The sequence below is a fragment of the uncultured Chryseobacterium sp. genome, assembly GCF_936933875.1.
Classification (GTDB): domain Bacteria; phylum Bacteroidota; class Bacteroidia; order Flavobacteriales; family Weeksellaceae; genus CAKZIK01.
The window spans coordinates 115,344-213,716 of sequence record NZ_CAKZIK010000022.1 but is presented as its reverse complement, the minus strand read 5'-3'; the positions used below and the strand labels follow the sequence as shown (position 1 = coordinate 213,716).

93 protein-coding genes and 2 pseudogenes (1 of these 95 cut by a window edge) are annotated in these 98,373 nt (G+C 36.7%); 38 read left to right on the top strand and 57 right to left on the bottom strand.

Annotated features, from left to right (window positions below):
- Positions 1-152 precede the first annotated feature (152 nt).
- The 5 genes from Q0252_RS03990 (at position 153) to Q0252_RS03970 (ending at position 4,375) form a co-directional block, all read left to right on the top strand.
- Complete coding sequence (locus Q0252_RS03990; protein ID WP_297984042.1) at positions 153-806, top strand: CBS domain-containing protein; 654 nt, start codon at positions 153-155, stop codon at positions 804-806.
- Positions 807-809: 3 nt separating this feature from the next.
- The gene (locus Q0252_RS03985) at positions 810-1,682 is read left to right on the top strand and encodes an NAD kinase (RefSeq protein ID WP_297984040.1); all 873 of its coding nucleotides are present in this window, start codon (positions 810-812) and stop codon (positions 1,680-1,682) included.
- A 105-nt stretch (positions 1,683-1,787) separates the two neighbouring features.
- On the top strand, positions 1,788-2,858 hold the full coding sequence (gene fbaA / locus Q0252_RS03980; protein ID WP_297984038.1) for a class II fructose-bisphosphate aldolase: 1,071 nt from the start codon (positions 1,788-1,790) through the stop codon (positions 2,856-2,858).
- Positions 2,859-2,939: 81 nt separating this feature from the next.
- Positions 2,940-3,791, top strand: coding sequence for an acetyl-CoA carboxylase, carboxyltransferase subunit beta (accD, locus tag Q0252_RS03975; protein WP_297984036.1), 852 nt, complete (start codon positions 2,940-2,942; stop codon positions 3,789-3,791).
- Positions 3,792-3,844: 53 nt separating this feature from the next.
- The gene (locus Q0252_RS03970; protein WP_297984034.1) at positions 3,845-4,375 is read left to right on the top strand and encodes a hypothetical protein; all 531 of its coding nucleotides are present in this window, start codon (positions 3,845-3,847) and stop codon (positions 4,373-4,375) included.
- A gap of 91 nt (positions 4,376-4,466) precedes the next feature.
- Here the strand turns inward: Q0252_RS03970 and Q0252_RS03965 are convergent, their stop codons facing one another.
- Both Q0252_RS03965 and Q0252_RS03960 read right to left on the bottom strand, forming a co-directional pair.
- Positions 4,467-5,234 carry a hypothetical protein gene (locus Q0252_RS03965; RefSeq protein ID WP_297984032.1) on the bottom strand — a complete coding sequence of 256 codons (768 nt, stop codon included), beginning with the start codon at positions 5,232-5,234 and terminating at the stop codon, positions 4,467-4,469.
- Between the two features lie 114 nt (positions 5,235-5,348).
- Positions 5,349-7,475, bottom strand: coding sequence for a translation factor GTPase family protein (locus Q0252_RS03960; protein WP_297984030.1), 2,127 nt, complete (start codon positions 7,473-7,475; stop codon positions 5,349-5,351).
- Between the two features lie 180 nt (positions 7,476-7,655).
- On the opposite strand from Q0252_RS03960, the gene Q0252_RS03955 reads away from it, so the two are divergent.
- Together Q0252_RS03955 and Q0252_RS03950 are read left to right on the top strand one after the other, a co-directional pair.
- A complete protein-coding gene (locus Q0252_RS03955) occupies positions 7,656-9,059 on the top strand; it encodes a nucleoside recognition domain-containing protein (protein WP_297984027.1) in 1,404 nt (467 codons plus the stop codon).
- Between the two features lie 56 nt (positions 9,060-9,115).
- Complete coding sequence (locus tag Q0252_RS03950) at positions 9,116-9,496, top strand: hypothetical protein (RefSeq protein WP_297984025.1); 381 nt, start codon at positions 9,116-9,118, stop codon at positions 9,494-9,496.
- A gap of 48 nt (positions 9,497-9,544) precedes the next feature.
- Here Q0252_RS03950 and Q0252_RS03945 read toward each other — a convergent pair whose 3' ends face one another.
- The 16 genes from Q0252_RS03945 to mraZ form a co-directional block, all read right to left on the bottom strand.
- Complete coding sequence (locus Q0252_RS03945) at positions 9,545-9,955, bottom strand: BrxA/BrxB family bacilliredoxin (RefSeq protein ID WP_297984023.1); 411 nt, start codon at positions 9,953-9,955, stop codon at positions 9,545-9,547.
- A 263-nt stretch (positions 9,956-10,218) separates the two neighbouring features.
- Complete coding sequence (locus Q0252_RS03940) at positions 10,219-10,665, bottom strand: GatB/YqeY domain-containing protein (RefSeq protein WP_297984021.1); 447 nt, start codon at positions 10,663-10,665, stop codon at positions 10,219-10,221.
- An 88-nt stretch (positions 10,666-10,753) separates the two neighbouring features.
- On the bottom strand, positions 10,754-12,634 hold the full coding sequence (ftsZ, locus tag Q0252_RS03935) for a cell division protein FtsZ (protein WP_297984019.1): 1,881 nt from the start codon (positions 12,632-12,634) through the stop codon (positions 10,754-10,756).
- A gap of 98 nt (positions 12,635-12,732) precedes the next feature.
- Positions 12,733-14,103: a cell division protein FtsA gene (ftsA, locus tag Q0252_RS03930; protein ID WP_297984017.1), complete on the bottom strand. Its 1,371-nt coding sequence runs from the start codon at positions 14,101-14,103 to the stop codon at positions 12,733-12,735.
- A 20-nt stretch (positions 14,104-14,123) separates the two neighbouring features.
- Positions 14,124-15,137 carry a cell division protein FtsQ gene (locus Q0252_RS03925; RefSeq protein WP_297984015.1) on the bottom strand — a complete coding sequence of 338 codons (1,014 nt, stop codon included), beginning with the start codon at positions 15,135-15,137 and terminating at the stop codon, positions 14,124-14,126.
- Between the two features lie 92 nt (positions 15,138-15,229).
- A complete protein-coding gene (locus tag Q0252_RS03920) occupies positions 15,230-15,616 on the bottom strand; it encodes a GxxExxY protein (RefSeq protein ID WP_297984013.1) in 387 nt (128 codons plus the stop codon).
- A 70-nt stretch (positions 15,617-15,686) separates the two neighbouring features.
- Positions 15,687-17,042, bottom strand: a complete 1,356-nt coding sequence (gene murC, locus Q0252_RS03915; protein WP_297984011.1) for a UDP-N-acetylmuramate--L-alanine ligase — start codon at positions 17,040-17,042, stop codon at positions 15,687-15,689.
- A gap of 11 nt (positions 17,043-17,053) precedes the next feature.
- Positions 17,054-18,172, bottom strand: a complete 1,119-nt coding sequence (gene murG / locus Q0252_RS03910; protein WP_297984010.1) for an undecaprenyldiphospho-muramoylpentapeptide beta-N-acetylglucosaminyltransferase — start codon at positions 18,170-18,172, stop codon at positions 17,054-17,056.
- A gap of 54 nt (positions 18,173-18,226) precedes the next feature.
- Positions 18,227-19,468 (bottom strand): FtsW/RodA/SpoVE family cell cycle protein, encoded by a 1,242-nt coding sequence (locus tag Q0252_RS03905; protein WP_297984008.1) that lies wholly within the window; start codon positions 19,466-19,468, stop codon positions 18,227-18,229.
- Between the two features lie 38 nt (positions 19,469-19,506).
- Complete coding sequence (gene murD, locus Q0252_RS03900) at positions 19,507-20,832, bottom strand: UDP-N-acetylmuramoyl-L-alanine--D-glutamate ligase (protein WP_297984006.1); 1,326 nt, start codon at positions 20,830-20,832, stop codon at positions 19,507-19,509.
- Positions 20,833-20,898: 66 nt separating this feature from the next.
- Positions 20,899-22,140: a phospho-N-acetylmuramoyl-pentapeptide-transferase gene (gene mraY / locus Q0252_RS03895; RefSeq protein ID WP_297984004.1), complete on the bottom strand. Its 1,242-nt coding sequence runs from the start codon at positions 22,138-22,140 to the stop codon at positions 20,899-20,901.
- A 30-nt stretch (positions 22,141-22,170) separates the two neighbouring features.
- A complete protein-coding gene (locus Q0252_RS03890) occupies positions 22,171-23,631 on the bottom strand; it encodes a UDP-N-acetylmuramoyl-L-alanyl-D-glutamate--2,6-diaminopimelate ligase (protein WP_297984002.1) in 1,461 nt (486 codons plus the stop codon).
- A gap of 155 nt (positions 23,632-23,786) precedes the next feature.
- Complete coding sequence (locus Q0252_RS03885; protein ID WP_297984000.1) at positions 23,787-25,778, bottom strand: penicillin-binding transpeptidase domain-containing protein; 1,992 nt, start codon at positions 25,776-25,778, stop codon at positions 23,787-23,789.
- Positions 25,762-26,127: an FtsL-like putative cell division protein gene (locus tag Q0252_RS03880; RefSeq protein WP_297983998.1), complete on the bottom strand. Its 366-nt coding sequence runs from the start codon at positions 26,125-26,127 to the stop codon at positions 25,762-25,764. The genes Q0252_RS03885 and Q0252_RS03880 overlap by 17 nt, the downstream gene beginning before the upstream one ends.
- Positions 26,128-26,208: 81 nt before the next feature.
- On the bottom strand, positions 26,209-27,114 hold the full coding sequence (gene rsmH, locus Q0252_RS03875; protein WP_297983997.1) for a 16S rRNA (cytosine(1402)-N(4))-methyltransferase RsmH: 906 nt from the start codon (positions 27,112-27,114) through the stop codon (positions 26,209-26,211).
- 14 nt (positions 27,115-27,128) lie between these two features.
- Entirely contained in the window at positions 27,129-27,590 is a 462-nt protein-coding gene (mraZ, locus tag Q0252_RS03870) for a division/cell wall cluster transcriptional repressor MraZ (protein ID WP_297983995.1), read from the bottom strand.
- Positions 27,591-27,880: 290 nt separating this feature from the next.
- Between mraZ and Q0252_RS03865 the strand changes: the two genes are divergently transcribed.
- From Q0252_RS03865 to Q0252_RS03850, 4 genes are all read left to right on the top strand, one after another.
- Positions 27,881-28,642: an alpha/beta hydrolase gene (locus tag Q0252_RS03865; protein ID WP_297983993.1), complete on the top strand. Its 762-nt coding sequence runs from the start codon at positions 27,881-27,883 to the stop codon at positions 28,640-28,642.
- 93 nt (positions 28,643-28,735) lie between these two features.
- Complete coding sequence (gene yihA, locus Q0252_RS03860) at positions 28,736-29,356, top strand: ribosome biogenesis GTP-binding protein YihA/YsxC (RefSeq protein WP_297983991.1); 621 nt, start codon at positions 28,736-28,738, stop codon at positions 29,354-29,356.
- Entirely contained in the window at positions 29,356-29,805 is a 450-nt protein-coding gene (locus tag Q0252_RS03855) for a GNAT family N-acetyltransferase (protein ID WP_297983989.1), read from the top strand. The genes yihA and Q0252_RS03855 overlap by 1 nt, the downstream gene beginning before the upstream one ends.
- 2 nt (positions 29,806-29,807) lie before the next feature.
- The gene (locus tag Q0252_RS03850) at positions 29,808-30,371 is read left to right on the top strand and encodes a DUF3267 domain-containing protein (protein WP_297983987.1); all 564 of its coding nucleotides are present in this window, start codon (positions 29,808-29,810) and stop codon (positions 30,369-30,371) included.
- Positions 30,372-30,397: 26 nt separating this feature from the next.
- On the opposite strand, the gene msrA is transcribed toward Q0252_RS03850, so the two are convergent.
- From msrA to Q0252_RS03825, 5 genes are all read right to left on the bottom strand, one after another.
- A complete protein-coding gene (gene msrA / locus Q0252_RS03845) occupies positions 30,398-31,045 on the bottom strand; it encodes a peptide-methionine (S)-S-oxide reductase MsrA (RefSeq protein ID WP_297983986.1) in 648 nt (215 codons plus the stop codon).
- Between the two features lie 82 nt (positions 31,046-31,127).
- Positions 31,128-32,096 carry an ROK family protein gene (locus tag Q0252_RS03840; RefSeq protein ID WP_297983984.1) on the bottom strand — a complete coding sequence of 323 codons (969 nt, stop codon included), beginning with the start codon at positions 32,094-32,096 and terminating at the stop codon, positions 31,128-31,130.
- A 101-nt stretch (positions 32,097-32,197) separates the two neighbouring features.
- Positions 32,198-35,269 carry a preprotein translocase subunit SecA gene (gene secA / locus Q0252_RS03835; protein WP_297983982.1) on the bottom strand — a complete coding sequence of 1,024 codons (3,072 nt, stop codon included), beginning with the start codon at positions 35,267-35,269 and terminating at the stop codon, positions 32,198-32,200.
- Between the two features lie 109 nt (positions 35,270-35,378).
- Entirely contained in the window at positions 35,379-35,600 is a 222-nt protein-coding gene (locus Q0252_RS03830) for a DUF2795 domain-containing protein (protein ID WP_002662059.1), read from the bottom strand.
- Positions 35,601-35,784: 184 nt separating this feature from the next.
- Positions 35,785-36,807 carry a GDP-mannose 4,6-dehydratase gene (locus Q0252_RS03825; protein WP_297983981.1) on the bottom strand — a complete coding sequence of 341 codons (1,023 nt, stop codon included), beginning with the start codon at positions 36,805-36,807 and terminating at the stop codon, positions 35,785-35,787.
- 65 nt (positions 36,808-36,872) lie between these two features.
- Between Q0252_RS03825 and Q0252_RS03820 the strand changes: the two genes are divergently transcribed.
- On the top strand, positions 36,873-37,673 hold the full coding sequence (locus Q0252_RS03820) for a DUF2797 domain-containing protein (RefSeq protein ID WP_297983979.1): 801 nt from the start codon (positions 36,873-36,875) through the stop codon (positions 37,671-37,673).
- Between the two features lie 108 nt (positions 37,674-37,781).
- A complete protein-coding gene (locus Q0252_RS03815; protein ID WP_297983977.1) occupies positions 37,782-40,469 on the top strand; it encodes a hypothetical protein in 2,688 nt (895 codons plus the stop codon).
- Positions 40,470-40,512: 43 nt separating this feature from the next.
- Here the strand turns inward: Q0252_RS03815 and Q0252_RS03810 are convergent, their stop codons facing one another.
- A complete protein-coding gene (locus tag Q0252_RS03810) occupies positions 40,513-40,857 on the bottom strand; it encodes a hypothetical protein (protein WP_297983975.1) in 345 nt (114 codons plus the stop codon).
- 437 nt (positions 40,858-41,294) lie between these two features.
- Positions 41,295-43,412 (bottom strand): prolyl oligopeptidase family serine peptidase, encoded by a 2,118-nt coding sequence (locus Q0252_RS03805; protein ID WP_297983973.1) that lies wholly within the window; start codon positions 43,410-43,412, stop codon positions 41,295-41,297.
- 105 nt (positions 43,413-43,517) lie between these two features.
- On the opposite strand from Q0252_RS03805, the gene Q0252_RS03800 reads away from it, so the two are divergent.
- Both Q0252_RS03800 and Q0252_RS03795 read left to right on the top strand, forming a co-directional pair.
- Positions 43,518-43,706: a hypothetical protein gene (locus Q0252_RS03800; protein ID WP_297983971.1), complete on the top strand. Its 189-nt coding sequence runs from the start codon at positions 43,518-43,520 to the stop codon at positions 43,704-43,706.
- A 78-nt stretch (positions 43,707-43,784) separates the two neighbouring features.
- A complete protein-coding gene (locus Q0252_RS03795; protein WP_297983969.1) occupies positions 43,785-45,185 on the top strand; it encodes a T9SS type A sorting domain-containing protein in 1,401 nt (466 codons plus the stop codon).
- A gap of 37 nt (positions 45,186-45,222) precedes the next feature.
- Here Q0252_RS03795 and Q0252_RS03790 read toward each other — a convergent pair whose 3' ends face one another.
- On the bottom strand, positions 45,223-45,768 hold the full coding sequence (locus tag Q0252_RS03790) for a hypothetical protein (protein ID WP_297983967.1): 546 nt from the start codon (positions 45,766-45,768) through the stop codon (positions 45,223-45,225).
- Between the two features lie 133 nt (positions 45,769-45,901).
- Between Q0252_RS03790 and mnmA the strand changes: the two genes are divergently transcribed.
- From mnmA to Q0252_RS03770, 4 genes are all read left to right on the top strand, one after another.
- Positions 45,902-47,089 (top strand): tRNA 2-thiouridine(34) synthase MnmA, encoded by a 1,188-nt coding sequence (mnmA, locus tag Q0252_RS03785; protein WP_297983966.1) that lies wholly within the window; start codon positions 45,902-45,904, stop codon positions 47,087-47,089.
- Between the two features lie 133 nt (positions 47,090-47,222).
- On the top strand, positions 47,223-48,017 hold the full coding sequence (locus Q0252_RS03780) for a hypothetical protein (protein ID WP_297983964.1): 795 nt from the start codon (positions 47,223-47,225) through the stop codon (positions 48,015-48,017).
- Complete coding sequence (locus Q0252_RS03775) at positions 48,007-48,405, top strand: HIRAN domain-containing protein (protein ID WP_297983962.1); 399 nt, start codon at positions 48,007-48,009, stop codon at positions 48,403-48,405. Before Q0252_RS03780 ends, Q0252_RS03775 begins: the two co-directional genes overlap by 11 nt.
- A gap of 164 nt (positions 48,406-48,569) precedes the next feature.
- Positions 48,570-49,103: a hypothetical protein gene (locus Q0252_RS03770; protein WP_297983960.1), complete on the top strand. Its 534-nt coding sequence runs from the start codon at positions 48,570-48,572 to the stop codon at positions 49,101-49,103.
- A 49-nt stretch (positions 49,104-49,152) separates the two neighbouring features.
- Here Q0252_RS03770 and Q0252_RS03765 read toward each other — a convergent pair whose 3' ends face one another.
- From Q0252_RS03765 to Q0252_RS03730, 8 genes are all read right to left on the bottom strand, one after another.
- Complete coding sequence (locus Q0252_RS03765) at positions 49,153-49,896, bottom strand: LytTR family DNA-binding domain-containing protein (protein ID WP_297983958.1); 744 nt, start codon at positions 49,894-49,896, stop codon at positions 49,153-49,155.
- A 115-nt stretch (positions 49,897-50,011) separates the two neighbouring features.
- Positions 50,012-50,302 carry a 2TM domain-containing protein gene (locus Q0252_RS03760; protein ID WP_297983956.1) on the bottom strand — a complete coding sequence of 97 codons (291 nt, stop codon included), beginning with the start codon at positions 50,300-50,302 and terminating at the stop codon, positions 50,012-50,014.
- A 5-nt stretch (positions 50,303-50,307) separates the two neighbouring features.
- A complete protein-coding gene (locus Q0252_RS03755; protein WP_297983955.1) occupies positions 50,308-50,598 on the bottom strand; it encodes a 2TM domain-containing protein in 291 nt (96 codons plus the stop codon).
- A complete protein-coding gene (locus Q0252_RS03750; protein ID WP_297983954.1) occupies positions 50,579-50,899 on the bottom strand; it encodes a 2TM domain-containing protein in 321 nt (106 codons plus the stop codon). Before Q0252_RS03750 ends, Q0252_RS03755 begins: the two co-directional genes overlap by 20 nt.
- A complete protein-coding gene (locus Q0252_RS03745) occupies positions 50,890-52,218 on the bottom strand; it encodes a 2TM domain-containing protein (protein ID WP_297983953.1) in 1,329 nt (442 codons plus the stop codon). Before Q0252_RS03745 ends, Q0252_RS03750 begins: the two co-directional genes overlap by 10 nt.
- Before the next feature lie 37 nt (positions 52,219-52,255).
- Entirely contained in the window at positions 52,256-52,546 is a 291-nt protein-coding gene (locus tag Q0252_RS03740) for a 2TM domain-containing protein (protein WP_297983951.1), read from the bottom strand.
- A gap of 229 nt (positions 52,547-52,775) precedes the next feature.
- A complete protein-coding gene (locus tag Q0252_RS03735; RefSeq protein WP_297983949.1) occupies positions 52,776-53,429 on the bottom strand; it encodes a hypothetical protein in 654 nt (217 codons plus the stop codon).
- Positions 53,430-53,578: 149 nt separating this feature from the next.
- On the bottom strand, positions 53,579-55,792 hold the full coding sequence (locus Q0252_RS03730) for a TonB-dependent receptor (protein ID WP_297983947.1): 2,214 nt from the start codon (positions 55,790-55,792) through the stop codon (positions 53,579-53,581).
- Positions 55,793-56,020: 228 nt separating this feature from the next.
- Here Q0252_RS03730 and Q0252_RS03725 point away from each other — a divergent pair, with 228 nt between their 5' ends.
- On the top strand, positions 56,021-56,524 hold the full coding sequence (locus Q0252_RS03725; RefSeq protein WP_297983945.1) for a superoxide dismutase family protein: 504 nt from the start codon (positions 56,021-56,023) through the stop codon (positions 56,522-56,524).
- Between the two features lie 50 nt (positions 56,525-56,574).
- Here Q0252_RS03725 and Q0252_RS03720 read toward each other — a convergent pair whose 3' ends face one another.
- From Q0252_RS03720 to rpiB, 5 genes are all read right to left on the bottom strand, one after another.
- Positions 56,575-56,946 carry a YraN family protein gene (locus tag Q0252_RS03720; protein WP_297983943.1) on the bottom strand — a complete coding sequence of 124 codons (372 nt, stop codon included), beginning with the start codon at positions 56,944-56,946 and terminating at the stop codon, positions 56,575-56,577.
- A gap of 32 nt (positions 56,947-56,978) precedes the next feature.
- Positions 56,979-57,911: an LD-carboxypeptidase gene (locus tag Q0252_RS03715; protein WP_297984055.1), complete on the bottom strand. Its 933-nt coding sequence runs from the start codon at positions 57,909-57,911 to the stop codon at positions 56,979-56,981.
- Positions 57,912-57,930: 19 nt separating this feature from the next.
- Positions 57,931-58,623: a LysE family transporter gene (locus Q0252_RS03710; protein WP_297983942.1), complete on the bottom strand. Its 693-nt coding sequence runs from the start codon at positions 58,621-58,623 to the stop codon at positions 57,931-57,933.
- Between the two features lie 101 nt (positions 58,624-58,724).
- Positions 58,725-60,878, bottom strand: coding sequence for a ribonuclease R (rnr, locus tag Q0252_RS03705; RefSeq protein ID WP_297983940.1), 2,154 nt, complete (start codon positions 60,876-60,878; stop codon positions 58,725-58,727).
- 27 nt (positions 60,879-60,905) lie between these two features.
- Entirely contained in the window at positions 60,906-61,337 is a 432-nt protein-coding gene (gene rpiB, locus Q0252_RS03700) for a ribose 5-phosphate isomerase B (protein ID WP_297983938.1), read from the bottom strand.
- 638 nt (positions 61,338-61,975) lie between these two features.
- Here rpiB and pgk point away from each other — a divergent pair.
- Positions 61,976-63,166: a phosphoglycerate kinase gene (gene pgk, locus Q0252_RS03695; protein WP_297983937.1), complete on the top strand. Its 1,191-nt coding sequence runs from the start codon at positions 61,976-61,978 to the stop codon at positions 63,164-63,166.
- Positions 63,167-63,350: 184 nt separating this feature from the next.
- Here the strand turns inward: pgk and Q0252_RS03690 are convergent, their stop codons facing one another.
- The 6 genes from Q0252_RS03690 to Q0252_RS03665 all read right to left on the bottom strand — a co-directional run bounded on the left by Q0252_RS03690 (position 63,351) and on the right by Q0252_RS03665 (position 71,841).
- On the bottom strand, positions 63,351-64,169 hold the full coding sequence (locus Q0252_RS03690; RefSeq protein WP_297983936.1) for a class I SAM-dependent methyltransferase: 819 nt from the start codon (positions 64,167-64,169) through the stop codon (positions 63,351-63,353).
- A 35-nt stretch (positions 64,170-64,204) separates the two neighbouring features.
- Complete coding sequence (gene mnmG, locus Q0252_RS03685; protein ID WP_297983934.1) at positions 64,205-66,067, bottom strand: tRNA uridine-5-carboxymethylaminomethyl(34) synthesis enzyme MnmG; 1,863 nt, start codon at positions 66,065-66,067, stop codon at positions 64,205-64,207.
- Between the two features lie 155 nt (positions 66,068-66,222).
- Positions 66,223-66,636: an rRNA maturation RNase YbeY gene (gene ybeY, locus Q0252_RS03680; protein WP_297983932.1), complete on the bottom strand. Its 414-nt coding sequence runs from the start codon at positions 66,634-66,636 to the stop codon at positions 66,223-66,225.
- 4 nt (positions 66,637-66,640) lie between these two features.
- The gene (locus Q0252_RS03675) at positions 66,641-68,806 is read right to left on the bottom strand and encodes a patatin-like phospholipase family protein (RefSeq protein ID WP_297983930.1); all 2,166 of its coding nucleotides are present in this window, start codon (positions 68,804-68,806) and stop codon (positions 66,641-66,643) included.
- A complete protein-coding gene (locus tag Q0252_RS03670) occupies positions 68,807-71,251 on the bottom strand; it encodes a bifunctional UDP-N-acetylmuramoyl-tripeptide:D-alanyl-D-alanine ligase/alanine racemase (RefSeq protein WP_297983928.1) in 2,445 nt (814 codons plus the stop codon).
- Positions 71,248-71,841: a thymidine kinase gene (locus Q0252_RS03665; RefSeq protein WP_297983926.1), complete on the bottom strand. Its 594-nt coding sequence runs from the start codon at positions 71,839-71,841 to the stop codon at positions 71,248-71,250. Before Q0252_RS03665 ends, Q0252_RS03670 begins: the two co-directional genes overlap by 4 nt.
- A 60-nt stretch (positions 71,842-71,901) precedes the next feature.
- On the opposite strand from Q0252_RS03665, the gene Q0252_RS03660 reads away from it, so the two are divergent.
- The 3 genes from Q0252_RS03660 to rsmI are packed head-to-tail and all read left to right on the top strand — an operon-like array spanning position 71,902 to position 75,145.
- Positions 71,902-73,050 carry a hypothetical protein gene (locus Q0252_RS03660; protein ID WP_297983924.1) on the top strand — a complete coding sequence of 383 codons (1,149 nt, stop codon included), beginning with the start codon at positions 71,902-71,904 and terminating at the stop codon, positions 73,048-73,050.
- A 47-nt stretch (positions 73,051-73,097) separates the two neighbouring features.
- Complete coding sequence (gene murC / locus Q0252_RS03655; protein WP_297983922.1) at positions 73,098-74,474, top strand: Mur ligase domain-containing protein; 1,377 nt, start codon at positions 73,098-73,100, stop codon at positions 74,472-74,474.
- On the top strand, positions 74,474-75,145 hold the full coding sequence (rsmI, locus tag Q0252_RS03650) for a 16S rRNA (cytidine(1402)-2'-O)-methyltransferase (RefSeq protein WP_297983921.1): 672 nt from the start codon (positions 74,474-74,476) through the stop codon (positions 75,143-75,145). The genes murC (Q0252_RS03655) and rsmI overlap by 1 nt, the downstream gene beginning before the upstream one ends.
- Positions 75,146-75,169: 24 nt before the next feature.
- On the opposite strand, the pseudogene Q0252_RS03645 reads toward rsmI, so the two are convergent.
- Positions 75,170-76,035: pseudogene (locus Q0252_RS03645) on the bottom strand (IS982 family transposase).
- A 103-nt stretch (positions 76,036-76,138) separates the two neighbouring features.
- On the opposite strand from Q0252_RS03645, the gene Q0252_RS03640 reads away from it, so the two are divergent.
- The 3 genes from Q0252_RS03640 to Q0252_RS03630 all read left to right on the top strand — a co-directional run bounded on the left by Q0252_RS03640 (position 76,139) and on the right by Q0252_RS03630 (position 78,284).
- Complete coding sequence (locus Q0252_RS03640; protein WP_239283586.1) at positions 76,139-76,777, top strand: HdeD family acid-resistance protein; 639 nt, start codon at positions 76,139-76,141, stop codon at positions 76,775-76,777.
- Positions 76,778-76,907: 130 nt separating this feature from the next.
- The gene (gene fabG / locus Q0252_RS03635) at positions 76,908-77,651 is read left to right on the top strand and encodes a 3-oxoacyl-[acyl-carrier-protein] reductase (protein ID WP_297983917.1); all 744 of its coding nucleotides are present in this window, start codon (positions 76,908-76,910) and stop codon (positions 77,649-77,651) included.
- A 57-nt stretch (positions 77,652-77,708) separates the two neighbouring features.
- Complete coding sequence (locus Q0252_RS03630; RefSeq protein WP_297983916.1) at positions 77,709-78,284, top strand: nucleosidase; 576 nt, start codon at positions 77,709-77,711, stop codon at positions 78,282-78,284.
- 50 nt (positions 78,285-78,334) lie between these two features.
- On the opposite strand, the gene Q0252_RS03625 is transcribed toward Q0252_RS03630, so the two are convergent.
- From Q0252_RS03625 to surE, 4 genes and pseudogenes are all read right to left on the bottom strand, one after another.
- Positions 78,335-79,375 carry a GMP reductase gene (locus tag Q0252_RS03625; protein WP_297983915.1) on the bottom strand — a complete coding sequence of 347 codons (1,041 nt, stop codon included), beginning with the start codon at positions 79,373-79,375 and terminating at the stop codon, positions 78,335-78,337.
- 213 nt (positions 79,376-79,588) lie between these two features.
- A complete protein-coding gene (locus Q0252_RS03620) occupies positions 79,589-79,984 on the bottom strand; it encodes a DoxX family protein (protein WP_297983914.1) in 396 nt (131 codons plus the stop codon).
- 14 nt (positions 79,985-79,998) lie between these two features.
- Positions 79,999-80,127, bottom strand: a pseudogene (locus Q0252_RS03615) (DUF4256 domain-containing protein); the annotation flags it as partial.
- A 2-nt stretch (positions 80,128-80,129) separates the two neighbouring features.
- Positions 80,130-80,897 (bottom strand): 5'/3'-nucleotidase SurE, encoded by a 768-nt coding sequence (surE, locus tag Q0252_RS03610; RefSeq protein ID WP_297983913.1) that lies wholly within the window; start codon positions 80,895-80,897, stop codon positions 80,130-80,132.
- 127 nt (positions 80,898-81,024) lie between these two features.
- Here surE and Q0252_RS03605 point away from each other — a divergent pair, with 127 nt between their 5' ends.
- From Q0252_RS03605 to Q0252_RS12290, 4 genes are all read left to right on the top strand, one after another.
- Entirely contained in the window at positions 81,025-83,145 is a 2,121-nt protein-coding gene (locus Q0252_RS03605) for a carboxy terminal-processing peptidase (protein WP_297984053.1), read from the top strand.
- Between the two features lie 92 nt (positions 83,146-83,237).
- On the top strand, positions 83,238-83,990 hold the full coding sequence (locus tag Q0252_RS03600; protein WP_297983912.1) for an SDR family NAD(P)-dependent oxidoreductase: 753 nt from the start codon (positions 83,238-83,240) through the stop codon (positions 83,988-83,990).
- Positions 83,991-83,999: 9 nt separating this feature from the next.
- Positions 84,000-84,677: a tRNA (adenosine(37)-N6)-threonylcarbamoyltransferase complex dimerization subunit type 1 TsaB gene (tsaB, locus tag Q0252_RS03595; protein ID WP_297983911.1), complete on the top strand. Its 678-nt coding sequence runs from the start codon at positions 84,000-84,002 to the stop codon at positions 84,675-84,677.
- Positions 84,678-84,745: 68 nt separating this feature from the next.
- Complete coding sequence (locus tag Q0252_RS12290) at positions 84,746-84,850, top strand: hypothetical protein (RefSeq protein ID WP_367174817.1); 105 nt, start codon at positions 84,746-84,748, stop codon at positions 84,848-84,850.
- 193 nt (positions 84,851-85,043) lie between these two features.
- Here the strand turns inward: Q0252_RS12290 and Q0252_RS03590 are convergent, their stop codons facing one another.
- Positions 85,044-85,556 (bottom strand): DUF6646 family protein, encoded by a 513-nt coding sequence (locus tag Q0252_RS03590; protein WP_297983910.1) that lies wholly within the window; start codon positions 85,554-85,556, stop codon positions 85,044-85,046.
- A gap of 236 nt (positions 85,557-85,792) precedes the next feature.
- Here Q0252_RS03590 and Q0252_RS03585 point away from each other — a divergent pair, with 236 nt between their 5' ends.
- On the top strand, positions 85,793-86,011 hold the full coding sequence (locus Q0252_RS03585; RefSeq protein WP_297983909.1) for a hypothetical protein: 219 nt from the start codon (positions 85,793-85,795) through the stop codon (positions 86,009-86,011).
- A gap of 58 nt (positions 86,012-86,069) precedes the next feature.
- Here Q0252_RS03585 and Q0252_RS03580 read toward each other — a convergent pair whose 3' ends face one another.
- Together Q0252_RS03580 and Q0252_RS03575 are read right to left on the bottom strand one after the other, a co-directional pair.
- Positions 86,070-87,314 (bottom strand): PQQ-dependent sugar dehydrogenase, encoded by a 1,245-nt coding sequence (locus Q0252_RS03580; protein ID WP_297983907.1) that lies wholly within the window; start codon positions 87,312-87,314, stop codon positions 86,070-86,072.
- 98 nt (positions 87,315-87,412) lie between these two features.
- Positions 87,413-87,793, bottom strand: coding sequence for a hypothetical protein (locus tag Q0252_RS03575; protein ID WP_297983906.1), 381 nt, complete (start codon positions 87,791-87,793; stop codon positions 87,413-87,415).
- A gap of 37 nt (positions 87,794-87,830) precedes the next feature.
- On the opposite strand from Q0252_RS03575, the gene Q0252_RS03570 reads away from it, so the two are divergent.
- The 3 genes from Q0252_RS03570 (at position 87,831) to Q0252_RS03560 (ending at position 92,065) form a co-directional block, all read left to right on the top strand.
- Positions 87,831-89,345: a S41 family peptidase gene (locus tag Q0252_RS03570; RefSeq protein ID WP_297983904.1), complete on the top strand. Its 1,515-nt coding sequence runs from the start codon at positions 87,831-87,833 to the stop codon at positions 89,343-89,345.
- A gap of 275 nt (positions 89,346-89,620) precedes the next feature.
- Positions 89,621-91,612, top strand: a complete 1,992-nt coding sequence (uvrB, locus tag Q0252_RS03565) for an excinuclease ABC subunit UvrB (RefSeq protein WP_297983903.1) — start codon at positions 89,621-89,623, stop codon at positions 91,610-91,612.
- 3 nt (positions 91,613-91,615) lie between these two features.
- On the top strand, positions 91,616-92,065 hold the full coding sequence (locus Q0252_RS03560; RefSeq protein WP_297983902.1) for an NUDIX domain-containing protein: 450 nt from the start codon (positions 91,616-91,618) through the stop codon (positions 92,063-92,065).
- Here the strand turns inward: Q0252_RS03560 and Q0252_RS03555 are convergent, their stop codons facing one another.
- The 3 genes from Q0252_RS03555 to Q0252_RS03545 form a co-directional block, all read right to left on the bottom strand.
- The gene (locus Q0252_RS03555) at positions 92,066-92,320 is read right to left on the bottom strand and encodes a DUF3820 family protein (protein ID WP_297984051.1); all 255 of its coding nucleotides are present in this window, start codon (positions 92,318-92,320) and stop codon (positions 92,066-92,068) included.
- Between the two features lie 13 nt (positions 92,321-92,333).
- Positions 92,334-93,416, bottom strand: coding sequence for an AI-2E family transporter (locus Q0252_RS03550; protein ID WP_297983900.1), 1,083 nt, complete (start codon positions 93,414-93,416; stop codon positions 92,334-92,336).
- Positions 93,417-93,498: 82 nt separating this feature from the next.
- The gene (locus Q0252_RS03545) at positions 93,499-94,218 is read right to left on the bottom strand and encodes a hypothetical protein (RefSeq protein ID WP_297983898.1); all 720 of its coding nucleotides are present in this window, start codon (positions 94,216-94,218) and stop codon (positions 93,499-93,501) included.
- A gap of 50 nt (positions 94,219-94,268) precedes the next feature.
- Between Q0252_RS03545 and Q0252_RS03540 the strand changes: the two genes are divergently transcribed.
- Both Q0252_RS03540 and Q0252_RS03535 read left to right on the top strand, forming a co-directional pair.
- Positions 94,269-95,246 (top strand): aminodeoxychorismate synthase component I, encoded by a 978-nt coding sequence (locus Q0252_RS03540; protein ID WP_297983896.1) that lies wholly within the window; start codon positions 94,269-94,271, stop codon positions 95,244-95,246.
- Positions 95,230-95,856 (top strand): aminotransferase class IV, encoded by a 627-nt coding sequence (locus Q0252_RS03535; protein WP_297983894.1) that lies wholly within the window; start codon positions 95,230-95,232, stop codon positions 95,854-95,856. Before Q0252_RS03540 ends, Q0252_RS03535 begins: the two co-directional genes overlap by 17 nt.
- A gap of 10 nt (positions 95,857-95,866) precedes the next feature.
- Here the strand turns inward: Q0252_RS03535 and menD are convergent, their stop codons facing one another.
- A complete protein-coding gene (gene menD, locus Q0252_RS03530) occupies positions 95,867-97,531 on the bottom strand; it encodes a 2-succinyl-5-enolpyruvyl-6-hydroxy-3-cyclohexene-1-carboxylic-acid synthase (protein ID WP_297983892.1) in 1,665 nt (554 codons plus the stop codon).
- Between the two features lie 86 nt (positions 97,532-97,617).
- Between menD and Q0252_RS03525 the strand changes: the two genes are divergently transcribed.
- On the top strand, positions 97,618-98,373 hold the 5' portion of the coding sequence (locus Q0252_RS03525; RefSeq protein WP_297983890.1) for a 2-oxoglutarate and iron-dependent oxygenase domain-containing protein. The gene runs 192 nt beyond the window's last position; 756 of the gene's 948 nt are visible here — the first part of the coding sequence; the start codon lies at positions 97,618-97,620; its stop codon lies beyond the right edge, outside the window.

Here is a 98,373-nt window from a genome sequence, read left to right as displayed (position 1 = left end):
AAGTGCTGCAGTTTGAAATAAATCTAATAAAAAGTAAAAATGAAAGGCGACAAAGATATATTTTTATTGTTATATAAAGCAATAGTTGTTGTAAAAAAACATAAAAATTTTTAAAATCTTTTGTGGCTAAGTAATTTTTGTAAATTAGCATAATGTTTATAAAAGACTATATTTCCAAAGACTATCCCGCTTTTGGCGTTAGGGATTCTATAGAAGAGGCTTCTGAGGTGGCTAAGGAATTTGGATATTCCCACGTTTTTATTGTGAACAAGGGTGTTTTTCTTGGTGGATTGAGTCAACCATTTTTGGAAGATAGTCCGGAAGGCAATCTGGATTCGCTTAACATCCATTACGAGCGTTTTGCAATTATGGAAGACAGCAGTTTGTTGGATAGCATCAAACTTTTCCACACCTTCAATGCGAATGTAGTTGCTGTGATTTCCAAAGAGGAAAAATATTTGGGTTATATTTCTTGTGACGATATTTTCAATGAGTTTTCCAAATATCCTTTGTTTTCGGAGAATGGAGCGATTTTGACGATTCAAACAACGGGATTGCATTATTCTATGACCGAAATTTCTCAGATTGTAGAAAGTAATAATGGCAAAATCTATGGAACTTTCATCAATGCCATAAAAGATGACAGTGTGGAAATAACCCTCAAAATCAGTAATGAAAATTTAAGTTCTATCGATGAGACTTTTGAACGTTACGGTTATGTGGTGGTGCATAAACATTATGATGACGAGAAAGAAGAACTGTTGAAAGACCGTTTTGGTTTTTTTCAGAAATTTTTAGAAATATAATTGATGAAGGCAGCTATCTATTCTCAAAAAAAAGACCTCGATACGTTTTTGTATCTCAACCGATTCATCTCCGAATTGGCGCTGCGAGAAGTAGCAGTTGTTCTTCACGCAGAAATGGCGGAGAATCTGAATTTTTCCAAAGAATTTGATACATTTTCCGGAAAAGAAGAACTTAAAAGTAAAAATGTGACCATCGTCTTCAGTTTCGGAGGTGATGGAACGATTCTGAATGCGCTGACCTTTATTCAAGACCTTGAGATTCCGATTATTGGCGTCAATACAGGACGACTAGGATTTTTGGCGAATTTCCGAAAAGACCAGATTTTTGATGAATTAGATTCGATTATTCTTGATAAAAACTATAATATCAGCGAACGTTCCGTCATAAAAATTACAACAGACGATAATTCTCAAATTGATTTTCCTTTTGCCTTAAATGATGTCAGCCTTTCCAGAAAAGAAACAACCTCGATGATTACTGTGGAATCTTACATCAATGAAGAATTCCTAAATGTTTTTTGGGGCGACGGATTGATTGTTTCCACACCTACTGGCTCAACTGCTTATTCATTAAGTTGTGGCGGACCGATTATTTCTCCTTCCAATGATAATTTCGTCATTACACCCATTGCGCCTCATAATCTGAATGTCCGTCCACTCATCGTAAAAGACGATTCGAAGATAAAACTAACGGTCAAAAGCCGTGTTCCACAATATACGTTGGCTTTGGATTCAAGACTTTATCACGTAGAAGTCGGCAACGAAATATTGATTGAAAAAGCAGAATTTTCTTTGTTTCTCATCAAACCAAAAAATTTCAGTTTCTACGAAACGATTCGTCAAAAACTGCTTTGGGGGAATGATAAGCGTAATTAAAAACAAAAAATATTATCTATAACATAGGATTTGTAAAAATGAAATTTGAATTGTTAATAATTTCGTAAGTTTACAGTCCAAAAAATCTTAAAAAATATAATAAAAATGAGCAGAAAATTTCCGGCAGGAGTTGCCACTGGTTCTTTAGTAACAGAGATATTTGATTATGCCAAAGAGAAGCAATTTGCACTTCCGGCAGCTAATGTGATTGGTTCTAGTAATATCAACGCAACGTTAGAAACTGCTGCAAAACTTAATGCTCCTGTAATTATCCAGTTCTCAAACGGAGGTTCTATCTTCAATGCTGGAAAAGGATTGAGTAACGACGGTCAAAAAGCAGCAGTTCTAGGAGCTGTTGCTGGTGCAAAACATATCCACACTTTGGCAGAAGCTTATGGAGCCACTGTTATCCTTCATACTGACCATTGTGCTAAGAAATTATTACCTTGGGTTGATGGACTTTTGGATGCAAGTGAAGAATTTTACAAGCAAAACGGAAAGTCTCTTTACTCTTCTCATATGTTAGATTTCTCAGAAGAACCAATTGAAGAAAACCTAGAAGTTTCTGCAAAATACTTCGAGAGAATGAACAAAATGGGAATGACTCTTGAAATCGAATTAGGAGTTACCGGAGGTGAGGAAGATGGTGTTGACAATTCTGATGTGGACAGTTCAAAACTTTACACTCAGCCAGAAGAAGTAGCATACGCTTACGAAATCCTTAAGAAAGTTTCTGACAATTTCACAATTGCAGCAGCTTTCGGAAACGTACACGGTGTTTACAAACCAGGAAACGTAAAATTGACTCCAAAAATTCTTGACAATTCTCAGAAATTTGTTCAGCAAAAATTCGGAACGGGAGACAAGCCTGTGAATTTCGTATTCCACGGTGGATCAGGTTCTACGTTGATGGAAATCCGTGAAGCTATCAGTTACGGTGTTGTAAAAATGAACATCGATACAGATTTACAATTCGGTTATACAGAAGGAATTAGAGATTATATGACAGAAAAATTAGCATATCTTCAATCTCAAATCGGAAATCCTGAAGGCCCGGAATCTCCGAACAAGAAATACTATGACCCGAGAGTTTGGGTAAGAAAAGGAGAAGAAACGTTCATCACAAGGTTGGTGAAAGCGTTTGAAGACCTTAATAACGTCAATACTTTAAAATAATTTTAGTTTTCGAATTCTAAATTTTAGATTTGCAGCTTCAAAAATTCAGAATTCAAAATTCATCAATTAAAATTTTCATCGATGGCATTCGACTGGTTTAAAAGAAAAACAAAAAATATTACCACTTCCACGGACGAGAAAAAAGACGTTCCGAAAGGACTTTGGCACCAAACCCCAACCGGAAAAATTATTGAGCACGAACAACTGAAAGCCAATAATTATGTTTCTCCGGAAGACGGTTTCCACGTAAGAATCGGCAGCAATGAGTTTTACGAAATGCTTTTCGATGGCAATCAGTACAAAGAACTAGATGCAAATGTGGAAAGTATGGATATGCTGAACTTTAAGGACACGAAAAATTACAGTGACCGTTTGAAAGAAGTTACCGCAAAAACCAAACTGAAAGATTCCATCCGTAACGCTGTTGGAAAAGTAAACGGAACCGAAATGGTAATTTCCTGTATGGATTTCGCTTTCATTGGTGGTTCTTTGGGTTCTGTAATGGGCGAAAAAATCAGAAGAGCAGTAGATTATTGTATTGAACATAAACTTCCTTACATGATTATTTGTCAGTCCGGAGGTGCAAGAATGCAGGAAGCTGCATTTTCTTTGATGCAGTTGGCAAAAGTGCAGAGTAAATTAGCGCAACTTGCTGATAACAAACTTTTGTACGTTGCTTATTTGTGCGACCCTACTTTTGGTGGAATCACTGCATCTTTCGCAATGACAGCTGATATTATTATGGCTGAACCTGGAGCTTTGATTGGGTTTGCAGGACCAAGAGTTATTCGTGAGACGATTGGTAAAGATTTGCCAGAAGGCTTCCAAACTTCAGAATTTTTGCAGGAAAAAGGCTTTGTAGATTTCATTGTGAAGAGAACAGAGATTAAGCAAAAAGTTTCGCAAACCGTACAATTGTTGACGAACGCGTAAGAAATTTGTAACAAAATGATAAAAATCTCTCCTAATTAGGGGAGATTTCTTTTATGAGAAACACAGCGCAAATATTTCTTCGGACTTTAGGAAAGTTAAGCTTCAAAAAAATCATGAAATTATTGAGGCTCACTTTGCCACATCCTTTATTTTCGATTCTGAGTTTTTATGCAACGGTAAAAAGTTTCGTTATTGCCAAAAAATATTTCCCGAAAACCAACTCGTCAGACGGAATTGGAAATGCTTACAGACACGCTTTGTGGTGCTGCTTGATTATGATGTATTGCTGTAAGATTTCCTCACCCAAAAAATCTTTGGAATGGTGCAAAAAAATGACAGACATGCACGAAGAACTCTTCCCCAACGAGCCTTTGGAAACAAAGATGGATTTGCACAACAATGAATTTGGGATGAATTTGTTTATGGAAATGCTCGAGGGAATCCACCGTCAGTTTTTCGAAACCAATTTCTTTGTTGATGTTTTATTTGAAAAAACCAAAACCGCAAAAGTTTTGAAATCCGTTGATGAAAATCCTGGAAATGTATTGGTGTACCTTAATCAGGATTCAAAAGATTTATTTTAATAAAACATTAACTTGAAGCATTAAAGTGGCGTTCTGAAAATAAAACAAGCCACTCGAAGAGTGGTTATTTATTGTTTTAAATATTTGAAAATTATTTTACCGCGTTACTTTTCATAAACTCCACCATTTCCGGGATTGATTTCTCCGGAAATTCGTGACCGGCTTCTCTTTCTTCCACAACAAGTTCTTTCACGGATTCTCCTTTGAAGTAAGTTTTGTCACCCTTTACAATTCCTAAATTTGGATTGATTTTCAAACTCTTCTGAACAATCGGAACTGAATTTTTCTGATTGTTGAACGGAACCAAAGGGTCATTTTTGCCCATACTCATCCAAACTGAAATGGGCTTTGCATCGCGAATCACCATTCCACCTTGTGCTGCAACAGAAATAATGGCAGACAACTCTTCCGGCCTTTCTTTCCACAAAACATTTACAAATCTAGCTCCGTTAGAATGACCAACTGCGAAAACATCTGCTGTTTTAAAATTCATCTTTAAATATTTCAAAACCTCATCGAAAAACAAAACATCGCGGTTTTCATTTTGATTAGGAAACATTTGCCAACCGTTCATTTTTCCTTCTTTGTCGATAACGTGACCGCTTGTTCCGGGAATTCCCTGCATGAAAACGACCAATGCTTCGGGATAAAAATTTTGGAGATTCATTTTATTACTTGCGTGTTTTGCGTTTCCACCATGACCGTGAAAAACAAAAACTACAGGTGTGTTTTTTGATGATTTTATTGGTTTATATAAAATGGCTTCTCTTTTTAGGCCTTGAATATTGAATTCCAAAGATTGTTGGGCAAAAACATTATGGAAAATAAAAAGTAAAATTAGTAATGTAAGTTTTCGCATATGGTTAGTTTCATGCTTTGATATTATAAATTTAACATGGTTAAAAGAGATTTTAACAAAAAATTGCCAAAGCAAATCTACTTTGGCAATACTGATATAAATAAAATTAAAAAATTAAGCTTCCACTGCCTCAACAGCATGTTTTTTCACCAATTCCTGCTGAACATTTGCGGGAACCAATTGATAATCTGAAAACTTCATCGAAAATTTTGCTTTTCCTCCCGTAATGGAACGAAGTTGAGAACCGTAATCGTCCAACTCAGCCAATGGAACTTCTGCCATAATTTTTTGATAATGTCCTTCGGAATCCATTCCGGAAATCATCGCGCGACGCGTTTGCAAATCGCCCATTACATCACCGGTAGCATCATCCGGACAAAGAATTTCTACATGATACACCGGTTCCAAAAGCTGCGGTTTTGCATTCTGGAAAGCTTCTTTAAAAGCTCCTGCAGCCGCAAGCTGGAAAGAAATATCATTGGAATCCACACTGTGCATTTTTCCGTCATAAACAGAAACGCGAACATTCTGACACGGACTTCCTGTTAAAGGTCCGTTTTTCAACTGCGACATAATTCCTTTTTTAATCGCACCGATGTAACGGTTATCAATCGCGCCTCCAACAATGCACCAATAAAACGCAAATTTTCCGCCCCAAGGTAAATCCTCGATTTCGTGTTGGCGAATATTTAAACCTTTTGGTTCTTCCATTCCTTCATAATAGTTTTCTACACGCATGTGGATTTCACCGAACTGTCCGGCTCCACCGGATTGTTTTTTGTGTCTGTAATCGGCATCGGCTTTTCCGGTAATCGTTTCTCGATAAGACACTTTCGGGTTTTTCATATTCATTTTTACTCCGAATTCTTTTTCCAAACGCTTTTTTACCAAATCAATATGCAGTTGGCCTTGTCCACCTAAAATCGCTTCGTGAGTATCGTGGTCGATGTCCACTTTCAAAGTTGGGTCTTCTTCTTTGATTTTGTTTAGAGCAGCAAATAATTTTTCCGTTTCGGCAGAACTTTCCGCAGAAACGGCTTTTCTGATACGGCTTTCCGGAAATTCCATCGGGCGGACTTTTCTGTTTAAACCTTTAGTGTTCAGTGTATTATTCGTGTGACCTGATTTCAGTTTTACTGTAACACCCAAATCTCCCGCTTCTAATTGATTCACAGGTGTTCTGTCTTTTCCTTCCGCAACAAAAAGTTGGGAAATTCTTTCAACTTCACCGTTGTTGGCATTGACTAATTCATCGCCCGGTTTTACGGTTCCGGAAAGAACTTTAAAGTATGAAAGTAATCCAACCTGAGGTTCTGAAGCGGTTTTGTAAATAAAAATCGTGGTTTTATCGGCAGAATCATAAGCAACTTCGCTTCCGTCTTCCATCACACGTTTTGGTCGATCCATTGGAGATGGTGCAATATCGTCAATAAAACCCATCAATCTTCCCGAACCCATATCTTTCGCTCCCGAAGTCACAAAAACAGGGAAAAACTGCTGATGAGCCAAAGCAATTGTAATTCCTTTTGCGAGTTCTTCTTCGGAAAGATTGCCTTCTTCGAAATATTTTTCCATTAAACCTTCCTCATTTTCGGCCGCTATTTCCACCAAAGCATTGTGCATTTCGTTGGCTTTTGCCATTTCGCTTTCCGGAATTGGTTTTTTCTCCGGTTTTCCTCCGTCTTTTGGAAATTCATACATCACCATTCTTAAAGCATCTACAATCTGATTAAAATTTTCACCATAGTTTAAAGGATACTGTATTGGAAGTAATTTCGTTCCAAATCTTTCTTTAGCCTGATTAAGAGTCGTTTCAAAATCGGCTTTTGGATGGTCCATTTGGTTGATGACAAAAATCGCTGGAGTTTGATATTTTTCAACATATTCCCAAACGAGTTCGGTTCCAACTTCTACACCGGAAGCCGCATTTAAAACGATTAACGCCGTATCTGCAACTTTAAGGGAAGAAACCACTTCACCTACAAAATCGTCGAAACCCGGCGTATCAATAACATTTATTTTATTGTTTTTCCAGTTCACGAACATTTGATGTGAGAAAATCGTGTTTTCGCGTTCGTGTTCGATATCGGTATTATCACTCACCGTGTTGTGGCCTTCCACAGAACCACGGCGTTTAATGGCCCCTCCTTCGAATAACATGGTTTCTATCAACGTGGTTTTGCCGGAACCGGAATGTCCGAGCATCACCACATTACGTAAATCTTTGGTTTTAGCACTCATAATTATTTGATTTTAAATTATTTTTAAGAAATGTGCTAAAAAAGAAACGTCTTGCGTTAGATTTTTAGGAACTTAAAGTTACAAAAGTTTTATATTGATTTGAAAATATTTTTCGAAGCAAAGTGTATGATATTTAACATTGTTTTCTCAAAAACGTTATTTTTACTCAAATTTTAAAAAATGGTTTTAAGCAGAATCTGGTCGGCGTTTATTATCGTCGCGATTTTGGTAGCAAGTATTAAATATTTGTTTTCCCCGAATTACAAAAGCATTTACAACGATATGGTTGTCGGAAAAGGCGGCGACACGATTGCCGTTGCAACGCAGCCAATTTCTTCCATGAAACCCGTTGTAAGAGATTCGCTTTTGAAATCTGAGAAATTTAATGACGGACATATTCAGTATAAAACCGATTCTTTGAAACAGGATGTTGCAGTTTACAGAGTTCAATCTACTGATGGTGTTATTGGAACTTCAAAAATTGCGGTTGATATTTGTATCGGTTTAGTAGGAATTATGACTTTGTTTATGGGCTTTATGAGTATTGCTGAAAAAGCGGGCGGAATTAATTTGCTTTCAAGAATGATTCAGCCATTTTTCTCCAAATTATTTCCTGAAATTCCTAAAAACCACCCTTCTTTCGGACATATGATGCTGAATTTCAGTGCGAATTTATTAGGTTTGGACAATGCAGCCACACCTTTCGGTCTGAAAGCCATGGAAAGTTTACAGACTTTAAATCCTTCACAGGAAAAAGCGAGCAACGCACAAATTATGTTTCTGTGTCTTCATGCTTCGGGTTTAACGCTGATTCCGGTTTCTATTATCGCGATTCGTGCTTCGATGAAAGCGTCCAATCCGACAGATATTTTTCTTCCTTGTTTAATAGCCACTTTTGCGGCGACAATGGCCGCGATGATTATTGTTTCCATTAAACAGAAAATTAATTTATTTCAACCGGTTGTTTTAGCGTATGTTGGCGGGATTTCTGCCGTGATTGCGGGTTTAGTGGTATTTCTAGTAAGATTAAATCAGGAAGAACTGGGCGAATTTTCAAAAGTGTTGAGTAACGGAATTATTTTGTTGATATTTTTTGCCATTATTCTCGGTGCTTTGTATAAAAAAATTGATGTTTTCGGCTCTTTTATTGAAGGAGCGAAAGAAGGTTTCTGGACTTCCGTAAAAATTATTCCGTATTTAGTAGGGATGTTGATTGCGATTTCTTTGCTAAGAACTTCCGGCGTTTTTGAAGTGATTATCGACGGAATGAAATGGCTCGCTAACGCAGCAAACTTAGACACTAGATTTGTGGACGGACTTCCAACTGCTCTCATCAAACCGCTTTCCGGTTCCGGAGCTCGGGGAATGATGGTCGACACGATGACGACTTTTGGACCGGATTCGTTTCCATCAAGACTCGCAGGAATTCTTCAGGGAAGTTCTGATACTACCTTTTATGTGATTGCTGTTTATTTCGGAGCAATTGGAATTAAAAACACGCGTTACACTGTTGGAGCAATGCTTTTAGCAGATTTAGTGGGAATTATTACTGCGATTATTTTGGCGTATCTTTTCTTTGGTTAAATTTCCTGCAGATTGTCGCAGATTTAAAACATTGAACTTTAAACCTTGAACGGACTATGATACACGATAAAGATTACATTATGCGCATTGTCAAGAATTTTTCGGACATGCTTTCGAAATTAATTCTCGGTAAAAATGAAAGTGACTTAATTGAGCTGCAGCGCACTTTTGATACGCAAATGAACGATGTCTTCAAATTAAATTTTGATAAACTTTCGGAGAAAAGGACCGCTGAAATTTTAGATTTCGTGAATGCAAAAGAAGAATCACATCAAATTGCTTATTTAGAACTTCTCGGAAATTTATTTTATGTAAAAGGTAAAGAGCTCGAAAATTCTGAAATGCTTTTGAAATCAAAAACATTCTACGAAATGTATTTGCAGAGAAGCGGCATATTTTCCATGCCGATTATTTCAAGAATCAACGAATTAAAATAAAAAAACCGTTCAGATTGAACGGTTTTTCTTTTATACTAAAAATTTAGTTTAGCAATATTCTTCGTAAGCAGCCTGTAAATTAGCGGCAATGGCTCCTGCAGGATTTCCTTCGATGTGGTGTCTTTCCAACATGTGAACCAACTCACCATCTTTGAAAAGCGCTACACAAGGTGAACTTGGAGGAAACGGAGCCAAATGTTTTCTCGCTTCTGAAACGGCATCAGTATCAAAACCTGCGAAAACGGTTGTTAAATGGTCCGGTTTTTTGTCGCCTGTCAATGAAAATACAACTCCTGGTCTTGCAGCACCTGCAGCACAACCACAAACGGAATTAATCATCAACAATGTTGTTCCTTCTTTCTTCAAGGCAGCATTTACTTCGTCTGCTGTTGTTAGGTCTTCAAAACCTTTATCTGTAAGCTCAGCCTTCATCGGCATTACTAATTCTTCTGGATACATAATCTTTATTTTGTTTGAAAATTGTTTGACTTTGTTTGATTTCAAATTGCTTTTGCAAATTTAATCAATTAACTGTTTTAATTCTATTGATAAATGTTATTAAAATTATTCCGTTTTTGAATTATGGACAAAATGGCAACAAAAAACCCGCAAACAAAGTTGCGGGCTCCAATCAAATCGATATGCAAAGGTTGAATATCCTTATTAAGGCAGCAGTTTTTAGATAGCAGCAAAACTGTTAACTAATAACCACTAACTGATATCTAGGAAAGTAATTTCTTCGCCATTTCCGAGATGCTTTTTCCGTCACTTTTTCCGGATAAAGCTTTCGATGCAACTCCCATTACTTTTCCTATATCTTTTGCGCCTTCTGCGCCGGTTTCAGCAATAATTTTTTTGAGTTCAGTTTCCAATTCTTCCGGAGACAACTGCGCCGGTAAAAACTTTTCAATTACCTTCATTTGCGCATCTTCCACTTCAGCAAGGTCGGTTCTTCCCTGTGCAGTAAACTGCTCGAAAGAATCTTTACGCTGCTTTATCATGCGCTGAAGAATAGCAATTTCCTGTTCTGCTGAAACTTCGGCTCCTTTGGCTTCGGTTTTCAGCAAAAGAATTTGAGATTTTACGGCTCTTAAAGAATCAAGTGCGGTTTTATCTTTTTCCTTCATCGCTTTCACGATAGCTTCATTGATGGTGGTTTCTAAACTCATGTTCTTAATTTACCAATTGAGCAATGTAACAATTTACCAATCGATGATGGCAATTGTTACATTGGTAGATTATTTCATTGCTATATTATTAATCAACGTCTTTATTCAAAAAGCGGTTTTCGCGGATTTGAATTTTTCCGTCGGTATCAGAAAGAAACGTGTTGATGTTCTGTTCTGAAGCGTTATCGCCTTCAATAGCGATATTTTTTCTTCTGAAAGCCGGAACGGTTTCAAACTGATTTTCATCTTCAAAATTTTGATATCTTGAGTTGAATTCTTTCAGCTTGTTTCTTCTTTCCTGTGCTTTGTTATCTACATTCGCAGTTTTATTGATGAAAGTAAAACCTTCCTGTGTTTCTACTTTTGGCTCTTCTTTTACCGGCTCCTCAATTTTTTGAGCAACTGGCGGAGTTTGAACCGACTGAGTTTGAACTGGTTTTGGTTCTTCAACAAATTTCTGAACCGGTTTTTCTTCAACAACTTCATTTACAACAGGTTGCTGAACTTCCATTTCAATCTCTTCCTCAATCGGTTCGTTTACGAAAAAACTGAACTCGATGGGTTTTTCTTCTGAGAATGATGATTTTTGTGGCTCTTCAACTTTATCTTCAGTTTCGAAAGTGAAAGATTGTGGCTCCAAATCTTCTTCAACTTCTTCGTAAGAGAACAAATCGATTTCCTCTTCTTTTACGTATTTTGGAGTTTCTCTCACTACTTCTTCTTTCGGTTCTTCATAGAATTTTACCTGAGTTTGAGGCTCTTCTTCAACCGTCAGTGTTGTTTCCGTAGTCTTTACTGCAAACTGTGGCTGTACATCATCTTCATCATCTAATCTAAAAAGGCTTTTACCACCGAAGTCCTGAACTTTTTCCTCTGTTCTTTCTACAATAGGTTTGGACCGAAACGGAGATTCTCTCTGAACTGGAGTCTCCTGTGTATCATTTAAAGTGAATTTAATTTTTTCTGTTGGTCCTGAATGTTTGTGGTCGTCTTTTGAGAAACCTGTAGCAATCACCAAAACGCTTACTGCGTCGCCCAGTTCTTCATCAGCTCCAACCCCGAAAATAATATCCGCAGTATGTCCCGCTTCTTTCTGAATGTGGTCCATAATTACGCCGATTTCATCCATGGTAACTTCTTCCGCACCACTTCTAATCAATAGCAATACGTTTTTCGCTCCGGTAATTTTGTTGTCGTTCAACAATGGAGAATCCAATGCTTTTTTCACGGCTTCTTCTGCTTTGTTTTCGCCGGAAGCTATTCCGTTCGACATTAACGCTGTACCTGAATTCTGAAGAACAGACTTCGCATCACGGAAGTCGATATTAACATCGAAATAACCTGTAATTACTTCTGCCATACCTTTTGCAGCGTTTGTTAAAACCTCATCGGCTTTAGAGAATCCGGATTTGAAACCAAGATTTCCAAACTGCTGTCTCAATTTATCATTGTTGATAACGATAAGGGAATCAACGTTGTTTCTTAATTTTTCAAGACCTAAATCTGCCTGTTCCAAACGTCTTTTTCCTTCAAAACTGAACGGAACTGTAACGATTCCCACGGTAAGGATTCCCATGTCTTTTGCCACTTTTGCAATAACAGGAGCGGCTCCGGTTCCGGTTCCACCTCCCATTCCTGCAGTGATGAAGACCATTTTGGTATTCTGTCCCATTGCAGCTTTAATTTCTTCGATGCTTTCGATAGCCGCTTTTTCGCCCACTTCCGGGTCTGCTCCTGCTCCAAGACCTTCCGTAATAGAAACGCCTAACTGAACTTTATTAGAAACAGGGTTGTTGTCCAAAGTTTGTGCATCTGTGTTGCAGATAACGAAATCCACACCGTGAATTCCCTTTTCGTACATATGCTTCAGCGCGTTGTTTCCACCGCCACCAACACCGATAACTTTTATAATTGATGAATTTCCTTTTGGTAAATCAAACTGAAATCCTTGTGTGCTAAAACCTTCCATAATTGTATGATTGATTGTTATTTAAATAAATTTTTCTTTTTGATAACTGATGCGATAACAGACAAAATTCTTCATCAATTATCATTTCAAAATGTGTTTTACTCTACTTCTTCAAAGAATTTTTTTACTTTTTCCATCAAAGACTGTCCGAACGTTGGTTTCGTTCTTCTTCTTTCTACTGCTTCAGCAATAATTTGTTCTTCAACTGCTGTTGTTTCTAAAGGAGCTTCAGTGGTTGTTTCCACTTTTGCTGCTGCAACCGGTTGCTGAACTTCCAATTCTTCCTGTGCAGGATAATTCTTTTTGTCTCTGATTTTCAAACTTTCCATCAATAAGCCAATGGAAGTAGCGAATTCCGGACCTTTTAAGTATTGGTTTTTGTCATTCGCTACATATTCATTCGCAAAACCGATTCTGCTGTCGAAACCTGTCATGTAATTCGCCAGCTGACGAAGGTGTTTCAGGTTTGAACCACCACCCGTTAAAACGATTCCTGCAATTAGTTTTTTCTTCTGTTCGAAAGCGCCGTAAGCTTTCAGTTCTGTATTTACCATTTCCAAAATCTCTTCCACTCTCGCGTTGATAATCTGCGCCAAAGTTTTCAAAGAAATTTCTTTATCCGGTCTTCCGTGAAGTCCAGGAATCGTAACAAAAGTGCTGTCTTTCTCCAAATCCGGAACTGCAGAACCGAATTTTACTTTCAGCTGTTCTGCATGTTTTTCGATAATAGAACATCCTTCTTTGATGTCTTCCGTAATAATTCCGCCTCCGTAAGGAATGACGCAAGTATGACGGATAATATTGTCCTTGAAAATCGCAATATCCGTAGTACCACCACCAATATCTACGATGGCAACTCCCGCTTCTTTTTCTTCTTTTGTTAAAACAGCTTCAGATGATGCAAGCGGTTCCAGTGTTAACGCTTCCATTTCCAAACCTGCTTCGCGAACGCATCTTGCAATGTTTCGGATACTTCCCATTTGTCCTACAACAACGTGGAAATTAGCCTCTAATCTTTTGCCGTGCATTCCGACAGGTTCCTGAATTTCTCCTTCAGAATCTACTTTGTATTCCTGCGGAAGAACATGAATAATTTCTTCGCCCGGAAGCATCACCAACTTCTTCACCTGGTCTTTCAGGATTTCGATGTCGTCTTCTGTGATGTATTTATCCGGATTTTCTCTCATGATATAATCCGAATGCTGCAAAGAACGGATGTGTTTCCCTGCAATTCCCACTGTTACTTTTGTAATAGGAACATTCGCGCTTTTTTGCGCTTCTTCCACAGCGGTTTTAATTGAACTGATGGTTTGTGAAATATTGTTCACAATACCTTTGTGTACGCCAAGACTTTTCGCCTTTCCTACGCCGAGGATTTCGATTTTTCCGTGAGCGTTGCGGCGGCCAACAATCGCAACAATCTTTGTTGTCCCGATGTCGAGTCCTACTGAATACTCTAGATTTTCCATTTGTATGTCGATTTGATTTTTTATTCTATTTTAACTTTTGCCTTGGGTTTTGTGATCGCAGGCTTTGTTGTGGTTTTAGCCTTTGTAGTTTCTTTTGGTTTTGAAGCTGTAGCTTTTGGTTGTTCAGCGGGCTTCTTTAGCTTTGTTGTGACTTTAGGTTTCTCCTTTGGTTTGCTTTCCGTTTTTTTGGGAGTTTCCTTTTTTACAACTGTTTTGTTGACACTGGCTTCGGCTAAAGCTTTTTTCTTTGCGATGACAGGTGCTTTTTCCAATTCTTTTTGTCCTACTGCCAAAACACTGTCGTTTTCTTCAAAATTAGGGTTCAGTGTTGTAACGATCTGATTATCGTATCTCACCGAAACCTTCGAATATTTTGCAGGATTTTGATACACTAAAAATTTTTCAACAAATGCTTTGAAACCTTTTACTTTGAATTCAATATTATCCAAATCCCCAATTTCAACTTTGTAATTTCCATCGGTAGTAAGCAAATTGTAGCTTCCGTTTTCTTTTGAAATTCCGATGAAATATTTTTTACTGAAATCGTCTGCATCAATCTTCTTGACCAATTCCGCTAACTTGGTGTATTCGCTCTTTTTCACGTCGCCGGAAACCAACATACTTGGATGCGAATAGTTTTTCGAAATCGGGAATTCTACTCCCTTTTCATCTACATAAAAATCTTTCTCCTTATTATTCAGTCTGAAAATCGGAATTCTCTGTTTAATATCGAGATTCAGTTTTCCGTTTAAATTAAGGTAAACGTTGGCGCTGTCCACAGCAGGAAGCGCGTTCAGTTTTTTCTCCAAATCCGGAATACTGATGTCTCCAATTCTTTTTGTTGGGTTTGATTTTTTTACAATTTCGCGAACATCCTTTTCATCAATAAAATACACCGGCGTTTTGCTCTCCGTCATATTCACAGAAATATTTTCCAAAGATTTATTGTTGAATCTCTTCAATGAGAAACTCAGCAAAAATCCTAGGATGATTACCGTTACGAGTATTTTTAATATTCTGTACTTGTTCTTCATTTTTTAGAACATTGTTCTTTTATTTTATCGCAAAGAGCGCAATGAAAACTGATGTTTCTTTTGTTGTTCGCAAGGGCGCTTCGCTTAGCTATTTAATATTCTTTTAATCCGTTAACAACTCTTTTTACTCCGTTTTTGAAAAGTGGTGAATGAAAGTTCAATATCATTCCTAATTTCAGATTTGTAATTCTTAAATAATTCAATAGCTGAAAACAATAATAATCAAGTATTTCAGGAGTAGCCTTATTTTCTATAATTACTTTATCTTCAATCAACATATCAACTCTAAAAGCTTTCTCGATAACTAAATCTTCATAGTTTACCGAAATATCTTTCTGTCTCTCTACTTTTAATCCTTCTTTTTTTAATTCATACTCTAAACACTGTTCATAAACATTTTCATACAGCCCAACTCCGAGTTTGCGGTGAACTTTCATTCCGCAATCAAAAATAATTTTTGATATCTCGTTTTCTGTCATCCTTGCTGAACTTGTGCCTTGCGAACGAAAAATTCAATCTATTCAAATTTTGTCATTGCGCTCTTTGCGTTTAATTTTCACTCAACCAACTTACAATCGGGTCGTACAACGTATCGATGTTTCCTGCACCAACCGTGAGTAAAATGTCAAAATCTTTTTCTTTTATCTTATTAAAGGCGTCTCCCAATGTTGAAAGTTCCTTTTTATGGTGTTTCACTTGTTCTAAAAGCCATTCCGAGGTGATGCCCGGAAAGTTTTCCTGTAATTCTCTTGCCGGATAAATGTCCAAAAGCACTAATTCATCACTATTTTCGAGGCTGTTTGCAAAACCGTCCGCAAAATCTCTTGTTCTGCTGAACAAATGTGGCTGAAATGCCACCAATAATTTCTTTCCCGGATAAAAAGTTCTGATGGAACCAATTACGGCATTCAATTCTGTTGGATGATGCGCATAATCGTCGATATAGATTTTTCCGTTATCAAAGAAATGTTTGGTATATCTTCTTTTAATTCCTTTGAACGACGCAATAGCTTTTTTCAAAGTTTCAAAATCAACTCCCAATTCATGCAGAACAGCAATCGCCGCAGTTGCGTTTTCAACATTATGAATTCCCGGGATTTCCCACGCAAATTCTACCGTTTCTTCTCCTTTATGAAAATCGAACATCATCCAACCATCAATGATATGAAGGTTGTCCGAATAATAGTCCGCTTCTTCGTTTACTGCATACGTTTTACAAGGGCGGCCGATTTCAATACCTTTTCTAACAAAAAGTTGGTCGTTTTCCGGAACTAAATCTGCAAAATCTCTAAAGCCTTGCTCAATAGTGTCTTTATCTCCATAAATATCCAAATGGTCTGCATCTGTGGAAGTTATCACTGCCCAATCCGGAGAAAGATTAAGGAAACTTCTGTCATATTCATCCGCTTCTACCACCGAAATTTCGCTTCCGTTGAAAAGGAAATTCGATTTGAAATTTTCTGCAATTCCACCCAAGAAACATGAGAACGGAAGATTAGCTTCTTTGCACAAATGAGCTACCAAAGACGATGTTGTCGTCTTCCCGTGCGTTCCTGCAACTGCAATACATTCGGTATTCTCGGTAATCATTCCCAAAACTTTTGCGCGTTTCAGAACAGTGAATCCATTGTCGTTGAAATGATTCAGAATGTCGAGTTTTTTAATTGCCGGAGTGTAAATTACCAACGTATCTTCTGCAGCTAGAGCTGAAATTTTTTCGCTGACTGCATCTTCAAACGTAATATCAATTCCTTCTGATCTTAGGGCAGAAGTAAGCTTCGTTTCGGTTTTATCGTAACCTAAAACGTTTTTCCCGATGGAATGGAAGTAACGCGCCAAAGCCGACATCCCAATTCCGCCGATTCCTACGAAGTAGAAGTTTTGATATTTGTCCAAAGATTTCACCAATTCAGAGTTTAGGGTTTAAGGTTCAATATTTTTATAATTTCGTCTACAATTTCCTCGGTTGCTTTCGGTTTTGCGAAGAAATCCATGTTGGAAGACATTTCGTTTCTCAACGTTTCATTTTCGCAAATTTCGAGCAATGTTGGAAGAAATTTTTCTTTCATTTCGGTGTCCTTCACCATTCTTGCGGCATTTTTTTCAACCAAAGTCAGTGCATTTTTGGTTTGATGGTCTTCCGCTGCAAAAGGAAACGGAACCAAAAGCACCGGTTTTTTGGCCACACCCAATTCGGAAATCGCAATGGCTCCCGCTCTTGAAACAATTACGTCCGCAGCAGAATACGCTAAAGGCATATCGCTGATAAATTCCTGCAGTTTGATGTTAGGTGCTTCTACTTCGTTCAGCATGACACTTTTTGAAAGTTCGTTGTAATCTGTTTTTCCTGTTTGCCAGATTAACTGATAATCCTTTTCTAGAATGGTTTTCAGATTGTCTTTCCAGCCGTTGTTCAATGTTCTTGAACCCAAAGAACCTCCAACTGAAAGAATGGTTAATTTATCTTTATCAAGACCTAATTTTTCCTTTGCCGAAGCAGAATCGATTAAGTCTGTAATGATATTTTTACGAATAGGGTTTCCAAGGAAGAACGTTTTTGTTCCGTTGAAAAATTTCTCCATATTCGGATATGCCGTGAAAACTGCTTTTGCCTTTTTAGAAAGGAAAATATTGGTTTTTCCCGGCAAAGAGTTCTGCTCCTGAACAAAAATTGGAACGTTCTGTCTCGAAGCGATATACAAAGCCGGTCCACTTGCAAAACCTCCGGTTCCAATAGCTAAATCCGGTTTGAAATTTCCAATTACTTTTCTTGCTTTCAACAAACTAGAAATTACTTTGAAAGGCAGTTTAAAATTCGCCAACAAATTTCCTCTGTCGAAGCCGGCGATATTTAATCCCTCAATTTTAAATCCGGCTTGAGGAACTTTTTCCATCTCCATTTTTGCATTCGCACCGATGAACAAAAATTCTGCATGAGGAAATCTTTTCTGAATTTCCTGCGCAATTGCAACAGCCGGGAAGATGTGTCCACCTGTTCCGCCGCCGCTCATTAATATTCTTAATTTTTTGCTCATTTTTTTTATCGTAACACGCGATAAATCGCGTCTCTACATTGTTTGCTATCGGTTTTAAGCGATATCGTTTATTTCTTCAATATTTTGTTTTTTGCCCATTCCTTCTTCATCATAAACCTGAATTCTCGAGCTTACATTTAATATAATTCCGAGTTGGAAATACGTTACCAACATCGAAGTTCCACCGTAACTGATTAGCGGTAAAGGCTGTCCCGTTACGGGAATCAAATTGACAGCAACGGCAATGTTGACAGCCAACTGAACGAAAATCATCATTCCCATCGAAAGCACGAGCAACGATCCGAAAAATGCAGGCATTTTACTCGCTATCATTACAATTCTGATGATCATGATCAGGTATAAAATAATCAGGAAAAAGGCTCCTACAAATCCATATTCTTCTACGATGATGGCGAAAATAAAATCGGATGCAGATTGCGGAAGCATTTGTTTTAAAGCAGATTTTCCAGGTCCCATTCCGGTAATTCCACCATGAACAATGGCTGCCTTTGCCTGCATCACCTGATAATTTTTGGCCTTCATGCTTTCGTCCTCCATAACATCGGCAGTTTTAGTCTTCGCCGTTGTAAACGTTTCAATACGGCTCATCCAAGTGTGAACACGGTTTCCGCCGATTAAATTCGTATTTAACGCAACAACTAAAAACAGTACAATTGCTACAGCGGAAGTCGAAATAAACCCAGCAATATATTTCCAGTTGAGCTGACCGATGATTAAAACGGCAACAGAAACCATCAAAATCATCAATGCTGTAGAACCGTTGTCTTTTGCCACCAGAATAAAAACTACGAAAATTGGCCCGAAAATGTACAGGATGTTCTCTATTGGAAGTCTTTCACGGTTGATTTTTTTTGTTAAATATCTACAGAGATAAATAATCAATGTTAAATACGCGAACGACGATGGCTGGAACGAAAACGGCGTTCCCGGAATTTTTAACCAACGCGAAGCACTTGCTCCATCAATGGTTTGTCCGGAAAACATCGTCACTCCAAGCAAAAGAATGGACACTCCGAGCAAAATAGCGCTCAGTTTTCCGATATGCTCGTACTTCACAAATCCTACAGCTCTCATTACTCCCAAACCAAGAAGTACAAAGAACATGTGCTTCATCACGTGACCGGTAGTTGTTCCGTTGTTCACAATATATTCCAAGTTCGAACTTGCGGAATATACCGGGAAAATGGAGAACACTGAAATCAAAATGATGACAATCCAAAGGACTTTGTCGCCTTTCAGATATTCAAATTTGTCTTCCTGATATTGATCGTTCATATTTTTTTACTGTTTGTTGGACAAATCACGATTTGTCCCTACTTTAAAACTTCTGCTTTAAATTTTTCTCCTCGCTCTTCATAATTTTTAAACAAATCGAAGCTCGCGCAACACGGTGAAAGCAAAACAGTGTCGCCTTTTTCTGAAATTCCTTTCGAAATTTTCACGGCTTCTTCCATGCTCGATGTGTCATAAATAAAATCTTTTTTGTCTTTGAAAAAATCAATAATCTTTTGATTATCAAGACCAAGACAAACAATTGCCTTTACTTTTTTCTTTACCAAATCTTCGATTTCGGTATAATCATTTCCTTTATCAACGCCGCCAACAATCCAAACGGTCGGTGTTTTCATACTCTCCAATGCGTAATAAGCTGCATTAACATTGGTTGCTTTACTGTCGTTGATGAATTTTACGCCATCGATTTCTGCAACCTGCTCCAATCTGTGTTCTACCGCCTGAAAAGTCATCAAAGAATTTCTAATACTTTCATTGCTGATTTTCAAAATTTTACCAGCAATTGAAGCTGCCAAACTGTTCGCAACATTATGGTTTCCAACCAAAGAAAGTTCATCCACATTCATCGAAAATTCATCCGCAAGTTTTACGATTAACTTTCCTCCGCTGAAATAACCTCCTTCTTTTACCTTTTCTTTTAGTGAAAAAGGAACTTTTTTAGCATTAATTTCCAGCTTTTCCAGGAGGTTCATGCTCATTTCATCATCGCGGTTGTAGATAAAATAATTATCGTTCTCCTGGTTTTCGGCAATTCTGAATTTCGCTAAAGCGTACTCTTCATAATTGTAATTGTACTGGTCCAAATGGTCCTGACTTAAATTCAACAACAAAGAAATATAAGGTCTAAAATTCTGAATATCATCTAGTTGGAAAGAGCTCACCTCCAAAACATAATACTCAAAGTTTTCGTCCGCCACCTGTTTCGCAAAACTTTGACCGATGTTTCCGCCTAATCCAACACTTAAGTCATCATTCTTCAAAATGTGATAAATTAAAGAAGTTGTGGTTGTTTTTCCGTTGCTGCCGGTAATTGCAATAATTTTTGCGTTGGTAAACTCAGAAGCAAATTCAATTTCAGAGGAAATACGGATTCCTTTCTGATTAATCTTATAAATAATATCGGCTTTTTTAGGAATTCCCGGCGATTTGATAACCCAATCTGCAGCCAAAATTCTTTCTTCATCGTGGTTTCCTTCTTCATACGCAATTCCGGCTTCGTCCAAAAGGTTTTTGTAGTTCTCCTTGATCAAACCTTTGTCCGACAGAAAAACATCCAGCCCTTTTTTCTTAGCCAGATAAGCTGCTCCGTAACCGCTTTCTCCTCCTCCTAAAACAACAATTTTCATATTTTTTGTAAAATGTATTCAAGTAAAATGTACAATGTACTTTCAGACATTATACTTTTTACAATTCTATCTAACTTTCAGCGTAATCAAACAGATAATGGCGAACAAAACACCGATAATGACCATTCTGTTTACGATTTTACTTTCATGATATCCTTCCTTCTGATAATGATGGTGAAGTGGTGACATCTTGAACAATCTGTTATTTTGGGCATATTCCAACCCGTATCTTTTCTTTCTGTATTTGAAAACCGCTACCTGAAGCATCACAGAAATATTTTCGACCAAGAAAATTCCGCACAACACAGGAATCATCAATTCTTTTCTTAAAATAATCGCCAAAACTGCAATAACTCCACCCAACATCAAACTTCCGGTATCGCCCATAAAAACTTGCGCAGGATACGTGTTGTACCAGAAAAATCCGATGGTTGCACCAATTAATGCGAGTGCAAAAATGGTAGCTTCACCCATATTCGGAAGGAACATAATGTTAAGATAATCAGCGAAAATAATGTTCCCGGAAACATAAGCGAAAAATGCGAGCGCCAACAATATGACGACACTTGTTCCGGCTGCGAGACCATCAATTCCGTCTGTAATATTCGCACCGTTTGATACGGCTGTAACGATGAAAATGACGATTGGAATAAAAATCATCCAAGCATATTCATGCGCTTTTTCGGGAGTCATCCAGAATAAAATCCCGCTGTAATCAAACTCGTTATTTTTCACGAACGGAACTGTAGAAACGGTTGCTTTTTCAGTAGGCATGAAGTTTTGTTCCACATTATTTCTGTTCACTATCGTCGCGTCAGAATATTTTCTTTTTACCGTAATATCGGGATGAAAATACATGGTAATTCCCACGATTAAACCAAGACCAACCTGACCGATAATTTTGAATTTACCGCTCAAACCGTCTTTATTTTTCTTGATTTTTTTGAGATAATCGTCGATAAAACCAATCGCTCCCATCCAAACCACAGAAATAATCAGCAATAAAATGTACACATTACCAATTCTTGTAAATAGCAAAACAGGAATTAAAGTCGCCAAAATGATGATTAAACCTCCCATTGTTGGCGTTCCTTCTTTTTGCTTTTGTCCTTCCAAACCAAGGTCGCGCACCAATTCTCCCATTTGTTGGTTTCGGAGATAACTGATGATTCTTTTCCCGTAAATCAATGCAATAACTAACGACAACAAAACCGCCATCGCAGCTCGGAATGAAATGTATCTGAAAAGATTCAGTCCCGGAATGTGGATTCCCTGGCTTGTGAGATATTCGTAAAGGTAATATAACATCTTTTTCTTCTTTTAAATTCAAACTAATGTCTATTTCGACATCATTTTATAGAGTTCCACAATGGTTTCCTTATCATCGAAATGATGTTTTACACCGTTGATTTCCTGGTAATTTTCGTGTCCTTTTCCGGCAACGAGAATTATATCTTTCGGTTCGGCAAATTTTATTGCCATCTTTATTGCTTCTTTTCTGTCGGGAATTGAAGTGTATTTGCTGAAGTTTTGAGGTTCTACACCTGCTTCAATTTCCTTAATAATTGCTCCCGGTTCTTCCGTTCTCGGGTTATCGGAAGTGATAATCGCTAAAGTGGATTTCCGTGTCGCTATTTTTCCCATTTCCGGGCGTTTTGCGTGGTCTCTGTCGCCACCGCAACCGAAAACGGTAATTAATCTTTCGTTTTTTGTACGTATTTCGTTGATGGAATCCAAAATATTTTCCAACGCATCCGGCGTGTGTGCATAATCTACGATGAAGAAAATTCCACCATCGGATTTCATCGTTTCGAAGCGTCCTTTCACACGCTGTAGTTTTGAAATCGCCTGCAAAACATCTTCTTCATGAAAACCACATTCTACCGCAACTGCATAAGCCAAAAGCAAATTATAGACATTGAATTTCCCTGTTAAAGCCGTCCAGAATTCTTTGTTATTGAAATTCAGCAACATCCCGTTGAAATCTGCTTCCAGAATTTTTCCGTGGTAGTTTGCCAAAGTTTTCAGCGCGTAGGTTTTCTTCGAAGCTTTACAGTTCTGAAGCATTACGTTTCCGTTTTTGTCGTCGATATTCGTGATCGCGATGGCTTCGGAAGTCAGTTCATCAAAGAATCTTTTTTTGGTTTTCAGATATTCATCAAAGGTTTTGTGGTAATCCAAATGGTCGTGCGTGATATTGGTAAATCCAGCCACTTTGAAATGTAAACCTTCGGTTCTGTTCTGATGAATTCCGTGCGAAGAAACTTCCATGAAAGCGTATTGACAACCCATTTCAACCGCTTTTGCAAGCATTTGATTCAGACGAATCACGTCCGGAGTTGTATGCGTTGATGGAATAACCTCATCTCCAATCCTGTATTCAACCGTAGAAATCAAGGCAGATTGAAATCCTAAATTTTTGAAAATATCAAAAAGCAAAGTCGTTGTCGAAGTTTTTCCGTTGGTTCCGGTAATTCCGATTAAATCTAGTTTTTCGGAAGGGTTTCCATAGAAATTTGAAGCCAGCTGACCTAAAGTTTTCGATGAATCTTTCACTTTGATGTAAGTGATGTTTTCATTTAAAGTTTCAGGCAAATCTTCGCAAACAATAACGGTTGCTCCTTTTTCAACAGAAGAATTAATAAAAGAATGCCCATCCGAAACAGTGCCTTTCACAGCAACATACAGCGAATTTTCCACAGCTTTTCGGCTATCGAAAACGATTTCTGAAACTTCACGGTTTTGATTTCCGTAGGTTTCGAGAACGGGGATTCTGTTTAATAATTCCTGCAACTGCATTTTACCAATATGTCGTCGCTCTGCGACTTCCTTTATTATTTTCTATTTATTTTCTACCAATATTTCGTCGCGCTGCCACTTTCCAATTGTGAATTCAATCAACATTTTAGTCGCTCTGCGACTTATTTGAACGCGTCAAAGGCACGTACCTACAATTAATTTTGCAACGTCAGATAAATTCTCTGATTTTTACCAATGACCGTTCCTTCCAGAGGAAACTGTTCGCGGATTTTCCCTACTCCTTTAAAATCAACTCTATATCCTAAATTCTCCAGCTGCGGAATTACGTTTTTACCAATCAAACCAACAACATTGGGCATTTGCTTAGCGTTAACTGCAATTTTTACATTCGGTTCCACCATTTTGCTCAAATCCACTTTCTTTTCCACCAACATTTCCTTTTCGACATTTTGTGGTGTTTTTAGGAAAGTTTTTCCTGCAATTTCCTTGAATACAGGAGCTGCAACAGTTGCTCCGTAGAATCCTTTGGAAACATCCGGTTCGCTTACCATTACATAACAGGTATATTTTGGATTGTCTGCGGGATAAAATCCTGCAAACGATGCGCGGTATTTTCTTGGGCCCGGTTTCCAATATTCAAATCTTGCGGTTCCGGTTTTTCCTGCCATTTTCAAGTTTGGTGTGAAAATACTTTTCGCAGTTCCTTTTTCAACGGCTTTCGTTAAAGCGTGTGTCATCATCGAAATTGCTTCGGTTGATGCCATTTTATTCACTAATACTTCCGGTTTTGCTTCGTAAATTAACTGGCCGTCTTTCATTATTTTATCAATGAAAAGCGGTTTCAGCATTTTTCCTTTGTTTGCAATTCCGTTATAGAAAGTTGTTAGCTGCAACAAATTAAAATTGGTTGAATATCCGTATGAAATTGAAGCTAAAGTCGCAGCATTCCATCTTGAGTGTTCAGGAGTATAAACAAACGGTTTTGTAATTCCCGGAAGCTCGATATCCATTTTATCAAACATTTTCCAGCGTTTCAGATGGTCTAAAAACACTTGCGGTTTGTCTGCATAATATTTAGTTATCAGCTTTGCTGTACCAACATTGCTCGATTTTGCCAAAACATCACTGATTTCGTAAGTTCCACCACCGTGGCCGTCTGTAATCAACTGTCCGCCGTAATTCCAGTTGCCATTTCCAACATTTACGGTTGTATTTTCATCAATAAAACCATCGTCCATCGCAGCCAAAAGCGACACTGTTTTGAAGGTTGAACCCGGTTCAATTCCGTCTTTCAAAGCATAGTTATAAGCATCAACATAAATTCCGGGTTCGGTACGTCGAAGATTGACCATCGCTTTTACTTTTCCGGTAGCGGTTTCCATCACCACAACGCATCCGTGTTCAGCATCAAAATTCACCAACTGTTTTTCCAGTGCAGAATTTGCAATATCCTGAATTCTTAAATCAATCGTAGTATAAACATCCTGTCCGTCAACAGGCTCCTGAACTTTCCAGTAATCAATTGGTTTCCACTGACTTGAATTAATTCTTTGCTCCAAACGTTTTCCATCTGTTCCGCTCAAATATTTTGAAAAAGCAGCTTCCAAACCGGATTTTCCTCGATGGTCGTCCATACCAATCGTTCCAGCTCCGATTTCTGTGGTTGCGAGTTCACGCTTATAATTTCTGTCCACAATAAAACCTCCTTTGTTTTTTCCTTTTTCGAAAATCGGAAATTTGCGAATTCTATCGTATTGGTCGAAATCCAGACCTTTAATTAAAGAGAAATATTGGTTTTTATTTTTTTTATTCGTATCGAATTTTGCACGGAAATAACTTCTCGGCTTCCCGAACATTTTGCTCAAAGAATCCGTTAAAGCACCAATATTATTGCTGTAAACCGTGTCTTTTATCGTTTTGAAATCAATAAAAATATCATAACGCATCACCGTTGTTGCTAAAATAGAACCATCGGCTGCATAAAGATTTCCTCTTGCGGCTTTCAGTGTAGCTTCGCGGTAATTTTTGCTGATATAATCTTCACGAATTTCCTTTACATTGGTGTTTTGAAGAATAAGAATTCTCCCGAGAAAAATTAAAAACAGCATGAAGGCAAACCCTGCGAAAAGGTAGCCCCATCTCAACGTTTTTTTACGTTTTACATCGTATTCATTTTGAACCGCCATCTGTGCTGTCTAATTTTATCAAAAGTTTATGCGGATGATTTTCGAGGGTCATTAAAGAGTCTCCAATCATTTCTTTTCCTAATTCGGATTCCATTTTTACTTTAATCAATCGGCTTTGCGCGAAAGCATTTCTCGATTTGTATTCTTCGGTCTGTTCTTTCAGGTCATTAACGATTTCGATTTTTTGGTTCACCAAGTGGTTACTGTAAATCATCATCATCATCAATACAAAAAGCAGCAAAAAATACCGGTAATGGTTTTTTATTTCGTCCCGGTTCAGAAAGTTTCCTTTCACAATATCTATGAAAGTGAGTTTTTTCTTCGGTTTGTATGTTACTTTTTTTGCCAATTTATTTGTCAATCATTTTATTGTGAATTTGCTTCCCTCGTTAATGGTCAATTTTCAAATTCGCCATTCACGTTTCACCATTCACACTTTTATTCCCACTCTCATTTTCGCGCTTCTTGCTCGCGAATTTTCCTCTATTTCTGCATCATCCGGAATAATTGCTTTGCTTTTTAATAATTCGAAAGCTTTTGCATAATTTCCGTAGATGTCTCTTTCCGGTTCTCCTTCGAACATTCCGTTTTTCAAAAATCTTTTTACCAAACGGTCTTCCAAAGAGTGATAAGAAATAACGACAAGCCTTCCTTCCGATTTTAAAATTTTATAAGCCTGAACCAACATTTCTTTCAAAACTTCAAGCTCCTGATTCACCTCAATGCGAATCGCCTGAAAGACCTGAGCGAAAAATTTGTTCTGCTTATGCGGCGGAATGTAGCTGAAAAGTTTCTTCAGGTCTTCGGTGGTTTCAATTTTTTTTGATTTTCTGTGATGAACAATTTCTCTCGCTAATTTTCGAGCTTCGCGAAGTTCGCCGTAGTGATAAAAAATATCCGCCAAATGTTCCTCTTCATAATCGTTCACCACTTTTTTGGCGTCGAGATGTTGCATTACATTCATCCTCATATCCAAAGGAGCATTGCTTCTTGTTGAAAAACCACGTTCTGCTTCATCAAACTGATGAGAAGAAACACCCAAATCTCCCAAAACACCATCAACCTGATTTACACCATACATCAACAAAGAGTTTTCAAGAAATCTGAAATTCTGATTGATTAATGTAAATCTTGGGTCGTCTATTGTATTATTCAACGCATCAAGGTCTTGGTCGAAGCTGTAAAGCTTTCCTTTGTCTGAAAGTCTTTTCAGAATTTCTCGGGAATGTCCTCCTCCACCGAAAGTAACATCCACATAAATTCCGTCGGGATTCGTCACCAAATCGTCCACACTCTGTTTGAGCAAAACCGGGTTATGATATTCTACGTTGTTCAACTTTCAATAAATTTTTATTCACCAAAATTAATGTCGCCCATCACATCTTCAGAAAGCTGTGCGAAATCGGCTTCATTGGTTTTGATATTTTCTTCATATGCGTCTTTATCCCAAATTTCAAAGAAATCTCCGGCTCCGGAAATCACAATTTCCTTATCGAGACCTGCGAAAATTTTTAAATCTTTTGGAATGAGGATTCTCTCCGCTTTGTCGAGCTCTACAGTTTTTACTCCAGCAGTAAACTGACGGATAAATTCTGTATTTTTCTTTACAAAACGGTTTAGTCCGTTAATTTTTTCCATGAGCTTTTCCCAAGGTTTCATCGGGTACACTTCAAGGCATTTCTGAAACACAGCACGCTTCACCACAAACTCGTTGCCGGCGAATTTTTCCATGTGCTTAACCAATGACGATGGCAACTTCAACCTGCCTTTGTCATCAATTTTACACTCGTATGTTTCAAAAAAATAATTCATTTGGGACAAATGTAAAAATTAATTTCCAAAGTTTCCCACTTTTTCCCACTTTTTGACTTAATGTTAATAAGTTTTGAATTAAACCCTTAAAACATTGATTAAAAATGAGTTAAAGAAGCCATTTTAAAATTGGAAAATTTGCAAGTAAATTGAAAATATAGCCAATATTTTGCACCACCTTTTAATGAGAAAATGAAATTATAGAATTCATAAAAAAAGTTCTAAAATTGGTCTTAAGGTATTGTATATTGTGCTTTATTTGTACTTTTGCAGGTACGACATTATATTTTATGTTATTTAAAACGAAAAAAGCGAGCAAGTACGATTATATAGAAGAAGGCGAAGGTCATCCGATTGTTCTTTTACAGGGACTAATGGGTGGTTTAAGCAACTTCAACCTTTTAATTAATTACTTTTCGTCGCGTGGATATAAAGTTTACTTTCCGCATCTTCCGGTTTACGATTTACCCGTTCTGAACACCAACTTGACGTCTTTGGCAAAGTTTGTGGCAAAATTTATTGAAGATGTGGTGAAGGAACCGGCAACGATTGTTGGAAATTCGATGGGAGGTCATGTTGGATTAATTTTGACTATTTCCCGTCCTGATTTGGTGAAAAATCTGGTTCTTACAGGGAGTTCCGGTTTGTATGAAAGGTCTTTTGGGGACAGTTTCCCGAGAAAGAACGACCGTTCTTACATTCAGAAAAAAGCGGAAGAAGTTTTCTATGACCCAAAAGTGGCAACACAGGAATTGGTGAATGAAGTTTTCTCGGTGGTGAATGACCGAGGCAAAGGAATCAAGACCGTCATGTTGGCAAGAAGCGCCATTAAACACAATATGGAAAAGGAGCTTCACAAAATTATGCCACCAACCTGTATTATTTGGGGGAAACAGGACAATGTTACACCTCCTGAAGTGGCTATTGAAATGGACAGGCTTATCCCGAATTCGGATTTGTTCTGGATTGATCAGTGTGGACACGCTGCAATGATGGAAAAGCCAAATGAATTCAACCAAATTTTATTTGATTGGCTGAGTAAGACAAAATAATTTAACAGAAAATATTTTCTCGCAGATTAGACAAATTTTTGCAGATTTTTTTGATTTGCTCAAGCTGTTTAATCTGCGAGATTCTTTTTAGATATGGTAATAAAAACTGCAGAATTTGTAAAAAGCTCCGGAAGATGGCAGGACTGCCCTGAACCAACTTTACCGGAATATGCTTTTATCGGACGTTCGAACGTGGGGAAATCTTCGCTCATCAACGCAATGATGAACCGAAAAGATTTGGCAAAAACCTCACAAACACCTGGAAAAACGCAGCTCATTAACAATTTTTTGGTGAACGAAAATTGGTATCTTACCGATTTACCGGGTTATGGTTACGCCAAAGTTTCGAAAAGCACAAGAAAAGATTTCGAAAAGCTGATTACCAATTACATTCTGAACAGAAAAAACTTGGTAAATCTTTTCGTTTTGGTGGATTCCCGACACACGCCACAAAAAATTGATTTGGAATTTATGGAATGGTGTGGTGAAAACGGAGTTCCGTTCTCCATTGTTTTTACGAAAGCTGATAAACTAAAACCGAATGCTGCCGTTAAAAATGTAGAAAATTACAAATCTGAAATGATGAAAACCTGGGAAGGTTTGCCTGAAATGTATGTTACTTCCGCAGAGAAAAAAGAAGGCGGTGAAGAAATTCTGGGTTTTATTCAGACAACAAATGATTTTCTTGAAAAAAACAACGTCAATTTCGAGTAATGGAAGACCTCATTTGGAAAGTAAAATCGTTCGAAGAATTAACAACCAAAGAGCTCTACGGAATATTAAAAGTTAGGGTTGATGTTTTTGTTGTGGAACAAAACTGTCCTTATCCCGACCTTGATGGTTACGACCAAAAGGCAGTACATCTTTGGGCAGAAAAAAACGGAGAGGTTTTGGCATACTGCAGAGTTTTCTACAAAGGAATTAAATATCCTGAAACTTCGATTGGTCGTGTTCTTACCAATCAAAAATACAGAAATTTAAAACTGGGAAAAATTTTGATTCGTTTTGCTATAAATACGATCGAAGCAAGATTCCGAACTTCAGAAATCCGTATTTCGGCGCAGGATTATTTGCTGAAGTTCTATTCTGGTTTTGGCTTTGAATGTACCGGGAAAAAGTACTTGGAAGATGATATTCCGCATACGGAAATGATCAGAAAATAGATATGGATTTCGACAATTACATTAAAGAATTAAAAACAATTAATCTAGCAAAAGCTAATGTTGTTGCAATAGGATATCTAGTTGTTTTTGCTGTTTTATTTGGTTTCCTTTATTTTCTGGTATGGGGACCCGAATTCAAATCTTATTTTTTTAATTTTAAAAAGAAAGTTTTCCTGTTTATTCCTCTGTTGATGTTTTTCTTTGGAATAATTGTTCATGAATTGGTGCACGGAGTTTTCTTCGCCAAATTTGCTGAACACGGGTGGAAGTCAGTAAAATTTGGTGTTCTTTGGAAGATGTTGACGCCTTATGCACATTGTAAAGAGCCGCTAAAAATAAAACACTACAAAATTGCAGTTTTAGCGCCGTTGGTTTTGGTTGGACTTTTACCTGCTTTAGTGGGAGTTATTTTAGGAGATGCAATTCTGACAATTTTCGGAATTTTGATGAGCGGTAGTGCTGCTGGAGATATTATGATTTACAATATTATTAAAAAAGAAAATCCCGAAGATTACGTTCAGGACCATCCGAGTGAAGCAGGTTGCTGGATTTACAGAAAGAACTAAAAAAAGCGAAGAATTCTTCGCTTTTTTTAGTTTTCAGATTTCAGCATATTCAAATCTCCGAAGTGCTTTTTAAATTTCGCCACCTTCGGTCCTACAACTGCAGAACAGTAAGGTGTATTTGGATTTTCTAAATAATAACCTTGATGATACGTTTCAGCCGGCCAGAATTTTTCAAACTTTGTGAGTTCTGTTACCACTTTATCAGCATATTTCCCTGACGCGTTGATTTTAGCAATCGCTTCCTCGGCTTTCTGTTTTTCTGCATCAGTATTGTAATAAATTACTGAACGGTATTGCGTTCCGATATCGTTGCCCTGTCTGTTCAGCTGGGTTGGGTCGTGCAAAAAGAAGAATACTTCAAGTAACTGTTCATAAGAGATAACTGTTGGATCATAAGCTAATTGTACAACTTCTGCATGTCCCGTTTCGCCGGTGCAAACTTCTTCGTACGTTGGATTTTCTTTATGTCCTCCGGAATAACCTGAAACTGCTGCGTCAACACCTTTCAGCATATTAAAACAGCTTTCAACACACCAAAAACATCCTCCACCAAACGTAATATATTCCAAATTTTTGTTCTCCATTTTCTTTTCCTTTATCAATTCTTTTTTTGTTTCCTGTCCGTTACAGGAAATCACCATTAAACTTATCAAAAACAATAACAGGTTTTTCATTTCTGATTTTTCTGATACAATGTTACAAAAAAACGCACCAATTAAATGATGCGTTTGATGTATTTTATCTATAAATCATCAGTCATTTTTCCCATACCAATGCACTTGCACCCAAAATCGCAGCATCGGCTTCGTCCAATTCACTGAAAACCAGTTTCACTTTATTTCTAAAAATCGGAAGAAGGTTTCTTTCCATGTGAAGTTTAGTTGGTTTCAGAATAAAATCTCCAGCTTTAATCACACCACCAAAAAGCAAAATCGCTTCAGGCGAAGAGAACATGACAAAGTTGGCCAAAGCTTCACCTAATTTCTGTCCCGTATAACGGAAAACTTCAATAGCAGTTGGATCTCCTTTCAAAGCACATTCGTGTACGACTCTGGAATCTATTTCGTCTTCTGGATATTGGTTCAGCAAGGAATCGGGAAATTCTGCGCGCATTTTTTTTGCGGTAATGGAAATTCCTGTTGCCGAAGCATAGGCTTCTAAAGAACCTTCGGAACCTGTACTCCAATGCTTTCTTCCGCCCGGTTTTACAATGGTGTGTCCCAATTCTCCGGCGAAACCGTCGTGTCCGTAAACTAAATTTCCGCCGCAAACGATTCCACTTCCAACGCCTGTTCCTAAAGTAATCATGATGAAATCCTTCATTCCGCGAGCGGCGCCAAACATCATTTCTCCCAAAGCCGCAGCATTGGCGTCGTTGGTCATTTTACACGGGACACCAAATTTTTTGGTCATCATTTCCGCAAAAGGTACAACACCCTTCCAGCGAAGGTTTGGAGCCTGTTCAATGGTTCCGCTATAGTAGTTTGCATTGGGTGCTCCTACTCCAATTCCATCAAATGTTTTTTCGTTACAGTGGGTCTGTAATAATGGTGCAACATGATCGTAAAGTGCATCAATAAAATCTTCAACTTTTTCGTACTCATCAGTTCTGATACTTCCTTTTTCGAGCATTTCACCTCGATGGTTTACCAAACCGTATTTGGTATTGGTTCCACCGATATCCACACCAAGCGCAACCTGTTTTGACAAATCAATTAATGACATTTCAAAATATATTTAGTGAATAAAATTACAAAAATTAATATTAAATTCATAAAAAAACTTCCCCGAAATGAGGAAGTTTTACTATTAATTTGTTGTTTTTCTTATGCCGGGATTTCTCCTTTTGATAAGAATGAAACAATGTCTTTGTTTACTTTGTCCACCATTTCGCTGAACAGGTAGAAAGATTCTTGCTTGTAAATTACTAGTGGGTCTTTCTGCTCGTAAACAGCTCCCTGAGAAGAACGTCTTAAATCGTCCATTTCTCTTAGGTGTAATTTCCAGTTTTCATCGATAATGGCCAATGAAATATTCTTTTCGAAATCGTTTACCAAAGATTCGCAATGTGTTTCGTAAGCTTCTTTCAAATCGGTTACAATCGTCATTGTTTTATGACCGTCTGTAAACGGAACCTGAATCATCTTAAACATTGAACCTTGATTCTGATAAACGTTTTCGATAATAGGGAATGCCTTTTCCTTTAGCAAATCCAACTTCATTCTGTAATCTTCCTGCGCTTTTTTGAAAACGATATTCGTTAATTCCTGAACGGTTTTAGATTTAAAATCGTTTTCGGAAACCGGAGCTTCCATGGTGAAGAATTTGATGATTTCATATTCGAAATCTTTGTAATCTCCTTCCATTTTAGTTTTCGTTACAATCGCCTGAGAAACATCGAACAACATATTCATAATGTCGTATTTCAGGTGGTCTCCAAACAATGCGTTCTTTCTTCTTTTATAGATAACGTCACGCTGCTTGTTCATTACATCATCATATTCCAACAATCTTTTACGGATACCGAAGTTGTTTTCCTCTACTTTTTTCTGCGCTCTTTCAATAGACTTGGTAATCATCGAATGCTGAATAACTTCACCTTCTTTGTGTCCCATTCTGTCCATCATTTTCGCAATTCTTTCAGAACCGAAAAGACGCATCAAGTTATCTTCCAACGAAACGTAGAACTGAGAACTTCCCGGATCTCCCTGACGTCCTGCTCTACCACGTAACTGTCTGTCCACACGTCTGGAATCGTGTCTTTCTGTACCAATAATTGCCAAACCTCCTGCTTCTTTCACTCCGTCGCGTAATTTGATGTCGGTACCACGACCTGCCATGTTGGTTGCAATCGTTACAGCTCCCGGTCTTCCTGCTCCTGCAACAATTTCCGCTTCTTTAGCGTGAAGTTTTGCATTCAGAACCTGGTGCTGAATTTTTCTTAACTGTAACGCTCTGGAAAGCAACTGAGAAATTTCAACTGAAGTTGTACCAACCAACACAGGTCTTCCCTGAGCTGTTAGTTTTTCAATTTCTTCAATTACGGCGTTGTATTTTTCACGGTTGGTTTTGTACACCAAATCCTGTTTGTCTTCTCTTTGGATTGGTCTGTTGGTAGGAATTACCACAACATCCAATTTGTAAATCTGCCACAATTCGCCTGCTTCCGTTTCTGCAGTACCCGTCATTCCCGCCAATTTGTTGTACATACGGAAATAGTTCTGCAAAGTAATGGTTGCGAAAGTTTGAGTAGCAGCTTCAATTTTTACGCTTTCCTTAGCTTCAATCGCCTGGTGAAGACCGTCTGAATAACGTCTTCCTTCCATGATACGACCTGTTTGTTCGTCAACGATTTTTACTTCACCATCGATAACAACGTATTCGTCATCTTTTTCGAACAAAGTGTACGCTTTTAAAAGCTGGTTCATCGTGTGAACTCTTTCCGATTTTACGGCGAAATCGCTGAACAGTTTTTCTTTAGCTTCAAATTCTTCTTCTTTTGTTAAATTTTTAGCTTCCAATTCTGCAACCTCGGTTCCGATGTCCTGAAGAACGAAGAAATCTTTGTCTTCGTAACCTTGCGACATGTATTCAACACCTTTGTCGGTAAGGTCAATCTGATTATTTTTCTCGTCGATAACGAAATACAAATCCTTATCAACAATTGGCATATTACGGTTGTTGTCTGCCATATATTCTCCTTCAACTTTTTGAAGAAGTGCCCTCATTCCGTCTTCTGACAGGAATTTAATTAAGTTTTTAGATTTCGGTAAACCTCTATAAGCCTGAAGCAATTTAAATCCACCGTCTTTTTTGTTTCCTTGAGCAATCAATTTCTTTGCTTCGGAAAGAATAGATGAAACCGTTTTTTTCTGAACTTCAACAATTCTGTCCACCGAAGGTTTCAACGTATCAAATTCCTGCCGGTCGCCTTGTGGAACCGGTCCTGAAATAATCAAAGGTGTTCTTGCATCATCTACCAAAACAGAATCTACCTCATCCACGATGGCAAAGTTTAATTCTCCCTGAACCAATTCGTCCGGAGAAGTTACCATGTTGTCTCTTAGATAATCGAAACCAAATTCGTTGTTTGTTCCGTAAGTAATGCTCGATTGATATGCTTTTCTTCTTGAATCTGAATTCGGTTGGTGATTATCAATACAGTCAATCGTTAAACCATGGAATTGGTACAAAGGTCCCATCCAAGCAGAGTCTCTTTTCGCCAAATAATCGTTAACCGTAACAACGTGAACTCCACGTCCCGGAAGTGCGTTAAGATAAATTGGAAGTGTTCCAACCAAAGTTTTACCTTCACCGGTTGCCATTTCCGCAATTTTTCCGGAGTGAAGTACAACGCCACCGATGAACTGAACATCGTAATGAACCATGTCCCAAACCACATCACTTCCATGTGCGTTCCAGCGGTTTTTCCAAATTGCAGTATCGCCCTGCACCTCAACGAAATCTTTAGTTGAAGCAAGTTCTCTGTCCATTTCGGTTGCTGTTACCCGGATTTCACCATTTTGGGCAAGCCTTCTTGCGGTTTCTTTCACTAAAGCAAAAGCTTCAGGAAGAATTTCGTTCAGTACTTTTTCTTCGATTTGGTAAGAATCTTTTTTCAAAGCTTCAACTTTCGTGAAAAGCGCTTCTTTCTCATCAACATTAGAAGAGTTTTTGATTTGCTCTTTTGTTTGCTCTATCTGAGATGTAATATCAGCTGTAGCAGATTTAATTTTTTCTTTAAACTCTGCAGTTTTAGCACGCAAACCATCATCAGTAAGTTCCTGAATTTTTGGCTCTACGGCTTTAATTTTATTTACAACTTTTTTTACTTCTTTAAGGTCCGTCGCGTTTTTATCGCCCAAAAATCCTTTAAGAACTTTGTTTAAAAAACTCATATTTTTTTGCTTTCAGCTGTTGTATCATTACAACAGCATTGTTATCTGCTTTACAATTTATAAAAGACAAAAACAGCAGAAAGCAGACTGCTGATTGCCGACTGCTTTCTTAGTATTCGTCTTCGTTCCAAAGGAAATCTTCGTCCGTTGGATAATCGCTCCAAACCTCTTCGATAGACTCGTAAATTTCTCCTTCGTCTTCGATTGCCTGAAGGTTTTCCACCACTTCCATTGGCGCACCTGTACGGATGGCGTAATCAATAAGTTCCGCCTTTGTCATCGGCCATGGTGCATCACTTAAATAAGAAGCTAATTCTAGTGTCCAATACATAATAATAAATTTTTTGCAAAAGTAAAAAATTAGGTGAGATTACAAAGTTTTTTCTCACTGATTTTCAAATTTTTGTGTTAGATGTTGGGTGTTGGATGTTGGGTGATTTTTAGCTGCTTTTTTAGAAAAATCGGCGGGCTTTAATTTTCATCCATCATCTGACATCCGTCATCCTGATTTCGTCTCAGTTTCTCAAAAACCATTCCACAAACTTGTTTATGCCATTTTGGAAGTTGGTGGTAGGTTGATAACCGATAATAGATTTGGCTTTTGTAATATCTGCGTTGGTTTTAAAAACGTCTCCGGGTTGCATTGGAAGCGTGTTTCGGACAGATTTTTTGTCGAGGTTTTCTTCGATGATTCCGAGCATTTCGTTCAGATTGACCACTTCGCTTTCACCAAGGTTGATAATTTCGTAAATTTTATCGTTGTTTTCAAGGTATTGAATTGATTTCATGATTCCATCAATAATATCATCAATAAAAGTATAGTCCCGCGCTGTAGAACCGTCTCCATAGAAAGGAACTTCATTTCCGTCTGTAATAATTTTTGTGAATTTATGAATGGCCAAATCCGGTCTTTGTCTTGGTCCGTAAACGGTGAAAAACCTCAGCTGAATCATATCTATTCCATACAAATGATGGTAAACATGTCCCATAATTTCGCCGCATTTTTTTGTTGCTGCGTAAGGAGAAATCGGACGGTCAACATTGTCAGTTTCGGAAAAAGGAATTTTTTCATTATTTCCGTAAACACTTGAAGATGAAGCACAAACAAATTTTTTAATATTGAATTCCTTGCAGAGCTCCCACAAATTCATGCTTCCTTTGATGTTGACTTCTTCGTATTCCAAAGGTCTTTCGATCGATGGACGAACTCCGGCTAAAGCAGCGAGATGAATCACCATATCAATCTCATTTTGCTCAAAAATTTTAGCCAAACCATCTTTGTCGCGAATATCCTGAAAGTATAACTGATATTGGTCCGAAACCGTTTCTATTATGAGTTTCTGAATATCGGTTTCTTTTTCACGGAAAGAAAATTCCGGACTTTTTCCGACACTTTCTAGAGTGTTTCTGATTTTAATTTGATAACCGTAAAAATCATCAAAATTGTCAATATTAATGACAGAATGTCCGTTTTTCAGCAAAGCTTCAACAAGGTGCGAACCAATAAATCCACTTCCTCCGGTTACTAAATACTTCATCAGCGTTTTTTGAGAACACAAATTTATTAATTTCAAATCATTAATTTTACTTAAAATTATTCTACATGCTTTTCACAGGACAAATCCGCAAAATGGTTACCCAAAATGCAAAACCCATTCAGTATTACGCTAATTTTTCGGGCGATTTCATCAACATGAATCAGCTCATAGGCAAAAAACTGAAGTTTAAACACGTTGGTTACCAATGCATCAACTGTGGTAAAGACGAAAAAGTATTCCGAATGGGCTTCTGCAAAAAATGTTTTTTCGAAAGTCCTTATGCAAGCGAGACGATTATACGTCCTGAACTTTCCACGGCACATTTGGGAATTGAAGAGCGCGATTTGGAAGTGGAAAAACAAATTCAGTTGCAACCACATGTTGTCTATTTAGCTTACACAGGTGACGTGAAAGTAGGTGTGACGCGCGAAACACAGGTTCCGACAAGATGGATTGACCAAGGTGCAACTTTCGCTTTACCCATTGCCAAAACCGAAAACCGTTACGAAGCCGGAATGATAGAAGTGGCTCTGAAAGAACATCTTGCAGACAAAACCAATTACAAAAAAATGTTACAGGAACTCAGCGATGATTTTGAAGATGATGTGGATTTACAGGATTTTAGAAATAAAATTGAGCAGTATTTTCCTGATAATTTTAAAAATTTCTATTCTATGGAAGAAGAAATCGTACGTCTCGATTTTCCTTATGAAGCTCCCGAAAAAATTACCGCTTTTACACTCGATAAAAATCCTGAATTTGAAGGCGTTTTAACCGGAATTAAAGGACAATATCTTGCTTTTGAAGGCGGAAATGTAATGAATGTTAGAAATCATGAAGGTTATGTGGTGGAAATGGAGGTGTGATTTTTATTGCTGAATATCAAAACCCCATCAATTCGCAATTCGCTAAAGGTTTTACATAATTTCCATAAACTTCGTTCGCGGCATATTTTTTAGGTTTAACTTAACACTATGAAGAAAAATTACATCAGAACTTTACTCATTGTTTTTGGTATTTTGGTCGCGCTATTTGTGTTGGCCAATTTTGGCGTGAATTTTTGGCTTAAAAACAATCTTCCCAATTACATCAAAAATAACTCCGATTACAAGATTTCCTACAAAACTTTGGATGTAGATTTAGGTACCGGAAACATTCTTTCTACCGGAGTTATTGTCAACAGCAAAAATCCTCAAAATCAGAACGTTATTGGCTTGGATGGAACGGTTGATTCTTTAAAAATCAGTCGGCTTGGAATTTATGATGCGCTTTTTAACAAGAGAATTAATTCTTCTGATTTAATGATGAGCAAACCCAATTTACGTGTGACATTGGCAAAACCCATCGACGACAAAACCGGGAAGAAGCGAAACCCGATGCTTTTCGAAAATATTAGGGTGAAAGACGGAAATATTCGCATTTTCAGGCATACCAAACAAAAGTTTGTCTCGGTTGACAGCCTTAATTTATATGTTGAAAATCTTCAGATGACGGAAGAATCGGTGGAGAAAAAACTTCCTGTCGTTTTTGATAAATACGACATTAATGGAAAAAATTTCTATTTCCGTCCCAACGTTGTTTACGCCATTAAAGCTGAAAACATCACCACCAAAAACGGATTGATGAACATTAAAAATTTTCAGCTCATTCCGTTGCTTTCATTTGCGCACTTCAGCAAATATTATCCACAAAAAGGAAATCTTTTCGATTTTAAAGCGAAGGAAATGGATTTCAAAGATATTGTCCTGAAAAACAATAAAGTCTCTCTTTCGAACGTCCGTTTTGAAAATCCTGATGTGAAAATGTATTCAAGTCCGAAAACGCAGCAAAAGCAGAAAGATTTCACCTATGAAATCAATTTGGACGATGTAAAAATGAACAACGCTAAAGTTCAAATCTTGAAACCCAACGGCAACAAAATCTTCACCGCAGGAAATCTGAATCTCGATGTTCAGAAGCTGAAAATGGATGAAGAAACTGCGAAAGGCAACATTCCTTTTGCTTACGAAAAATTCTTAATCGGCGGAAAAGATTTAAACTATATCACACAAAATCAGGATGTTAAAATCAATACCCTTGCTGTAAATCCGAAAAGTGTCGAAGCGAGAGATATTTTTGTGAAACCTTTGGTTGAGTTTTCCAAAAAACCGCTGCTTGATGTAAGTTTGAAGCACATTTACGCCACTGTAAATTCGTGGAAGCTTGAAAACAACAAACTTAGTCTTGATGTTCAGAACGTGATTTTGGACGCGATGAACGGAAAATTTACCGCTCCTGAAAATGAGGAACGTAAAAAGATGTCTTTCAGCAAATTAATGCTTCCGTTAAAAGTGAAAAACATTACGCTGAAAAATTCAAACTTATTTGTTGATAGACCGGATCAGCCACTGTATTTCAATAATTTGTACGCCAATGTGCAAAACCTCGAAATTAACAGCGAAACGGTGAAGAAAAGTATTCCGCTGAAAATAGGAACTTATACATTAACAACGAAAAATTTCAGCTACGCTACCAGATTTTATACACTTTCGGCGGGACTCATCAAGTTTCAGAAAGATAATTTCCTCATCAATAATTTCACGATGAAGCCGAAATATTCACGCAGTCAGTTCATACGCATGATTCCCGCAGAAAAAGATTTGTATGATATTAAAGTCAACCAAATTTCCGGAAAAGGTGTTTGGGATTTGGAGTCGCAGAAGAAATATATTTCGGTTTCCAATATTTTAATCAACGGTGCTGATGCAAATATTTTCCGAAGTAAAGTTCCGCGAGATGATAACTCCATAAAACCAATGTATTCCGAACTTTTGAGGAAAATTAAATTTCCCGTGACGGTGGGAAATCTTGATATTAAAAACTCCCAATTAGTTTATGAAGAAGATACCAAACAAAGCGAAGGCCCCGGAAAACTGATATTCGGAAACTTCAATATGAACGTTAAGAACCTCAACTCCAATAAATCTCCCGGCAAACCAACCAACATTCCGATTACCATTAACTGTGCTTTCATGAACAAATCGCCGATGAATGTGAAGTGGAATTTTGATACTGCAAATATGAGCGATGCATTTACGATTGCGGGAAATATTTCGGATTTGCCGGCTGCAGGAATTAATCCTTTTATTGAACCTTACCTGAAAATTCGGGCGACAGGAACTATTCAGGATTTGGTTTTCAACTTTAAAGGAAATAAATCTGGTTTAAACGGCTCTCTGAATATGCGTCACAAAGATTTGAGGGTTTCCATTCTCAAAAAAGAAACCGGCGAAAAAAACAAACTGCTTTCTGCTTTGGCAAATATGGTAGTGAAAAGTAACTCTGGCAGGTTTCCGGAAAGTGTTGTGGTGGACAATGTAAAGCGTGATCCCACAAAATCTTTCTTCAATCTTTTCTGGCAGGGAATTCAGGAAGGTTTGAAGAAAACTTTAATTGGTAAAAATGTTGAAAAAACAGAAGCTTCCGTGAAAAACACCGTCGGAAATACCAAAACCGCATTAGAAACTAACAAACAGCAAATGCAGCAGGTAAAACAGGATGTGAAAACAGCAGTGAAAAATACTAAGGAAAAAATTAAAGGTGCTGCAAAAGAAGAAGCCGCACCGGAAAAGCAAGGCTTATTTAAAAGGGTGTTCAAGAAAAAAGAAAAAGCGGAAGAGTAAACTTTTCCGCTTCTTTATTCTTCCAGTTTAAAGAAAAAATATTTTATTCAAATTGATATTCTTCCGATTCTTCAACTGGAATATCGCGCATAAAATCATCAAATTTTTCTCCGGGATAATTGCTATCTGCACCGTAGGAATCGATAATCATTCCTTTATTTCCATCTTGGTCTTCTGCAACATAAAGCACTGCATTGTCATCGGGATTGCTGTCACCCTCGAAACGGTAAGTTCTTTTTATTGTTAAATCTGAAGGTTGATAAACTTTATCCGAATCCTGCAGTTTCATCTCGCAGTCTTCGTTCATCCTGAATTCTTTTATAATTCTTTTACCGGCTAACTTCTGCATGACCTGGCTTAATGTAAGCATTGGTTTTGGTGCGCTCATAATATTTTGTGTTTAGTAATTTAGTAAAGTCCAACAAATACTGTGCAACTTTTGCTTAAATTTAAGGAATCAGAGACTTTAACAAATTTTAACGCGTTGTATTTTAATCGAATGCTACAGGATATTTTATTTAACAAAAAACAGGAATTTCTCTAATTTGGAAGGTTGTCAGAGTAGGGCCGTAAAAATTTCAAACCTTTTTTATTTTTTCACGTTTAAAATGAAGTATATCGCGCTGGAATTTATGCGGAGCTTATGTAATAAAGAATCGCTTTTTCGGGCGGCGGCAAAGCCGCCGCCCGAAAAAGCTCCAACATGCCATGCAATCGGTGTGACAAGATTCAATAAAAAAATTGACAGTGGTTAAATAAAAGTTCAGACACAAAAACCTTTTCAGCGTTTTAAACGCTGAAAGAGTTCATAAAGTTTAAGCAAAATTATTTCTTCAAACTTCTAATGCCCATTTCATAAAGAGCAAAACTCAAAAGGTCTGTATTTTCACCAATAACCTGGTCTGTACTTCTACCTGCACCGTGTCCTGCATTGGTTTCAATTCTAATTAAAACCGGATTTGCACAGCTTTGTTTTTCCTGCAATTCTGCACCAAATTTAAATGAATGCGCCGGAACAACCCTATCATCATGATCACTCGTAATCACCATGGTTGAAGGATAACATGTTCCTGATTTCACATTATGAACAGGTGAATAAGATTTTAGATAATCGAACATGGCTTTGTTGTCTTCTGCTGTTCCATAATCATAAGCCCAACCAGCTCCGGCGGTAAATTTATTGTAGCGAAGCATATCCAAAACACCAACTCCAGGGAAAGCAACTTTTGCCAAATCAGGACGCATCGTCATAGTTGCTCCTACCAAAAGTCCACCGTTTGAGCGGCCGGAAAGCGCCATTTTATCTTTGGAAGTATAACCTTTGTTCTGCAAATATTCTCCGGCTGCAATAAAATCGTTGAAGACATTTTTCTTCTGCATCTTTGTTCCTGCATCATGCCATTTTTTTCCATATTCTCCACCTCCACGAATATTTGGAACCGCGTAAATTCCACCGTTTTCCATCCAAATTGCATTTACAACAGAGAAAGCCGGCTGCAAAGAGATGTTGAAACCTCCGTAAGAATACAAAATCGTTGGATTTTTTCCGTCGAGTTTGATACCTTTTTTGTAATTAATCATCATTGGAACTTTGGTTCCGTCTTTTGAAGTGTAGAACACCTGCTCCGAAACATAATCTTCCGGATTGAATTTTACATTCGGTTTTTGATAAACTTCAGATTTTCCGGTATCTGCATTAAATTTATAAATTGTTCCCGGCGTAATATAATTCGTGAAAGAGAAATATTGGTCTTTCTGTTCTTCTTTTCCGCCAAACCCTGAAACAGTTCCAATTCCCGGAAGTGAAATCTCACGAACCAATTTTCCGTTGAAATCGTACTGTTTCACATAAGAAACTGCATCTTTCATGTATTTTGCAAAAATGTAACCTCCTCCTGTAGAAGTTGTTAACACATTTTCGGTTTCAGGAATGACGTCTTTCCAAACTGATGGATTATTGATGTTGAATTTCTGAACTTTCATGTTCGGCGCATTTTTGTCCGTCAAAACAAAAATTTCATCGCCTTTGGTTTCAATAACATCAGTATTGTAATCATAACCTTTTTGGATGGCTACAAAATCGGAATTCGGCTTCTTTAAATCTTTAATATAGAGCTCGTTTCCGCTGGTGGCGTTGGCTCCACTCAAAATCAAATATCTTTCATCATCAGAAACACCAACTCCCATATAACGTCTCTTGAAGTTTTCGCCACCAATAATTAATTTATCGTAAGTTTGCTTTGTTCCTAGTTTATGGAAATACACTTTATGAGTATCCGTCATTCCGGAAAGTTGGCTTCCTTCTTTAGGTTGGTCATAAGAAGAATAATAAAATCCTTCGTCACCTAACCATGAAACTCCTGAAAATTTCGAAACAATCGGCTCATCCAAAATCTTTTTGGAAACCGCATCCATAATGATGATTTTGTTCCAGTCCGAACCGCCTTCAGAAATTTGATATCCAACCAAATTTCCCTTTTTGTTAAAAGAAACTCCTGAAAGAGAAGTTGTTCCCTTTTCAGAAAATTTGTTTGGATCAAGAAAAACTTCTGTGTTTCCGCTTTTATCTGTTCTGTATAAAACCGATTGCGCCTGAAGTCCATTATTTTTGTAGAAATAAGTGTAATCTCCTTCCTTAAACGGCGCAGAGATTTTTTCATAGTTCCAGATGTCTTTCAACTGACTTCTGATTTCCTGGCGGAAAGGAATCTTCGCCAAATAATCACTGGTAAAAGCTACTTCACGTTGCACCCATTCTTTGGTATCTTCGGCTCTGTCGTCTTCTAACCAACGGTAAGGATCAGAAACTTTTGTCCCAAAATATTCGTCCGTGTGTTCTACTTTTTTAGTTTCAGGATACTTCAATTTTGAAGTTGTTTTTTGTGAATTACATGAGGCAAGAAAAAAAACTCCTGCCGATAAAGCTATTGCGCTAATTTTCATATAAAGTTGATTTTTTCAAATGTAAAGAAAATTTAACAATTTTTTAAATCATAAGAGGTGCAGAAAGGAACATATTTTGCAATAAAAAAAATCTAAATTAAGAATATGAAAAAGGAACAAGGAATATTAATTGCAAGTACCGTCGGTCTTTTGGCCGCCTTCGGAGTTTTTGCCTTGAGAAAATTTCTGAGCAACAAAAATTACCACGCATATTACGCCGATTATCACCGTCATTTCGTTAATAAGCACGATAACGATGACTATCACGGAATTGAGTACCTTGCATTGAGATAAAAACAGAGCCCCGAAAATTAGGGGCTTTTATTTGGCTGGTTTTGATGGTTTTCTTAACTTTATGGAAACACAAAAACCATGAAGAAAATTTATTTTTTCTGCACCTTTCTATGGTGCGGGTTAATTTTTCCGCAGATTTCATTTCAAAAAGATTCTGGTTTTGGAAATCAGGGGAGCTTTTCCACCAGTTTCCCAACAGAAAATGTTTTGGATTTTAAATCGAATCTTATTGTTTTAGCGGATTTTTCACTTTTACAAACAGTTTGTTTTTCGGAAGGAAGTTATTTAATTAAACTAAAACCAGACGGAAATCCCGACCTTAATTTCGCTGAAAACGGTGTTTTAAATCTTGAAAGTAACAATTACATCAATGCGGTTCTTCAAGGTGAAAAAATCATTGTTTATTCCGGTCCAAAATTTCCAGATTTTGCAGATTATGCCGATTCTAAAATTGTGCGTTATAACAAAAACGGTACGTTAGATACTTCTTTTGCAAGCAACGGAGTTCTTGACATTGTTACAGAAAGTACACACTGTCAATCTTTAAGCGTTCTTGTTTTAAATGACAAATCTTTTATTGTAGATTCCGGCTCTTCTTATGGTTTGAAAAAATTTACTGAAAACGGACAACCCATTTTAAATTTTGGAAACAGCGGAGAACTCAATTATGCTTATCATTTTCCTTTAGGCATATTTCCCAACGGAAAAATTGTGACTTATAACCTTAATTCTACCTCTTCAGAGTTTTCTTTTTTTGATTTGAATAATCCATCAAATTCGAAATTACTCGATTTTAAAATGGAAAGTTGTGGACAAAATAGCGGCTCTTCATCCCAATTTTATGTAAATTCTGCAAGGATTTTAAATGATGGAACTATTTTTTCGACTATTCAGTTTCCTTACACCAATAATCTTGCTGAAAGAAGCAGATTGGTGGTTTCCAACTACGAGGTTGTCAACCAAAATTTTAATGGAAAAGGTTATTTAAATGCGCCTTCAGAAGAACTGTTTCTGGACGCAGGATTTTTAGCTAACAGCTATATTGTTTTAACCGAAAAAAAAGATGCTAAAAAATTATATGCAGTTTCAAAAGCAGGAAAGTATCTTTCTATCAACAACATAGATTCATTTTCCTTGCAATCCGGAAACGAAATTGAAACTTCCGGTTCTTCAGTTTTTGTGAGTTCTGTTTTTGCCACAGATGGAAGAATCAATCTAAAAATAGAGAAACTGAATGTAAAAAATTCAAATGAAGCGGTTTCACAGAAGAAGGTTGCGGTTAATAATCCTTTTTCGGATGAAATAAACATTAAATCTGATGACTTTGCACAGGCCGAAATTTTCGAGATTTCAGGGAAGAGACTGATCTCTTCGCAACTTCAAAACATCAACACCGCTTATCTTCCGAAGGGTAATTATTTGCTGAAAGTCTCTTTGAAAAACGGCTCTTCAGTTTGCAAGAAAATAATGAAACTATAAATAAAAAATCTTCCAATATTTGGAAGGTTTTATTTTTTTAAAGCCCGTAAACAATCCCAATATTGGGGATAAATCCACCACTGAAAACAGATTTGTCTTTTTTGTAAAGTACATTGTACATTCCTCCAATCTGCATATAAACGCGGTCCCCCAATTTCTGCATATAACCTCCTCCCAAATAAAGTGCAGCTTCGTCGGTAGAATATTTTATATCATTAATTTTGTCTTTCTGATTCACGAAATATTCCTGAAACATTCCGCTTAAGAAAAAGTTTCTTGCAAAATAATAATTGGCAAAAGGTCCAACTCCAATCATTGTTGATGAGTAATATTTTGAATTGCTCCAGGTAAGATTAGTAGCCAAACCGGTTTCGAAATTTTCGGTTACTTTATAACCAACTCTTGGTGAAATGTAAAGCGTTGTTCCGCCTCCATTTCCGAAAGCTCCACCCAAACCTGCATAACCTCCGAAAGTCCATTTCGAATTTTCTCCGCCGATTTGTGTGCCTGGAAATCGGGTTCCGATTTGTGCATTCACTGCGAAACAAATTGATATTAAAGCCAGTAGAAATAATTTTTTCATTTGTTGTGTCTTAAAATTTTAAGATTTTTCTATGAGCCAAATTTATACCATTTATTTCATAAAGAATAAGTTCCTGCTGAAAATTGTAAATTTGCAGCGCAAAACTTTCCCTTGACGAAAGCGTAGCGTTTTTATGAAAATAGTAGTAGGTTTATCCGGAGGTGTCGATTCCTCCGTGGCTGCGTATCTTTTGCAGCAGCAAGGGCATGAAGTTGTCGGACTTTTTATGAGAAACTGGAACGATGCTTCCGTTACCCTCGAAGATGAATGTCCTTGGGTTGAAGACAGTAACGATGCATTAATGGTGGCTCAAAAACTTGGAATTCCTTTCCAGGTGATTGATATGAGTGATTTGTATAAAGAACGTATAGTTGATTACATGTTTGCCGAATACGAAAAAGGCAGAACTCCAAATCCCGATGTTTTGTGTAACCGCGAAGTTAAATTCGATGTTTTTTTAGAAACTGCACTTTCTTTGGGAGCAGATAAAGTGGCAACCGGACATTACGCTCGTTTGGATTCTTTCACAGATGAAAACGGAACAGAGACCTTTCAACTTTTAGCCGGAAAAGACAATAATAAAGATCAGTCATACTTTTTGTGTCAGCTGAATCAAAAACAATTGTCGAAAGCATTATTTCCGATTGGTGAATTGACAAAACCTGAAGTCCGTGAAGTAGCCAGAGAAATGGGATTGGTTACGGCGGATAAAAAAGATTCGCAAGGTTTGTGCTTTATCGGTAAAGTAAGTTTACCACAATTTCTTCAACAGCAATTGGTTCCAAAAGAAGGAGAAATTGTCGAAATTTTTAATGATTTTGTTGAATTTTCTAAAGAAAAACCTCAATTTTCATCAAAATTGGAGGAATTACAATTTCTTTCAAATAAGATAAAATACCACAAATCCGACGGAAAAGTCATCGGAAAACATCAGGGAGCACAATTCTACACCATTGGTCAAAGCAAAGGTTTGGGAATTGGCGGACATAAAGAATCGTGTTTCATCGTTTCTCGCGACATGGAAAACAATATTCTTTTTGTTGGTGAAGGAAAAAATTTCCCGGGACTTTACCGTAAAGCTTTAAAAATAGAAAATTCTGAAGTTCATTGGGTTCGCGAAGATTTACGTTTGAAAACCGGCGAATCTATGAATGTTCAGGCGAGAATCCGTTACAGACAGCCTTTGGAAGAAGCAACTTTGTATCAATATGAGGAAGGTTTCTTTATTGAATTTGAAAATCCACAGAGCGCTATTGCAGAAGGACAGTTTGCAGCTTGGTATGATGGAGAAGAACTTTTGGGAAGCGGGGTGATTTCTTGAAGCACGAAGCACGAAGATTGAAGTCGGAAGTTTAAAATTCAACGTAATGAAGTTTGCCACGAATGCACGAATTTTTAAATACTATTTGTTTGTTCGGGGCAAATTTTATGATTTTTTTCTTTATTTTTAAACAATGGAAAAACCTGAACTTCTTGACGCCTTGGCAAAACTAAAAGCCGGATACATTTCAATTCTGAATGATTTGGAAGTAATGAAAAACTGGGGGAAAGTTCAGCTGGAAGCTCTTTATGCCACAAAAATTGGAAAATTTGAAATCGAACTTTTAGAACTGAAAATTGAACTTAAAGCATTAAAAAAGAAAATTCAGCTTGCTCATCAAGAAATAAATTTGGGAAAATATCCAAATTTTGAAGAAATTGATGAACGGGTTAATGAAATGACTAAAGAAGCTTATCGCGAAATTGTTGAGGAAAAAGACAAGCTTGCATTTGGAAAAGCTGTTCTGAGTAATTTAGGTTCCCCGGAAGATTCTATGGAATTGAGGAAAATTTATAGAAATATTGCTAAAAAACTTCATCCAGATATCAATCCCCATCTTTCGAAACAGCAAAAAGAAATTTGGCAACTTTTCCAAAATGCTTACAAAAATGGGGATCTGGACAAAATGAAAGCGTTGGAAATTGTTTATCAGGATGATTTAAAAAATACCGAAAATAATACTGATGAGCTTTCAATTGAAAATATTTTACTTCAAACGGCAATGCTCACACAAGGAATAAAAGAATTGGAAGAGCAAAAAAAACTATTAGAGTCTGAATTTCCTTTTAAAATTGCCGAAGAGATTCGTGATGAAGAATGGGTTAAAGAACAACAAGACCGATTGCAAAGAGAAATTGATGAATTTAAACTTGCAATAAGCGAAAAGAATGAAATTTACGAGCTCCTAAAAGAAACCTATGGAAACTGAAAATAATTTCGGAATAAGTAAATCCGACCCGAACCTTCTTAAAGCGCTTCACCAAGGTACAATTTCTTTTAAGGCTTTTGAGGAAGATATTTTAGCTTTAGAATCCATTATTGCCGGAACTTCTTACCTCAATCTGAAAGAAATTGAAAAAGAAATTATCATTAAAGAATCTGAACTTTCGCTAAAAAGAGAGCCTGATAACGAATTTGATAAATACGCAGTTCTTGTTTTTTTTAAAGAACAAAAAATAGGCTATCTTCCGAAATCAAAAAACCAAACTATCGCAAGATTAATGGATGCCGGTAAACAGTTCTATGCAAAAGCACATAATAAAGAGTGGGAAGGAAACTGGCTCCGCATTGATTTGGAAGTTTACCTAAAAGATTAATTTTTACAAAGTTTTTCTTTTTATTAATCCTTTTTTTTTTAACACTATTCAGCGACACTTTTTTCGTGTTTACCTCATCTTTCTGAATTTTTAGATTTTGGGCAAAGTTCTTGTGAATCTCAAAGTGTTTAACAAGAATATTTAATCAATTAAAATTTAAAACAATGAAATCAAAGATTCGCGAGTTCCTTAATGGAAACTTACAAAACACGAGCAAAAAGTTATTTTTAACAGCAAGTCTATTTTTAGCAATGGCAGTTTCTGCACAACAAACTCAACAAAGAGAACAGCACAGACAGAAACCAACTGCAGAACAACAAATGAAAGCCTTTGATGAATTGGGCGTAAACGCAAAACAGAAAGCGCAACTTCAGCAACTTTTCAAGGAAAGAGAAGCGCAAATGGAGAAAAACAGACCTCAGTTTTCTCAAAACGGTACAAAAGCGCCAGGCGGAAATTTTGAAAAAGGCGGACTAAGACCGGAACTGACTTCTTCTCAAAAATCCAAAATGGACAAAGACAGAGCGCAGTTTGATGCTAAACTTCAGAAAATTTTGACGAAAGACCAATATGCCAAATTCAAAGCCAATCACGACAAACACAGAGGTGACAAGTTTGGAAAAGGCCAAAAAGATGGCGACAAGAAATTCAGAGGTGAAAAATCTGGAATCCAACAGAAATTCGAAAAGAAAGGATAGTTTTTTTAATTCTTATAGTGTGTGAAACTTCGGAGTAATCCGGAGTTTTTTATTTTTCCAGCCATTCTTTAAAATCCTTCACTCTTTCACGACTTACTGTAATTTCTTCATTCGGTTGAAACTGCATATCTACCTTGAAAATGGGCGAAGTGTGAATGTTTTTGATGAAATTTAAATTGATGATAAACTGTCGGTTCGTTCTGAAAAATTTGTTCAAATCCAAAACATTTTCTAATTCATCTAAAGTGAAGTCTGTAGGAAAAGTTCGCTCTGCAGTTTGGGCATACACGATTTTGTTTTCAGAATAAAAACAGGAAACCTCATCAATCTGAATAATTTTTAAATTGTAACCGATTTTCGAAACAATCCGCGATAATTTTGGTGTTTCTTCTTTGATTAACTTTTTGAAATTCAGTTCATTATAATGCTGTTCTTGCGGAACGAACGATTTGAATTTTTCCAAAGCATTTTTCAAATCTTCTTCCATAATAGGTTTCAGAAGATAATCGATGGAATTCAGTTTGAACGCTTTTAAGGTATAATTATCGAAAGCTGTTGTGTAGATAATAAAACTTTTGGTAGTAACTTTTTCAAAAATATCGAAAGACAAACCATCACCTAAAACAATGTCGGAAAATATCAAATGAGGATGTTCGTTATTTTCAAAAAATTCAACGCCTTCTTCCACAGAATTTACTATTGCAACTAATTCTAAATCAGGAAATAAACCCAACATTCTTTCCAGTTTTCTTGCTGCGGGTTTTTCGTCTTCGATGATGATGGTTCGGATCATTTGGTTGTTGGTTGTCAGTTGTTGGTTGTCAGTTGTTGGTTGTCGGTTAATGGTTGTCGGTTATCGGTTTTTTCTTGGCTCTTGGCTCTTTACTCTTGGCTCTCGATTCTCGGCCCTATTTTCTATTCTTATCCATAATTTCACGGATTTTTCTTTCTTCCCAATCGTTTCCGAACAGAAATCCCGGAAGGAAAACGGAAAGTCCGTGAATGGCAAGACCGACTCCCCACATTCCCATTCCCCAGAAATTGCCTGATTCATATTCTCCATTTTTGAGAAATTTAGCAACAATTAAGAAAAGATTGACCAAAATATATACGGTAAAATGAATGTAAAACCCTTTAATTTGTTTCACGCGTTTTTTAGCCTGCAAATATTTGATGTCGTCTTTGTTATTCGTTTCCATAATAATTAATTTTTATTTTCTTTATTCATCAAATCTGAAATCTTTCTGTTTTCCCAGTTTCGAAAATACGGAACGTACAAGTAAATTCCGTATACAATCAGAAAGATTCCCTGTAAAATAATCCAAAAATGGGTGTACTCTGTTCTAAAGTGAAGCCATTTTTCCACAACATTTGTCAACTGTAAAAGAGCGACAATTCCTAAGTAAGCCAGAACAAAAAGCCAGAAATTTCTAATTTCTTCCACTCTTTTTTTGGCTTTTGCATATCTGATTTTATTAGCGGTGTTTGTTTCCATTTTCCTGATTTTTTTTCATGATCTGATTAATTTTTCTTTCCTCCCAGTTTCTGAAATAAGGAACATACATGTAAATTCCCAATCCCGCGAGAAATATGGCCCATGTTGAAACCATCCAAACCTGATACGATTTTCCAAGATCGAAAATATTTCCGCTGTAGTCGCGGTAAATTAAAAGTCCGCCAACAAGAAAAAATCCTAAAACCATCGCCCAGTAAATTTTGAGGCCTTTTACTCTTTTTTTAGCCTTAATGTAGGCTAGTGTTTCGTTTTGAGTTGAATTTTCCATGATTATTTCCATTTTCTTTCGTTAGTTTCTTCTCTTTGCATGTATTTTCTGATTTGCTTTTCTTCCCAGTCTCTTCCGATTCCAAAAACCTGAATTGCATGGGCGACAACTCCAATCCCCCAACCGAACATTGGCCAAAACGCCCACCAATATTTTGGAGATGTCATATAGTTCACGAAGAACAAAAACGGGATAAAAATGCAGTAGGAAATTAGATTTCCGTAGAATCCCTTCAGTTCTTCCACTCTTTTTGCTGCTTTTTCGTAGGCCTTTATTTCCTGGTTATTTTGTGTGTTCATTGCTGTAATTTTTTGTGATAAAATAGGCACTTTTACTTTAAAATGCTGTTCTGATTTTTCGATGTAGACATTTCTGTCGGTAATCAGCGAGTAACGCTGAACAATATTTGAAAGTCCGATGCCTTCTCTTTCTTTCACAATTTCCCTTTGCTGAAGATTATTTTCGATGCAGAGAAATCCGTTTTCAGAAAAAATTCTGATGTTTAACGGTTTTGAAGAAGTGGCGTAATTGTGCTTAATTGCGTTTTCCAACAGTAGCTGCAGAGAAAGAGGAACAACAAACATGGACTGCACTTTTTCTTCCACTTCAAACTTAAAATTCACGCTGTCTTCAAATCTGGTTTTCAATAATTCGCAATAGGTTTTGGCAAAATCTATCTCTTCTTCAACGGTAACGAGTTCTTTATCCTTTTCATCCAAAACGTATCTGTAAATCTTTGACATTGAGGAAGTAAACCTTTGCGCCTGATCAGGGTTTTCATCAATTAAAGCGCTTAAAACGTTCAAAGAGTTAAACAGAAAATGCGGGTCGAGTTGATTTTTTAATGTTTCAAACTGCGCGTTGGCTGATTTGGCGATAATTTTCTGTTCTACCACTTCGCTTCTTGCAGATTTCTTCCATTCTTCAATGAAACCTTTGGCGTGAAGAACTGCCGAAACCAAAAGAGAAATATTAATGGTTATCCAATTGAAAAATCCCATACTTCCGCTAAAAAATTCTGCGGGATTGTTTTTCTGAACGACGATGAAATTGATGTAATTGCACGCCAAAACCACAACAACGTTCACCAAAAGCGTTCCTACAATACCGAGGATTGCTCTTGTTCTGGTTTGATCTACCCAGGAAAATCTTTTGGAAAGAAAATCGTTCACAAACCCGTTTCCGAGACCGATTACTAACGAGTACATTAATGCGATTCCGAAAGTGAGCAGTGCATTCATTACCGTTTTCTGCGTCGTAAAAAATACGAAGATGATGATGCTGATAAAAAATGCAACCCAGATGAGTGTTGTGAGAGATTTGCGTGTCATGGCTTGAAATACTGTTTAAAAATAATCAAATCTGAGATTATTTGTTCATCAGTTCGTTTATTTTTCTTTCTTCCCAATCGCTGCCAAAAAATTGAGATTGTCCGAAAACTGCAATTCCGTGGATTGCAACTGCACACCCCCACCAAAAAATTAATGAAAAATTGTCGATTTCAAGCCATGTGTCGGGATTTTTGAAAAATTTAATCCCCGAAAGGAAAAGATTAACTAAAACGTAAACAGTTAAATGGTTGTAAAATCCTTTGATTCTTTTTACCTGTTTTTGTGCTGCTGCTAATCTTTGTTCGTGTGTTGTTGTGTAAGTTTCCATTTCGATGATTTTTTAAAATAAATATTTTGTTCTAATTTGATAATGTAAAGGTATTTCAGCTGGAGAAGATTTCAAATTTTAAGTGACCGAACTGTATGTTTTGAAGACTGAACTGTTAATTACCACGAATGCAAGAATTTCTTTTTTGATTGGGCGAAATGATTACTTAGAAAACCCTTTCAGATTTTAAAACTGTGAAAGGGTTTCGTGTAAAATATGAAAAGTGTTTTTAGTTCATCGTCATCATAAATTCTGCTTCTTTTTGTCCCCAATTTGGGTCTAAAGCGGTTTTGGGTTTGTACACTTTGAACTGCTCCAAAGATTTAGCAATCAATTCTTTGCCTTTTACTTTGCTTCCTCCAAACTGCTCCGGAGTAAAGTAAGTGTCTTCTCCTTTCAACAAAGTAATTCTTGGGTTTTCAGCATCTAAATTTTCAGCTTTTGAAAGTGCTTCTGCTGCAGCCATTCCTTCGGTCATAAATCTTTGCTGTGGATTCACCATCATTCTTAAAGAGTGAACCATTTTGGTCAGAATGTAATTTTCTGCGTTATCCGGATTCAATTCTACAGATTTAGTTAAAGATCTTTGTGCTTCGTCTGCAACGGCGTCGAGTTCATTTATTTTTCCTTCTCTCATCATGGTTCTTCCTTTTTGTATGGATGTTAAAGCTGCATAGTAATAAGGAAGCCATTGTGTTTTTTCTTTGTCGCCGATTCTTGTAAATTCGTTGGAAAGTGCGGTGAATTCTTCTGGCGTTTTGCATTGCCAAACTTTGTGGACTTTTTCTCCCATTGCTTTTTCGTAGGCTGACTGTGCGAAAGTGAAGATGCTCATTAAAAGGAAAGCAAATCCTAAAACTGTTTTTGTACTGATTGATTTCATTGTATTAAATTTTTATTTTGTTGTTTTAAATTGATGATTCAAAGATAGTTGCAAACAATGTTTCACGTGAAATATTTTATACCGAACGGTAATTTTTTACAACTGAATCGTTTTTATCTTGGTTCTGGACTCTTGGTTCTTGGTTCTTCCTAAAGATTGTTATTAATCGCATCCTGTGTTCTGTCCACGCCAAAACTGATGAAAGCTCCGATGAACACAAACGTATTGGAAGAAGGCAAAATAGGTCGGCTTCTTAAACCGTCATTAGAAAAATTATAGCCATAAATATTCTTCGTTCCTAAAACATTATTAATCGACAAAACCAGTACTGTAAAGGCTTTCGAATCTTTCTTACCCAGATTCGGCAGGTAATTTACACTGAAATTTAATGCGCTGTTATCTTTTAAAGTTCCCGAAGATTTCAGTTCGTAGTTTCCGTTACTGTCTGTAATAAAATTGTAAAACGGACGTCCTGACGAATAACTGTAAGACATGTTAAATCCTGTTTTCCAATCAACTACAAACTTTTTAGCCACTAAAGAAAGTGTGTGTTTTGCAGCAAAATTGGGGAAAAGTTGTCGGTCATAGTTTTGGAAATTTCTTTTGGAATCCAAATAAGAATATGAAACCCAATAATCGATATTTTTCAAAGTTTTTTTGTCTCTCCAGAAGAGTTCCAATCCTTTTGCAAAGCCGTCTCCGTCGTTGTTAAAAGCAATTGGACGATAATTTTCAACCTTATTTTTAATTAAATCTTCATAATTTTTGTAGAACGCTTCCAACCTCAAACTTCTTCCTTCGGAAGCGCGCTGAACCTGCAAAACGTAATGGTCAGCTTTCTGATAATTTAAATTATGATTTCCAAAGTAGCGGTTTTCAGGGTTTTGATAAAAAATTCCGTACGCTAAAGAAGTGGTCCAATTTTTAGAAAGTCGGTAAGCCAAAGCTGCTCTCGGTGCTAAATTCCAGTCTCCAATAGCGGAAGAATGTTCCGCTCTTAATCCTACAGTCGCAGTGAAATCATTACTAAAACCTAAAGCCGTTTCCGCAAAAACCGATGCAATTTGGTCAATAAATTTATAAGGTTGTGGAGCAACTTTTACCGTTGTTGTCTCATTGGTTTGATTAAATTCTACTCCACCTCTAACTGCTGAAATTTTCCCGATTTTTCTTTCAATCGTTCCTTTGGTGTTCAAATAATTACCATCTATTTCAATAGAATTTTGGTTGAAATCTGCGTTATTGTAAGTATTACTCAAATCGATATGATTTCGGTTGAACGTGTAAGAACTCCCTAAATTTACCGTGTACAAGCCAAATTTTTGACGGAAAGAAACATTGTGGAACGTATTGCTTCCTTTCAGAGAAGTGTTATCGAAATCGGTATTAGGTTCTAAACTTTGTTCTTTCAAACCAAGTGTATTCGTATCAAAACTTCCGTAATATTTGAGGATTCCTCCATTTTTATTTTTTATTCTGAAGTTGAAATTTGTATCAAAACCAGCGGGAGATTTGGTAAAATTGGTATTGAAATTTAGGATTTTTTCCATCAAAGCTAAATTGAAATAGCCCGCAGAAATCCCGAAAGATTTGGTTTTTTCTTGATTAACATTCTGAAAACCGGCATTTAAAAATATTGGAGAAACGCCGATGTCAAAAGAATTCCTTTCCGGAAAATCGATGCTTTCTAAAATTAAAACCGACGACAAAGCCTGCCCGTACATTGCAGAATAACCGCCGCTCGAAAATACATTCCCTTTGAAAAGCGACGTGTTAAACCTATCCATCCCTTTCAATCCCGGAACTGAATTGCTGAAATAGTTGTTCACCAAATTTCCATCCATGAAAAATTTGGTTTCTGCTCCGGTTCCACCACGAACGAAAAGGCCTTCAGCTTCCCCAACTTTTTGCACACCTGGAAGCGTTTCCAAAGCCGATGTTACCTGTGCATTCGCTCCAGCCGTTGTATAAATATCAATCGGCGTCAATAAAGTTGTTGCACGTTTTTTGTCGCTCGCTTCAATGCTTCCTGCAGAAATAACGATGGCGTCGATTTCAGAAATCTGTTCTTTTAAATCCACATTCAAAGTGATAGGTTTGTTTTCTATAACAATTTGTTTTTCAACATCTTCAAATTTTGGATTACTGAAAACCAAAATATGATTTCCGGTTTCCGCAGTTTCGAAAGTATAATTTCCGTTTTCATCGGTTGTTGCTCCGTCGTAAGTGTCTTTTAAAGTAACGGAAACGTCTTGTACACCTTTGCTTTTTGAGGTTACTTTTCCTTCAATTTTTACCTGTGCAAAAGAAAAAGTTGCGATAAAAAGGAATAAAGCCGAAAAAGTCTTTACAAGAGTTTTCATGATTTCAATTTTGATGAATCAAAAGTAGAATGGTTTTAGTTGATGTAAAAATAAGATATTCTGAATGGTTGTTTTTGAAAGCTGAACGGTAAAATTTAACACTTTGACAAAGATTTTGAACTTTGACAAAGAGTAGTGAAAACTGTAAAATTTTCAGATAAAAGCATAAATGTTGTCTTGAGTAAATGCGTAACTTTCAACATCAAAAAATCTTAAAATTTTTCTGCTATGAAAATTCTTACTTTATCATTGATGACAGGTTTTGCGGCTTTGGCTGCATCCTGCTCTACCACAAAGACATACACCGTACATTCTAAAAGCGGCACCCAAACGCAGGGAACAGCAATGTTTACCCAAAAGGGAGGAAATGTTGAAATGGATTTGAATGTTTACAAACTGACTCCCGGAATTCACGCGGTTCACGTTCATGAAAAAGGCGATTGCTCTGCAACCGACGCAAGTTCTGCAGGAGGTCACTGGAATCCAACTACGGATAACCATGGAAAATGGGGACACGGAATGCATCACATGGGTGATATTGGAAATTTAGCCGCAGACAAAAACGGAACAGCAAGATTGGTTTTCAAAACAGATAAATGGTGTATGGGTTGTACTGATGAGAGTAAGAATATTGTTGGTAAATCACTAGTCGTTCATGCTTCAGCAGATGATTTTCAGACTCAACCCACGGGAAATGCGGGTGGAAGAGTTGGTTGTGTTGAGATAAAATAAATGTTAAAAAATAAACTATTGTTAAGCAGTTGCAGAAATGTGACTGCTTTTTAATTGGCATCAATGGATTCGAAAGCGTTGATGAAATGCTTAATTTCAAGTTTTCCCAATTCGTTTGGTAGCACTGAAATAATATCAAAGCGGACGTTTTTATCAATTTTATTTTCCTGAATAAAGAAGTCCGCAGCGGAAACAATCAGTTTGATTTTTCGTTTGTTTACGGCTTCGTGAGGTTCAATGAAAGCATCTGTTGTTCTTGCTTTTACCTCGACGATGATGATTTGGTTTTCAAACTCGGCGATGATGTCGATTTCAGCTTTCAGATAGCGGTAATTTTTAAGCAGAATTTTATAGCCTGATTTCACAAGAAAATCGGTAGCGAGTTCTTCAGCAACTTTTCCGAAATCATTGTGTTCAGCCATGTTCAGTTCAAAGTTTCGGGTTTAGTTTGGTGTTATGTAAACTCAACTTTCACCTTTGCCTTCACCTCCATCTTCACATTTCCGCCAATAATCAAAGGTCTGTTATCGAAAATATGTCCGTTCGGGAAACCAAAAATTGTTGGAATATCATATTTAGCAAGCCTTTCTGAAATAATTTTGTAGGCAAAAGAATCGAAACTTTCTTCGTATTCCTTGTTTTCTTTTTCATCGCCCATATTAATCATTCCACCGATAATAATTCCCTTTACTTTTCTGAAAACGCCTGCCAAATCAAGAGAAATCATCATTCTGTCCAAAGCGTAGAAGTTTTCACCAATATCTTCAATAAAAAGGATTTTGTCTTTAAAGTTGAAAGAATAATTAGTACCCAAAAGCGCATAAATCAAGGCTAAATTTCCACCTACCAAAATTCCTTCTGCTCTTCCCTCTTTGTTGAATTGGTGATTATCAATTGAATATTTCGGCTTCTTGCCTTTCATAATATCAAACGTTCCTTCATAACCTTCCTCAATAACTCCGAAGGAAGAAGTTTTCAGTGTTTGTCCATGAATAGAAGCAAAACCATTTTTCAACAAATAACTTTGAAGCACGGTATTATCGGAATATCCAATATACCATTTCGGATTTTTTCTGAATTCTGAAAGTTTTAGATGTCGCAACAAATGCTGACAACCATAACCGCCGCGAGAAGCCCAAACAGCTGAAATTTCCGGATTGTTTAAAGCCCAGTTCAGCTCAGAAATTCTTTCCTTTTCGGTTCCGGCGTAATTGTATCCCTTGGAATATTTGGTGTACAGATGCTTTCCCAAAACCGGTTCGTAGCCTTTATCAACAAGCATTTTCAGCCCTTTTTCAAGCTGTGCTTCTTCCACAGCTCCGGCCGGAGAAATAATGGCAATTTTATCGCGTTTCTTTAAATTTTTTGGGAAAATAATGTTATTCATCATCGTTTAAACTAAAAATTTAGTTTTTGTGTTGTTTTTGGAATTTCACTTCTTCCTTTTCGGCTTCTTCCAAACGTTTATCAAATTGATTAAATTTCGCAAAACTCTGCAGGAAAATAAAGAAACTGAAGATAATCAAAATCACTCCTACTCCTTTTCTTATGCTGTTTGCGAGCTTTTCTGTGAGTTTGTAGTGAAACTGTTTTGCCAGGAAAATTTTAGCCAAATCTACCCCAATATAAGTGGCAATAACCAAAGAAATATAAAGTACAAAATTTCCTGTGTCTGGATACTGATTTCGAACTGAAATAACCGTCACCAACCAGAAAAGAATCACCCCAACATTCAGTAAGTTGAATAGAAATCCATTCAGAAAGGTTTTCCAATAATTCAGACTGATGAACTTTTCTTCATTGGGGAGGTGCATTTTGGTTTTTGTGACCATCATGACGACGCCATAAATGAGGATAATCAACGCTGTAATCCGATAAAATCCGGGATGTTGATCAATGAGTGCAACAATATCCTGACTTGCAAAATAAGCTGCAATAATGCATAAAATATCGGCTGTGACTACTCCAACATCGAGCGCTAACGCATGTTTTGGCCCACGGGAAAAACTCGTTTCAATCAAAAGGAAAAATATGGGTCCGATGAAGACCAGACTGAGCATTAAACCTAAACCGATTGCCGATAAAATTAAACCAATCATGATAACTATTGAATCCCAAATTTAATAATTAATTTAGATTCATCGTTTTAAAAACAAAAAGACAGACTTTCGTCTGCCTTAATGTATTATAATTCAATTTGTTACTGCACAATTTTAAAATCAAGCTGTTTCTGAATCAAATTAGCTTTCATGACTTTAATTTTCACTTCGTCGCCCAATTGATATTGGTTTCCGGTTCTTGTTCCAAAAACGGCGTGTTTTTTCGCGTCGTACACGTAAGAATCGTCCATTAAATCGCGTAATTTAATTAAACCTTCTGCTCCATTCTCCGGAATCTGTACCCAAAAACCGAAATCTGCAACGCCGGAAATAACACCGGTAAATTCTTCTCCCAAATGTTTCTCCATGAATTTCACCTGCATAAACTTGATGGAATCTCTTTCTGCATCGGCTGCAAGACGTTCCATATTACTGCAGTGTTTGCATTTTTCCTCGTATTCCTGTTTGCTTACCGATTTACCTCCATCCAAATAATGCTGCAACAAACGGTGCGCAATTAAATCCGGATAACGGCGGATTGGCGAAGTAAAATGCGTGTAAAATTCAAAACCAAGACCGTAATGTCCAATTGGGTCGGTGGAATAAACCGCTTTACTCATCGAACGCATCGCTAAAGTTTCAATCATGTTTTCCTCGCCTTTTCCTTTTACGTCTTTCAATAACTGATTTAAACTTTCCGCCACTTTTTTGGTGTTAGCTAAATTCATTTTGTAACCGAATGTGGAAACAAATTCACGCAAAGCTTCTAATTTTGCCGGATCCGGGTCATCATGAATACGATAAATAAAGGTCAAATTCGTAGGTTCGCCTTTTCGGTTCAACGAAACATATTCCGAAACTTTTCGGTTCGCCAACAACATAAATTCTTCAATTAAATGATTTGAATCTTTGCTCATTTTGAAGTAAACGCCGATTGGTTCGTTGTTTTCATCAAGGTTGAAACGTACTTCGCTTCTGTCGAAAGTAATCGCTCCTTTTTTAATTCTATCGAATCTTAAATTTTTTGCCAGTCTGTCGAGAACTAAAATTTCTTCGGCTAAATCTCCTGTTCCTGTTTCAATTCTTTCCTGCGCTTCTTCGTAGGTAAATCTTCTGTCGGAATGAATTACCGTTCTTCCAAACCACTGATTCAAAACATTTGAATTGTCATCCAGCTCGAAAACTGCTGAAAAAGTATATTTATCTTCGTTCGGTCTCAAAGAACAAACGTCATTACTCAAAACCTCAGGAAGCATTGGTACTACTCTATCCACCAAATACACCGAAGTTGCGCGGTCGTAAGCTTCATCATCCAACAAAGTTCCCGGAATCACGTAATGCGAAACATCTGCGATGTGAACACCCACTTCCCAGTTTCCGTTCTCCAATTTTCTTAAGGAAAGCGCATCGTCGAAATCTTTTGCATCTTTCGGGTCAATGGTGAAAGTCAGAATTTTTCGCATGTCGCGGCGTTTCTGTGCTTCACTTTGGTGGATTTGTCGGTCGATTTCATCGGCTTCTTTTTCCACTTCTTGCGGGAAATGATAAGGAAGTCCGTATTCCGCTAATATCGAATGAATTTCAGTTTCATGTTCACCGGGAGCTCCCAAAACTTTGATAATTTCTCCTTCAGGATTTTTATCGCCTGCTTTCCAGCCCGTCATTTTCACAATCACCTTATCGCCGTCGTTGGCGCCTCCAATTTTTCCTTTTGGAACGAAAATATCGGTGTTAATCTGCTTTTTATCGGAAACTACGAAACCAAAATCTTTATGTTTAATGAACTGAAAAGTACCCACAAATTCGTCGCGGTTTCTTTCTATAACTTCTAAAACAGATCCTTCGAGTTTTTTTCCTTTGTAATGATAGGTAACGATCAGAACTTTATCGCCCTGAAGCGCGTCCTTTACATTTTTAGAATGAACAAATATGTCCTCCTCTACTCCTTCCACTTTTACATAAGCATTTCCTGATTGGTTGAAATCGATAATTCCGGTTAAAGTTCCCGCAATTTTCAGGTTGAGGATGTATTTGCCTTTTTCGACTTCCTTAATTCTTTGGTCCGCCAATAATTTGTGCAAAGACTGAATCACCTGTTCTCTCTGTCGCGGATTTCTGTAATCAATTCCGTCTGCAATTTGCTTGTAATTGTATATTTTGTTTGAATTCTCATTCATAAACCTTAAAATCAGCCTCCCGATTTCCTGCAGTTTATGATTGTTTTTATGAGAAATAAATTTTGATTTTTTTGCCATAATAGTTTAATGATTGTTTGGTATTGATTAGCAAAATGCAATCTTCTCTACCCTGTTTTGGTGTCTTCCGCCTTCGAAATCGGTATTCAAAAACTTCTCCACAATTTCCAAAGCCAGTTCTTTCGCTATAAATCTTGCCGGAATCGCTACCATATTACAGTTGTTGTGCTGTCTTGAAAGTTCTGCCAATTCGGGCATCCAAACCAATGCACAACGAATTCCCTGATGTTTGTTCGCGGAAAGTTGTACGCCTTGTCCGCTTCCGCAAATCAGGATTCCCATTTCATTTTCGCCACTTTCCACGGAATTTGCTGCAGGATGAACGAAATCCGGGTAATCTACAGAATCCAAAGAATTGGTACCGTAATCTGTAATTTCATATTGAGCTGAAAGTTGCTTCTTTAGATATTCTTTATACTCAAATCCGGCGTGGTCGCATGCAATGGCTAATTTTTTCATTTCTACTTTTTATTGATTATCTACAAATTTAACATTTAAAAGTTTTATCCACATCTATTGCATCAACAATTAAAAAATTATAAACCATAAGATACTGATTACTACAATATTTATTAAAAATTAAAATGTTTAATGCATTGAAAACAAAACAATTAACAAAAATTTAAGATTAATGTTAAATTCTGTTAGAATTGTTGTGGAAAACTCTGTTGAAATTTCTCTTTTTTAATTCAAACTAAATTCATATTGAGAAAAAATTCTATAGTTTTCTATAAATTTATTTCGGAAGTTTTAGAAGAGAAATATTTAAGTTTTTAATACCAGGTTTTTAAATAGATGTCTTTCATAACAGTTATTAACAAGTGTTGATAAGTAAAAACTTTATCTAAAAATCAGCTACTTACAATGTGAAGAAATTATGAACTTAATTAAAATAAAATGTTACAAAATTTCAGGAAAAACTTATCCGCAAAACTAACATCATATAACAACACCAATATTCTTTTCTTTTAATAAATAAAAAATATGTTGATGATAAATTGTTGAAGGGGCTGTGGAAATTTCTGAAAGGTTTTATTCTTTTTCAAAGCCGAAAGTCTTAAATTTGTGAAACACAAAAATTAAACCAATTAGAAATAATGAAAACTATCAACGATTTCAATTTCAAAGATAAAAAAGCTTTGGTAAGAGTGGATTTTAATGTTCCGCAAAGCGCAGATTTAAAAGTTACCGATAATACAAGAATTCAGGCTGTAAAGCCAACCATCGATAAGATCCTTAATGACGGAGGTTCTGTTATTTTGATGACGCATCTTGGAAGACCAAAAGGTAAAGTAAGCGAAGAATTTTCTTTGAAGAATATTGTTCCTGAAATTGAAACTGTTTTTGGGAAAGAAGTTCAGTTCTGTGATGATTGTATTGGAGAAGATGCTAAAAATATGGCTGGAAATCTAAAACCAGGCGAAATTCTTTTGCTTGAAAACCTTAGATTTTATAATGAAGAGGAGAGTGGAGATAAAGATTTTGCAGAAAAATTATCAAAATATGGAGATGCTTACGTGAATGACGCCTTTGGTACAGCACACAGAGCGCATGCGTCTACGGCAGTAATTGCACAATTTTTCCCTTCAACTAAATTTTTCGGTTTACTGATGGCTAAAGAATTAGAAGCGATTGATAAAGTATTGAGAAGCGGCGAAAAACCCGTAACTGCCATTCTGGGTGGTTCTAAAGTTTCTACGAAAATTACCATTATAGAAAATATTTTGCCTGCTGTAGATAATCTGATTATCGGTGGAGGTATGTCTTTTACCTTTATTAAAGCTTTGGGAGGACAAATTGGAGATTCTTTATTGGAAGCTGATAAGCAGGGTTTAGCACTTGAAATTTTGGAGAAAGCAAAAGCGCAGAATGTGAAAGTATACTTGCCTGTAGATACGGTGATTGCTGATGAATTTAATAACGATGCACAAAGAAAAGAAGTAGATATTTATGATATTCCGGAAGGTTGGATGGGAATGGATGCAGGAGAAAAAACAAGAGAACTTTTCCACGATGTAATTTTGAATTCACGTACAATTTTATGGAATGGTCCAATTGGCGTTTTTGAGATGCCGAATTTTTCTGCTGGAACTGTAGCTTTAGGAGACAGCATTGCAGAGGCTACTGCATTAGGAGCTTTCTCACTTGTTGGAGGTGGAGACAGTGTTGCTTTTGTGAAGCAATTCGGTTACTCTGATAAAGTAAGCTACGTTTCAACTGGAGGAGGAGCAATGTTGGAAAGTTTGGAAGGATTAGAACTTCCAGGTGTTGCTGCTATTAATAATTAAGATTTCAACGAAACTTTTAGTTTTTAAGTAAAAATCCGGAAAAGAGTTTCCGGATTTTTTATTTTGGTTTCTAAGTTCTGAATTTATTTGCTAAACTTTTTAAATATTTAAATATTAAAATTTAAAATAAAATTTAAAAAATGGTCGAAAATTGGGTTTCAGAAACAGCTCAAAAATCCAAAAACTATTTTTTTTCAATAATATATATCAAACTTGAAAATTCGCCGGTTTTTGATGCTTTTAAATTAGAAATCGTTCCGTAAAACATTCCTTTTAACCAAAAAAGTGGAGATTTCTTGTACTTTTCACTCAACATCGAAATATAATAAGAATCGAGTAGGAGAGGTTTAATTTTTTTTATTTTCCACTTTTCGGTGTTCATTAATTTCTCCATTCCGGTTTTTGTGAAATGAAAGATATGTCTCGGAACATCATAAGCTGCCCAAAATTCTTTATACTTCTGTCCGTCGAAAGAACTTGGATTTGGAACTGCAATGATTAATAAACCATTGGTTTTCAATTTATTATAAAAAATATTGAGTATATCTTGTTGATTTTCAATATGTTCAAAAACATGCCATAAAGTAACCGCATCTAAAGAACCATCATTTACTTGTGATAAATCTGAAATGAAGTGTGTTTTTGTAGCCTTTTGTTTGGCAACTGTTCTTGCAGATTCGTTAGGTTCAAAACCGTAAGTTTCGAAATCTTCTTCAATGAATTTTACAAATTCTCCGGCACCACAACCATAATCCAAAACCTTTGCGTTATGATAAAGATTTTGGGCAAGAATATTTCTTTTGTAATTGAGATTGAAACCCTGTAAAAATTTGTAGAGCTTTTCTTTTACACTTCCGGAATCCTGATGATGAGAAATGTATTCTTTACTCTCATAATATTTATCTAAGTTTTCAGGAATAGGGTAGGTCTTGAAAACTCCGGGAGTTTCTGTTTCTTTAATTTCAAAAGTTTCTTGAGTGAGGAATAAATCTTTAATCTTCATTGAATCTTACTAATGTTTCACGTGAAACATTTTAATTATCTTCCTAAATAAATGAGTAACACGTTAATATCTGCAGGAGAAACTCCGCTGATTCTTCCGGCTTGAGCAATTGTTTTTGGCTGTACTTTATTCAGTTTTTGTTTTGCTTCTGAAGATAGGGAAGATATTTTAGTATAGTCGAAATCTTCGGGAATTCTAATGGTTTCTAAACGGTTGAGTTTTGCAACGTTCTCCTTTTCTTTTTCGATGTATCCTTTATACTTAATATTAATTTCTGCCTGTTCTCTAACTTCATCAGAATATTGTTCGGCTTTTTCTTTAATAGCTTCAATTCCTTCCAACTTTTCCAAAGTCATGTTTGGTCTGGTCAGAATTTGTGCAGCTCTGTACGCTTGGTCAACAGGACTGGATTCTATCGTTTCTAAAATAGGATTAATGATTCCCGGTTTTAAAGAAGTTTCACGTAGAAATTCTTCGAGTTCAGTGCTTTTTGCAATTTTTTCTTCAACTTTTTTCAATCGCTCCTCTTTAGCTAAACCTAAATTATAAGCTCTTTCTGTTAAACGAATGTCCGCATTATCCTGTCTTAAAAGTAATCTGTATTCAGCACGTGAAGTAAACATTCTGTAAGGTTCTTCCGTACCTTTTGTAATAAGATCGTCAATAAGAACTCCAATATAAGCTTCGTCTCGATTTAGAATAAATTCGCCTTTATCGTGAACTTTATTGTGAGCATTAATTCCGGCAATTAATCCTTGTCCTGCAGCCTCTTCGTAACCTGTAGTACCGTTTATTTGTCCAGCGAAATAAAGATTTTCTACCAATTTTGTTTCTAAAGTATGGTAGAGTTGGGTAGGAGGGAAGTAGTCGTATTCGATAGCGTAACCCGGTCTGAAAACTTTTACATTTTCGAATCCCGGAATGTGCTTCATTGCATTTATTTGTACTTCTTCAGGAAGTGATGAACTGAAACCGTTGACATAAATTTCTACTGTTTTCCAACCTTCCGGTTCTACAAAAAGTTGATGTCTGTTTCTTTCTGCAAAACGGTTAATCTTATCTTCAATACTTGGACAATATCTTGGACCAATACTTTGTATTGTACCATTAAACATAGGGCTTCTGTCGAATCCTTCACGTAAAATATCGTGTACTGTTTCGTTAGTATATACAATATGACAGCTTAACTGTTTCGTTAATTTAGGAGTATCTAAATAAGAGAATTTCTGTGGATTTTCATCTCCGGGTTGTTCTTCCATTTTGGAATAATCGAGGCTTCTTCCGTCTACTCTTGGAGGAGTTCCCGTTTTCATTCTTCCGGCTTCAAAACCAAGAGAAACCAACTGTTCAGTGATTCCAAAAGCACGGGGTTCTCCCATTCTTCCACCACCAAGCTGTTTATCTCCAACGTGTATTAATCCATTTAAGAATGTTCCGTTGGTTAAGACAACAGACTTTCCTTTAATCTGAATTCCAAGTGAAGTAACAACACCAGCGGCTTTTCCATTTTCGATAATCAAACTTTTCACCATATCCTGAAAGAAATCGAGATTTGGTGTGTTTTCCAAAGCCAACCTCCATTCTTCTGCAAACATCATTCTGTCGTTCTGTGTTCTTGGAGACCACATTGCGGGACCTTTGGAAAGATTCAGCATTTTGAATTGGATTGCAGATTTATCAGCAATAATTCCGGAATAACCTCCCATTGCATCAATCTCGCGAACAATTTGTCCTTTTGCGATTCCTCCCATAGCAGGATTGCAGCTCATCTGGCCGATGGTCTGCATATTCATGGTGATGAGTAATGTTTTTGAACCTAAATTTGCGGCAGCAGCTGCGGCTTCACAACCGGCATGTCCTGCTCCAACTACAATTACGTCGTATATTTCGCTTATCATTGTCTAAATTTTTGAATGTTTCACGTGAAACATTATTGAAAATTTATCCTGAATTGGTCTTAGCCCCGATGGAAGCGGTTACCCCGCAACAGGCACTGGATAGGGCTTTGGCGTGAGGAGTATGAGCGAACAGCGGGATAAAGCTCCTGAAAAAATTAAATATTTTCTCTTTTATTGAGGTAAAAATCTTCTTTGCTTCGCATTTCGGTAATTTCGTCATCAGTTTTGTCTTTATAACCACAAAGATGAAGAATGCCGTGCGCTAAAACCCTATGTAATTCAGAATCAAAATCTTTTGACAGGGAAGCGTTTTCTGAAATGCGCGGCAAAGATACAAAAATATCTGCTGAAATGGTTTTGCCCTTCACATAGTCGAATGTGATGATATCGGTGTAATAATCATGATTGAGGAAATCCTGGTTAATTTTCAGAAGATAATCGTCGTCACAAAAGATGTATGTTATTTTCCCGGGTTTCTTATTTTCTGTTACAATAAGCTGTTCCAGCCAAGTGGATGTCTCCGGTGGAATTGTAATTTCGTCTATATTTTCAAAGAAATACTGAATCATACTGTTAGAACCAATGCCCCAAAATTACTGAAAATACACCATTGTTTTGGTTGAGTGAATAACTGTAGTTGATTTTTATCTGTCCGAAAGGGGATTTGTAACCAGCCGTAACTCCTGCGGAAGATTCTGAAATATGAAATATATCGTCCACTTTGATGTCGTTAAACAAATTTGCAAAACTTACATTCGCCATCGCAAAATAGTTTTTATACACTTTAAACTGGAATGTATTGGAAGCTACAAGAAGATTTTTTGAACTTAAAGAACCAAACTCATATCCCTGGAATCTCGTGAAATTACCTATGTTTTGCTCAAAAATTCCCCCGATTCTATAGTGATAATACGGACTTAATGTGTCTCCAAAAGTAAATCCTCCGACAAGACCTAAACGGTAAGTGAGCCAGTTTGTAAAGGGAAAATTGATATTGGAGGTAGCTTTTAACTGAAGTGTTCTGCCTTCCAAATCTTTGTTCAGTAAATCCAAAAGTTTTCCTTCCGCATTCAGGTAAAAACCTTTCGTTGGGAAGCTTTTATCGTCCTGTGTGTCACTTTTAATGAACAAATACGGATTGATGAAATTATACGAATTCCTATAGTTTTGGTCGCCTACCAGTTTTGTTTCAAAGTAATCGTGACTTAAACCTCCGCCAATTGCGAATTTATCGCGCCATACAGACTGTATAAACACTTCATTGCGGAACCAGTTCCACTTTTCGAAAACGTTGGAATCCTGGTCGTTTAAATCAAGCGTCATACCGGAACCATAGAAACCAAAACCCGGAATATAACCGTTATCAATAAAATAATTAAGGTAATAGCGAGGTTTATCACCCACAATCACATCTAAAGAAACTATAGAGTTGCGGAACAACAAACGTTTTGCCGTTGCGTTAAGCAATAATCCGGTTTTGAAAATTTCGTCGTAATGTAGACCGAATTTCAGGAAAAATCGGGTGTCGTCTTCGGTAACATCAAGCTTCAGAAAATTCTTATCGTCCTGTTGAATGATATCGTAACTGATAAGTTTGTAGTTTTTTGTTGCATACAATTTATCTATCATTTTATTGATTCCGCCGTAGGTTTGAAGAGACGGAACTTTTAAATTTATTTTTCCCTGGATATAATTTTTACGGAAAATGTGATTGTTGACAACAATTAAACTGTCAATTTTATAGACATTGGAATATACAGGATTCATCGGAACACGCAGAAAATCGTCTTTGCGTTTTGGTAATAAAGAAAGAGGCTGAATATATTTTTGAGCTTCTGCATAACCGGAATCCAGAATCTGTTTTTTGGAATCATAGCTAGTCGCACTCATACCTTCTAGATTAGGGTGAATATTGATATCTGTATATTTCAGCTGATTCTTTGTCTCTTTCTGAATACCAAAATCGATGACCTGGTTCAGAATATCAATTGCTGTTTGAAGCTTATCACTACTTACTAATCCTTGGCTTAAATCTACACCAATTACAATGTCAATTCCTTTATCTTTTAACGGTTTTGAAGGATAATTAATCGTCATCGCACCATCTATATACAAAGAATCTCCGATTTTCACAGGGTCCATTAAAGAAGGAAAAGCAGAACTCGCCATAATGGAACTTACCAAATCTCCTTTCTCAAAAATCTCCATTTTACCACTTTCGAGGTTGGTTGCAACGCACATGAAAGGAATGGGAAGTTTGGAAAAATCATCCACAGTAGAAACATTTTTGAAGAGTTCTTTCAGTAGATAAATATTTTTTTGTCCGGTTGAAATCGCTTTGGGAACAACGTTCACTTTTCCGTTTTTTACCGGAATTGTTAGAATATACTTGTCTACAGATTTATTGAAAAAAGTGGTTTCCTGCCTTGTTTTTTCGTTGGCGATAATATTATAGAAATCAGTATCCATCACTATTTTCTCAATATCTTTTCCGGTATATCCTGAAGCATACAATCCACCGACAATCGCACCCATACTTGTTCCGGAAATATAGTCAACTTTTACGCCGAGAGAATCCAGAACTTTCAAAGCACCAATGTGTGCAAAACCTTTTGCACCACCACCAGAAAGAGACAAACCAATTTTAGGATTCGGAGGAACAACAAAGCCTTCTTTTACCTGAGCATTTACAGCAAAAAAGTAAAAAAAAGCGAAGAAAAACAGCAGTATTTTTTTCATTTAATCTTTAATGTAGATTCTTTTTACACGTCTCGAAATGGAAGTTAAAACTTCGTAAGGTATTGTTTTACAGTAATCTGCAAAAATTTCTAAAGTAGGATTGGAATTGAAGATAATCACTTCGTCACCTTCTTTAGCAACAGCTTCGCCAATATTAATCATCATCATATCCATACAAACATTTCCAACAATAGGGTAGAGTTGTTTGTTGATTCCTACATTTCCCGCTTTATTGCCAATTAATCTTGGAATCCCGTCTGCATATCCTACTGGAATTGTCGCAATTTTTGTATCGTTTTCAGCTTTGTATTTTCTGCTGTAACCAACGGATTCTCCTTCTTTTACTTCAGAAATTTGAGAGATTACCGTCTTGAAACTCACCGCATTTTGCAATTGTTTTTTGATTTCAGGATTGGAAGAAATTCCCACCATTCCGATCCCAATTCTTACCATATCGAATTGGTAATCAGAGTAATTCACGATTCCGGAAGTATTTAAGATATGTCTTAAAGGGTGATAATCCAATCCTGAAATCAACTTTTCGGAATTGGTTTTGAAAACTTCAATCTGTTCCATCGTATAAGCTTTCTCTTCAGGAACATCCGACGAAGAAAGATGGCTGAAAATAGATTCCACTTTTACATTCATCGAGTTCAACTTTTCAATGAGTTCATCCAATTCATCTACCTTAAAACCAAGACGATGCATCCCGGTTTCGAGTTTGATGTGGATCGGATATTTTTTCTGAATTCCTTTCTGTAAAAGCTGTTGATGGAAAAGTTCCAAAACGCGGAAACTATAAATCTCCGGTTCCAAATTATAATCTATGATAATATTGTAGCTGTGCTGTTCCGGATTCATCACCATAATGGGTGTAGAAATGCCGTTTTTTCTTAAATCGACACCTTCATCTGCATACGCAACTCCAAGATAATCAATATGATGATGCTGCAGAAATTCTGCAACTTCGTAGCCTCCCAAACCATAAGAATAGGCTTTTACCATCGCCATCATTTTGGTTTCAGGTTTCACTAAAGATTTGTGAACATTGATGTTATGAAGGATTGCATTCAAATTTATTTCCAAAACAGTATCATGCTTCTGAAGTTCGAGATGGTTTTTTACTTTTTCAATCTCGAATTTTCTTGCGCCTTTCAGTAAGATTAATTCGTTTTCAATCTGATTAAGATGATGACTTTCAATCAATTCATTCGTACTACCGAAAGTGTAAGTTTCAGCCTTAAAAAGCTGCTGATAATTGGGAATATCTTCGCCGATTAAAAAGATTTTGCTGAAATTTTGTTCATTCGTGAGCTCCGCAATTTCCTGATATAGTTTTTCGGAATTTCTTCCTTCAACAAAATCAGTAAGGATGAGTGATTTATTGTTTTTTTGATATTCTTTAATGAACTGATATGCAATCTTCAAAGAATCCAAATCAAGATTAAAGGAATCATTGATAATCAAATTGTTACGAACGCCATTCACGCTTTCAAGACGCATTTCAACCGCTCGCAGATTGTTGATTTTCTCTATGGTTTTCTCGTTGTCAAATCCAAGTTCCTTTAAGGTGGCAATAATGCACAAAGCGTTGCTTAAAGTCGCTTCATCTCTCTGATTGACAGGAAGCGAAAATGTTTCATGAAAATAGCCGATTTCAATGTCTTCATTTCTGTTTTTCCAGTCGTTTTTAATAGTGACTTTGCTTCCAGTTTTTAAACCGTATGAAATTAATTTTTTACTTGAGTAAAGGTCATTTATTTTATTGACAACTAGTTCGTTATCTCCATTGAAAATGATTGTTTCACTATTTTTGAAAAGTGAAATTTTTTCGTCGGTCAGTTGATTTTCAGATTCAAAATTATTTAAATGTGCGGAACCGATATGGGTAAGAATTCCAATGTTTGGAGAGAAGATTTCTTCAAGAATATGCATTTCTCCTGGTTTCGAAATTCCAACTTCAAAAATTCCCAGTTCATGATTTTCATTAATCTGAAGCAAAGAAAGAGGAAGACCGATTTGTGAATTGAAACTTTTCGGACTTTTTACTGTTTTGAATTCGTCCCAAACGCTTTGATAAAGCCATTCTTTAACAATCGTTTTCCCATTGCTTCCGGTAATTCCAATGGTTTTTAAATCAAAATGCTGAACGTGATATTTAGCAAGTTTCTGAATAAATTCCACAGAATTTTCAACAATAATCCATGTAATATTTTCATTATCAACGGATTGATGTTCAGAAATAATAATTTTGATTCCTTTATCAATCGCAGATTGGATATATTTTTCTCCTGAATTTTTCGAAGTGTTAATCGCAAGGAAAGCAGTATTTGCTGAAGAGAAAATATTGCGGCTGTCGAAAGCGATGTTTTTTACTGCTAAATTTTCGTCGCCAATAAGTTTTGCTCCGGTAATTTCTGCAATTTGCTTTGCGGTGTAGTTCATGCCTTTTGGTTTTTCTCTAAAACTTCATCCACAAAAACTCTGCGGCTTACTGCTTCATAATTTTCAGTTTCGCCAAGCTGCACCAAATCTTTACTCTCCGAAGTTCTCATGGAATAATTGGCCAAATTTCCGGTTCTTTTACAAATGGCGTGAACTTTCGTCACATATTCTGCAGTGGCCATTAAGTTGGGCATCGGCCCAAAAGGACGGCCCATAAAATCCATATCAAGACCGGCGACAACAACACGTATTCCGTTATTAGCCAAATGGTTAGCAACCTCTACAATACCGTCATCAAAAAACTGAGCTTCGTCTATCGCAACAACATCACAAGTAGAACCCAGCAAAAGTATTTCGTTTGAACTTTCTACTGGAGTACTGCGAATTTTGTTTTGGTTATGCGAAACCACATCTTCTTCAGCGTAACGAGTATCCAGTTTTGGTTTGAAAATTTCAACTTTTTGTCCCGCCATTTCAGCCCTTCTCAATCGGCGAATCAGTTCCTCGGTTTTCCCCGAAAACATCGATCCACAGATAACTTCCATCCATCCGCTTTGTTTGGCGTGATTTATTGTATTTTCTAAAAACATTTGTTAAATTAGCAGTAATATTGTAAGTTCAAAAATAAGCAAAAAATAACTAGGACTACTATGCAGAACGTTCAAGATTTACAGGATAAAATATTTTTTGAAGCCAAAAATATTCTCGATACCCTAGCAAAAATCAATACAAAAGAAGAATTGCTCAACAAGCAGGATTTGTTTTCTGAAATAACGGAAAGAATTGCGTTCTTAAAACTTTTAGAAAAAAATAAGGAAAGTTTTATTACTGAAATTCAATCACAAATTACTGAAAATCACGAAGTAAATGCAAAATCAGAGTCTGTTCAACATTTGGAAGACCACCCTTTTGAAGAGGACATTATCGAAGAAGAAGTGATGTTTACCAACGAATTGAATGATATTGAAAATGAAGATGTTCAGGAAGTGGTTGCAGTAACTGAAAAGGTAGAAGATCTTTCAGAAGAAATCATAGAAGTACCGGTTTTCGAACCATCACATGAAGTTGAGCCAGTTGCAGAAACCGAATCTGTTATTGAAGCTTTGAAAGAACCTTTTGTTGAAGAGGAAATCCTTGTTGAACCTGTAACACAAGTTGAAGCAGTTGAAGAACCCGTTGCAGAAGTTGAACAGAAGGTTGAAGCTGAAAATATTCCTGCTGAAAAGGAAATCCCGATGGTTATTGAAAATGAAGACCCTCATTACGCGGAAAAAATAGCGGAAAAGGAAAGGTTATTCCAGGAGCAGGAAGAAAGACGCCGAAAAATTGTCGAGTTCAATAAAGAGCACGAAACAAAAGCGGTAGATGAAAATCCTGTTTTCGAAAATAAAACTGAAGAAAAGTATCACCACGATAAAAAATTCAAATTGGCCAACATTAAAGGTCTGAAAACTTCTGTTCAGAATCTTTTTGATGAAGACCCGCTGGAAAAATTGGAAGAAGAACAAAAAGTAGACTCCGGAAGTTTGTTGAAAACCAATATTCCAACCGATTTCATGGAAGCTGAGAAAAAGAAACCGGAATTTAAGCTTGATTTAAATGACAGAGTTGCGTTTACAAAAGTGCTGTTTAAAGGCGACGAAAACGAGTTAAAGCACACTATCGATAAGCTGAACTCTTTCAAAGATATTGAAGATGCAAGAAAATATCTGAGCGATATCTATTACGAAAAGGAGTGGAATAAAGCTGATGAATACGCACAAAGACTGTGGAGTTTGGTAGAAAATAAGTTTATGTAAGTGGAGTTTAAAATTCATCATCAAACATCCATCACCCAACAAAAAATATGATTAAAAGTATAAAAGATTTCCAAAACGTCTTCTTTATCGGAGTTGCTGGAGTTGGAATGAGCGCGATTGCGCAGTATTTGAAAGGAATCGGGAAGGAAGTTTCAGGAAGCGACCGCTACTTTCACCCTAACGAATATAATAAAACCAAAGAACAACTAGAAGCCGAAGGAATCCATTGTTTTCTTCAGGACGGAAGCGGAATTTCAGAAAAAACGGATTTAATTGTCGTTTCCACCGCTATTGAAGACACCGTTTTTGAAGTTCAGAAAGCGAAAGAACTTAACATTCCCATCATCAGAAGAAGCAAACTTTTAGCGATGATCGCGAAAAGTAAAAAAACAATTGCAGTTGCCGGAACTTCCGGAAAATCAACCACTTCTGCGATGTTATTCCAAATTTTAGTGGATGCTAAAACGGAACCGAGCATTATTTCCGGAGCAGGTTTAACAAGAATTATCAAAGAAGGAAAAATCGGAAATGCTGCCGTTGGAAAAGGTGATTGGCTCATTATCGAAGCCGATGAAAGCGACGGTTCTGTTGTTCAGTACGAGCCAGAAATCGGTTTGCTTTTAAATATAGACAAAGACCATCAGGAAATTGATGAATTGATTGATTTATTCACAACTTTTAAAAATAATACAAAAGGCTTATTTGTTGTTAATCAATCCAATACATTAGCGAAATCGTTGTCTGAAAATTCTGAAAACGATTTTGGATTTGAAGATAAAAATGCTGGTTTCAGTGTGGAAAATTTCAGCCAAAAAGGTTTTGAATTAACCTTTGAAATCAACGGGCAAATTTTCAAAATGAATGCGATTGGTCAACATTCTGCGGAAAACGCAACTGCCGCCATCGCTGTGGCGCACCAAATCGGAGTAGATTTGAGAATTTGTGCGGAAAGTTTGTCGAAATATGAGGGAATTTATCGCCGACATCAGATTCTCGGACAAAAAAACGGAGTTTGGGTTATTGACGATTATGCGCATAATCCTGCAAAATGTGCGGCTTCCATAAAGGCTTGTCAACCTTTGGCCGAGAAAGTGATTGCGTGGTTTCAACCGCATGGTTACGGTCCGACGAGATTTTTGAGGAAAGATTTTGTTGAAGATATTTCCCATGTGTTGCGTCCGCAGGATGAAATTTGGATGAGCGAAATTTTCTACGCAGGAGGAACTGCAGTGAAAGATATTTCTGCTAATGATTTAATTCAAGACATCAAAGCGAAAGGAAAAGAAGCCAATTTTGTGGAGCATCGTGAAGAATTATTGGAAAATCTTCGTCCGCATTTGAATGAAAACACCGTTTTGCTTTTAATGGGAGCAAGAGACCCAAGTTTGGAGGAGTTTTGTAAAAATTTGTTTGAAGAACTTTAATGAGCGGCATCTTTTATTTCGTTCCAACACCGATTGGCAACCTTGAAGACATGACTTTCAGAGCGGTAAAAGTTCTGAAAGAGGTTGATTACATCTTGTGTGAAGACACCAGAACTTCCGGAATTTTGCTCAAGCATTACGAAATTTCGAAGCCTTTAAAATCGTATCATCTTCATAATGAACACACTGCGACGGAAAAAGTCATTCAGGATTTGAAAAACGGGCAAAATATCGCCATTATCACCGATGCAGGAACGCCAGGAATTTCGGATCCGGGATATTTGCTTGGAAAAGCCTGTGCAGAAGAAAATATCGAAATGATTTGTCTTCCAGGAGCAACTGCTTTTGTTCCGGCTTTGGTGGTTTCCGGATTGCCCAATCACGATTTTTATTTTGCGGGATTTTTGCCTCAGAAAAAAGGTCGTCAAACTAAACTGAAGCAACTTGCAGAAGAGAAAAAGACCATTGTTCTCTACGAAAGTCCGCATAAAATCAACACAACTTTAGAGCAAATTAAAGAATTTTTCGGGGACAACACCAAAGTGAGTTTAAGTCGAGAAATTTCTAAAAAATTTGAAGAAACAAAACGCGGGACAATCAATGAGTTAATTGATTTTTCCAAAAGCAAAACTTTAAAAGGAGAAATTGTCCTGGTGGTGAATAATTCTTAATTTAACTCGTAGTGCATTATTAAATTAAATTTTGTTCATTTTTCTATTAAATACAAAAACATTTACAAATTGAATAAAAGTTAGAGCCGTAATTTTACTTAAGATTCTGGTTTTAAAACCATTAAATGATTTCGCAGAATTATTTCTGATTTTAAATTGGTCACAAAGTTGAGAAAATAGCGTTTCGATTCTCTTTCTTGATTTTCTAAAAATATATTCTGCTTGTGATAATTTTTTTGGTTGCTTCTCATAGGTGTATCTAATTTTATATTTGCATAATTGAACAAATCTGTTTGTACTTGAGTTGATAAATAACCTCTATCTCCGATTAATGTGCAATTGTTTATTTGATGCTTTATGTCTTGCAAAAAATGGATATCATGAATGCTTGCAGTAGAAATATCAAAACTTTGAAATATTCCTGAAACAGAACATATAGCGTGTAATTTGTAACCATAATAATAACTCGATTGAGAAGCACAATATCCTTTGCTTGGAAATGAAAATTCATCTTCTTTACAGATTTTAGAGCGGTTTGCTCTTGCGTTTTTGCAAATTTCTAAAGGCATTGAATCTACAATAAAAATGCTTTCAATATCATAAAATCTATCAACCATAATCTTTCTGATATTTTCCATATGCAAGAAGAGTTTTCTTTTCCTGCGATTATAAACACTTCTTTCTATCATTCCTTTTAGTTTTGAATTTAAAAGATATCTAAATAACTGATATTCTGAATCTAATGATAAATATTCTGCAGAAATATTTATAGCAATAAGTTCTAAATCACTCAATTTTGGTTTAATAGGTTTAAAATAAAAATTTTCATTTAAGGTTAATTTTCTTAATTCATTTAAAATAAAATCGTAAATTGCATCTAGGTTATTCATAGTGTATTCTATTGGTAGTCATACAATATATGATATTTTTTTGTGTTATGAATAACCTTTTATAATGCACTACGAGTTAATTTAATTTCAAAAACATATTATTATGGGAACAACATTTTTTAAAACTATCAAAAACACAGTTAAGCATTGGTATTTACCTTTAATTGTAGGTATTTTACTGGTGATTATGGGATTGTACATGTTTAGCATTCCACAAGCCACTTACCTGTCTCTGGTGCTGTTTTTCAGTGCGTCATTTTTGGTTTTCGGGATTATGGAACTTGTGTTTGCAATACAAAACAAAGATAATCTGGACAATTGGGGCTGGTATCTGGTAGGTGCTTTGCTGGATCTTTTTGTAGGGATTATATTATTTTTTCAGCCGCAGGTGGCATTTGTTGCTTTGCCCTATTTTGTTGGATTTTCATTAATGTTCCGTTCTGTACAGGGGATTGGTTTTGCCTTTGATCTCAAAAGCTATGGCGTTTTGCAGTGGGGGAATCTGGCGCTGATCAGTTTTCTTGGCCTTATCGGGTCTGTTATTCTTATTCTTAATCCTGTTTTAGCCGGAATTTCTCTGGTTGTTATGACAGCTGTGGCATTTATTTTTTCAGGTATCTCTGCAATAATTCTTGCATTCAATCTCAAAAAACTGAAAAACTATCCAAACAAAATCAGCAAAGAGTTGAAAGACAAAATTGAATCACTTAAAAATGAATATCATAATGAACTTAATAAATAAAACTTTTTCATAGGCATATTTATATTTTTTCTGAAGTCATGCACAATCGCCTCTTCATGGGTGATTGGTTTCCAAATCATGGCGATTTCATATATTTGTCTTTTAAAGATTAATTTATCTAACATTTCAAATGGGATTATTACAAGGTAAAGTTGCCATCATTACAGGCGCAACAAGAGGTATCGGGAAAGGTATTGCAGAAGTTTTTGCCAAAGAAGGCGCAAAAATAGCATTCACCTACGCCGGTTCTGTAGACAAAGCAAAAGCATTAGAATCAGAATTAAGTAATATTACAGAAATCAAAGGCTATCAGTCCGATGCGTCGGATTATGATGCTGCCCAAAAGCTGGTAGAAGATGTATTGGCAGAGTTTGGGACGATTGATATTCTGGTAAACAATGCCGGGATTACCAGAGATAATCTGATATTAAGAATGTCCAAAGACGATTGGGATACGATTATTAAAGTGAATTTGGATTCTGTTTTCAACTTAACGAAAGCAGTAATTAAACCAATGATGAAGGCGAAAAGCGGTTCTATCATCAACATGACTTCGGTTGTTGGCGTGAAAGGAAACGCGGGACAAGCAAATTATGCGGCTTCAAAAGCAGGTGTGATTGGTTTTTCAAAGTCTATTGCTTTGGAGTTGGGTTCCAGAAATATCCGTTGTAACGCGATTGCGCCTGGATTTATTGAAACTGAAATGACAGGAGCATTAGACGAAAAAACGGTACAAGGTTGGAGAGATGCTATTCCTTTAAAACGCGGTGGACAACCGGAAGATGTAGCAAACGCCTGTGTTTTCCTTGGAAGCGATATGTCAGGTTACATTACAGGACAGGTGATGAATGTTGATGGTGGAATGTTGACGTAACATCGAAAAATTTTAAATATAAAGGGCTTGCAAAAGTCCTTTTTTTATTTTTGATAAATGAATTTAATTGTTGAAAATCAAATATTTACAAATCCATTGTTCGTGTTCGCGATGAAAGTGGAAGCCGGAAATCATTTTGAAGAACAACGCAAAATTTTTACCGGAATTGGAAAGGTAAACGCTGTTTATGAGTTGATGAAAGCCATTTCAGAGCAGAAACCCGATATTATCATCAATCTCGGAACTGCTGGAAGTACGAAGTTCAAAAAAGGAGAAATTGTTTGTTGCACGGAATTTATTCAGCGGGATATGGAAGTAACAGCTTTGGGTTTTCAAAAATTTGAAACACCATTTTCTAACGAACCGGTGGTTTTAAATTATGGTTTGAATCTTGAAAATTTTCCAAAAGGAATTTGCGGTTCCGGCGATAATTTTGAAATGGAACATCAAAATCCGGAATACAATGTAATTGATATGGAAGCCTTTGCTTTGGCGAAAGTTTGCGAGCGCGAAAACATTCCGTTTTTGTGTTTAAAATATATTTCCGACGGTGCGGATGACAATGCCGTCACGGATTGGAATGAAGAAGTGAAAAACGCATCTGAAAAATTATGTCAAACAATTTTCCAATAAAAAATCCAACCTAATTTCGGTTGGATTTTTGTTCTATAAGATTATAATTATCAATCATTAAACACTTGATTTTCCTGTTCCTGAACGCGGATAAAAGTCGTTCTTTTCGACAATTCCCGCAATTCACTCGCACCAACGTAAGTACAGGTTGAACGAACGCCACCCAAAATATCTTTCACGGTTTCGGAAACTTTTCCTTTGTAAGAAACTTTCACGGTTTTTCCTTCTGAAGCTCGATATTCAGCAACTCCTCCGGAATGTTTATCCATCGCCGTTTTCGAACTCATTCCGTAAAAAAGTTTGTATTTTTTACCATTTTCTTCTACCATTTCACCACCGCTTTCGTCGTGTCCGGCAAACATTCCGCCCAACATCACGAAATCGGAACCGCCACCAAAAGCTTTCGCTACATCTCCGGGAACTTTGCAACCGCCGTCGCCAATAATATGTCCTCCTAAACCATGAGCTGCATCGGCACATTCAATAATCGCGGAAAGTTGAGGATAGCCAACGCCGGTTTTTACTCTCGTCGTGCAAACAGAACCTGGTCCAATTCCAACTTTAATAATATCTGCACCTGCCAAAATCAGTTCTTCCACCATTTCTCCGGTTACCACATTTCCTGCAATAATGGTTTTATCAGGGAAATTTTTGCGCGCTTTCTTCACAAATTCTACAAAATGTTCGGAATAGCCGTTGGCAACATCAATGCACAAAAACTGAATATCAGGATGTTTTGAAATAATATTTTTGATTTTTTCTTCGTCTGCTTTTCCGGTTCCTGTGCTCAGACAAATATATTCGTAGATGGATTTTGGTTGTGAATTCAAAAATGCTGTCCATTCGTCTTCAGTATAATGTTTGTGAACGGCTGTGATGATTTTTTCTTCCGCTAAAGCAACGGCCATTTCAAAAGTTCCAACCGTATCCATATTTGCGGCAATAATTGGAACTCCTGTCCAGGTTTTTTCAGAATTTCTGAATTTGAAAGTTCTTTCCAAACTCACTTGAGAACGCGATTTTAAAGTGGAACGTTTCGGACGGAACATCACGTCTTTGAAACCTAATTTGATATCGTATTCGATGCGCATTTTTTAATTTTAACTGGTGCGAAAATTACAAAAAAAAGCCGAACTCGAAAGTCCGGGTTTAACCACAAAAGACACAAAAGTTTTTACTTTTTTTGAAATGTGAGTGAAATTCTGCTTAAAGATAACTAAGAAAAATTTGGATTTGAAACTTATGCAATCTTTTGAATTACGTTAATCATTACATACTCTTTTGTACCTTTTGTGGTTTTAAATTTATCTTCTGTGAAGCGCTGCCAGAGCAAATGAAGCAGCAGCTGCGATGAAAACCGAGTAGTCCAAAGGCGCTTTGATGTTAATGAAAACAGCCATACAAATCCCGAAAGTCAGCAATAAACAACCGCTTATTCTTGCAAAAATGGAAGTTCTATAATTGGTTAAAAGCAAAACCGCCAGAAAAATTTCTATTAACGTCGCTACCAAACCTGCAATATTGGCCATTTCCCTCGTAAGAAAAGGCATTAAAGTATGAGTGTAATCTATAAAATTGTTCCAGTTTCCCCAGGTAGACATTCTTTTGGGCCAAACTCCGAAACGGTCTGCAACATCAGAAAAATATCCGGCACTTAAGGACAGCCGGAGAAACCATTCAATTGTTCTTTTTTCGGACATAGTTATTGTTTCAATTAATTTTTTTTAATTTTTATCAATGCACGGAAACCTCTTGCAGCGTAATAAGAATCTGCACCGTTATGATAGGTGAAAACCGTATTATATCTTCTGTCGCAGAACAAAGCGCCTCCTAACTTCCTGATTTTTATGAATTCAATTCTTCCCCTAATTGCTGAAGATATTCGTGTGCCGTTAAGTCGAACTTTACCGGAACAACAGAAATATAACCTTCTGCAAGAGCTACTTCATCAGCATTTTCACTGGTATCCATATTGTTGAAATAGCCGGAAAGCCAATAGTATTTTTTTCCGTGAGGATTTACTCTTTCATCAAAACTTTCTTCCCATTTTGCATCGGCCTGTTTACAAACGCGGATTCCTTTAATTTCAGATTTTTGAAGTTTAGGAATATTTACATTAAGCACAATTCCTTTCGGCATCGGCTTTTCGAGACATTTTTTTACAATATGCTGAATGTGTGTTTTGGCTTGGGTAAAATCTGCATCCCACGCAAAATCCAGCAAAGAAAAACCAATCGCCTGAAGTCCTTCAACACCAGCTTCAACAGCAGCAGACATCGTTCCCGAATAAATAACATTGATGGAGGAGTTCGCACCGTGATTAATTCCCGAAACTACAATGTCCGGTTTTCTCGTCAATAGTTTATCCAAAGCGAACTTCACACAATCGACAGGAGTTCCGCTTAAAGCGTAATCTTTTTGTGGACCTTCCAGATTTATTTCTTCAAAAGTTAAGGTAGAATTGATGGTAATTGCGTGTCCTTTTCCGCTTTGAGGAGAGTTCGGAGCACAAACAACAACTTCGCCGATTTCGTTCATGAATTCTACAAGATTTCGAATTCCGGGAGCTGTAATTCCATCGTCATTGGTCACTAATATGAGTGGTTTTTGCATAAAAATCAGTGTTTTTTACAAATTTAGACAAAAATTCAGCTTTCATAATAAATAAGGTATTAAATTTGATTCCTTGTAAATTCGTGTAACAAAACGGATTTATCGTTAACTCATTGATAATTAAAAAATAAATATGAAGTTTAAACTTAATAGATTACTCCTCTTTATTCCGCTTACTACATTGATGTTTTGCTTCAATTCTCCTCAAAACGACGACGAGAAAATGCAGACGATTATGGTGAGCGTGAAAAACACTCTTTCTTATCTTCACTACAGCCCAAAACCGATTAATGATGCTTATTCGCAAGAAGTTTACACGCATTATTTCGAATTGGCAGATCCTGCGAAAAGATACTTTTTACAAAGTGACATGAATGAGTTTGCGAAACATCGAACCAAACTGGATGATTATCTGAACCAGGGAAATTTGGCGTTCTACAAACTTACTGTGGACAGACTTTTCCAAAGAGTGGACGAAATTGATAAGATGACCAAAGACATCTTCAGCAAACCCATTGATTTGAATGAAGATGAAACTTTGATTTTGGAACCAAAACTGAAAAAAGTTCCTGCAACTCAACAGGAGCAGTACAACGAGTGGAAAAAATACATCAAGTACAATATCCTTCAGGAAATTGAGTCTTTGAATGCAAAACAGGAATCTCAGCAAAAGAAGAAAGACTCTATCATTAAATATAAACTGAAAGATACCATTAAAGTTCCCAATCTTACTCCTGAGCAGAAAAGAATTAAAGCTACGGAGGAAGTGAAAGACCTTGTGACAGATACGTTTACAAGATTTAAGAAGAGAAAGAAAATGGATTGGTTTACGGTTTATATGAACGCTTATACAGAAGTTTTCGACCCGCATTCCAACTATTATTCTCCAAAAGACAAAGAAGATTTTGATACCTCTTTCACAGGAAAAGTTATCGGAATTGGGGCAATTATTCAGGAGAAAAAAGGCTATCTATATTTGGGACCTTTAACAATCGGAGCTCCGGCTTGGAAATCAAAACAGCTCTCGGAAGGAGATAAAATTCTGAAAGTGCGTTCAAAACCAAACGAAGAACCTGTAAATGTGGTGGGAATGCTTTCTGATGAAGCCGTTCGTTTGATTCGTGGGGAAAAAGGAAGTCAGGTTACTTTAACAGTAGAGAAAAAAGACAAAACCATCAAGGAAGTCACAATGATTCGTGAAGAAGTCGCTATTGAAGATACTTTTGCAAGATCAATTATTGTAAATGCTCCGAACGGTAAAAAATATGGGTTCATTAATTTACCGGGATTTAACGCAGATTTCGAAGATGCAAAAGGAAGAAACGCATCAGATGACATCAAAAATGAGTTGGTAAAACTGAAAGCTCAAAAAATTGATGGAGTTATCCTCGATTTAAGAAATAACGGTGGTGGTTCTTTAACGGAAGTTGGCGATATCATGGGATTATTCATGAATGAAGGGCCTTACGTGCAGGTAAAAGACGGCAACGGCAAAATTCAAACTTTAAGAAATAAAACCAACGCACCTCTTTGGACAGGACCTTTGGTGATTATGCAGAACGAGCTTTCTGCTTCGGCTTCAGAAATTTTGGCAGGAGAAATGCAGGATTACGGAAGAGCTGTAATTGTTGGTTCTCCGCAGTCCTTCGGAAAAGGAACGGTGCAGACTTTTGTTGATTTGAACAGATTTTTGAACACCAACGACGATTTCGGTTCTTTGAAACTGACGATTCAGAAATTCTACAGAATTACAGGAGAATCTACGCAGAGAAAAGGGATTGAATCCGACATTAAAATGAAAGACTTCTTCACCTATTCTGAAATTGGAGAACGTTACGACGATTACGCTTTGCCATGGGATAAAATTCCGGCAGTTAAATTCCAGCCCCTAAATTACTTCAACATCGGAGCTTTAGAAAAATCCAGTGCGGCAAGGATGGCAAATAATAAAAATTATCAGTTATTGCTCGAATCTGCACAATGGAAGGAAGCTTTGGATAAAGAAGAAACGATCACGCTGAATTTGGCGAAATTTAATGAGCTGATGAAGAAAAGAAAAGAACAGATTAAGAAATTCAGTGCATTAGATAAATATGACAACAGTTTGAAATTCGCACTTTATCAAAGTGATTTAACAAGAGAAAAAACCGACGAAGCTTTCAAGAAAAAATCAGAAAACTGGGTAAAAAATCTTAGAAGAGACCTTTATCTTCAGGAAGCTGTAAACGTTATTTCAGAAATGAAATAAACACTTTCAGTAACAAACAATAATCGCTAAATTTATGGTTCGAAAAAATCAAAGTTTAGCGATTTTTTTATTTCAAAATTCAAAACAAATCAATGAAAACCATCATCATTACCGGAGCTACTTCCGGAATTGGTAAAGCCTGCGCTGAAACTTTTGCAAAACAGGGAAACCGCCTGATTCTTTGTGGCAGAAGAACAGAAGTTTTAGAAAAAATTAAAAACGAACTTTCTCTACAAACGGAAGTTTATACTTTGAAATTTGATGTCCGAAATTTTGATGAGGTAAGTTCTGCAATAGATTCTCTTCCGGGGAATTTCCGAAACATTGATGTGTTAATCAACAACGCAGGAAACGCACATGGTTTGGATCCACTTTCCGAAGGAAGCATTGATGATTGGGATGCAATGATGGACGGAAACGTGAAAGGCTTGCTGTATGTTTCCAAAAAAGTTATTCCATTGATGAAGGCTCAAAAAAGCGGACATATTGTGAACATCAGTTCTGTTGCAGCACGTCAAACCTACACGAATGGTGTGGTGTATTGCGCTTCGAAAAAAGCAGTGGATGTTATTTCAGAAGGGATGCGTCTGGAACTCACAGAATTTGGTATCAAAGTTACAAATGTTCAACCCGGAGCTGTCGCAACAGAATTTTCGGAAGTACGCTTTAAGGGCGATAAAGAAAGAGCAGCAATGGTTTACGCAGGTTATGATGCCTTAAAGGCAGAAGACATTGCAGATACTGTTTCTTACTGTGTAAATACACCAAAACACGTTACAATTTCCGACATCACGATTTATCCAAGCGCACAAAGCGAGCCGCGAACTATCCACAGAAATGCTTAATTTTGGACGATGAAAATTTTACACCTCGAAACCTCTTCCAAGAACTGTTCTGTTGCTATTTCTGATGGTAAAGAACTGTTGTGTCTTTGCGAAGAAGTTTCCGAAAATTATAAGCAGAGCGAATCTTTGCACACTTTCGTAGAGTGGGCGCTGGAAGGCGCAGAAATTTCTCTGAAAGACTTGGATGCGGTAAGCCTCGGAAAAGGACCGGGTTCTTACACTGGTTTACGGATTGGAGCTTCTGCTGCGAAAGGATTTTGCTTTGGTTTAAATCTGCCACTTATTGCGGTGAATTCAATGCAAACGATGATAGAGCCTTTTGTAAATCAAGGATTCGACGTAATTGTTCCGTTGATTGATGCACGAAGAATGGAGGTTTATACTGCAATTTACGATGGTAAAACTGGCCAAGAAATTTCGGAGACGAAAAGTTTGGTGTTGGATGAAAATTCTTTCAGCGAACTTTCGGGAAAGAAAATTCTTTTTGTTGGCGACGGCGCTGCAAAAACTCAGGAAATCATCAGTGTTACTAATGCTGAATTCAAAAATGAAATCTATCCTTCAGCAAAATATTTAATGCAAAAATCGGTAGAGAAATTTAACGCAAAAGATTTTGAAGATGTGGCGTATTTTGAGCCTTTCTATCTGAAAGATTTTCATGGGGTTAAAAAAATTAAAAATCAGTAAACCTTTAAAAACATATTGAGCGACAATAATCACGGAACGGGACATATTATCCAAAGCATAATTGTAATCTGCTGATTGTTTGTGCAAAAGGATTTGCAGATTTTATGACGAAATCCCGCGCAATATTAGCGGAAACCATTCACTCTTTTGCAGATTGTGCAAACCAGGCTTAACTTCTACAAAGGACAGTGATTTAATGGAAATCGCAAGCATAAAAAAACGAGGCTGTCTCAAAAGTATTGAGAACAGCCTTTTTTCTTGATTTTACTCGTATCCCTATACGAGAGATGTTTTCATATAGAAGAATCTCAACCCATATCATTTACTTTTGAGACATCCTCGTTCTTATTTTGAATAAAAAAATTCTTATCTTTTTGTAATGTCGAAAGAAGCTCCAACAGCGATGTTGAACTGGTTGTTCAACAACTCATAACCTACAGCATCTTTGTTGAATCTTGCGATTGGGAACTGTGCTTCTGCGAAAAGACCGAAACCTTTATCAAAGAAAACTCTTGTTCCAACGTGTCCACCAAAGTTTTTAAGACCTAAATCTAAACCTGGATAGATATCGAAATTGTGAGGAAGACCAATAACATCACCAAGGTGAGCGTTTGCTCTTGCTTTAGCATCAAATCTGTCTCCAGCTTCAGGAGTTCCAAGGCCGTCGATTTCTTTTACTCCAAGAAGGTAACCAGCCTGAGCTCCGATAGAGAAACTATCTCCTAAACCGTAATCCAAAGAAGCCTGAATTCCTGTTCCACCATCCTGGAAGTTAGCTCCAACCTGAGCTTTTACATCTCCCTCTCCAATAAAAGCATCAGTTTGAGCAGTAGCCAATCCGAACATTCCGAAAGCTGCAGCTAAAATTAACTTTTTCATAATTTCTATTTTTTTAAAAATTTACAGCGGCAAAGATAAGTATATTGTTTTTAATGAAAATTTGCAAGTAAAATTATGATTTATGAAGGAATCAAAATGTACAAATATTAGACGTGTCTTCAACAATAACAGAATTTAAATCAAAAAATTTCCAATTTTGATGATAAAAATTAAAGAATTTAACATTTTCTTTAGATTTAAATTACCTTTGTTTTGCTTTTAATGAATAAACTAAGATGAAAATTAAACATTTGAGTATCCTGTGTTTCTTGGCAGGAGCAGTTTCGGTACATGCACAAACTGTAAATTATACGGTAACGAAAGAAGGAAATGTAGATGAAGTAGTGCTTACCGGAACCAGAAATAAAAAAAGAACAGTAACTAATACTCCGGTTCCCGTTGATGTTATCGATATTAAACAGTTGAGCCAAAAAACAGGTCTTCACGAGAATTAGTTTTAAATTCTAAACAAACCTCAATAAAAAACGCTCCAATTTGAAGCGTTTTCTTTTTTTATTTCTTCGAAATTCGGTAAAGTTTTCCACTGTCGGAAACCGTGTAAAGATGTCCGTCGTTTCCATTCAAAACATCACGAAATCTGTCTTTTCTGTCGGTCAACAGCCATTCTTCTCCCACCACTTTATTATTTTGAATAACCAAACGGATGATTTTTTCGCCACTCAAACATCCTATAAACATATTGTTTTTCCATTCGTCAATAGTTCCGGTATAAAATGTGATTCCACTCATCGAAATTGATGGATCCCAATAATAAACAGGTTGTTCTGTTCCGGCTTTTTGGGTTGTTCCGTTGTTGATTTTGGCTCCGCTGTATTCAATGCCATAAGTTACATCACCCCAACCATAATTTTTTCCTGGTTGGATGAGGTTAATTTCGTCGCCACCTCTTGGTCCCATTTCGGCTTCCCAGAGTTGCCCTTTTTTGTCCAAAGCCAAACCTTGCGGATTTCTGTGTCCTGTTGAATAAATATGTGGTTTCCAGCCAGCCAGATTTGGATTTCCAGGAGCTGGCTCTCCATCTTTTGTGATTTTTAAAACTTTTCCTAGATAAGAATCTTGTTTTTGCGCATAAGGTCTGGTTTCCAAATCTGAACGCTCACCAGTGCTCACGAAAAGATTTCCGTCTTTGTCGAAAACAAGTCGGCTTCCATAATGTTTATCACCATTATACGAAGGCTTTGCGCGGAAAATCACGTACGGATTTTCAATAGTTTTTTCATCTGCTGAAAGTTTTCCTTTTCCTACAGCGGTATTATTTTCATTAAAAACAGTTTCAGAGAAAGAGAAGTAAATCATTCTGCTATTGGCGAAATCCGGATCTAAAGCAACATCCAAAAGTCCGCCCTGTCCTTTTGGATCAACCTGCATATTTTCCAGGCCGGTCACTTTTGTAACCGTTTTTCCGTCTTTAGAAATAATATTAAAAAAGCCCGATTTTTCCGTTACCAAAAATCTTCCATCAGGTAAGTTGGTAATTCCCCAAGGTTTTCCTAAAGAAGTATTTAGGACATCAATAACGTATGGTGTTGAGGTTTTAACACCGGCAATTCTGGTTTGTCCTGCGAAAGCAGATTTGTATTCAGGTGAATTTTTTTCTGCAGTTTCAGGGTTGGGTAAATTTTCAGTATTGGTATTGGTTTCCGTACCATTTACGGTTTCTGTTGTTGCTGTATTTCCACCGCAGGATCCTAAAAAAAGAACTCCCAAAAGAGGCCAGCTATTGAATAAAATTTTCATAAAAAAGTCTTTGTGATTGTAAAATAAGCAACAAAAACCATTCCTCATGGAAAAAAGAAAGAGCAGAATACGCTGCTCTTTTTATAATCTTTTTGATGTTATTTCGTTTTCAGTTTAAAGTCAACCGCTTTATAAACATCAGTTGTATCTGTTTTAAAGATGAGTCCATTATCTTTTTTGGAAACTTTCGGTTTAAAGCCAAAAATTTTCTGAGACTGCGCAATTACGTTTACATGGTACTTAAGACCGGATTTACTGTCAGCTGAAATGGTTTGTTCAATATTGTTTAAAATTACAGCCGCAGGAACAATACTGTCATGGCTGAGTTCAAAATCTACGTAATAACCCTTTTCGGTGCCGGCATTGTAGCTTTGGTATGTTGGATTATGGATTTTTGGCAGTATATTTGTTTTACAGGAAACGCTAATTAAAGCTAAAGGCAAGAGGAATAATGCAGGTTTTAAAAAGCTGGTTTTCATTAGATTAACTTTTAATTTTGTAATACTATTATTTGAAATGAAAATAAAAAATTTTATGATTTGTTTGGGTGCAGCAGCTTTAACGCTTACTGCCTGCTCCAGAAACGAAGATACAACTCCTGCGCCAAATCCTACTCCGGTAGCCAATGAAATTAATGATTATGTTTGGAAGGCAATGAATTCATGGTATTATTGGCAGCCTAATGTACCCAACTTGGCAGATTCTTTTAAAAATTCGTCGGGTTATGTTTCTTTCATTAACGGAAAGACACCGGATAAATTATTCTACAGTTTGCTTTACAATTATGGAACAACAGACCGTTTTTCGTGGATTGAAAACGATAATGTAATTGTTGATGCTGGAAAAAGTGCAGAAGTGGAACCAACTTCAGGACTTCATTACGGACTTTATCCAAAAGACAATAATGCAACAGCTTATGTTGCGTTAATCAATTACGTTTCACCGGGTTCACCGGCTGAAGCAGCAGGAATTAAAAGAGGAGACGTTATTACGAAAGTAAACGGCTCTGTTTTAACAGCTAGTAATTATAATCAGCTTGAAACAAGTCAATTTACCATTACAAGAGCTGCAACTACAACGCTTACTTCTTCAGCATTAATTACAACAGATAAAATTGAAAATATTTCTTTGACTAGAGTTGAAAAGGATGAAAATCCGGTAGCTTTCTACAAAAACTTCGTTTACGGAACCAAAAACATCGGTTATTTGGTTTTCAATGCTTTTAAAGCAGATTATAATGACGAACTGAACGCTGCTTTTGCAAAAATGAAAGCAGATGGCGTAAATGAATTGATTTTGGATTTAAGATACAATGGAGGTGGTTCTTTGGAAACTGCAGTGGCTTTAGGACAAATGATCAACGGAAGTTTTACAGGGCAACCTTATACTTATCTGGATTTCAATAATAAACATAATGATGAAGACGGATGGGATTATCTAAAAAACACTGTTAATACCTACAGTCTTGTCAATAATCATCCGGAAGTTTCCGGACAAGAAGCTGTGAACAGTCTTACGCTGCCAAAAATTTATGTTTTAGTAACCTTCCAAACAGCATCAGCAAGTGAATTGACAGTAAGCAGCCTTGGAAAATATGTTAATATCACCACCATTGGTGATGAAACCGTTGGAAAATATGTTGGCTCTATCACATTGTATGATTCTCCAGCTTCCGATTATACTTCGTATGCAACGAGAAGTACAAAACACAAATGGCAACTTCAGCCAATTACTTTTGCTTACTACAATAAGGATAAGGATCCGGTTCCCACTGATGGAAGTGGTATCACACCAACAGTGAAAGTTAATCCTTATTCATTCTTCAATAATATCAAAGAATTTGGAGATACTTCTGATCCCTCGCTTAAGAAAGCATTGGAGCTTATTACGGGACAAACAATCGGTAAAACAGCTGAAGCAAGGTTTGATAATGATATTAATTACAGAACCAAAGCATTACAGGTTAACCGAACCAATACTGCTAAAGGTCTTTATATTCAGGATTTTTCTAAATATAGAAACCAGAAATAAAAGTTTTCGAAATTGATGAAAACGGCAAAACATCTAACTACAGAGCGGAAGGAAGTAATGAAGCGCTAAACAAAGAAGCTCTTCGAACAATAAAGGCAGTTAACGAAAATGTCGTTTGGAAACCGGCAACTGCAAACGGGTTTGCGATAAAATCATTTTATAAACTGCCGTTTGCTATGAGTTTTACAAATCAGAGCAATTCTAAGTAGGATTTAAAAGAAATAATTCATGAAGAGCAGAATTTTCTGCTCTTTTCTTTTTTGTATTTTTGACGTATGAATTTTAAACTTCACTCAGAATTTAAACCGACAGGAGACCAACCGACAGCAATTAAAAAACTCACGGAAGGTCTTGAAATTGGCGAAAAATATCAGACACTTTTGGGTGTTACCGGTTCCGGAAAAACCTTTACCGTTGCGAATGTTGTGAACAATATTCAAAAACCAACCATTGTTTTGGCGCACAACAAAACTTTGGCGGCGCAACTTTTCATGGAGTTTAAAGAATTTTTCCCGGATAACGCGGTGGAATATTTCGTTTCCTACTACGATTATTACCAACCGGAAGCATTTATTGCTTCAACCAATACGTATATCGAAAAAGATTTGTCCATCAATGAAGAAGTGGAAAAATTGCGTCTTTCTGCAACTGCAAGTTTGCTTTCGGGAAGAAGAGATGTTCTGATTGTTGCTTCAGTTTCGTGTATTTACGGTATCGGAAATCCTTCGGAGTTCAATAAATCTCTAATTTCTACTGAAACCGGAAGCAAAGTAACAAGAACTGCTTTCCTTCATGCTTTGGTTAACGCTTTGTATGCTAGAACCTTAAATGAGTTTCAACGCGGTACGTTTCGCGTAAAAGGGGATGTTGTAGATGTTTTTCCTGCGTATTCGGATAACGCAATCCGTGTTCAGTTTTTTGGTGATGAAATTGAAACCATTCAGAGTTTCGACCCGGTTTCGGGAAATGTAATGTCGAATTTTGAGCAGATTCAGATTTACCCTGCAAATTTATTCGTAACGACTAAAGAAACGATGAACAACGCGATTCGCGAAATTCAGGACGATTTGGTAAAACAGGTAGATTTTTTCACAAATATTGAAAAACCTTTAGAAGCAAAACGTTTACAGGAAAGAACCGAACTCGATTTGGAAATGATTAAAGAACTCGGCTACTGTTCCGGAATTGAGAATTATTCGAGATATATGGACGGAAGACTTCCGGGGTCCCGACCTTTCTGTCTGCTCGATTATTTTCCTAAAGATTATTTGATGGTGATTGACGAAAGTCACGTTACAATTCCGCAGGTTCACGCAATGTACGGAGGTGACAGAAGCCGAAAAGAAGCTTTGGTGGAATACGGCTTCAGACTTCCGGCTGCGATGGACAACCGACCTTTGAAATTTGAAGAATTTGAAGGAATGCAGAATCAGGTTATCTACGTTTCTGCAACTCCGGCAGATTACGAATTGGAAAAAACCGGCGGAGAATATATTGAACAGATTATTCGTCCAACCGGACTTTTGGATCCTGTTATTGAAATCCGACCAACATTGAATCAGATTGATGATTTAATTGAAGAAATCCAAAAAAGAGCAGAAGTGGACGAGCGTGTTCTCGTGACGACTTTAACAAAGAAAATGGCCGAAGAACTCACGAAATATTTCACGAAATTCGGTATTAGAACGAGATATATTCACTCCGATGTGGAAACTTTGGAGCGAATTCAGATTATGCAGGATTTGCGGGTAGGATTGTTTGATGTTTTAGTGGGTGTAAACCTTTTGAGAGAAGGTCTCGATTTGCCTGAAGTTTCTTTGGTGGCGATTTTGGATGCCGATAAAGAAGGAATGTTGCGTTCCCGACGTTCAATGATTCAGACCGTTGGTAGAGCTGCAAGAAACGTGAACGGAAAAGCGATTATGTACGCCGATAAAATGACGAATTCGATGCAGAAAACCATCGACGAAACTAATTATCGCAGAGAAAAACAGCAACAATACAACGAAGAAAATAATATTACACCAACGCAGGTTAACAAAAAAATTTCTGAAGCTTTGGTGGGAAGGTCAAAAGATTTTCCGGATGAAAAATACACGCAGAAAGAAATTATGCGCGAAGTTGCTGAAGCCAAAGCAACTTACGGTTCCGAAGATATAGAAAAAATGATTACCGTTAAACAAAAGGAAATGGAAGCTGCTGCAAAAAATTTGGACTTTATCAAAGCTGCGAAGTTGAGGGATGAAATTGCTGCATTAAAGGCTTAATTCATGAAGAAACTTTTGCCTAAATTCGGAGCTCCTATTTTTAAATTTTTTTGGAAAGTTTTTAAACCACAAACTTTAGGTGTTCGCGCCATTCTCATTAAAGAAGACAAAATTTTATTAGTAAAACACACATATTCCAACTCATGGTTTTTGCCTGGAGGTGGAATGAAAAAAGGTGAAACTTTCGAAACTGCTATCAAAAGAGAACTCAATGAAGAACTTGGAATAACAGTTCAAAATTTAAAACTCCAAGGAATTTATAATAGTTTCTTTGAAGGCAAAAACGACTCAATTTTTGTGTTTCTTAGCGATAATTTTGAAATTTCAGGCAAAAAAGATGCAGAAATTGATGAATTTGAGTTTTTTGATTTGCCCGAAAAAACTTCACCCGGAACTCGAAAAAGAATTGCTGAATTTGTAGAGGGAAATTCTCCTTATCACGGAATGTGGTAGTTAGAATTTATATGTTTTTTTCTTTGGCTTCTCGTAATTTACCTCACCACGAATCGGTGTCAGCAAATCCGTTAAACCGTTAATTTTTATTTCGTAAACGGTGGAAAGCTGCATCCCCAGTTTTCCTTTCGGGAAACCGCCGTTTCGCATAAACCATTCCAGATACGAAACCGGAAGGTCGGCCAAAGTTGTTCCTTCGTATTTTCCGAAAGGCATTTTTACCACGCAGATTTCTTTCAGAATTTCTGGATTTATTCCATCTTCCATCTTAGATGCTTAAATCAATTTTTTCTTCTATTTCTTTAGGCTCAGGAAGAATAATTTCGTTGCTGTCATCAGAAAATTCATCTCTGTAAACCTGAATTAAAAGCACCGTAATCGAAATTAAAATCGGCCCGAAAATCAAACCCATAAAACCGAAAAGGTTCATCCCCATGATAATTCCGAAAACGGTATTCAAAGGATGAATATTTTCTAATTTTTTCAACAAAGTGAATCTCAATAAGTTATCGGTTAATCCAACGGCAATTAAACAATACGCCGCCAAACCTAAACCTGGACCCAAATTTCCCTCTGCAATCATAAAAATACAAACCGGAACATAAACAATCGCTGCTCCCACAATCGGAATCATGGATGCTGCAGCTGTTAGTGCAAATAGTAAAACCGGACTTGGTGCTCCAAAAATCAGGTAGCCAATTAACGCAACCAAACCTTGTCCAATCGCTACAACCGGAATTCCAATCGCATTGGCCACCACCATTTTCTGAATTTTTTCGCCTAAAAGATTAACGTTTGCTTTCTTTAGAGGAGCAGAACTTCTAACCAGTCTTTCAAAAAGTCTTGGTTTTTCCAGCATGAAATACAGCATAAAGTACATTGAAATGACAACCGTAAACGTGTTGAAAGTCGTACTCAGAGCTTCTGTGGAAAATTTTCCGGCAGTTGCTTTCAGTTTGTCCATATTCTCCTTGCTCAGAATATCGATTTTCACTTTTTGGAAAACAAAATCGTTTATTTTATCAATAAAAACATTGAATTTTGCCATGTAAGCATTGGCATTTCCCAATTTTTCAATCAGTAAATCTGCGATAAAATAAATCGGAAGAATCAGCACAATCAGCGTTCCTAAAATAATCACCATCGATGCAACCCAAGGTTTCCAGTTCATCACTTCCTGAAGATAGAGGTTGTATTTTCTCGTAATAATATAGAGCGTAATTGCTCCAAGAATCGATGGAATGAACATCGAAAGGTTCCACCCAATAAGTCCTATAAGAACAATAATGATTAAAATCAGGATAACCTGTTTTATTTTTTCCTCGCTAATCTGCTGTTTTCGGTGTGGCATTTTTAGATGTAATTATTTGTGATTCAGCCAAAATTACAATAAAAAGCATTGCACTTTTTATATTTTTAACTAAAAAGATTACTTAATCCATTTCTCGGAAAAAGTTTTTGTACATCGCATAAATCATCGCATTCCAAAATGGAAATGTAAATAAAGCGCCAATAATGGAAAAAATTCCGATGTAGCGGAACAGAATGGCCACTAAAACGCAGACAAAAACAGTAATGAAATTTCCTCGCAAAGCTTTGATAGTCAATTGAATACTCTCCATAATTCTTTTGTCCATAAAAAACATGAGCGGCGCACAAAACAGTGTTACAAAAACCCACAAAACAGCAGGAATTAACAAAAGCTTTGCATATTCGAAGATGATGTACCAAAATAGGAAGAAACTTGCGTAGATGAAAAAATTCGTTCCGTTGTAACCGGCAAAAAGGTCTGCGAAATTTATTTTTTCCTTCAAATCAATTTTGCGGAAAATCTTCATCAAACCTAAATTGAGCGGATACAGAAAGGCGAAAACAGCCAAAAGTACATACGAAAATTTCATTGCTTCTCCGGTCTGCATAATTTCTTGTGCCGCAGTTCTGTAAGCGGTTGGATTTTTCAAAGCAAGAGGAAAAATATCTTCAAATTTCTGAAGCAAACCGTACTTCATCCCGAAATAATACAATACGATAAACGAAACCGAAAAGTAAATCAGCGAGAAAATAATATTGTACATCAAAGTTTGATTCCAGTAAGAAAATGCCTCCTTCAAAATTTTATCGATGCCGGTTTTATGCGGGTAATCTTGTTCCATTCCTAATAAATTTATGCAAAAATAACTGATTAATCTCTATTTTTGCCGTGATGAACAAGATTTTTCACGACAATTTCGATAAAATGGATGAGCTTTCGGAAAAGAAAGTTCCATTCTTTTTTATGGTAGATTTTTTAATGAATCATGTTGAAATTTATCTTGACAATGAAATTGAAAAAAAGGGTTTATCAATTGATTTTCAGAATTTTAGAACAGATTTTCAAAAGGATTATAAAAAGGATGATTTTTTATGGAAAACCTATCCGGAAAGTAAAGAATCTTATCAAAAAGGATTTGATTTTGTTCAGAAAAATTTAAAACTCGGAAATTCTTATCTCGCTAATTATACCCGAAAAACTGAAATTGAAACCGATTTAACACTTGAAGAAATTTTTGCGCATTCGAAAGCGAAATATAAAGTACTGAAGAAAAATCAATTTGTTTTTTTCTCTCCCGAAACTTTTGTTGAAATTAATAACAGCCGGATTTTCACCCATCCCATGAAAGGAACCATTGAAGCTTCCAAAGAAAATGCAGCCCGAATTTTGAAACAGGATGTAAAGGAAAAAGCCGAACATTATACTGTTGTAGATTTGCTTCGCAACGATTTGAGTATGGTTGCAGATGAGGTGAAAGTAGATGAATTTCAAAGGATTGATTTCATTAAAACCAAACAGAAAGATTTGTTCGCGATGAGTTCCGAAATTTCAGGGAATCTCAAACCTGAATTTATCAGAAAGATTGGCAGCATCATGAAAACGCTTCTTCCTGCAGGTTCTATTTTAGGTGCGCCAAAACCAAAAACTTTGGAAATTATTTTGGAAGCCGAAGGTTTTGACAGAGGTTTTTACACCGGAGTTTGCGGTTGGTTTGACGGTGAAAATCTCGACTCCTGTGTTATGATTCGTTTTATTGAAAAAGAAAAAGGAAAATTATACTTCAAAAGTGGCGGCGGAATTACGCATTTAAGTAAATTAGCCGATGAATACCAAGAAATGAAAAACAAAATTTATGTCCCAATTCATTGAAAGCATCAAAGTAGAAGACCAAAAAATTTTCCTTCTCGACCTCCATCAAAAACGCGTTAACGACACTTTTGCACACTTCGGAAAAGCAGGCTCTATCGACCTTGCCAAGATTTTCAAAAATTTGCAGCACGATGAAGACGGATTGTATAAATTCAAAATTATTTACGACCTCAATAAAAATGTAAGGACACAAATGTTGCCTTACGCGATTTCGGAAATTGATGATTTTCAGCTGGTTGAAAATAATTCATTCGATTATTCTTTCAAATTTGAAGAGCGGAAAGAGTTCGAAAAAATGAAAACCAAAGCGAAAGCAGAGGAAATTATTATTGTGAAGAACAATCATATTACCGATACTTCGTATTCTAACTTATTGTTCCTCAAAGGAAAAGATTGGTTTACGCCATCAACATTTTTATTGAACGGTGTACAAAGACAGCATCTTTTAAAGAACAAAAAAATTAAGGAGACCGAAATTACGCTTCAGAATATTGCAGAATTTTCTCACTTCCAAATTATTAATGCCCTGAATGATTTTGATGATATGTTTATCTATCCGATTGATAAAATCCGCAATCTTCCGGAAAACGACGATTATCTGGAAATCTAAAAAAGCGGAATTATTTCAAAAATTCGAAGTATTTCTTCAAAATTTCGGCATTATCGACCTCAGTTGTATCAATTTCGAGCAATTTTGGTTTTGCATCAGGTTTAAAAAAATTATCCATTACGCGAAGTAATGTATCTTCATCCTCAACTTTTGTGTAAGAAAATCCGAAGTTTTTGGCCAAAAGTTCCGCATTCCTGTTGTGTTTGGTCAAAATAAATTCGTCCAAAGCATTCGTTTCACTTGGTCCCGGAATAATTTTAAAAATATCTCCACCTCCGTTGTTAATTACAATAATTCTCGTGTAAGGCGGAATGTAATTGTTCCATAATCCATTGATATCGTAGAAGAAACTCAGTTCTCCTGTAACCAAAACGGTCTGGTTTGGATTGCGCATTGCGTAACCCATTGCTGTTGAAGTACAACCATCAATTCCGCTTGTTCCGCGGTTGCAATACACTTTATGTTTTTGAAAATCAAAAAGTTGTGCGTATCGAATGGCAGAACTGTTGCTGAAGTGCAAATTAATATTTCCAGGAAGTTTTTGCGCTAAAGTTTCAAAAATTTTGAAGTCAGAATAACCTGTTTTTAGGCAATATTCTTTATGTTTCAAATCTTTCTTATCGCGGAGACTGTCCCAAAGATTGAAATAAGGTTGTGGTTCTAATTTGGCAAAATTCAATAATTTAGAAAAGAACAGCTCGGGTTTTGTTTCTATCTTTTGAGTAAGTGAAAAATACGTGTCCGGTTGCCAAACTTCATCTATGTGCCAATGATTTTTCGGATGCGCTTTTCTCAGAAACTGCTTTACTCTTTTCGAAACCACATTTTGTCCAACCGTAATCAATAAATCCGGAGCATAAGTTTTAAAATCTTCTTCAGTAAAATGAGTGATATATCGGTCGATATGACTGAAAAACTTTTCATTGTTCAAGTTCGAGTTGGCTTCCGTAAGAACAACAACGCTGTGGTTTTTAACCATTTGTGAGAGCTGCATTTCAAGCTCTTTGCTCTTGTCGCGTGTGCCAACCAGAATCATAATTCTCTTGGAAAGATTCCAATCTGCTGCGAGATTTGATGGCAGTTCGTAATTTTTCTTCTGAATAGTTTTTTCGACTGACGGATAATTCGGAACTTCAGAAACCATTTCATACAAAGGTTCAGAAAGGGGAATGTTGATATGAACCGGTCCCTGTTTTTCAAAACAAAGTTCAATTGCTTTTTTTATTAAAGCAAAATTTTCATCATCTGCTCCGGCTTCATTATCTTCCAACAACTGAAAATCTCCGTAAGAATGTTGCTGAAACAAATTTTTCTGACGAATCGTTTGTCCATCAAAAATATCAGTATAATCTGCAGGTCTGTCTGCAGTTAATAACAAAAGTGGCACATTTTGGTAAAAAGCTTCCGTAACGGCAGGATAATAATTTGCAGCAGCAGAACCGCTTGTACAGGTTAAAGCAACTGGTTTTTTCTCGCTTTTTGCCATTCCTAAACCAACAAACCCTGCACTTCTTTCATCCACAATACTGTAACAGTTCAACTCATCGGTTTCCGAAAAATGAATCGCCAAAGGAGCATTTCGCGAACCGGGAGAAATAACAGTGTTGAAAATTCCGTATTCTTTTAAAAGATGTGTGAGTATTTGAATGCTTCGTTTGGAAGAGAACTGTTTCATAGGACAAATTTACGGTTTGAAATTTTAATTCTGCTAAAGATTTAAAAATCTGTAATTTTGCAATACAAAAAATTTAATTCAATAAAATGAAACAAGTTCCAAGTGTGGATTTGCGTGATTTCCTTTCGGGTGACCCGGAACGCAAGCAAAAATTTGTAAATGAAATCGGAAAAGCATACGAAGAAATCGGCTTTGTTGCCTTGAAAGGACACTTTCTGGACGATAAGTTGGTGGATGAACTTTATGGAGAAGTAATTAATTTTTTCGCTCTTCCTGTAGAAACCAAACAACAGTACGAAATTCCGGGAATCGGAGGTCAGCGTGGTTATGTTGGTTTTGGTAAAGAAACCGCAAAAGGTTTCAAAAAAGGGGATTTGAAGGAATTCTGGCATTTTGGTCAGTATCTTCCGGAAGGTTCCAAATACGCGGAAACTTATCCCGACAATGTTGAAGTAAAGGAACTTCCAAAATTCAACGAGGTAGGAAAAAAAGCCTTCCAAATGCTAGAAAAAACAGGTCAGTATGTTTTGAGAGCTTTGGCTTTGCATCTAGGTTTGGATGAATTTTATTTTGATAAATTTATTGCAGAAGGAAACTCTATCCTTAGACCCATTCACTATCCGCCAATTACGGAAGAACCGGATGATGCGGTAAGAGCTGCAGCACATGGTGACATTAACTTGATTACACTTTTGATGGGAGCTCAGGGAAAAGGACTTCAGGTTCAAAACCACGATGGAGAATGGATTGACGCGATTGCAGAACCCGATGAACTGATGATTAACGTTGGAGATATGCTTTCGAGACATACCAACAACAAATTGAAATCTACAATTCACCGA

Excerpts from the sequence above, each read along its gene's own strand:
- ftsA (WP_297984017.1), bottom strand. The coding sequence starts at position 14,103 with ATGGAAAATCTAGAGTATTCAGTAGGACTCGACATCGGGACAACAAAG.
- Q0252_RS03950 (WP_297984025.1), top strand. The coding sequence starts at position 9,116 with ATGATACACGATAAAGATTACATTATGCGCATTGTCAAGAATTTTTCG.
- Q0252_RS03730 (WP_297983947.1), bottom strand. The coding sequence starts at position 55,792 with ATGAAAACTCTTGTAAAGACTTTTTCGGCTTTATTCCTTTTTATCGCA.
- Q0252_RS03625 (WP_297983915.1), bottom strand. The coding sequence starts at position 79,375 with ATGCGCATCGAATACGATATCAAATTAGGTTTCAAAGACGTGATGTTC.
- Q0252_RS03670 (WP_297983928.1), bottom strand. The coding sequence starts at position 71,251 with ATGAACTACACCGCAAAGCAAATTGCAGAAATTACCGGAGCAAAACTT.
- Q0252_RS03750 (WP_297983954.1), bottom strand. The coding sequence starts at position 50,899 with ATGGAAATAATCATGGAAAATTCAACTCAAAACGAAACACTAGCCTAC.
- surE (WP_297983913.1), bottom strand. The coding sequence starts at position 80,897 with ATGCAAAAACCACTCATATTAGTGACCAATGACGATGGAATTACAGCT.
- Q0252_RS03965 (WP_297984032.1), bottom strand. The coding sequence starts at position 5,234 with ATGCGAAAACTTACATTACTAATTTTACTTTTTATTTTCCATAATGTT.
- Q0252_RS03805 (WP_297983973.1), bottom strand. The coding sequence starts at position 43,412 with ATGAAAATTAGCGCAATAGCTTTATCGGCAGGAGTTTTTTTTCTTGCC.
- pgk (WP_297983937.1), top strand. The coding sequence starts at position 61,976 with ATGAAAACTATCAACGATTTCAATTTCAAAGATAAAAAAGCTTTGGTA.
- Q0252_RS03640 (WP_239283586.1), top strand. The coding sequence starts at position 76,139 with ATGGGAACAACATTTTTTAAAACTATCAAAAACACAGTTAAGCATTGG.
- rsmI (WP_297983921.1), top strand. The coding sequence starts at position 74,474 with ATGAGCGGCATCTTTTATTTCGTTCCAACACCGATTGGCAACCTTGAA.
- Q0252_RS03660 (WP_297983924.1), top strand. The coding sequence starts at position 71,902 with ATGCAGAACGTTCAAGATTTACAGGATAAAATATTTTTTGAAGCCAAA.
- Q0252_RS03795 (WP_297983969.1), top strand. The coding sequence starts at position 43,785 with ATGAAGAAAATTTATTTTTTCTGCACCTTTCTATGGTGCGGGTTAATT.
- Q0252_RS03990 (WP_297984042.1), top strand. The coding sequence starts at position 153 with ATGTTTATAAAAGACTATATTTCCAAAGACTATCCCGCTTTTGGCGTT.
- Q0252_RS03955 (WP_297984027.1), top strand. The coding sequence starts at position 7,656 with ATGGTTTTAAGCAGAATCTGGTCGGCGTTTATTATCGTCGCGATTTTG.
- Q0252_RS03630 (WP_297983916.1), top strand. The coding sequence starts at position 77,709 with ATGAATTTAATTGTTGAAAATCAAATATTTACAAATCCATTGTTCGTG.
- Q0252_RS03585 (WP_297983909.1), top strand. The coding sequence starts at position 85,793 with ATGAAAATTAAACATTTGAGTATCCTGTGTTTCTTGGCAGGAGCAGTT.
- Q0252_RS03550 (WP_297983900.1), bottom strand. The coding sequence starts at position 93,416 with ATGCCACACCGAAAACAGCAGATTAGCGAGGAAAAAATAAAACAGGTT.
- Q0252_RS03540 (WP_297983896.1), top strand. The coding sequence starts at position 94,269 with ATGAACAAGATTTTTCACGACAATTTCGATAAAATGGATGAGCTTTCG.
- Q0252_RS03760 (WP_297983956.1), bottom strand. The coding sequence starts at position 50,302 with ATGGAAACGAATAACAAAGACGACATCAAATATTTGCAGGCTAAAAAA.
- Q0252_RS03580 (WP_297983907.1), bottom strand. The coding sequence starts at position 87,314 with ATGAAAATTTTATTCAATAGCTGGCCTCTTTTGGGAGTTCTTTTTTTA.
- Q0252_RS03780 (WP_297983964.1), top strand. The coding sequence starts at position 47,223 with ATGGAAAAACCTGAACTTCTTGACGCCTTGGCAAAACTAAAAGCCGGA.
- Q0252_RS03745 (WP_297983953.1), bottom strand. The coding sequence starts at position 52,218 with ATGACACGCAAATCTCTCACAACACTCATCTGGGTTGCATTTTTTATC.
- Q0252_RS03985 (WP_297984040.1), top strand. The coding sequence starts at position 810 with ATGAAGGCAGCTATCTATTCTCAAAAAAAAGACCTCGATACGTTTTTG.
- murD (WP_297984006.1), bottom strand. The coding sequence starts at position 20,832 with ATGAAAATTGTTGTTTTAGGAGGAGGAGAAAGCGGTTACGGAGCAGCT.
- Q0252_RS03720 (WP_297983943.1), bottom strand. The coding sequence starts at position 56,946 with ATGGCTGAACACAATGATTTCGGAAAAGTTGCTGAAGAACTCGCTACC.
- Q0252_RS03970 (WP_297984034.1), top strand. The coding sequence starts at position 3,845 with ATGAGAAACACAGCGCAAATATTTCTTCGGACTTTAGGAAAGTTAAGC.
- accD (WP_297984036.1), top strand. The coding sequence starts at position 2,940 with ATGGCATTCGACTGGTTTAAAAGAAAAACAAAAAATATTACCACTTCC.
- Q0252_RS03735 (WP_297983949.1), bottom strand. The coding sequence starts at position 53,429 with ATGAAATCAATCAGTACAAAAACAGTTTTAGGATTTGCTTTCCTTTTA.
- ybeY (WP_297983932.1), bottom strand. The coding sequence starts at position 66,636 with ATGATTCAGTATTTCTTTGAAAATATAGACGAAATTACAATTCCACCG.
- Q0252_RS03725 (WP_297983945.1), top strand. The coding sequence starts at position 56,021 with ATGAAAATTCTTACTTTATCATTGATGACAGGTTTTGCGGCTTTGGCT.
- Q0252_RS03945 (WP_297984023.1), bottom strand. The coding sequence starts at position 9,955 with ATGTATCCAGAAGAATTAGTAATGCCGATGAAGGCTGAGCTTACAGAT.
- Q0252_RS03840 (WP_297983984.1), bottom strand. The coding sequence starts at position 32,096 with ATGTCATTAATTGATTTGTCAAAACAGGTTGCGCTTGGTGTGGATATC.
- Q0252_RS03545 (WP_297983898.1), bottom strand. The coding sequence starts at position 94,218 with ATGGAACAAGATTACCCGCATAAAACCGGCATCGATAAAATTTTGAAG.
- fabG (WP_297983917.1), top strand. The coding sequence starts at position 76,908 with ATGGGATTATTACAAGGTAAAGTTGCCATCATTACAGGCGCAACAAGA.
- Q0252_RS03865 (WP_297983993.1), top strand. The coding sequence starts at position 27,881 with ATGTTATTTAAAACGAAAAAAGCGAGCAAGTACGATTATATAGAAGAA.
- Q0252_RS03715 (WP_297984055.1), bottom strand. The coding sequence starts at position 57,911 with ATGAATAACATTATTTTCCCAAAAAATTTAAAGAAACGCGATAAAATT.
- Q0252_RS03740 (WP_297983951.1), bottom strand. The coding sequence starts at position 52,546 with ATGGAAACTTACACAACAACACACGAACAAAGATTAGCAGCAGCACAA.
- Q0252_RS03575 (WP_297983906.1), bottom strand. The coding sequence starts at position 87,793 with ATGAAAACCAGCTTTTTAAAACCTGCATTATTCCTCTTGCCTTTAGCT.
- menD (WP_297983892.1), bottom strand. The coding sequence starts at position 97,531 with ATGAAACAGTTCTCTTCCAAACGAAGCATTCAAATACTCACACATCTT.
- uvrB (WP_297983903.1), top strand. The coding sequence starts at position 89,621 with ATGAATTTTAAACTTCACTCAGAATTTAAACCGACAGGAGACCAACCG.
- Q0252_RS03885 (WP_297984000.1), bottom strand. The coding sequence starts at position 25,778 with ATGGCGGTTCAAAATGAATACGATGTAAAACGTAAAAAAACGTTGAGA.
- Q0252_RS03755 (WP_297983955.1), bottom strand. The coding sequence starts at position 50,598 with ATGGAAACAAACACCGCTAATAAAATCAGATATGCAAAAGCCAAAAAA.
- Q0252_RS03770 (WP_297983960.1), top strand. The coding sequence starts at position 48,570 with ATGAAATCAAAGATTCGCGAGTTCCTTAATGGAAACTTACAAAACACG.
- tsaB (WP_297983911.1), top strand. The coding sequence starts at position 84,000 with ATGAAAATTTTACACCTCGAAACCTCTTCCAAGAACTGTTCTGTTGCT.
- murC (WP_297983922.1), top strand. The coding sequence starts at position 73,098 with ATGATTAAAAGTATAAAAGATTTCCAAAACGTCTTCTTTATCGGAGTT.
- Q0252_RS03920 (WP_297984013.1), bottom strand. The coding sequence starts at position 15,616 with ATGACAGAAAACGAGATATCAAAAATTATTTTTGATTGCGGAATGAAA.
- Q0252_RS03810 (WP_297983975.1), bottom strand. The coding sequence starts at position 40,857 with ATGAGCGCACCAAAACCAATGCTTACATTAAGCCAGGTCATGCAGAAG.
- Q0252_RS03765 (WP_297983958.1), bottom strand. The coding sequence starts at position 49,896 with ATGATCCGAACCATCATCATCGAAGACGAAAAACCCGCAGCAAGAAAA.
- Q0252_RS03800 (WP_297983971.1), top strand. The coding sequence starts at position 43,518 with ATGAAAAAGGAACAAGGAATATTAATTGCAAGTACCGTCGGTCTTTTG.
- Q0252_RS03855 (WP_297983989.1), top strand. The coding sequence starts at position 29,356 with ATGGAAGACCTCATTTGGAAAGTAAAATCGTTCGAAGAATTAACAACC.
- Q0252_RS03600 (WP_297983912.1), top strand. The coding sequence starts at position 83,238 with ATGAAAACCATCATCATTACCGGAGCTACTTCCGGAATTGGTAAAGCC.
- Q0252_RS03850 (WP_297983987.1), top strand. The coding sequence starts at position 29,808 with ATGGATTTCGACAATTACATTAAAGAATTAAAAACAATTAATCTAGCA.
- Q0252_RS03665 (WP_297983926.1), bottom strand. The coding sequence starts at position 71,841 with ATGTTTTTAGAAAATACAATAAATCACGCCAAACAAAGCGGATGGATG.
- fbaA (WP_297984038.1), top strand. The coding sequence starts at position 1,788 with ATGAGCAGAAAATTTCCGGCAGGAGTTGCCACTGGTTCTTTAGTAACA.
- Q0252_RS03960 (WP_297984030.1), bottom strand. The coding sequence starts at position 7,475 with ATGAGTGCTAAAACCAAAGATTTACGTAATGTGGTGATGCTCGGACAT.
- murG (WP_297984010.1), bottom strand. The coding sequence starts at position 18,172 with ATGAGCAAAAAATTAAGAATATTAATGAGCGGCGGCGGAACAGGTGGA.
- Q0252_RS03775 (WP_297983962.1), top strand. The coding sequence starts at position 48,007 with ATGGAAACTGAAAATAATTTCGGAATAAGTAAATCCGACCCGAACCTT.
- mnmG (WP_297983934.1), bottom strand. The coding sequence starts at position 66,067 with ATGATAAGCGAAATATACGACGTAATTGTAGTTGGAGCAGGACATGCC.
- Q0252_RS03925 (WP_297984015.1), bottom strand. The coding sequence starts at position 15,137 with ATGAAGAACAAGTACAGAATATTAAAAATACTCGTAACGGTAATCATC.
- secA (WP_297983982.1), bottom strand. The coding sequence starts at position 35,269 with ATGAGTTTTTTAAACAAAGTTCTTAAAGGATTTTTGGGCGATAAAAAC.
- msrA (WP_297983986.1), bottom strand. The coding sequence starts at position 31,045 with ATGAAAAACCTGTTATTGTTTTTGATAAGTTTAATGGTGATTTCCTGT.
- Q0252_RS03560 (WP_297983902.1), top strand. The coding sequence starts at position 91,616 with ATGAAGAAACTTTTGCCTAAATTCGGAGCTCCTATTTTTAAATTTTTT.
- mraY (WP_297984004.1), bottom strand. The coding sequence starts at position 22,140 with ATGTTATATTACCTTTACGAATATCTCACAAGCCAGGGAATCCACATT.
- Q0252_RS03815 (WP_297983977.1), top strand. The coding sequence starts at position 37,782 with ATGAAGAAAAATTACATCAGAACTTTACTCATTGTTTTTGGTATTTTG.
- Q0252_RS03710 (WP_297983942.1), bottom strand. The coding sequence starts at position 58,623 with ATGATTGGTTTAATTTTATCGGCAATCGGTTTAGGTTTAATGCTCAGT.
- Q0252_RS03905 (WP_297984008.1), bottom strand. The coding sequence starts at position 19,468 with ATGAACGATCAATATCAGGAAGACAAATTTGAATATCTGAAAGGCGAC.
- Q0252_RS03535 (WP_297983894.1), top strand. The coding sequence starts at position 95,230 with ATGTCCCAATTCATTGAAAGCATCAAAGTAGAAGACCAAAAAATTTTC.
- Q0252_RS03940 (WP_297984021.1), bottom strand. The coding sequence starts at position 10,665 with ATGAGTTTAGAAACCACCATCAATGAAGCTATCGTGAAAGCGATGAAG.
- Q0252_RS03890 (WP_297984002.1), bottom strand. The coding sequence starts at position 23,631 with ATGCAGTTGCAGGAATTATTAAACAGAATCCCCGTTCTCGAAACCTAC.
- Q0252_RS03690 (WP_297983936.1), bottom strand. The coding sequence starts at position 64,169 with ATGAAGATTAAAGATTTATTCCTCACTCAAGAAACTTTTGAAATTAAA.
- ftsZ (WP_297984019.1), bottom strand. The coding sequence starts at position 12,634 with ATGGAAGGTTTTAGCACACAAGGATTTCAGTTTGATTTACCAAAAGGA.
- Q0252_RS03620 (WP_297983914.1), bottom strand. The coding sequence starts at position 79,984 with ATGTCCGAAAAAAGAACAATTGAATGGTTTCTCCGGCTGTCCTTAAGT.
- Q0252_RS03825 (WP_297983981.1), bottom strand. The coding sequence starts at position 36,807 with ATGAAGTATTTAGTAACCGGAGGAAGTGGATTTATTGGTTCGCACCTT.
- rpiB (WP_297983938.1), bottom strand. The coding sequence starts at position 61,337 with ATGAAAAAATTAGCCATTGCATGCGACCACGCCGGATTTGAGTATAAA.
- Q0252_RS03820 (WP_297983979.1), top strand. The coding sequence starts at position 36,873 with ATGCTTTTCACAGGACAAATCCGCAAAATGGTTACCCAAAATGCAAAA.
- rnr (WP_297983940.1), bottom strand. The coding sequence starts at position 60,878 with ATGGCAAAAAAATCAAAATTTATTTCTCATAAAAACAATCATAAACTG.
- Q0252_RS03675 (WP_297983930.1), bottom strand. The coding sequence starts at position 68,806 with ATGAAAAAAATACTGCTGTTTTTCTTCGCTTTTTTTTACTTTTTTGCT.
- Q0252_RS03830 (WP_002662059.1), bottom strand. The coding sequence starts at position 35,600 with ATGTATTGGACACTAGAATTAGCTTCTTATTTAAGTGATGCACCATGG.
- mnmA (WP_297983966.1), top strand. The coding sequence starts at position 45,902 with ATGAAAATAGTAGTAGGTTTATCCGGAGGTGTCGATTCCTCCGTGGCT.
- yihA (WP_297983991.1), top strand. The coding sequence starts at position 28,736 with ATGGTAATAAAAACTGCAGAATTTGTAAAAAGCTCCGGAAGATGGCAG.
- Q0252_RS03590 (WP_297983910.1), bottom strand. The coding sequence starts at position 85,556 with ATGAAAAAGTTAATTTTAGCTGCAGCTTTCGGAATGTTCGGATTGGCT.
- Q0252_RS03570 (WP_297983904.1), top strand. The coding sequence starts at position 87,831 with ATGAAAATAAAAAATTTTATGATTTGTTTGGGTGCAGCAGCTTTAACG.
- Q0252_RS03790 (WP_297983967.1), bottom strand. The coding sequence starts at position 45,768 with ATGAAAAAATTATTTCTACTGGCTTTAATATCAATTTGTTTCGCAGTG.
- mraZ (WP_297983995.1), bottom strand. The coding sequence starts at position 27,590 with ATGAATTATTTTTTTGAAACATACGAGTGTAAAATTGATGACAAAGGC.